The organism is Leptospira langatensis (assembly GCF_004770615.1).
GTDB classification, from domain to species: domain Bacteria; phylum Spirochaetota; class Leptospiria; order Leptospirales; family Leptospiraceae; genus Leptospira_B; species Leptospira_B langatensis.
On the sequence record NZ_RQER01000008.1, the window covers coordinates 1 to 84,174 of the forward strand.

General features: G+C 44.6%; 104 protein-coding genes and 4 tRNA genes. 92 read left to right on the forward strand and 16 right to left on the reverse strand.

Annotation, left to right across the window (positions count from 1 at the left end):
• Positions 1 to 160 precede the first annotated feature (160 nt).
• The 28 genes from EHO57_RS13680 to EHO57_RS13805 all read left to right on the forward strand — a co-directional run bounded on the left by EHO57_RS13680 (position 161) and on the right by EHO57_RS13805 (position 20,540).
• Positions 161 to 943, forward strand: a complete 783-nt coding sequence (locus tag EHO57_RS13680; protein WP_135698320.1) for a DUF4942 domain-containing protein — start codon at positions 161 to 163, stop codon at positions 941 to 943.
• A gap of 710 nt (positions 944 to 1,653) precedes the next feature.
• Complete coding sequence (locus EHO57_RS13685; protein WP_135698321.1) at positions 1,654 to 1,854, forward strand: hypothetical protein; 201 nt, start codon at positions 1,654 to 1,656, stop codon at positions 1,852 to 1,854.
• Positions 1,851 to 2,300: a hypothetical protein gene (locus EHO57_RS13690; protein WP_135698322.1), complete on the forward strand. Its 450-nt coding sequence runs from the start codon at positions 1,851 to 1,853 to the stop codon at positions 2,298 to 2,300. The genes EHO57_RS13685 and EHO57_RS13690 overlap by 4 nt, the downstream gene beginning before the upstream one ends.
• A gap of 259 nt (positions 2,301 to 2,559) precedes the next feature.
• Complete coding sequence (locus EHO57_RS13695) at positions 2,560 to 2,991, forward strand: hypothetical protein (protein WP_135698323.1); 432 nt, start codon at positions 2,560 to 2,562, stop codon at positions 2,989 to 2,991.
• Positions 2,978 to 3,457 carry a DNA N-6-adenine-methyltransferase gene (locus EHO57_RS13700; RefSeq protein ID WP_135698324.1) on the forward strand — a complete coding sequence of 160 codons (480 nt, stop codon included), beginning with the start codon at positions 2,978 to 2,980 and terminating at the stop codon, positions 3,455 to 3,457. Before EHO57_RS13695 ends, EHO57_RS13700 begins: the two co-directional genes overlap by 14 nt.
• Positions 3,458 to 3,460: 3 nt before the next feature.
• On the forward strand, positions 3,461 to 3,982 hold the full coding sequence (locus EHO57_RS13705; RefSeq protein ID WP_135698325.1) for a hypothetical protein: 522 nt from the start codon (positions 3,461 to 3,463) through the stop codon (positions 3,980 to 3,982).
• Positions 3,983 to 4,549: 567 nt separating this feature from the next.
• Positions 4,550 to 5,464 carry a DUF5131 family protein gene (locus EHO57_RS13710; RefSeq protein ID WP_135698326.1) on the forward strand — a complete coding sequence of 305 codons (915 nt, stop codon included), beginning with the start codon at positions 4,550 to 4,552 and terminating at the stop codon, positions 5,462 to 5,464.
• Positions 5,465 to 5,953: 489 nt separating this feature from the next.
• The gene (locus tag EHO57_RS13715) at positions 5,954 to 6,214 is read left to right on the forward strand and encodes a hypothetical protein (protein WP_135698327.1); all 261 of its coding nucleotides are present in this window, start codon (positions 5,954 to 5,956) and stop codon (positions 6,212 to 6,214) included.
• A 201-nt stretch (positions 6,215 to 6,415) separates the two neighbouring features.
• Entirely contained in the window at positions 6,416 to 6,778 is a 363-nt protein-coding gene (locus EHO57_RS13720; protein WP_135698328.1) for a hypothetical protein, read from the forward strand.
• 2 nt (positions 6,779 to 6,780) lie between these two features.
• On the forward strand, positions 6,781 to 8,517 hold the full coding sequence (locus tag EHO57_RS13725) for an ATP-binding protein (RefSeq protein WP_135698329.1): 1,737 nt from the start codon (positions 6,781 to 6,783) through the stop codon (positions 8,515 to 8,517).
• A gap of 15 nt (positions 8,518 to 8,532) precedes the next feature.
• Positions 8,533 to 8,949, forward strand: coding sequence for a DUF488 family protein, N3 subclade (locus EHO57_RS13730; RefSeq protein WP_135698330.1), 417 nt, complete (start codon positions 8,533 to 8,535; stop codon positions 8,947 to 8,949).
• A gap of 22 nt (positions 8,950 to 8,971) precedes the next feature.
• Positions 8,972 to 9,178 (forward strand): LexA family transcriptional regulator, encoded by a 207-nt coding sequence (locus EHO57_RS13735; protein WP_135698331.1) that lies wholly within the window; start codon positions 8,972 to 8,974, stop codon positions 9,176 to 9,178.
• Complete coding sequence (locus tag EHO57_RS13740) at positions 9,175 to 9,576, forward strand: hypothetical protein (protein ID WP_135698332.1); 402 nt, start codon at positions 9,175 to 9,177, stop codon at positions 9,574 to 9,576. The genes EHO57_RS13735 and EHO57_RS13740 overlap by 4 nt, the downstream gene beginning before the upstream one ends.
• A complete protein-coding gene (locus tag EHO57_RS13745; protein WP_135698333.1) occupies positions 9,548 to 9,982 on the forward strand; it encodes a hypothetical protein in 435 nt (144 codons plus the stop codon). The genes EHO57_RS13740 and EHO57_RS13745 overlap by 29 nt, the downstream gene beginning before the upstream one ends.
• Positions 9,983 to 10,145: 163 nt before the next feature.
• A tRNA-Gly gene (locus tag EHO57_RS18830) sits at positions 10,146 to 10,218 on the forward strand.
• A gap of 52 nt (positions 10,219 to 10,270) precedes the next feature.
• Positions 10,271 to 10,344: transfer RNA gene (locus EHO57_RS13750), tRNA-Met, on the forward strand.
• Positions 10,345 to 10,397: 53 nt separating this feature from the next.
• Entirely contained in the window at positions 10,398 to 10,931 is a 534-nt protein-coding gene (locus EHO57_RS13755; RefSeq protein ID WP_135698334.1) for an HAD family hydrolase, read from the forward strand.
• 437 nt (positions 10,932 to 11,368) lie between these two features.
• Positions 11,369 to 11,536, forward strand: coding sequence for a hypothetical protein (locus EHO57_RS18835; RefSeq protein ID WP_167882915.1), 168 nt, complete (start codon positions 11,369 to 11,371; stop codon positions 11,534 to 11,536).
• A 499-nt stretch (positions 11,537 to 12,035) separates the two neighbouring features.
• Positions 12,036 to 12,944, forward strand: coding sequence for an MBL fold metallo-hydrolase (locus tag EHO57_RS13760; RefSeq protein WP_135698335.1), 909 nt, complete (start codon positions 12,036 to 12,038; stop codon positions 12,942 to 12,944).
• A gap of 344 nt (positions 12,945 to 13,288) precedes the next feature.
• Positions 13,289 to 13,367: transfer RNA gene (locus EHO57_RS13765), tRNA-Tyr, on the forward strand.
• A 93-nt stretch (positions 13,368 to 13,460) separates the two neighbouring features.
• Positions 13,461 to 13,814 (forward strand): hypothetical protein, encoded by a 354-nt coding sequence (locus tag EHO57_RS13770; RefSeq protein WP_135698336.1) that lies wholly within the window; start codon positions 13,461 to 13,463, stop codon positions 13,812 to 13,814.
• A gap of 37 nt (positions 13,815 to 13,851) precedes the next feature.
• Positions 13,852 to 14,835 (forward strand): hypothetical protein, encoded by a 984-nt coding sequence (locus EHO57_RS13775; RefSeq protein WP_135698337.1) that lies wholly within the window; start codon positions 13,852 to 13,854, stop codon positions 14,833 to 14,835.
• Complete coding sequence (locus tag EHO57_RS13780; protein WP_135698338.1) at positions 14,835 to 15,377, forward strand: hypothetical protein; 543 nt, start codon at positions 14,835 to 14,837, stop codon at positions 15,375 to 15,377. Before EHO57_RS13775 ends, EHO57_RS13780 begins: the two co-directional genes overlap by 1 nt.
• Complete coding sequence (locus EHO57_RS13785) at positions 15,365 to 15,604, forward strand: cold-shock protein (RefSeq protein WP_135698339.1); 240 nt, start codon at positions 15,365 to 15,367, stop codon at positions 15,602 to 15,604. Before EHO57_RS13780 ends, EHO57_RS13785 begins: the two co-directional genes overlap by 13 nt.
• The gene (locus EHO57_RS13790; protein WP_135698340.1) at positions 15,601 to 16,716 is read left to right on the forward strand and encodes a hypothetical protein; all 1,116 of its coding nucleotides are present in this window, start codon (positions 15,601 to 15,603) and stop codon (positions 16,714 to 16,716) included. Before EHO57_RS13785 ends, EHO57_RS13790 begins: the two co-directional genes overlap by 4 nt.
• Positions 16,717 to 16,744: 28 nt before the next feature.
• Positions 16,745 to 17,167, forward strand: coding sequence for a hypothetical protein (locus EHO57_RS13795; protein WP_135698341.1), 423 nt, complete (start codon positions 16,745 to 16,747; stop codon positions 17,165 to 17,167).
• Positions 17,168 to 17,238: 71 nt separating this feature from the next.
• The gene (locus EHO57_RS18970) at positions 17,239 to 20,301 is read left to right on the forward strand and encodes a ParB N-terminal domain-containing protein (protein ID WP_246050697.1); all 3,063 of its coding nucleotides are present in this window, start codon (positions 17,239 to 17,241) and stop codon (positions 20,299 to 20,301) included.
• The gene (locus tag EHO57_RS13805) at positions 20,298 to 20,540 is read left to right on the forward strand and encodes a hypothetical protein (RefSeq protein ID WP_135698342.1); all 243 of its coding nucleotides are present in this window, start codon (positions 20,298 to 20,300) and stop codon (positions 20,538 to 20,540) included. The genes EHO57_RS18970 and EHO57_RS13805 overlap by 4 nt, the downstream gene beginning before the upstream one ends.
• Here EHO57_RS13805 and EHO57_RS13810 read toward each other — a convergent pair.
• The 6 genes from EHO57_RS13810 to EHO57_RS13835 form a co-directional block, all read right to left on the reverse strand.
• Positions 20,537 to 21,238 (reverse strand): hypothetical protein, encoded by a 702-nt coding sequence (locus tag EHO57_RS13810; protein WP_135698343.1) that lies wholly within the window; start codon positions 21,236 to 21,238, stop codon positions 20,537 to 20,539. The two genes, EHO57_RS13805 and EHO57_RS13810, sit on opposite strands and share 4 nt — an antisense overlap.
• 171 nt (positions 21,239 to 21,409) lie before the next feature.
• Positions 21,410 to 21,748 (reverse strand): hypothetical protein, encoded by a 339-nt coding sequence (locus tag EHO57_RS13815; RefSeq protein WP_135698344.1) that lies wholly within the window; start codon positions 21,746 to 21,748, stop codon positions 21,410 to 21,412.
• 34 nt (positions 21,749 to 21,782) lie between these two features.
• Positions 21,783 to 22,073 (reverse strand): DUF6171 family protein, encoded by a 291-nt coding sequence (locus EHO57_RS19075; protein WP_425460795.1) that lies wholly within the window; start codon positions 22,071 to 22,073, stop codon positions 21,783 to 21,785.
• 331 nt (positions 22,074 to 22,404) lie between these two features.
• Complete coding sequence (locus tag EHO57_RS13825; RefSeq protein ID WP_135698345.1) at positions 22,405 to 23,187, reverse strand: hypothetical protein; 783 nt, start codon at positions 23,185 to 23,187, stop codon at positions 22,405 to 22,407.
• A 2-nt stretch (positions 23,188 to 23,189) separates the two neighbouring features.
• Complete coding sequence (locus EHO57_RS13830; RefSeq protein ID WP_167882916.1) at positions 23,190 to 23,786, reverse strand: hypothetical protein; 597 nt, start codon at positions 23,784 to 23,786, stop codon at positions 23,190 to 23,192.
• Positions 23,783 to 24,979 (reverse strand): baseplate J/gp47 family protein, encoded by a 1,197-nt coding sequence (locus EHO57_RS13835; protein ID WP_135698346.1) that lies wholly within the window; start codon positions 24,977 to 24,979, stop codon positions 23,783 to 23,785. The genes EHO57_RS13830 and EHO57_RS13835 overlap by 4 nt, the downstream gene beginning before the upstream one ends.
• A 66-nt stretch (positions 24,980 to 25,045) precedes the next feature.
• On the opposite strand from EHO57_RS13835, the gene EHO57_RS13840 reads away from it, so the two are divergent.
• The 20 genes from EHO57_RS13840 to EHO57_RS13940 all read left to right on the forward strand — a co-directional run bounded on the left by EHO57_RS13840 (position 25,046) and on the right by EHO57_RS13940 (position 47,358).
• Positions 25,046 to 26,989 (forward strand): hypothetical protein, encoded by a 1,944-nt coding sequence (locus tag EHO57_RS13840; protein ID WP_135698347.1) that lies wholly within the window; start codon positions 25,046 to 25,048, stop codon positions 26,987 to 26,989.
• Between the two features lie 125 nt (positions 26,990 to 27,114).
• On the forward strand, positions 27,115 to 27,714 hold the full coding sequence (locus EHO57_RS13845) for a baseplate assembly protein (RefSeq protein ID WP_246050698.1): 600 nt from the start codon (positions 27,115 to 27,117) through the stop codon (positions 27,712 to 27,714).
• Between the two features lies 1 nt (position 27,715).
• Positions 27,716 to 29,284, forward strand: a complete 1,569-nt coding sequence (locus EHO57_RS13850; RefSeq protein WP_135698349.1) for a hypothetical protein — start codon at positions 27,716 to 27,718, stop codon at positions 29,282 to 29,284.
• A gap of 36 nt (positions 29,285 to 29,320) precedes the next feature.
• A complete protein-coding gene (locus tag EHO57_RS13860) occupies positions 29,321 to 31,420 on the forward strand; it encodes a hypothetical protein (RefSeq protein WP_167882917.1) in 2,100 nt (699 codons plus the stop codon).
• Positions 31,421 to 31,479: 59 nt separating this feature from the next.
• A complete protein-coding gene (locus EHO57_RS13865) occupies positions 31,480 to 31,869 on the forward strand; it encodes a hypothetical protein (protein WP_135698352.1) in 390 nt (129 codons plus the stop codon).
• Between the two features lie 40 nt (positions 31,870 to 31,909).
• Positions 31,910 to 32,833, forward strand: a complete 924-nt coding sequence (locus EHO57_RS13870) for a hypothetical protein (RefSeq protein WP_135698353.1) — start codon at positions 31,910 to 31,912, stop codon at positions 32,831 to 32,833.
• Position 32,834: 1 nt separating this feature from the next.
• Positions 32,835 to 33,602, forward strand: coding sequence for a hypothetical protein (locus tag EHO57_RS13875; protein ID WP_135698354.1), 768 nt, complete (start codon positions 32,835 to 32,837; stop codon positions 33,600 to 33,602).
• Between the two features lie 2 nt (positions 33,603 to 33,604).
• A complete protein-coding gene (locus EHO57_RS13880; protein WP_135698355.1) occupies positions 33,605 to 35,050 on the forward strand; it encodes a capsid protein in 1,446 nt (481 codons plus the stop codon).
• A 64-nt stretch (positions 35,051 to 35,114) separates the two neighbouring features.
• A complete protein-coding gene (locus EHO57_RS13885; RefSeq protein ID WP_135698356.1) occupies positions 35,115 to 35,852 on the forward strand; it encodes a hypothetical protein in 738 nt (245 codons plus the stop codon).
• 71 nt (positions 35,853 to 35,923) lie between these two features.
• Complete coding sequence (locus EHO57_RS13890; RefSeq protein WP_135698357.1) at positions 35,924 to 36,700, forward strand: hypothetical protein; 777 nt, start codon at positions 35,924 to 35,926, stop codon at positions 36,698 to 36,700.
• Positions 36,700 to 36,924, forward strand: coding sequence for a hypothetical protein (locus tag EHO57_RS13895; RefSeq protein ID WP_135698358.1), 225 nt, complete (start codon positions 36,700 to 36,702; stop codon positions 36,922 to 36,924). Before EHO57_RS13890 ends, EHO57_RS13895 begins: the two co-directional genes overlap by 1 nt.
• Positions 36,914 to 38,719 carry a glutathione S-transferase family protein gene (locus tag EHO57_RS13900; RefSeq protein WP_135698359.1) on the forward strand — a complete coding sequence of 602 codons (1,806 nt, stop codon included), beginning with the start codon at positions 36,914 to 36,916 and terminating at the stop codon, positions 38,717 to 38,719. Before EHO57_RS13895 ends, EHO57_RS13900 begins: the two co-directional genes overlap by 11 nt.
• A 57-nt stretch (positions 38,720 to 38,776) precedes the next feature.
• Positions 38,777 to 39,202, forward strand: coding sequence for a hypothetical protein (locus EHO57_RS13905; RefSeq protein ID WP_135698360.1), 426 nt, complete (start codon positions 38,777 to 38,779; stop codon positions 39,200 to 39,202).
• Positions 39,203 to 39,221: 19 nt separating this feature from the next.
• The gene (locus EHO57_RS13910) at positions 39,222 to 39,896 is read left to right on the forward strand and encodes a hypothetical protein (RefSeq protein ID WP_135698361.1); all 675 of its coding nucleotides are present in this window, start codon (positions 39,222 to 39,224) and stop codon (positions 39,894 to 39,896) included.
• Positions 39,897 to 39,940: 44 nt separating this feature from the next.
• On the forward strand, positions 39,941 to 41,626 hold the full coding sequence (locus EHO57_RS13915; protein ID WP_135698362.1) for a hypothetical protein: 1,686 nt from the start codon (positions 39,941 to 39,943) through the stop codon (positions 41,624 to 41,626).
• A 35-nt stretch (positions 41,627 to 41,661) separates the two neighbouring features.
• Positions 41,662 to 42,054 carry a hypothetical protein gene (locus tag EHO57_RS13920; protein WP_135698363.1) on the forward strand — a complete coding sequence of 131 codons (393 nt, stop codon included), beginning with the start codon at positions 41,662 to 41,664 and terminating at the stop codon, positions 42,052 to 42,054.
• On the forward strand, positions 42,055 to 43,566 hold the full coding sequence (locus tag EHO57_RS13925; protein WP_135698364.1) for a hypothetical protein: 1,512 nt from the start codon (positions 42,055 to 42,057) through the stop codon (positions 43,564 to 43,566).
• On the forward strand, positions 43,563 to 45,317 hold the full coding sequence (locus tag EHO57_RS13930) for a hypothetical protein (protein WP_135698365.1): 1,755 nt from the start codon (positions 43,563 to 43,565) through the stop codon (positions 45,315 to 45,317). The genes EHO57_RS13925 and EHO57_RS13930 overlap by 4 nt, the downstream gene beginning before the upstream one ends.
• A gap of 93 nt (positions 45,318 to 45,410) precedes the next feature.
• Complete coding sequence (locus EHO57_RS13935) at positions 45,411 to 46,463, forward strand: hypothetical protein (RefSeq protein WP_167882918.1); 1,053 nt, start codon at positions 45,411 to 45,413, stop codon at positions 46,461 to 46,463.
• 52 nt (positions 46,464 to 46,515) lie between these two features.
• On the forward strand, positions 46,516 to 47,358 hold the full coding sequence (locus EHO57_RS13940) for a patatin-like phospholipase family protein (protein ID WP_135698367.1): 843 nt from the start codon (positions 46,516 to 46,518) through the stop codon (positions 47,356 to 47,358).
• A 1-nt stretch (position 47,359) separates the two neighbouring features.
• Here EHO57_RS13940 and EHO57_RS13945 read toward each other — a convergent pair whose 3' ends face one another.
• Positions 47,360 to 48,961, reverse strand: a complete 1,602-nt coding sequence (locus EHO57_RS13945) for a phage portal protein (RefSeq protein WP_135698368.1) — start codon at positions 48,959 to 48,961, stop codon at positions 47,360 to 47,362.
• Positions 48,962 to 49,103: 142 nt separating this feature from the next.
• On the opposite strand from EHO57_RS13945, the gene EHO57_RS13950 reads away from it, so the two are divergent.
• From EHO57_RS13950 to EHO57_RS18980, 8 genes are all read left to right on the forward strand, one after another.
• The gene (locus tag EHO57_RS13950; protein WP_246050699.1) at positions 49,104 to 49,421 is read left to right on the forward strand and encodes a hypothetical protein; all 318 of its coding nucleotides are present in this window, start codon (positions 49,104 to 49,106) and stop codon (positions 49,419 to 49,421) included.
• The gene (locus EHO57_RS13955; protein ID WP_135698421.1) at positions 49,421 to 49,897 is read left to right on the forward strand and encodes a hypothetical protein; all 477 of its coding nucleotides are present in this window, start codon (positions 49,421 to 49,423) and stop codon (positions 49,895 to 49,897) included. The genes EHO57_RS13950 and EHO57_RS13955 overlap by 1 nt, the downstream gene beginning before the upstream one ends.
• 25 nt (positions 49,898 to 49,922) lie before the next feature.
• Entirely contained in the window at positions 49,923 to 50,870 is a 948-nt protein-coding gene (locus EHO57_RS13960; protein ID WP_135698370.1) for a hypothetical protein, read from the forward strand.
• A gap of 3 nt (positions 50,871 to 50,873) precedes the next feature.
• Complete coding sequence (locus EHO57_RS13965) at positions 50,874 to 51,410, forward strand: hypothetical protein (RefSeq protein ID WP_135698371.1); 537 nt, start codon at positions 50,874 to 50,876, stop codon at positions 51,408 to 51,410.
• A 45-nt stretch (positions 51,411 to 51,455) separates the two neighbouring features.
• Positions 51,456 to 52,100, forward strand: a complete 645-nt coding sequence (locus tag EHO57_RS13970; RefSeq protein WP_135698372.1) for a hypothetical protein — start codon at positions 51,456 to 51,458, stop codon at positions 52,098 to 52,100.
• Positions 52,097 to 52,456, forward strand: a complete 360-nt coding sequence (locus tag EHO57_RS13975; protein ID WP_135698373.1) for a hypothetical protein — start codon at positions 52,097 to 52,099, stop codon at positions 52,454 to 52,456. The genes EHO57_RS13970 and EHO57_RS13975 overlap by 4 nt, the downstream gene beginning before the upstream one ends.
• A 123-nt stretch (positions 52,457 to 52,579) precedes the next feature.
• The gene (locus EHO57_RS13980) at positions 52,580 to 52,768 is read left to right on the forward strand and encodes a hypothetical protein (protein ID WP_135698374.1); all 189 of its coding nucleotides are present in this window, start codon (positions 52,580 to 52,582) and stop codon (positions 52,766 to 52,768) included.
• Positions 52,743 to 53,132 (forward strand): hypothetical protein, encoded by a 390-nt coding sequence (locus EHO57_RS18980; protein WP_246050701.1) that lies wholly within the window; start codon positions 52,743 to 52,745, stop codon positions 53,130 to 53,132. Before EHO57_RS13980 ends, EHO57_RS18980 begins: the two co-directional genes overlap by 26 nt.
• Here the strand turns inward: EHO57_RS18980 and EHO57_RS13990 are convergent.
• Complete coding sequence (locus EHO57_RS13990; RefSeq protein WP_135698375.1) at positions 53,129 to 53,554, reverse strand: helix-turn-helix domain-containing protein; 426 nt, start codon at positions 53,552 to 53,554, stop codon at positions 53,129 to 53,131. The two genes, EHO57_RS18980 and EHO57_RS13990, sit on opposite strands and share 4 nt — an antisense overlap.
• A 122-nt stretch (positions 53,555 to 53,676) precedes the next feature.
• On the opposite strand from EHO57_RS13990, the gene EHO57_RS13995 reads away from it, so the two are divergent.
• On the forward strand, positions 53,677 to 54,222 hold the full coding sequence (locus EHO57_RS13995) for a thermonuclease family protein (protein ID WP_135698376.1): 546 nt from the start codon (positions 53,677 to 53,679) through the stop codon (positions 54,220 to 54,222).
• Between the two features lie 153 nt (positions 54,223 to 54,375).
• On the opposite strand, the gene EHO57_RS18845 is transcribed toward EHO57_RS13995, so the two are convergent.
• The 3 genes from EHO57_RS18845 to EHO57_RS14005 all read right to left on the reverse strand — a co-directional run bounded on the left by EHO57_RS18845 (position 54,376) and on the right by EHO57_RS14005 (position 56,114).
• Positions 54,376 to 54,714, reverse strand: coding sequence for a hypothetical protein (locus EHO57_RS18845; protein WP_167882919.1), 339 nt, complete (start codon positions 54,712 to 54,714; stop codon positions 54,376 to 54,378).
• Positions 54,715 to 54,749: 35 nt separating this feature from the next.
• A complete protein-coding gene (locus tag EHO57_RS14000; RefSeq protein WP_135698377.1) occupies positions 54,750 to 55,247 on the reverse strand; it encodes a hypothetical protein in 498 nt (165 codons plus the stop codon).
• A 252-nt stretch (positions 55,248 to 55,499) separates the two neighbouring features.
• The gene (locus EHO57_RS14005) at positions 55,500 to 56,114 is read right to left on the reverse strand and encodes a hypothetical protein (protein WP_135698378.1); all 615 of its coding nucleotides are present in this window, start codon (positions 56,112 to 56,114) and stop codon (positions 55,500 to 55,502) included.
• Positions 56,115 to 56,209: 95 nt separating this feature from the next.
• Here EHO57_RS14005 and EHO57_RS14010 point away from each other — a divergent pair, with 95 nt between their 5' ends.
• Positions 56,210 to 56,935 (forward strand): SOS response-associated peptidase, encoded by a 726-nt coding sequence (locus EHO57_RS14010; RefSeq protein ID WP_167882920.1) that lies wholly within the window; start codon positions 56,210 to 56,212, stop codon positions 56,933 to 56,935.
• On the opposite strand, the gene EHO57_RS14015 is transcribed toward EHO57_RS14010, so the two are convergent.
• The 4 genes from EHO57_RS14015 to EHO57_RS14030 all read right to left on the reverse strand — a co-directional run bounded on the left by EHO57_RS14015 (position 56,927) and on the right by EHO57_RS14030 (position 60,729).
• Positions 56,927 to 57,313, reverse strand: coding sequence for a hypothetical protein (locus tag EHO57_RS14015; RefSeq protein ID WP_135698380.1), 387 nt, complete (start codon positions 57,311 to 57,313; stop codon positions 56,927 to 56,929). The two genes, EHO57_RS14010 and EHO57_RS14015, sit on opposite strands and share 9 nt — an antisense overlap.
• A 91-nt stretch (positions 57,314 to 57,404) precedes the next feature.
• On the reverse strand, positions 57,405 to 58,580 hold the full coding sequence (locus EHO57_RS14020) for a hypothetical protein (RefSeq protein ID WP_135698381.1): 1,176 nt from the start codon (positions 58,578 to 58,580) through the stop codon (positions 57,405 to 57,407).
• A gap of 386 nt (positions 58,581 to 58,966) precedes the next feature.
• Positions 58,967 to 59,872, reverse strand: coding sequence for a ParB/RepB/Spo0J family partition protein (locus EHO57_RS14025; protein ID WP_135698382.1), 906 nt, complete (start codon positions 59,870 to 59,872; stop codon positions 58,967 to 58,969).
• A 56-nt stretch (positions 59,873 to 59,928) separates the two neighbouring features.
• A complete protein-coding gene (locus EHO57_RS14030; RefSeq protein WP_135698383.1) occupies positions 59,929 to 60,729 on the reverse strand; it encodes a ParA family protein in 801 nt (266 codons plus the stop codon).
• 138 nt (positions 60,730 to 60,867) lie between these two features.
• On the opposite strand from EHO57_RS14030, the gene EHO57_RS14035 reads away from it, so the two are divergent.
• Together EHO57_RS14035 and EHO57_RS14040 are read left to right on the forward strand one after the other, a co-directional pair.
• Positions 60,868 to 61,479, forward strand: coding sequence for an LBL_2463 family protein (locus tag EHO57_RS14035; protein ID WP_135698384.1), 612 nt, complete (start codon positions 60,868 to 60,870; stop codon positions 61,477 to 61,479).
• 8 nt (positions 61,480 to 61,487) lie between these two features.
• On the forward strand, positions 61,488 to 62,390 hold the full coding sequence (locus EHO57_RS14040; RefSeq protein WP_425460796.1) for an LIC10906 family membrane protein: 903 nt from the start codon (positions 61,488 to 61,490) through the stop codon (positions 62,388 to 62,390).
• Here EHO57_RS14040 and EHO57_RS14045 read toward each other — a convergent pair.
• A complete protein-coding gene (locus tag EHO57_RS14045) occupies positions 62,387 to 62,824 on the reverse strand; it encodes a helix-turn-helix domain-containing protein (protein WP_135698386.1) in 438 nt (145 codons plus the stop codon). The genes EHO57_RS14040 and EHO57_RS14045 overlap by 4 nt on opposite strands.
• 452 nt (positions 62,825 to 63,276) lie before the next feature.
• On the opposite strand from EHO57_RS14045, the gene EHO57_RS14050 reads away from it, so the two are divergent.
• From EHO57_RS14050 to EHO57_RS14205, 32 genes are all read left to right on the forward strand, one after another.
• Positions 63,277 to 64,332, forward strand: coding sequence for an AAA family ATPase (locus EHO57_RS14050; protein WP_135698387.1), 1,056 nt, complete (start codon positions 63,277 to 63,279; stop codon positions 64,330 to 64,332).
• 21 nt (positions 64,333 to 64,353) lie between these two features.
• On the forward strand, positions 64,354 to 64,683 hold the full coding sequence (locus tag EHO57_RS14055; protein WP_135698388.1) for a single-stranded DNA-binding protein: 330 nt from the start codon (positions 64,354 to 64,356) through the stop codon (positions 64,681 to 64,683).
• 469 nt (positions 64,684 to 65,152) lie between these two features.
• On the forward strand, positions 65,153 to 66,052 hold the full coding sequence (locus EHO57_RS14065) for a hypothetical protein (protein WP_135698390.1): 900 nt from the start codon (positions 65,153 to 65,155) through the stop codon (positions 66,050 to 66,052).
• Positions 66,049 to 66,627, forward strand: a complete 579-nt coding sequence (locus tag EHO57_RS14070) for a hypothetical protein (protein ID WP_135698391.1) — start codon at positions 66,049 to 66,051, stop codon at positions 66,625 to 66,627. Before EHO57_RS14065 ends, EHO57_RS14070 begins: the two co-directional genes overlap by 4 nt.
• A 215-nt stretch (positions 66,628 to 66,842) precedes the next feature.
• The gene (locus tag EHO57_RS14075) at positions 66,843 to 67,034 is read left to right on the forward strand and encodes a hypothetical protein (protein ID WP_135698392.1); all 192 of its coding nucleotides are present in this window, start codon (positions 66,843 to 66,845) and stop codon (positions 67,032 to 67,034) included.
• Positions 67,035 to 67,045: 11 nt separating this feature from the next.
• Positions 67,046 to 67,837, forward strand: a complete 792-nt coding sequence (locus tag EHO57_RS14080) for a hypothetical protein (RefSeq protein WP_135698393.1) — start codon at positions 67,046 to 67,048, stop codon at positions 67,835 to 67,837.
• On the forward strand, positions 67,837 to 68,583 hold the full coding sequence (locus EHO57_RS14085; RefSeq protein ID WP_135698394.1) for a hypothetical protein: 747 nt from the start codon (positions 67,837 to 67,839) through the stop codon (positions 68,581 to 68,583). The genes EHO57_RS14080 and EHO57_RS14085 overlap by 1 nt, the downstream gene beginning before the upstream one ends.
• 66 nt (positions 68,584 to 68,649) lie before the next feature.
• A tRNA-OTHER gene (locus EHO57_RS18850) sits at positions 68,650 to 68,749 on the forward strand.
• 194 nt (positions 68,750 to 68,943) lie between these two features.
• Complete coding sequence (locus tag EHO57_RS14090) at positions 68,944 to 69,525, forward strand: 3'-5' exonuclease (protein WP_135698395.1); 582 nt, start codon at positions 68,944 to 68,946, stop codon at positions 69,523 to 69,525.
• A gap of 2 nt (positions 69,526 to 69,527) precedes the next feature.
• Positions 69,528 to 70,625, forward strand: a complete 1,098-nt coding sequence (locus EHO57_RS14095; protein ID WP_167882921.1) for a DNA-methyltransferase — start codon at positions 69,528 to 69,530, stop codon at positions 70,623 to 70,625.
• A gap of 417 nt (positions 70,626 to 71,042) precedes the next feature.
• Positions 71,043 to 71,795: a ParB/Srx family N-terminal domain-containing protein gene (locus EHO57_RS14100; RefSeq protein ID WP_135698397.1), complete on the forward strand. Its 753-nt coding sequence runs from the start codon at positions 71,043 to 71,045 to the stop codon at positions 71,793 to 71,795.
• A gap of 36 nt (positions 71,796 to 71,831) precedes the next feature.
• Entirely contained in the window at positions 71,832 to 72,749 is a 918-nt protein-coding gene (locus EHO57_RS14105; RefSeq protein ID WP_246050703.1) for a ParB N-terminal domain-containing protein, read from the forward strand.
• On the forward strand, positions 72,746 to 73,774 hold the full coding sequence (locus tag EHO57_RS14110) for a DNA-methyltransferase (protein WP_135698398.1): 1,029 nt from the start codon (positions 72,746 to 72,748) through the stop codon (positions 73,772 to 73,774). Before EHO57_RS14105 ends, EHO57_RS14110 begins: the two co-directional genes overlap by 4 nt.
• Positions 73,756 to 74,133, forward strand: coding sequence for a hypothetical protein (locus EHO57_RS14115; protein WP_135698399.1), 378 nt, complete (start codon positions 73,756 to 73,758; stop codon positions 74,131 to 74,133). The genes EHO57_RS14110 and EHO57_RS14115 overlap by 19 nt, the downstream gene beginning before the upstream one ends.
• Positions 74,130 to 74,447, forward strand: a complete 318-nt coding sequence (locus EHO57_RS14120; protein ID WP_135698400.1) for a hypothetical protein — start codon at positions 74,130 to 74,132, stop codon at positions 74,445 to 74,447. Before EHO57_RS14115 ends, EHO57_RS14120 begins: the two co-directional genes overlap by 4 nt.
• Positions 74,444 to 74,701, forward strand: coding sequence for a hypothetical protein (locus EHO57_RS14125; RefSeq protein WP_135698401.1), 258 nt, complete (start codon positions 74,444 to 74,446; stop codon positions 74,699 to 74,701). Before EHO57_RS14120 ends, EHO57_RS14125 begins: the two co-directional genes overlap by 4 nt.
• The gene (locus EHO57_RS14130) at positions 74,646 to 75,080 is read left to right on the forward strand and encodes a hypothetical protein (protein WP_135698402.1); all 435 of its coding nucleotides are present in this window, start codon (positions 74,646 to 74,648) and stop codon (positions 75,078 to 75,080) included. The genes EHO57_RS14125 and EHO57_RS14130 overlap by 56 nt, the downstream gene beginning before the upstream one ends.
• The gene (locus EHO57_RS14135; RefSeq protein ID WP_135698403.1) at positions 75,064 to 75,270 is read left to right on the forward strand and encodes a hypothetical protein; all 207 of its coding nucleotides are present in this window, start codon (positions 75,064 to 75,066) and stop codon (positions 75,268 to 75,270) included. Before EHO57_RS14130 ends, EHO57_RS14135 begins: the two co-directional genes overlap by 17 nt.
• A gap of 446 nt (positions 75,271 to 75,716) precedes the next feature.
• A complete protein-coding gene (locus EHO57_RS14140; RefSeq protein WP_135698404.1) occupies positions 75,717 to 76,385 on the forward strand; it encodes a hypothetical protein in 669 nt (222 codons plus the stop codon).
• A 12-nt stretch (positions 76,386 to 76,397) separates the two neighbouring features.
• Positions 76,398 to 76,961: a hypothetical protein gene (locus EHO57_RS14145; RefSeq protein ID WP_135698405.1), complete on the forward strand. Its 564-nt coding sequence runs from the start codon at positions 76,398 to 76,400 to the stop codon at positions 76,959 to 76,961.
• A 31-nt stretch (positions 76,962 to 76,992) separates the two neighbouring features.
• Entirely contained in the window at positions 76,993 to 77,550 is a 558-nt protein-coding gene (locus EHO57_RS14150; protein WP_135698406.1) for a helix-turn-helix domain-containing protein, read from the forward strand.
• Positions 77,534 to 79,189, forward strand: coding sequence for a hypothetical protein (locus EHO57_RS14155; protein ID WP_246050704.1), 1,656 nt, complete (start codon positions 77,534 to 77,536; stop codon positions 79,187 to 79,189). The genes EHO57_RS14150 and EHO57_RS14155 overlap by 17 nt, the downstream gene beginning before the upstream one ends.
• 34 nt (positions 79,190 to 79,223) lie before the next feature.
• Positions 79,224 to 79,580, forward strand: coding sequence for a dATP/dGTP diphosphohydrolase domain-containing protein (locus EHO57_RS14160; protein ID WP_135698408.1), 357 nt, complete (start codon positions 79,224 to 79,226; stop codon positions 79,578 to 79,580).
• Positions 79,570 to 80,088 (forward strand): hypothetical protein, encoded by a 519-nt coding sequence (locus EHO57_RS14165; protein ID WP_135698409.1) that lies wholly within the window; start codon positions 79,570 to 79,572, stop codon positions 80,086 to 80,088. The genes EHO57_RS14160 and EHO57_RS14165 overlap by 11 nt, the downstream gene beginning before the upstream one ends.
• 223 nt (positions 80,089 to 80,311) lie before the next feature.
• Positions 80,312 to 80,824, forward strand: coding sequence for a hypothetical protein (locus EHO57_RS14170; RefSeq protein WP_167882922.1), 513 nt, complete (start codon positions 80,312 to 80,314; stop codon positions 80,822 to 80,824).
• A 61-nt stretch (positions 80,825 to 80,885) separates the two neighbouring features.
• Positions 80,886 to 81,119: a hypothetical protein gene (locus EHO57_RS14175; protein WP_135698411.1), complete on the forward strand. Its 234-nt coding sequence runs from the start codon at positions 80,886 to 80,888 to the stop codon at positions 81,117 to 81,119.
• A gap of 9 nt (positions 81,120 to 81,128) precedes the next feature.
• Positions 81,129 to 81,401 carry a hypothetical protein gene (locus EHO57_RS14180; protein ID WP_135698412.1) on the forward strand — a complete coding sequence of 91 codons (273 nt, stop codon included), beginning with the start codon at positions 81,129 to 81,131 and terminating at the stop codon, positions 81,399 to 81,401.
• Positions 81,398 to 81,832, forward strand: a complete 435-nt coding sequence (locus EHO57_RS14185; RefSeq protein ID WP_167882923.1) for a helix-turn-helix domain-containing protein — start codon at positions 81,398 to 81,400, stop codon at positions 81,830 to 81,832. The genes EHO57_RS14180 and EHO57_RS14185 overlap by 4 nt, the downstream gene beginning before the upstream one ends.
• 247 nt (positions 81,833 to 82,079) lie before the next feature.
• Complete coding sequence (locus tag EHO57_RS14190) at positions 82,080 to 82,787, forward strand: hypothetical protein (RefSeq protein WP_135698414.1); 708 nt, start codon at positions 82,080 to 82,082, stop codon at positions 82,785 to 82,787.
• Positions 82,780 to 83,283: an ASCH domain-containing protein gene (locus tag EHO57_RS14195; RefSeq protein ID WP_135698415.1), complete on the forward strand. Its 504-nt coding sequence runs from the start codon at positions 82,780 to 82,782 to the stop codon at positions 83,281 to 83,283. Before EHO57_RS14190 ends, EHO57_RS14195 begins: the two co-directional genes overlap by 8 nt.
• Complete coding sequence (locus tag EHO57_RS14200; protein WP_135698416.1) at positions 83,259 to 83,729, forward strand: hypothetical protein; 471 nt, start codon at positions 83,259 to 83,261, stop codon at positions 83,727 to 83,729. The genes EHO57_RS14195 and EHO57_RS14200 overlap by 25 nt, the downstream gene beginning before the upstream one ends.
• Positions 83,730 to 83,740: 11 nt before the next feature.
• On the forward strand, positions 83,741 to 84,174 hold a 434-nt coding region (locus EHO57_RS14205; protein WP_135698417.1), incomplete at its 3' end, for a TIR domain-containing protein.

The window sequence follows — 84,174 nt, forward strand, 5'->3', positions numbered from 1 at the left end:
GATGCGCAGGATGGTAAGCAAGTGGTTTGATGACTATCTGAGTTGCTTTGAGGCATCGGTAAAACTATTACGACCTACCAATGGGGGAGAATCGGGTCGCCAAGAAACTGACAAGGGATCCCTCCACATTGTGAAATAACTAAGACGTCGAGGAATTAGGATGAGAGAAACTTCAAACGAAATAGCTAAGAAACTTACATTAGAAGAGATAATTAGTATTAGGGACCAAACACTCACTGCCTTCAACAATGCCGTTGATGAGATCTTAAAAGCGCAAAAATTGCAGGAACGACTGCGCATCTATCCGTTCTCGGCGGAGATAGCTCGGGTCGGTGTAGATGATCGAAACGCCAAGGAACAAATTCGTAAGGAGCATGATCGTCACGTATGGCGGTATGTTGCGGAAAACTGCGGTTTATTTTCCTTAATGGATCGCAAGGCAAAAGAAAGCTTTGATAAAGAGCTGCAAAACGATGTCCCACCGGTTTCGGCAGAGAACCTTGCTTCCACTTTCGCACGATTAGAAGAGGAAAAAGAAAACATCTTTGAAAGGGGTGTAGTGAATGTCTTTCGCGAACTGAGCGGGAATTTTGTTTCGAATGATAGGTTTCGCATTGGCAAGAAGATCATTCTAAATGGGGGTTTTTACTGGGGAGCTGGAGACAAGATCATGGACATAGAACGGATTTTCTATGTCTTGGACCGTAAGAAACCCCCGGAATACCATCAGTCGGCAAGAAGACACATGGAAGCGGCTCGGTACCGCAACGTAAGAGAATTTTCCGACGACTATTTCAAGATCATCTCCTATAAGAATGGAAATCACCATATCTCGTTTAAACGCGAGGACTTGGTTGAGCGAGTAAACGGAATTATTGCCCGCGCATGCGGGCCGGTTGTCGGTGAACGTACCAAGAGCAAGCGATGGAAGCAAGCTGTATGATTCCCGGCAGACGATATCTATCTGACAAGGAACATTTCTTCGAGATTCGTGAGGAAACGATTCCAGTTGAAGGAAAGATTAAGAAAGAAGCTGTAGCGAGACTGTATTCCGGTGAAAACTCCAATTGTCTATCCTGGATGGTCGTGGGAGAGCGAAGCTTCCATTCTATCTTTCTTGCCTTTGAAGAAGACCTTTTCGAACTAACGGGAGGCAAGCGTGTCCTTTATTGTACGTTTTGAAAACGGAGGCAAACCGTTCTGGCTTGCACCTTGGGGAGGAGATCCGGGCCATACGGTTCTTTGCTCCAATGCAAAGGTATTTCAAACCCATTTAGGGTCACGGCGTGCTTTGAATAAAGTTGAGCGCGCTTATCCAGAGAAATGTAAGAACGGGACCATAGATAACAAAGGAAACTAAGCTCATGCTAAAGGTTTTTAAATCACAATGTAAAAACTGCTTATTCTCGAAGAATCGGATAGTAAGTCCAGAAAGAGCACGAGCAATTTTGGAGGAAACTATAGCGAAACAAAGTGAGTTTATCTGTCACAAAGCTACTATGAAAGGGGATGCAATCGTATGCCACACCTTTCATCGGAAATATGGCCATCGCTCTCAGTTAATCCGGATTGCCGAACGCTTAAAGGTGATTCGCTTTGTTCTCCATGAGGATCTAGAAAGATTACCGTCCTTTACAGAAATGGAGAATTGAAATGCCAGTTTCAGAACGTTTAAAACTCCAGCGCTACCATACTATTGGTATCTTGAGTGCTATTGAATATTGCCAAAGAACTTATTTGGATGAAGCGGCAACGGATTTGCGTAACAATTTATTGGGTGAATTCGACAACGGGGAATTGCAAGAGCTCTGTTTAGCAGAGGGCATCGATATCGACTTTTCGATGCGGAAGTGAGCAAAACATCTGGCAAAATTTGCATGGGAACAATTTTAGCACAGTCTATGGTGATGCGTGAGGAAAGGGAAGGAATGGACGATCAGATAGCGGAAATAAAAAAGCTTCATCCCTGGATGAACGGGGACCAGGCGGAATGCTTTAAACTTTATATCGATGGCATTGGTGGATTGCATCATTTTTTCGGGAAAGTTCTTCCATGCGGGAAGGGCGTGGAAGTGAAGGATACTACCAATTGGCTGGCGACGTATGACGCATCACTCTTGACCTTTCTGGTCGTTTCCGCTCACGATAGAGCTATCAGAATGGAAATCATGCCGAATAATAACAAAATGCTAAAGTTTCATTTTCACAAACGGAAACATGCAGAGAGGAACGATTTAATTTGGCAAAGACACCCAACGATCGAGGAAGCGATTGCGGTGGTTAGAACAAATAGCCGATGATACACAACGAACTACTCGGAGCAGAGGCAGAAGATTTTTCAAAGGGGAATCAGGCAACGGAACTTGCTTTCTTAGCAGGAGCAAAAAGGGGAGCAGAATTAGCCCGAGTCGAGGATCTTAAGACGTTGGAAAAGGAACTCCGTACATGGAGAACTCGCAGCGGATGCGACGGAAATACCGAACGATTGCGGAACGGGGCGGTGCTTGCACTTAAGGGATTGAAGAAGCGCATGAAGAATTTGCTTCGGGGGAAGCATTCGTGAGTAAGTTCACACGACAGGAGATAAAGAACTCTAAGCGAGCTGCCTTAAAGGAAATCCTGCGGTTTCTAAGAGCCAGTGATATCGAATCCCCATTTAAAGGACGAGATGGAGGTTACTACTCAAGAGAAAAATTCATAGTTTCATGGATAGATAATTGGAAATCTATCCCTTCCGAGTTTAGCCTAGATCTTTGCGATTCGTTTTATCAAAGTTACTCTGGATTTGTGTGCACGCTATCGCATCGAAGTATAGTCCACGAAAAACAAATAGGCGGGTATAGAAGCATCCACCGGGGATTGATAGAAGCGGCCGTAAAAATCATCGGAAAGGATAAAAAGGGACAGCTCTCCTTCTTCAGGAAATACGTTGTTCCTTATAACGAAGCGCTTAATAAAAGGAAGGAAGGAAAAGCAAATGAGCTACAGTGACAAAGCTCCTTTTCAAAGTGGCTCTGACGATTGGGCAACACCCGATTCCCTTTTTGAGGAGCTCCATAAAGAGTTCGCTTTCAATCTTGACCCTTGTGCAACAGCAACGAATGCGAAATGCACTCATTTCTACTCGAAAGAGGAGGACGGACTACTGCAAGAATGGTCAGGTAGAGTTTTGATGAATCCTCCCTACGGGCGAGAAATTGGGCGGTGGGTTGAAAAAGCTTACAGGCAAGCCCAGCAGTCTTGCGAGGTGGTAGTTTGTCTTTTACCTTCTCGGACCGATACAAAATGGTTCCATGATTACGTCTTAGGGAACGCGGAAATACGCTTCATTAAAGGTCGTCTTAAATTTGGTTCTGCGACTGAAAACGCCCCATTCCCTTGTCTATTAGCAATCTTCCGTAAGAAAAAGTCACTCGAACAGATCATCGACGATCTCAAGCAACAGTTAACGGCCTAACTCATGATTAAAGATATATCCGCAGATTTTAAATATAATCCTAAAGATGCGTACTATGCAAAAAAACTTTTGAAATACGAAGGCAAGCCAGAAGCCATCCTATATTTGGATTCCATTGCAGGCAATCTTTCGGATTATGCGTATTGGTTTTGCCTTTCTACACAATGGGTTTCTTACACTGGATGGTCCGAATTGGAGACTTGGAAAAGGCTTTTTGATTCGACCAGGCCGTCAAAGCAAACCTCGCTAATGAAACCATCCGAACTTTGTGTGTTAGCTCGATTCGCGAATGAAATCAGCATATATAGAGCTCATAGACCCGGTGAGACAGACTGGATAGCATATACAATCAATCCAGAAGTAGCTTTGCGATTCTGTCAGGAACGAGGAGCCGACGAATACGCTGAATACATTGTCAGAAAGGAAGATATTACGGCCCTTTTTCTTCGTAGGAAAGAATTCGAAATCATCGTGACTGACCGGAGCAAGGCAAATTTTGTTAGGAACCATAGGATCGATTTATGAACGTAAGTGGAAGAAACCTTCCCAAAACTTCTTTTGTTCTAACTGAGATCTGTGGACTTACTCGAGAATTGCGCCAGGCGAAAATCGGATTTATTCCTAAGCCGTGCTATATAATCGGACGCAAGATTCTTTGGGAGACTGATTTTGAACCTGTTGCGACGAACCAATCTTTAACGCCCTTGTTGATAGAGGCCGTTTTCCCTCTCTTGGCAATGCGTGGCTATACGATCATCCCGCTGCGATCTGGACAAGTAGGTCTTTCGATCGTTGATGCTGGGAACGGATCTGCTTCGATAAAGGCATTTAAAACTTTAAACGAACTTCTCATCGACGGGTGGGAATTGGCAGGAAAGGAGTCGAAGCATGAAGCCTGAAAAATTAGTAGGACTTTTATCCTTTATGAGTATCTCGAGCGTCAATAAATACTTCGACCCAGGATTGAATAGGCATAATGACCCCCGAAATCAGGATCCTCAGAGCGAGGAAGACCGCGCATACTTCTTACAACGGGCCGAGGAGAAGCGAAATAGGAAAATGAACCGTCGATTGGCACAGAAGGGGAATTAGATGCAGAAGACAAACATTGAATGGACGGATCATACTTGGAATCCCGTTACTGGATGTACTAAGGTATCGGCCGGGTGTAAGAATTGTTATGCCGAGACAATTTCAAAACGGAGGTTCGGAGAATGGAAAGAGCGTCCGTTTTCCGAAATCAAGTTAAAACCACATAAATTGGGCGAACCATTCAAAATCAAGGAACCCTCAAAATTTTTTGTGAACTCAATGTCTGACCTTTTCCACGAGGACATACCCTGGGAGTTCATTGATAAGGTTTTTGCAGTAATCGCATTAAATCCACAGCACACCTTTCAAATACTTACCAAACGTCCTGATACCATGTTTCATTTCTTTCAAAGCAGGATGATCGTTAAACCCGGACATGAGCTTGAAGAATTACAAGACATTGATTTACTTTGGCCGCTGCCAAATGTTTGGTTAGGGGTTACCGTAGAAAATCAGAAAACGGCAAACGAAAGAATCCCGATTCTACTTCAATGTCCAGCCCGGGTTCACTTTTTATCATGCGAACCGCTTTTAGAGGAGGTCGATATTTTCATCAATCGGATAGAGAACTACTATGACCATGGCGGAGATCTTCCGGATGAAGACCACAGAGAAGGCTACTTTCATTCGGTTGATTGCCCCGGAAATTGCGACTACGGGTGTGGTGGGTTCCCAATAAAAGGGAAAATAGACTGGGTGATTGCAGGGGGAGAATCCGGGCCGAATCACCGCCCTGTCGATGTCGATTGGATCCGGTCACTTAGAGATCAGTGCGCGGAATTTAACGTTGCCTTCTTTTTTAAACAATGGGGCGGGGTAAGACCAAAAGAAGGAGGGAATATCCTGGATGGTAGTACCTATTTGGAGTTTCCACAAGCCAAAGGAGAGAACAATGGGGATAAGCACCAATCATAAAGCACAATTTTCAATAAACGGACATCCAGTCCACTTTCGTAAGGATTTGCAGCCTTTCGTTCAACAGCCCGATAGCGAAGGAAGAGGCCCAGTTGCATTATCGATTCCGTGTTACCAAGACTTCCAATATTGGGCTGCGCTCGACGGATTGCCCGTTCCGTAACAATAGTTTGTAACGATTCTCGGAGGTAAATGATGAAAGACGACGATGGCATTGAGCGATCAAGAAACTGGAAGCAACTTCGCGAGCTCCGGATCCAAGCCATTCATCACCAAAGGCAAAGGAATCGCGAGGAGGTCCTTAGTAAGCTAATCGAAATCACCTATGCACAAGCATACAAGCTAAAGTTTCTTAAGGAAAATCACCCTGAGATTTACCAGGAATTGGATGATAAATAACTCTTCCTATCGCAACGCGAAATTTTCCGCGCAGGAAAACTAAAGGGAATACATTTACGAGATCACGACCATGACTCGAGGGAGAAAAGTATGCAGAAAGTCATCGCGATGGTGATCGTAATCGTTGCCATCCTGAGCATTGGGTATGTGGATCCGGAGAACGAGAAATCAAGGCAGCTTCTCGAAATGGAAGGCTTTTCTCAAATTCAAATTACCGGATTCCGCTTCCTTGGGTGCGCCGAGGAAGACGATCTGGCAATTGGGTTTAAGGCGATCAAAAACGGTTTCACCGTAACTGGAACGATTTGCTCAAGCTTTTTTGGTAAAGGTCACACTATTCGTTACGACTAAGCCATCACCTAGATTCTCTGAGCCACGGTTCGGGGAATATTGGAGATGAGTTATTCTTGCTCGCCTCAATGTCGGATTGGCGGAATTGGTTGACGCTGAAAGTTGAAAGGCAAAGCCCGCGTTAGCGATGACGGAGGATGGGCGTACTGGAGAGTTCGAATCCTCCATCCGGCTTCAAGAGTTTTTCTTTGGAGAGGGTTTATGACCAAAATAGTATTTCAATTTCCAACAACGCGGCATGAAATAGATGAAGCCCCTGGAAATTTTCATTCTATTCCTAGAGTTCACGACTACGTAAGCTTCGGACCGTCCGAAAGTTGCGGATTTGTGGAAAGTATTACTTGGGGGTTCCGGGAAGGGTTTTATCCTCAAATTTTTATTAAACTCGTGAAGGAATCTCCTATTTTGCAATTCATCGCGGAAGAGCAAACAGGACGAATTGATATCGATGAAATTCTTGAAAGATTGAATCTTGAAAAAGATTTGCATGAGCCCGGCAATGAGAGTTGGGTCGCCTTTCAAAGATGTATTGAAATTATAGAGGATAGCTCAAAAGAGGTTTAGGTATGGCAATGAAAGAAAAATCTTTAGTTCTTTCAAGAGATCTGAGTCTTCCGGCTGACGCTGTAACACAGACTATCTCGATTCTGGCGAAACGTGGGGCTGGAAAGACTCATACCGCTTCGATTCTGGCGGAAGAATTTATCAAAGCAGGAATCCCATTCGTTGTGCTGGATCCAACTGGTGCTTGGTGGGGACTTCGTTCCGGAAAAGATGGCAAAGCGAACGGAGGATATCCTGTTTACATTATTGGAGGTGAGCACGGAATTCCATTGGAATACACTGCCGGGAAAGTTATTGCCGAACAAGTTGCCCTGCATCCTTCGTTTTACGTGATCGATTTATCGCATTTTGGTTCGAACAAGGAGCAAAATCATTTCGTTACGGATTTTGCCGAAGCGCTCTACCGAATAAAGGCTAAGAATAGAAGTCCGCTCCATTTATTCTTGGACGAAGCGGATGCAATGGCTCCGCAACAACCCCTTCCCGGTGAACAGAGAATGCTTGGGGCCTTCCAAGCTATTGTTCGTCGCGGAAGGATCCACGGAATTGGAATAACTCTAATAAGTCAACGGGCCGCCTCTATCAACAAGGGTGTTTTAACACAAACCGAATGTTTGGTTGTACTTCAAACGACTTCACCGCAGGACCAAAAAGCAATCGAAGAGTGGATTAAGAGAAATGGAACCGACGAAGAAAGAAGGACCGTTATGCAAAGCCTGGCCTCTCTTGAAAAGGGGGTCGCTTGGGTCTGGTCGCCCGCATGGCTGGAAACCTTAAAGAAGGTTAAGATTCGCGATAGACTAACTTACAATTCGTCCGCCACTCCAAAAATGGAAGCAGGAGGTAAATTCATTGGTCCGGATTTAAAACCGGTCGATTTGGAGAAGCTGGGGGCTCAAATTAAAGCCACCATTCAGAAAGCTGAAGATAATAATCCGATTAAATTGCAGAAACGCATTCGCGAGTTAGAGCTCGCTTTGACATCCCGGAATTCTGTAAACCCAGAGAGGGAAAGAGAACTTCACCGTTTACAAAATTCCAATGAAAAGATTTTAGAAGAGAATCGAGCCTTACGAGCATACCAGCAAGAACTATTGACAACCCTCGAAACTGCATCTGGAATACTTGCAAAGATCCCCATATATAAGAGAAAGGAAACTGAAGCCTCCGCATTCCTCAAAATTGATCTCCATAGCTCTAAGTTGACCGAAACACAACCGATTCCCCCAATGGAAAGACCAAGGCCAGCAATCGAAGAAAACAGGAGCGAGAGGACGCTTGCCAAAGGTGAAAAAAGTTTATTATCGGCCCTTGTGCAATGGTTCCCAAACGGAATGACGGAAGGGCAAATGCGGACGCATGCCGGCCTGCGGAAGAGTGGAACATTTTCTCAATACAAGCGGAAGTTGAAAGTCCTACAGCTTTTAGAAGAACGAGGGGGCTTAATATATGCCACGCAAAAAGGGATTGATGAATTAGGTGTAGTACTGCCGAGCCCCAAAAACACCGAGGAAGTTCTCGCGATTTGGAATCCTAAGCTTAGCGATGGCGCTAGAAGAATGTTAAATTGTTTGGTTCAGCTCCGTGGGGAATCGATCTCCGACGAAGAGCTTCAACTTCGAGCCGGTTTAAAGAAATCTGGAACGTATAGCCAATACAAAAATCAATTGCGTACCGCAAACCTTGCCACGGTGAATGGAAAATTAATCTCCGCAAACCGTGAAACGCTCCTTCTATAGGCGGGAATTTACGTTATGCAGATCTATACTTCCTACCACCACAAAACGGACATTCTACTCGAGAACGGGATAGTGGTGTTCAACATATCAAGATTTGCGCCGAGATGGATCGCCAAAGGCAAACAGCTCCATTTCCTATCTTTAGCTCCAACAGAAGAGATGGTAAAGGCAGGTTATGAATGGGAACAGTTTGAAGACCAAATACTAAAACCTCTAAATCCTGCTGAGGTAGTAGCTCGACTTCGGATCATGGCAAATCTCCTATCAGGTAGCAGAGCCACAGCTATAGCTCTATGTTGCTACGAGAAAGATCCGGATAAGTGTCACCGAAGAAGGGTAGCCTGGTGGTTAACGAATGCAGGATATCCTACGTTCGAATATTACGAACAATCATCAGAAGGACCGGTTCTCTTTCCCCTTTCTTCCTCCTAAGGATTACCGTAAATGAAAATTCATGGGAACACTCTTAGAACACGAATATCCATGGATCATGGCAAAGAATCGCAAGCAGAAGGAAGCGGAAGACGCTGTTAAAGCGTTACTAGAGGAAAATGGTTATCAACCCACTTACCAAGAGGTCGCCGACCGCTTAAAGTTATCTAAAACGGCAGTCTATAACCGGCTTCGTGGTTCGTCCGTCAAGATGAGAACGTTTAAATGAAAACGCTCAATACTAAGATCAATCATTTACGATTGCTTGTAAAATCCTTTCAGATATTAAATTTCCCTGCTACTTCCCAGCTTTCACCAGAGGAATTTTTGCGCACAGCTCTCAATCACGAGCCACCCATCTGCTGTTTGGAGTCTGACCTAACGTTTTCACCGGAACGTGGGCCAAACCCCAACAGCGAGAATTTAACAATCATTGTCGCATTTCCGAATTGGCGAACTGATTCGCGGGCGATCTTGCATGTCGATCTGGAAAAGGCCATCGATGCAATGATAGACCTTATTGAAGATGAAGGTCTTCCACCACTCGATGAAATCATCTTGGAAGAAAGCAGACCGGAGATAACAAGAGAGGGGAGCAATGGCGAAAACAACTTATCCAATTCATAAAACACCATCCGAGTATGCTGGGAAGACAGTTACTGTCAAAGGGTTCCCTGGGATAGAATTTAAAGTCGAGGATTGGTGGGACCGGGTTCAGTTGAAATCTTGGCGCGAATCCACCGAACTTAAGGAAGTTTTGAATTACGCAGTTCGTACCCCTTTTGGCAACACGGATGACGAAGTTCTATTAGGAACTGTCAGCAATAGTAAAGTCTTGTTTCACGCCTCGGAGATCGACGAAGTGCTCCCGCTTGCGGAACAAAAAAGGAAGTCTTGTCCGGCTTGCGGTAACATTCACGAAGAGGAATATTCTTTCTTTCTTTCGGGCCAAACTGTGGAAAACGCATGCCGTTCCTGTTGGGAGAAGCATTGCAACAACGAATGGCATGAACCGGAAGGAGCAACGGGATAAGCAGATCTTAGAAATTATTTTTGCAGGAGGAAATTACCATGGCTTCGAAAACGCCTAAGGCAGATTCGAAAACCGGAACAAAAAAACCGGCCGCAAAGAAATCAACCAAGAAGAAGTAAGAGCGGGACAGTGTCCCCCGTACCGGACGGAATTCCGGTCAACTGTGAATATGGTGTTAGCGGAAAGCATGGCGGTCTTCCAAACCGCGGGGGTGAGTTCGAATCTCGCTATTCACAAGTTCCTTTTTTCATGGGAACACCTTATTTGCCGAGTAAACTTAAGTTTAAAAGCGGCGGTAGTTCAGCGGTTAGAACACGGGTCTCATAAGCCCGGGGTCGTGGGTTCGATTCCCACCCCCGCTAGAAGGTTGAATTATAAGGACTTACTTCTATGGAAAACGGAGTGACCAGTCGCTATGAATAACAATGCACCAATTAACATCGAAAACTTAGAGGTTAGACCAGCTCTTTGCCTCGACTTTGACGGTACAGTCCGGCGGAGCAAGCGAGGGCTGGATTTCCATGAAGGAACGGCCGATATCGAACTGGTGCCAGGGATCGAAGAAAAGATTTGGCAATTTAGAAATGCCAGACATCTGATTCTCGGAATTTCTAACCAGGCAGGAGTAGCTTGGGGATTCAAGTCACCAAATCAAGTTTCCGCGGAGATGGATTACACTCTTTCGCTTTTCAGCAAAAATCCGTTCCATCTGGTTAAGTATTGTTTCCATGACGCAAAGGGGTCCCTCTTCCCATATAATTACCGCTCTCTTCTCCGAAAACCAGACATTGGAATGTTAGCGTTGATGGAAGTGGAGAGCTTTCAAGAAGGCTTTATCATCGATTGGGACAGAAGTCTCTTTGTGGGAGACCGCCCCGAAGATGAAGCTTGCGCAAAGAACGCAGGCATTGCGTTTCAACATATTTCGGAATTCTTGACGCATGGCTGATTTAGATCGAAATACATTTCTCATAATTTGGTCAATCTGCGGTGTCATTACTTGGATCGCTGAACAAATTCGAAAAGTTTATGAGGCGAAGACAGGCCACGAGTACTTTGGAAAAGCGAACAAATATCGTTTAACGATTGGTTCCTTATTCTACTTGTGTATCACAGTTATCTTTGGACCCATCGGATGGGTTGAGTACATCCCCTCTTTAAGAAACCTCGTCGAGAATGGTATCACCCTTTTTGCAGAAGGCTTTGATAGTTTCTTAGAAGTTACGATCTTTTCTATAACGTTCAAAAAGAAGGATCAATGAATGGACCTTAACCTGCTGACCGTTCTTGCTTTTCACTGGATATCCCTTACCGCAATTTTTTTCGCGCAGTATAAAGCCAGAAAGGGCAGGGAAACTCAAAGTCTCACAAGCGAGGTTCCGGAGAATGAGTGATAATTGGGAAGGATTCAGCGAAGAAGAAGTAGAGGAATTTACGAAAATGCTTCGAGCCGAATTCGAGCGGCAATTCGGAACTATACAGTCCACTTTAAAGAGAATGGAAGATAAGCTCGATAAAGTTTTAAATAAAATCGAAGCTTTAGGAAAGCAATAATCCCCCCATGAATTTTCTAAAATCATATCAGCGAGAAAGAAGAACCCCAACTGCAATCGTTATGGTCCCTGGGGAAAGTCAAAAGACAAACCCTGCAATGAACGGAAACTCTTCGCAAATCGCAGCCCTTGAATCTGAAATCAAAGTCCTCAAACAACGAATAGAGGCTCTGGAATGGTATCATTACCCATTGATGGGTTGCTGTATCGGTTGTTTTATTTATATTTGCTGCGCTTACTATATGGAACGCAATCAATCCGGTCCGATACGGACGTGCGTGAAAGGATTGGCTTATGAGTATTACGACCCCAAGCCAGCGGACAAAAGCTCATTGGAAAAAGATCGCATCTATTTTAGATGCCCAACGAAATGAGAACCCGAATGAACATCCTATTTCTTGGATTAGTTCTCTCGGGATTTGGCGTCTTACTTGGTTATTGCAAAATCTTTCTGAACTCATTCGGAATAAGCATGGCAAACCCCCAGAGGAGAACAACGAATGAAAGTTATTGCATTGGGCGTGAATTCCGCCTTTGCCGTTGGAGAATTTGATTCAGAAGGAAAATATTCACCTAAATTTCAATCTAATTTCCTACTCGAATTCGAATCGCGGGGAAAGGGTTGTGTAGATGGAAAGCCGGTATTTCGGTTCTGTCTAGATTTTGGCGGGGATATCCGACATTCTCTAAAAGGGGTCGGACTAAGCATGTCAGACGTCGACGCCTGGTATTGCTCTCATCCCCACGCCGATCACATAGGAGGATTAGAAGGAATTGCGTTAAGCACTTTCTTCCATCCTTTTTGGAATGCTGAAAAGGCTGAGTGGTCTAAAGCATCCAAAATTCCAATAATCGAGCGCTTGATGGCTGGCGAGGAGTTACCGGAAGAATGTAAGCCAATAATGATGGGCCATCCGGCCGTGTTAAGGGCGATTTGGCATGCGGGGAAACCGGGTTTAAATACGCTCCAAGGTATCACGAAAGTTAATTTAGGAATTTATTTCCGGCTTGTTCCGATGCACGCTGGTGTTCCGCACACATTCCAGGATGGGAATCGGGAATGGACCGTGTATACAATCGAATCAACCCATGTGAAAGCCGGAATGGAATCCATGCCAAGCTATGGACTTATGTTCGAATCGTCGGACGGAAAGTGCGTTTATTTTCCTACCGACACATTGTTTATGAATCCGAAGACTATGGCAGCTTTTTATCGCAAAGCAAACGTCATTTATCAGGATACTGAAACGGGACCTCGAAGTGAGGTGCATTCACATATTGATGATATCAGATTAGCGGATCCGGAGATTAAGAAGAAGTGCTATCTGTATCATTACAATGCACCCCCAGAAGTGGAAGAAGGCGAATTTGCTGGAGTTCTACAACGTGGAGAAGTGCATCTGTACTAATGGAGCGCTTATCCGATTTCGAAATCGAAGAAATCACTCGAAGTCTTCATTCTGACTTTTCCCTGCGACAAGAACAAACGCGTGGTCAAGTTGGAATTTGCCCCTCTTGTAAATATCCTACAAAGCGCTTGATAATCGATTCACCAAGCAAGGCTTTCCTTCGAATTATTGACTCCCGGGGCCATAAGCTCTGGAACGGAAAAATTAATGGAAGTTGCTTAATCTGTTTATCATGCGGATCCCGGTGGTTTGAAATTCCTTCCGAGCAGATTGTCCGGACCTGATTTGAATTAACCCCAAAAAGAATGGGAACAAAGGGGGAATATCTTAGCTTTCTTATACCTGTAGGAGTGGCTGAGCGGTCGAAAGCGCCGGATTGTAGCTCCGGTATTCCACACGGTGGTTCGAATCCATCCTCCTACAGTGAGCTGCCTGGATGACGTAATTGAAGGTGATAGATTCGTCCGATACGCGCTTACAGCATAGGCTCAAAGAATCTTTGATAGGTGGATTACAATGTCCGAAGCAAATCAACAAGACCAAACACCCCCAGAACAACCAGGCCAAGACGGAGAAATCCCGTCAGCTCCTCCAGTTGTGGATGACCAAGAACCCGTAGCTCCTGCTCCAGCAGCCGCCACTATTGTTGCCAATCCCCCTCAGGCCTCTTTTCCTAAGCCGAATGAGGATGATGTCGCAGAAATTATTGCTTACAAAATCTCGCAGGAGCTTCCAAACGAAGATAAACAACTCTTGTATGATACGATTGTATCCGGAATAGCAAATAAGCAACCTAGAGATTCCGCTTTGCATATCCTCTTTTGGCAAGGGATTAAGCTGCTCGTTGATCGGGGTTTGTTCAAGGATTAAGCAAAAACCCTCCTCCTTTGCTGAGGGGGGTTTCTTTATGAAACGGGAATCACCATTTTCAGAATTTCGAGCGTTGCGAGAGCTGCAGTATGCTTGGTTATACTATTTTCTATCCCTGCAATATTCATTTCTTGGTGAGCACAAAGATGCGATCCACATTGAAATCCAAAAAGGATTATGGTCTGATACGTTCGGCATTTTGCGTAAGAAATTTTTCGGAAAACTTTTAGGGCGGCCAAGATTCCTCGGAAAAGAGATCCTTGTTCGTCCGGAGCCAGGGGAAGATTATTCGCAATTTGCCAAGAAAGCAAGACCTAAAATACTCGAGTTTCCGGAAGGAGTTGTTTCACGGGAGACCCTCAATGAAGAAGACCAAGCAATCTTTGACTTCCTGGCACAAGACTGGAATCAGGTTTATAAAAAAGAGCGGGATAAAGCTACGATATTAGGATACATCGCCGAGTACATGCTCGATGAGGGAGCGGATCCGGACGAAATAAAAACATTAACTCTTCCTGAATTTTCAGCTAAAGCGGAATCATATAATCTTCCTGGTCTGGCGGATATTGATGGCCTTATGGAAAGAACGGGATTGTCTAAAGAACAGACTTACGGTCTCGTATATGCGCAGGCAAAAGGAGCCGAGTGGCTAGCAATCTACGATCAAAACGGGAATAGATCTGGTCGTGCCTATGACTTAATTACGAAAATGTACCGCGAACAAATCGCAGAGGCATTAGCTAGGAATGCCACGGAAAGTGAAATTAGGTCCTTAATGGTTTCACCGGATGACGATTCCATAAGAGAAGCCCTTGGACTTTTTGAAGTTGGCATCTCTGACTTAGAAAGATCGCAAAGGGAAGCGGATTACGAGAATCTTGTAAGAACGCATTTGAACCGAGATATGCAACGATTTGCGTACACGGAAACCGCAATAAATTTTAACAACGGCCTACTGTTGATGCACGTTAACGAAGGGAAAGGTCCGCAATACGTAAAATTTTCAGGCGGTAACTATTGATGCCTCCAAATCCGATTGTTTGCGAGAAATGCCAGGAATTCCTCGGAGTAATTTGTCGGATTTTCCCTTCGGAAGGTTCCCTTTATGATGAAGGATACATGGCTTCTCTAGGATTAACCTTTCTTGGAGGAGACCAATTCTCTGGTGACAATATAACCACTACCGCAAGCTGGATTGGAAAGACAAATGCGGGGCGTAATTGGAATGAATGGTGGCCAACTTGCCCTTGTCACCCTAACTGCAGCCATTATTGGGAAATTTTCTCCGGAGCAGGCGCAAAAGAGCACTTCGAAGATATCGACGATATCTTTTCGCAGGGGAAAAAACGAGACACTCGATTTCGCGACATTGAGCATCATACGTATGACCAAGACTTAGAAGCAAACCGTGAAGCAATCCGTCTGGAGAAGAAATACGGCCCAATTAAGCGGAAATCTTCCTTCACGAATGGCCTCTGGGAGGAACCTACCTGTGATGACGACCATGAGGAGGACTCTTGGTTTTCTGATTACATTGATTGGAGAATCCAATGCCTATCTTAACAGGACGCGTAAGAAAATATATACCATGGAACCGCGATCAAAACGTTGGTGGGTACGGATTTATTACAGACGATTCCGGTACAGAATATTTCTTCCACGCAAAATATTCTAATTTAACTGATGAAGACTTTCGCGTTGGCCTTCTTGTTAAGTTTGAGATAAGGGAAGGATTTGATAACAAAAGGGGCCGACTTTCCCAACAAGCCTCGAAGGTTGACCGTGCATGAGAAAAGTTGGAAAAGGAGGTTCGACTCCCTTCGAAATTGGGACAAAGCCTAACCAATTAACTCCGCTAACTAATGAGGAATTACTAAATCGGCGCGGGGAATCGGCAATTTGGTATAGAATGAGCCCTTGTCCTTGTCCTTCGGGTGACCAAATCCCGGATTGCCCTTTTTGTTACTCTGGTTTAATTAGGACCTTCCAAGAAGAACTGATAATTCAAGAAGAACTTGCCGAGCGCGTTACCGGAAATTGCGTTTTCACTCGCTATGCTCCAATAAGTAAGATTGATGAGGCTAAACTTTTCCAACGCGGAAGTAAGAAAGACCTTTCTATTATGAAGGTCCACGAGGACCATTTTGAAGTTTTAGAACCTCTTAAATACTGGAACCAGGTAGAGTTGAAATACCGGGTTAAAATGATCGAAGAAATAATTGTGGAAGGTTCCGGATCGAACGAATACGTCCTTTTTCCAAAATTACCGGACGGGGCCTTGACCGGAGTTGTAGAGGTATTCAAAATTCCGGAAATAGGAGAACCTATTCCTGTAAAATATTCCGGCTTTACCTTGAATTCGATTGTTTTCCCTGAACGCGTAAATGGCCTTCATAGAGCAAAAATTAAATTCGTTTCGGCAATTAAGATCGGGTACAAAACATTCAACGTGGATCCATCTAATAAGCCCTTTGACAAAAGCCAACTCACTTTCCAATCCGGCGAATTGATGGGCGTGCTCGGTTCCGGATATCGGATCGGTGAAGGAGACATCATTACTCTACTGGTTTCGAAACTTCGCCATTCTGAATATATTCACTTTAAACCAAATGGAAAGGCGATCGATAAGGTAGCATATTCTCCTATTTTCGAGATAGATTCTATTATCTCCAAGGAAAGAGATGGCCTCAAACTCTGGAAGCAAGGTAGAGATTACATTCTCTTTGGAGATTCGGAGGTTCAATGGCTCACCGATAAGCCCCGAGGTGGCTACACTATTATTTACGACTATCACCCGAGCTTCCGAGTTACAGGGTTTATCGAGGCTGGAGACGGTGAAAATCGTCCTAAGCCAAGGATCTTTAAAATGAAGCCTGTTTCCAGTTTTAATGCTCGGGATTAGAATGGGAAGATTCTAAAGAGCAATTCAAATGAAATCCATGAATAAATATTTAAAAATCATTACTTATTACTGGGATGTTTTTACGTTCACTACCGGTAAGTTTTTCATTCTACCCATTTTCCTTTTTAGCATGTTAAAGATGGCATGGGTTCTATGGAAGCAAAAGCTCAAGCTAAGAACTGCCCCAATCGGACAAGTCATCCTGATTCACTATAATCCAGAAACAATTCAAAGTCCGGAATTACTAGCGCCTATTATTGAAGAAAGCATCTTTAAACCCTTTCGCCTTCTTCACAATGTGGATCCTATAGTATTGATTCTCCCCCTCGGAATGACCTTGCAAAGCGGAACAATACAAGGATTACTACGAAGTTTGAATGCCGATCAGCGCGCCGAAATCCAACGGCAATTATATCAATTTAGAAATAAGATTGAAGTGGTTCCTGGATAATGCAAACGCTTTCGTCGGACGATATTACTGAGGAAGTCGCTTCCCGGATCCTGGATAAAATACACCTCTCTATGACCAAAGAAGATCCGATTTGGCAAGAGCTGGCGATGTCGGATTATTCAAGACAGGATGATGAGGGCTATATAAACCAGCTTTCGAGAAACGGCCTACATAAGGTTCTTACTGCCTCTGAAAAAGAGCTCGGAGTCGATGCAAAAATTGCCCTCTCCCAGGAGTTCAAGAAACTTGGTGCCAGCTTTCTCTCGCAATATCTGAAATCATGGGCCAAGCTTGACTCGGGTCAAGAAATTGAAAAATCTATGATTGGCTATTTTGATTTTATCGAGGTTTCTAAAGGAACTTTTTCGAATAAGCTTCGTCAAGGCCCGTCGGAAGCGCAGAAAGCCGCCGGAAATTATCGAAAATTACACATCTCCATCCAAGGATTGAATATAGCGATCGAGAATAAAAAGGGGTCGTTTCGAAGCGGAATATCTGACTCAGGCAAAGCTTGGAAAACTAAAATACATTTTGATTATGGATATATCAAACGAACAACCGGGGCGGATGGAGATCATGTAGACGTTTTCATCGGCCCGGATCATGAATCGGATATCGTTTTCGTAATCAATCAACTGAACGCAGATGGAACGTTCGATGAGCACAAAGTTATGCTTGGCTTCCACGATGAAAAATCTGCCAAATTTGGTTACTTATTAAATTACACCAAAGGCTGGAAAGGTTTGGGCTCCATCGTAGCCTTAACGATGCCACAATTCAAACAATGGTTGGAATCTGGAGAAACCACGAGAGAGTTAAAGGATCCGAAGGTAGAGTTCTTAAAATCGGTTCTTGCAGAAATTCGAAGACCATGGGTAAAAGAGATAGTCGCGATCACTAAGGCTTCGAACTTAATAAAAAAAAAAGTGTTGGTCAGGGGTAAAACTGGACCATACTATGCTAATAGAAGTATCAGGATAGGAGAAGAAGACCATGGCATCCGCAGATCCGCAGGAGGAATTGGCCGAGAGAGCGAAGAACATCCAGAGAATCCTGAAGGAAAAAGGGTACAAGGGGGAGGTTCTGAAGAGAACAATGAAATATTTACTTCGCCATCCGGATATACAGCCGACGGAAGTAATCTCTTACGAGGCCTTACTGAAGGCGGGAGAAGAAATTTCACCAAAAGTTTCCCAAACCTCCCTGGATCTATCCAAGACCTAATCGTTCGAACTAAACCAGTTTTAAGAACTGCCGATCCCGAAAAACTAAAGGCGATGAATGCCGAGGCATTTTTCGATCCAAAACCGAACATAATTTATCTAAAAGAGACATTTTCGAAAGACGAGCTTGTACATGAACTTATTCATTACGCCGACTGGAATAATTTCATCGATAGAAAAGCAGAACTGCAATATCGCAAGGATGCGACGGCGGCCGGTCTTCTTATTCACGAAAATTTACTTTCATTAGATAAAGATGACGTACCTTCGGAATATTATGAGGACTGGTTTTGGGGGAACGCATATCTAAAGTTAGGAAAAGGGGGATCTCCCTCTGCTCTACCCATACCAGATTTCACAAGTATAGAAAATTTCCTGCAGCAAAATCAAACCAAGTGTACATCCTCAACCGCTGCTGTGCTCGCACTGTTCCATCACCTTGAGACAGAAGCTGGATACAAATTCAGGATCCAGCATTTATATGAAGAAGTATTAACATACGGTTTACAGGATGAGCAAGATAAAATCGACGGCATAATAAACATTGATTTTGAAAAATCTTTACTACCGGCTGACGGAAATTCATTTTTTCAGCGTATAATGACATCTCTCGAGAAGCTTCGTTGGATTTTCAAAGGAAGAGGATTCCCGCTTGGGACCTCTAGAGTTTGGGCGGATAAGAAGACAAGAATCAAGACTGCAGACGGATGGAAGATACAAAAAGTTCCGAAGGAACATGGGGGAGGGCAAGTCGATCCTGCAATCAGCAAGAAAGAGGAAGTTAAGCCTAAGAATAAAGGTATTGAACACCCTTCTACGATCCCTTTCAACCAACTACGAAGAATTAAGCAATATACCGATGAAAAGGATATTGATCGAGAGCAGATTAACACTCTCAAAGAAAGGATTCTAAACGAAGGATATGACCCATCCTTTCCGATCATGGTGGATAAACAAGATGGTTTATGGACTGTAGTTGCCGGGAATCACCGACATATTGCCGTAGAAGAGCTAGTACAAGAGGGAAAGTTGCCTGACAATTTCCCGATTCCGGTTGTGGTCAAAGAATTTGCTTCCACAAATGAACGACTTGCGGCGCAGGTTGCTGAAAATCAAAGAAGGACTGTACTACCTACCGACGAAGCAACTGCTTATGGCCAGATGGTTTCAAACGGATGGAGTACTCAAAAGATTGCGGAAAAACTCGGAAAAACCCCGGGAGAAATAAACAAACGCCTAGCATTGAATAATCTCACTCCTGATCTCTTTCAATTGGTGAAGAAAAAGGATCGCTCCTTACCGTTGGGAATTGCGGAAGTCTTAGGAATGTTTGCAACAGATGCTTCTGGAAATCCCAATTCCACCATTCAACTTCGTGCCTTTAAATGGTATGTTGAAAATCGGAGTAAGTATCCTGGCCGTGGCCCATCGGTTCTCCAGAGCTATATTAAAGACCTTCAATCCGGAGAGATTGAGAGTTTTGATCTTAACTCGGTTGCTACGGATATCCAACGGGAAGCTTTAAGGACTGTTTCGATGGAAAAAGCGATTACAAATAGGAAGATGCTCGAGATCATGCTGGACTCTCTTTCTAAATCCTATCAAAGGATCCTAGGCGATAACATCAATGCCCTCCAGCCTGAGACCGTTAAGGAATTGGCAGCTTCCCTGGCAGTATCAAGTGATAAGGGCGTTCAATCATCGGCCGTAATGGGAAGACTAGACGTGATTATTCGCGATTTATCTATTATCAAGGATTCCATTTCCAAAAAGATGAAAGAAATTGAGGCCGATGCCGCAACCCCATTTATGTTTGCCAAATCTGAGCTGGTCGATTTTCTTTCCGACACCGATTACACGCTTAATTTATCATATACTCTCTGGAACGAATACACAAGGAACGCCGCATGACGCCTAATCAGGAACCTAATAAAGACATCTCCTTCAATAATCATCCCCGCGTATGCAGCCTGCGCGCTGTTCTTACCGAATGTATTGCCTTTGGGGGACTCCCTCACAATACATTCCAGGGAGTCTTTAAAGAAATCGACGATGCTTTTATGGAACGAGACCACTTACTTACCTTTATCGAAAGAACAGGCAAGGCTGGAGATTACGAAAAATTTAAGCAAACAGGGCAATTTGATTAAGGTGCGCAAAGAGTAAGTGAACCGCTGGTTGACGTTACTTCAAAGTCTCCAGCGCTACTTCCAGAGCCAGTAAACTTAGTGAGTCGTCCATCGTTATATTCTCTAGTTCCGAAGTTATCCACTATTTGAGAAACGAGCGAACCAGTATAGGAATAAGCAATCGAAGAATTCGAGCTAGCTACAGTACTAACTGTATAGTTCCCATGAGCATCCGCTTGCGAATAATTGATCGGAGTGATTAGGCTAGCTCCATTCGGTAAACCGGAACCTATCGAAGTCTGCACTAGGTCCGCCCCGTTAGAAGAAAACGATACCTCTACGGTTTGTGTTCCCGACTGATCTTCAATGATGTTTGTTATTTTAGAGCCTCTAAACCCAACTAAGAAGACATTCCGGAATGTCGGTAGATCAATGGTACTTGCTTTAAACGCAAGATAAGATCCAAATTCGTAAATATTCGTTTCGGTATTATTATCCGTGCATGTTACGGTAAAGCCCGAGGCGGAGCATACAAAAATCTGCGAAGTAGCAGGAATTGTGTAAGAGGATGGAATTATTCTGCAATCTCCTGATCCTCCCGTAGTAGCAGACCCCGGATCCAGCAGTCTGGAAAGAGTGTGCATTTCGTCCTTCTTGGCCTGGTCATCTTCACATGCAAAAAATCCGGCAAAAAATAATAAGAAAATCAATCGTTTCATAGCAATGCTCCCCGCTATAAATACCAGGATAGGGGTAAAATGCCGGTGTTGTCACCACTTTTATTTGGTGGTCGTTAAAAAATTGCGTTATGCAGTATGAGCTCGTTAGACGCCATTGCGGCCCGCCAAAATACTGTTCGGTGAGCTCATACTATCAAAATGGGTGATTTCTCAGGCTTTTGAGGCTTTTCCGCTTGCGGAAGGAGTTTTTTCGCTGCCGGTCAAAGCCAAAGTGGAACTCAATAGGGACGTAGCGATTTCTTCGGCCTCCGCCAGCGCCTTATCTCGCTCCTTGCCAAGCATGATCCCTGTTAGGACTAACTCGGAAAGTTGCTGAGTTATTAACTGGTCGTTGACGCTTGGATAATTTGTTGATAATTTATCCTTCAATGCAATGACCTTCGTCATCGTCTCTTTTGCGTTTTGCGTAGCAACTGCTGGCTCAATCCCTTTGCTAATATCACTCTTGGCTAACTGGGATATTTGTTGAAATACGACTGAATCGTTCATTTGATTTCCTCCACAACAAGACATTTCTTTTCCTTCACCATTTACCCATTGGGCACGATTGACTTTGTACTTTCGTTTTCAATCGGACAAAGCAAAGGCAAACGGAGCATTGCTCCATGGTTGGTATCGCCTTCCAGAGTAGTTCGCAATCTAAGCAGATTCCCATTCTTTTCTCGGAAAATGTTTTATTCTCTACTGACTGTTCCAAAATTAACTCCAGAATTGACCCGGGACGGTATATTCGTTCACCAAAACCCAATTCAAAAATTGATATTTGTAGACTTTGTATTTTGTAAACCAGCTTGGAACATGACAGGTATTGCAACTATTGATACAACACGTCGACCAGCAACATTGTACAAAAGTAGTACCTCCAGTCCAACAAAGCCCAAGGTGAAGCGTCTGAGTGTAACCTGGTCCGCAACCTGGACAATTGGAGGTGAAAAATGGCCCGGTGTCATAGCACGAATTTGAACCTCCACAATTCAAACAATCCGGAGCAGTTACGCCGAGATCTATTTGCTCATCAACGACATGCCATTCATCGCCGATTGTGTAAGAACCAGCCGGAAATACATCGTATCTATTTGAACTAACATTCCCCACCCAATGGCCACCTGCTCCAGATACTGGTGAAGCAGGCCCCACAGGTGGGGTTATGCGAAAGGGCGCCAGGTCACTCCTTCATCATTGGTCCAATAGGCATAATTCCCTTGAGTGCGGACTTGGAACTTGGCATTGTCGAAACCGGCAGAAGGAACGGTGCGAATAAAGTCCTTAGCCTCGACATAGTTAAACAACCAGTTAATCGCGTTCGTTAGGGTGGTGCGGTCCCCAATAGCAGGGTTCAAACCCACCCCAACACCGAGAAATTGCGGATCATAGACTGGGAGTAATAATGTGGCTTCGGTAATAGGCCCACCAATGACATCTCTTTTGTAATGCAAAAGTCCTACACGGCCAGTGGTCGGACTAGGAGCAGGGAGGGACGGAACCCACTGTTCAAACAATTTTACTTCATTTGTCTTTCTCGTTGGGCCGGATCCTGGTTGGAAAGATTTTCCTGCGGTATCCCAAAGCATTAAAGCTGCGGGATCGGTGAGACTTTGATCTAAGAGTATTTCGTAAATGCCTGCTAAAGCATCTGGATTCGGAATCAGCGATACCGCTGGGAAACGGAAAACGGTATCTGGTCTAATGATGATTCCGGAATCAACTTCAATGTTCGTTCCATCGGTGGTTACACCAAAACCAATGTATGTATCTTCCGCCTGTCCAATTGCAGCTAGAATAGCAGTAAGGATTGCCGGAACGATAGAATGTTCTGGATTGGCCCCGGAAAATCTGTCGAAATCATCCGGGTTGATCTTTTGAAAAGCATTCGTATGGAAGACTTTTACCTGATTTCCAACTAAGGAAATAGCAACTTCATTTGCCATTTTTAGAATTCTCCTGCATAAACGGCAGTTCCCGCCGCAACGATCCTATTTAATTTTATTAACTGAGTTTCCGTGAGTTTAGATGGATCCGAATAAAGAATGTAGGTCAAACCTCTATCGGGTGTCGCGATTGAGGAAACTCCACTTGATCCTGGACCGGGAGGCTCAATGCCAGCCCCTGCAGCCGATACTCCCACCGCAAAGCCAAACTCATTTGTTTTGAGGACGAAAAAATCTGGTTTAGGAAATATTTCAGCGATCTTAGGATAGGAACATTGCCCTGACAGGATGTACCCTACTATATAACCGACAAAATCTTCATCCGATAGGGCCCCCGGTTTTTCCACGCGGAGCAATTTCGCCCAATCCTTAAGAAAATATCCGAAAGCTTCGGTGAGCACAGCGGCAGTTGCGGCCCCATCTTGATAGCGAAGATGCCATTCTATTCCATTATAGAGAGAACCCTTATTGATATCGTTTATGTTGGTAACAGGAGAAAATTCGGGTCTACTTGCGTCTCCGAACATCTCCTTGAATACAGGGTCTGTGTGGTTGAATGAAGGAAGGAACTCTAAAAATCTATTATCGTGGGTTATCATGTAGGAATGACCCGAAGTACTTCCCCGACAAGTTGTCCTCCAGATGTCCCACCGGTTCTAGGAAGGAAGGTACTTTGTACTTCAATATCTCCCGGAAGCGGTAGTGGAGAAGGAATTGGATCGGAGGCCAATCGGCCGTAAAGTGAATTGAATTGGATATGATAAAAATCGGGATGGGCTTTCAGCAATGTGGCATTAACTTGTTCTATAGTAACATCAAATCCTACAGGAAGGGTATTGATATACAGAGTAAGCGCATTTATGGCAATGACTAAGGCTTCAGCCTCAGTTAATTGAGAATCATTCATTAACCCCAATACGAAATCGCAATTGATTCCGATGACCGGTACCGCTGCAGTGTAAACGAATGTTCCGGCAGCGGAATAGCCGGGAAAATTCGAAGGATCATCCATATCACCTTCAATCGTTTTACGTACTAAACTTAGTAGAGACGGTGGTGGGTTGGAAGTTCCGTCCGAAACATAAAGATTTATCCAACCAATTTCAAACGCATTAGAAACGGGGTTGACGTTTAGGGTCATTTGAACGCCGGCCACACCCGGAATAGAGGTAGCCGCAGTGTAAATTCCAAGCTTAGTCGAACGGCCTAGTGAAAGAATAAAATCTTGGAAGCGCTTTAGCCTATTCTCCTCCGTTTCTAGCTCTGTTCCCCCGGAAAAATCAGCAGGATTCCAAAACCGAGTTCCGCCTGGAACTTGAATGTCTAAGGATCCGAGGCCATCGTCCGTATCAATAGAAAGCCTCGTAATATTGTAATCTACTCCATTGGTTTCAGCTCTTACCTCAATTTCCACGTATGTCTGGCCAACTACCAAAGTTACAGGGGCCACAGATTGGAACTTTAAACCGAAGAGATCTAAATTGAAAATTGGAAAGAGGATATCTGTTGTATGTCCAGAATGTTCGATGCGAACGATTCCGACTGTCTTCAATCCTGGGAGCCTCGGAAAACCAAACGCATTATAGACACCTTCCCTAATTGAGTATCTAAAACCGTTTAGAGTTCGAACGTCTCCTTCCGATAAGAGGGTAGCGATCGCGTCAATTATTTGGGAGACTCGCGAATTCGCGTTGAAATTTGTAATTCTAGAACCGCGCGCAATCAAATAGTTTTGAAAGGCAGTTTGATATTCTAAGAAGGTTTTCGGGATATATGGTGCGGGCGAACCCATGGAAAAACGGTAAGGTAGATTCGACTATCGGGGAACCGATACGCCATAAATTGCTATTCTTTCGGGATGACCGCTCTTTCTGGTGCCTCTAGTTTCGCCCAAGGGGCGCTTAGTTCGGCTGGCGATGCGTTTAATTCAGTTACCAGCGGAGCTTTCTCTGGCGGCCTATCTCCGACATACCAACCCAAAAACGTTTTCTCATTCGCATTCTATATTAAGCAGGAGGATGGTAGCTACGACCTAAGTGACCCGACAGGCGTAGAATATTTCTTTGTCAACGGCCCAACTCAGTATTCGGAGAACTTTAAATATCGAACCAGCGTGGATAAGACTTTCGGCGGAACAGTCGTCGTTGATTACGGACCAGATAATCACGAAATTCGCATGGAAGGGGAGTTCCATATTTACTTTAGGGGCCTTCCAGGGACCCCTCGCGGCGGAATTCCGGGAGACTCCGGAAATGGTTTCTTTCAGTCAGCTTTAAGTGCCGGAAAAGCTTTGGTTTCCAATGCAGTAGGAAGCTATTATGATTCCATACGAACTAAATACTTAGCTCTTGCCGGTGGCGATTTTAGAAGCGGTCTACAAGAATTCCAAGATTTCATGTATATGCTACATTATTCCCGTAGCTTAGATCCCGTTCAATACACGTCGGGCGACCCTCAAGGAAGAAAGGTAGTCAATTTCTTTTCAGGCCTACGCTTAAACTGGAAAGAAATTGCCATGGTCTTTCGAGACTATGATCGGAATCGAACAGTGGAAGTAATTGTCCCTCAGAATGGTTTCACGATCTCCAGAGCAGTTCAGGATACTAACACCTATAAATATTCATTAAACTTGACAACGGTCCGTGAGCTCGACGCTAAGATCTTAAGTCCGCTTGTAAGATCGAATTTTAATCCGTCCCGGACCATATCAGGTTTAATGAATGAACTAGAAAATCTTGTTAACCTCCCTTTAAAGCTTTCCGGTACCTTGTTAGGAGTAGCAAAATTCGCCCAAACATTTGCAAATTCGGCCGATCGCTTAAAGACTTCGTGGGGCCGAATGAAGGATCAGTTCAACCTTGAGGGGAGGTTGGCAAGGAAGACGTTCGATTCCGCACGGTCCACTTTGGGCATCGGAGGCAAGACTCGAGGTTTCTCAGCAGAGGAAATTTCCAATGCAATCGATGCCGCATATAGCCAATCGAGAGCCCGGGAGGCAGATTTCCGACAAGCATTAGAAAAGGCAGAGTCTGATCTATCAGCATTCCTTTCCGCGGTCGGGTTTTTCTCCATTCCCATTTCCGGATCCTCTTCCTATGCCGCAGAATCAGTCAAACCTGGTGCAGATTTCACCGCTTGGATTGATAACGAAGCGTACGACTTCGCTATCAATGCTCGAGATATTCTTAACGAAACGAGGGCCGCCATAAATTATGCTGCAATCGACGATGGCTTTAGGATTCGGAAGGTTGGCGCTGGAGAGACATACAATAGTATTGCAAAAGCGGAATTAGGAAATGCTAAATTGGGCGAGGCGTTAGCAAGGTACAATAATGACTCCGATACCACACAGCTTGCAAAGGCAGCAATCAAGATTCCTTATGGAAAAGTCACGAATATCTTCACTACCTTACCGGAGCAATTCACACCCAGGGATTTAGAAGTCGCGCTTATTGGAGCGGATTTGAAGTTAACAGAAAATCGCGGAATAGCGGTGGCTCCAAATGGCGATTGGGCTCTTGTTGAAGGTGATGAAACCTTAATCAATAACATCTTAGATCCTATTGATTTCGAGCAAGGTTCCTTACCAGCGAACCCTTCAATAGGAAATCCCATTCCAATAGGTTCGCTTCCGGATGACCTAGTTAAGAATAGTTATCTAGCGCAAATATTAGGACAAATTCGGTCGGATCCTAGAGTAAGCAACGCTCAATATCTCGGAGCAATTCAGGAAGGAGATAAATACTTATTCTTATTTACCGTTACGTCCATTTCCGGTGGCAGCTTCTACTTAAGCTTATGAGTTCGAATATTTGGTCAAATGACGTTTTTGAGTTTCAGGGAAGAAAACGCTCACCTGACGACCGACATGCTCCCTGTATTCTTGCGTATGTAACTAAAGTTTCGTCAAAGTTCCGAGCGGACATTATGACCGAATCAGGAGAGCCGTTCGCTAAAGTCAGGTATTTCGGACCAAATCTGAATGCCAAGACAAACACTGCTCACGGGCGATTAGAGCCGTTAAAAAAAGGGCAAATAGTTTTAGTTGAGTTCTTATTTGGCTCGTTCCGCAAGCCAATTATCTCCCGGGCCTTTCCATTCGCGGCCAAGGATTCGGATCTTTCTAATATTCAAAACTTTTGGGATAAATACTCTTTTATTAATCCTGAGACCGATATCATTGATTTCCATGAGTCCGGATATTTCGTTCGGCAAACGGCAAATAAGATTATGATTTGCGACTCAGATCAAAATGTAGTTCATGAAATTGATTTCATTACTCGAAAAGCGAAATGGAATATAGATATCGAAGTAGAGGGTAACTTTAAAGTTATCGGAAATACGACCTTCGAGGGAGACTTAACGCAGACAGGGGATCAATCGATTACCGGTAAGATACATGCCTCTAAAGAAATTTCTTCCGATGAAGATGTTAAGGCGGGGGAAATATCCTTAACCCAGCACGGTCATTTGGAACACCCAGGACCATCTCCAGAAACTCGTACTGCAGGGGGAGCAGTTCCGTAGTATGGCAGATATTAAAACAAAAACAACCCGCGGTGATATTCCACTTCCGCCTCTTTTATATGGCATTGAGATAGTGCGTCCAGGTAATCTTGCGAATCTTTTTTTTCCGGTTCAGCACGTTAAGTCAATACGCTCTCATAGATCAATTTCGGCCGGGGCAGGTGGCATCACTTTAACCATTCCGTATCAAGACTGGTATATAGTTCAGGACCAGGAAAAAGAAAAATCACAAGTCCCGTTAAAGCTTTCTGAAATTAAAAACGGAGTTTCTCTACGTTTCGGACAAATTTTCCCAATATACAGCTTCATCCGTCTCTATTATGAAAACGGATCCAGTTCCGAGGGGAGATCTGGATTCAATAAGCTTAATACAGGAATGGTAAAAACACGGGCATCAGAATTCGTGGCCGATGGAAAATCTTTTCTTCAATTAACAATCGTCCCACCTGAAACAAAACTAATGGAAACGGAATTCTTTCTCGATTACCAACGTGAGAGTGGAAAGCCGCCGTCGAGATCGCAAGACGATTTTGCAGGTGTTATTAATTCTGCAGCAGATATACTTCTTCAAGGGCAGCTAAAAGATTTAATCACAAATTTTTGGAATAAATTCTTCTGTGAACTCTTAGAGGTCCCGGCTTACGGCTACCATCCTTTTTTAGCAAAAACGACCGACGTAGGGGCGGATTCTATTTTAAGCCTAGTGCCTCCTGAGAATGCCTATACGGAGTCGTTCGCCTATGAAAGCCAAGTGCTCTCTAGCTTTACGATCGGAGAGTTTATATCCTTCTGGGATATTTTTCGTTCGTATTTGTCGGCACCATTGTATGAGCTATTCGTGGACCCTTTGCAAACCACGACCATCGGGGACAAAGCAAATCCAGGTGTAATCTATGGACCGTTGGGAGCTTCTTCCCAAGAAATCAAAACCTATTCCGTTGGCCAAGGGGAAGCCAAAGTGGTATTCAGACCAACTCCATTTTATATGTTTAACTCTGATGGTAAGTACAGAGACCTCTCAGAAAATGGAATCGATTACGGCTATGTGTTTGCTTTAGATGATTTGAAACAATGTAGGTTTGAGGATTCTCCGGATGCTGTTGTTTCTGCCGTTCACCTATCGCTTAATGTTTATTCTTCCTTTGGAACTGTGTTGAGTGAACCAAAGTATAATAACAAACTTCGGGCAGTTATTGGACCTAAATTTCTCTCAGTTAGATTGAGCGGATTAAACTTCAAAGAAGAGAACCTTACCGAGAAGAACAAGGCAGGGTATAAGGATGAACTTTCTAAAATTAGGGATATCCTATTCTCAATATTCTGCGATAATACGGAGCTCAAATGTGGCTCCGGATCCTTTTCGCTACCGTTTATTCCAATAAGGGTTGGGATGCCCTTTCAAATAATAAAGGATGATGCAAGAACCTATCCATTCCAAACAGATGACATATCCGAATTCGGTTACATTACCGATGTAATCGATGAATTTTCTCCGGGGGATGCAAAGGCAAATACAACGGTCCATTATAAGTGGGCTCCTACAAAAATGGACGCGTTCTCGAATTTATGATCCTCCGATCAAAGACGAAAACAAGATAAATATGCAATGTCTGTCATTTTCCAAGCTGTCTTAGAAACCATTGAAATCTTAAAAGGAAAGCCTCTGCCGATTGGTCACCCAACACATCGCTCAGATGGGTCCATCTGGCAAAAAGTGAAACCCTCTGGACAAAAAGGGGCTTGGAAAATGATCCAGCCGCCAACTAAGAAAAATGGTTCGGAAAATAACGTTGAAACCGGCGACACCTCTAATTCAACAAAACCGCCGGTTTTTTCACCCGAGGAAATCAAAAGCGAGGAAGCCTTAATTGGCGCAATCAGGCAAAATTTAATAAAGCAAGGGCAGGAAGCTCGGGCTAAAGAATTTAATCAGGAAATTTCTCGGACTGACCGCAAGCTCCTTTCAGTCTTGAATGTTGCGTACAGATTTGTTCAAATGGATTCCTCTACAGTAAATAGGATCCGGAAGGGAATCATTGCGAGCGCGGTGAAAGCAACAAAAATTGCTAAGCCAAACACTCCGCTCCTTCCTTTTGGTGAAACCGAGATTACAGCAACTGTAAAAGATTCCAAGCAGGACCAGCAAGAACGCAAAGAAAAACTTGAGAGTCTCATAAACGCAGCTCATCCGCCAGGTACTCGCGTTAGAGTATCTGATTCGGTCAACATCACAGCTATTCGGTCTGGCTTTATACGCAACGATGAATTAGTATATATCCTAACGGATGGGAGAGAAGTTCCTGCTGAAAAAATTACAGTAATGGCTGACGATGATCCTCTTTCCGTCTCTAAGAAAATGGAATCATCGAATCCAGGTAATAGGGGTTCTATTCGGCAGGAAATGTTTGGAACATTGCATACGGAAGAGGAAGCGACCTCCGCTATCGAAACGGAAGAAGTTGATTTCAAGCCAGAAATGAAAGCCGCAACTGTATTCCAATATGGGATATCCGTGGATACTACGATTCCAGATTATTCAAAGGCACCAATTGATAAGATAATTTTTTTCAAAGAGAAGAATATTCTCAAAAGGCCTCGTCCAGCTTATATCCCAGAAATCGATATAGGAGATTTTGACCGGGCTCTTAAGTTCCGTTTCCCAGCGGTTCAGGTGGAAGCTGACTCCTATCTAGTGCAACTTAACTCCGGGAGGTCTACCTCTGAACCTGCGAAATGGGCATATATGAGTCTTGACGGGTTAGCAGCCACAGAAAACTATTATCAGAGTTATTGTAAAGCAAACCTTCGCGAAAAATACGAACAGCACGGCATTAAAAAACGGGTCATTCTCTCTGTTCCTCGGGACAACAAAATGACTACACTGCAATTCAATCTTATCGGTTCAAAGCTGTTCGGTTCTCCTCCAAGTAGAAATACTTCCCCTGAATATAAAAAGGTCTGGGAAGAATATCACAAACTAAATAAAGCCCTGGGTTACAAGAGGAACGATATTTCATCTCGAACTTCGGATCGCATTGAAATGAATACTTATGATAAGGGCAAAGAAACGTCATACGGGGATTCAGGGACCAAGGCAGATCTCCTGGAAAGCATGGGGGTTTTAGTAAAACGTCAAAACGGTAAGCCAATTTCCGATTTAGAGATTCAACAAATCAAGGAGCATTTAGGGGGTGTTTACCTTGCCTTTGGCGATAGAAGAGAAATGGCAAAGAATTTCGGCCTAAAAATATCTCACTCGGGAAATGTTTTAATGCACGCCCGACGAGCTTTGGGCATATTTACCCCTTCTTTCAAATCTATCGGTGTTTCTTTTCAGGAGGAAGGGCATCCCGGACTAACTTTGGCCCACGAATTTGGTCACTTTATGGATCATTACCTGGGCAAAAAAAAGGGAGGGTTTTTTGCATCCGATAGAGATGGAAGCTTGGAAAGCGAGATTGCAAACGTTTTTCGCGATGGAATGGAAGATGGAATCGACTCAGCCTATTGGACTCGCACTTGCGAATGCTTCGCCAGAGCTTGCGAAATGTACTACTCGGAAAAAATTGATGGCGAAGGAGTATGGACCCGCCCCCAAAACCCTAGGTGGTCTTATTTTAAGGAGAAGGTAAAGCCGCTCATGGAAAAATTTTTCGAAGAAAATTCAGAATTACTGAAAACCATTTTGGCTGATGCGTTTAAATAACCCGATTTTCCGTAGTTGCGATTATGATCGAATGCGGAACCATTTGCCTGTAAGATGAAATGCCAACTTTTCTCGGTCCTTTCACCCTTGACGATTACCCAGAGGATAATCTTTTGAAAAAAGTTAACCTGGCCGAAGCAGAGATTGATTTTTCTTCTCCTGCTGGCTCGTTCAATCTGGGCGACATTTTGCAGACAAACTCAACCGTTGTCCAGGTTTTAGTTCGGGTCACCCAGGCCTTCGATGGTCTCCCTTCTATTTCCGTAGGAGATACTGTCAGTCAAGATAGCTGGCTCAATGAAGATGGTATCGATCTCTCAGAAGTAGGAGTTTTTCTGTCCATGGTTTTGGAAAAACTCCTAACGGTGACCCAAGGAAGAGTTTACTGGGACCCTGGTGGTTCCACCGTTGGATCGCTCAAAGTTTTCCTTTTAGTAACAGATCCTTAAATTTTTCCTCCGATATTCTTCTTTAACGTAAAAGGAGGATATGGCAGAAACCGAATTCCTCCATCCACTTCAAATATTAAAGGCTTCCCCTGTCGAGAGAACCGGAGCCATAGAAATACTCGTTCGCGCGTCTTCCGAAAAAGAGGACAGACAGGGGGAAACAATTCTTAAATCGGCTTATGCTGATCCCCTCATGCGCCAGGACCTTTGCAAATCCGGTTACATGGATTACAATCACCTCACTGATCTCATTGAAAAATACATACAAAAGAATAAGGCCACAATTAATCCCATTGAGCTAACAAGCCTGCAACATGCGAAGACCAAAGCGATCATAGGGGGAATCAGTGAATGTGGTTTTAAAGACGACTTCTCCTCTTCCTTGGGCCTCAAGGATGATGGCTTCTATCTGAAGAGCCAGCTTTTTCCGGATAATGAATTCGTTAAGGAAATTCGGAAAGGTCTTGCTGCCGGATGGCATGGGTGGGGTGCATCAGTTTCTGGCTTTGCTCGGCCGCAAGATGTACAGGGGAAAACGATTAAGAAGATTCGAATTCGGAAATGTGCGTTAGCTCCGCTGGATGAGGTGGTGAACCAAGATACCGAGGTTCAATTGATTAAAGGCACAATTATGTTGCGCGATTTCCAAAAATCTCTCTTGGCAGTGTCAACGGATTCAAAGGTCGACCCGACCATTCCCGATGTTTCATACGAAATTCGCGAACAGCTTTATGATGTTCAGCGCAAGATCGAATCCTTTGGGAAGCTAATGATGCTTATCCCTGAATTTTCCGATCAAATTATTCAATCGATCTTTTCCGATATTTTAGCGCGGGTTAAAAATGGGAAACTTGAAAATAGATCAGCGGATGTTCGCGATTATCTCAAATGGAGCTACGGCTTTTCCGGGGACCAATTGGACCAACTCACTGATGCAATATTCTTAAATTTGAACGGAGAATAGAATGTTCGACTTCACGGATTCAATCAACCGCCTAAAGAACAAAATTAAGGAAAGAGCTGTTTCAAAATCGGATTTGGGGACTGGCGCTCAAAATCCTGATATTACCGCTCTCGCCTCTGAAGTGACGACTTTGTTAGATGATAACACCGTTAAACCAGAAGTTCCAGCCGTTAAAGACTGGGCTGTATCCAAAGGTCTTTCAGAAGAGCAGGCGGGCACGTTTGCGACAGAGGTCGTAAATTCCTATTTCGACTCTGAAGGAAAGCCCGTGCAAAAAAGCAATGCTGGTAGCCCAGAAAACGGAGAACCAGGCACGGGAACGGACGAAGAAAGACAGAAGCGCGAAGAAGATGAGAAAGTAGAAAAGTCTCGGATGCTTTTGCTTCTCAATCAAATCCCTGAAAGTCTCCAGGTCTTGAAGTCCAGCGTAGAAGTCCTTGCAGCTTCCACGGAATACGTAATCGATCAGTTAGACAAAACCGGCCACTTAGCGGAAGAAGTCGCCAAGTTAAAATCCGAGCTTTCGAAAATCGCAAATATCCCAGCGGGCAAAAGGGATCCGGTTACCCAGGCGCTCCCTGGTAAGACTGTTACGAAGACAGAGGGAATCGTTGCTCCTGGAGAAAGGAACAAATACGGCGATCTCATTCTGAAAGGAATCGAAATGGGTAAATGTCAAGTTGAGGACATGAACTATTTTGAAACTACTTACAAACTGGCGCCTCGCGTCCAAGCATTCATTGAAAATAACAAAGAGGTTCTTAAATAATTATGAACGGTCCTTACTCTCTTGAAACGCTCCTTGAAATCAAAAAAGCTTTCGAGGCAAACACGGCTGACGGTGGAGCGGAACCGTTTGTTCAAGTTGGTTCGTCCGGCGCTGCACTCTCAATGCAGTCCTTGGATAGAACGTATGTGGCAACGGTTTCTTCCGACGACGATTTCCGTTTTCTAAAACAAGTGCCACGTAGAACGATTAGTCAAGTAATCGCTGAATACAACAAGCTAAGTTCTCATGGAGGCGGTTGGTATCGCAGCTCTTACATTGGCCAGTCCGATGAACCATCGGCTAGTGATTCCGTGCTTGACCGCTTGTACAATGAAGTGAACTACATTGCAGAGCGATTTGAGTTCAATAAGGTAGTTGATTCTACCCAGAACGCACAGGATCCAGAAGTGGTTCAGTCAAACTCTGCCCTCAGAAGAGGAATGGAGAATATGAGCCGAAACTTCTGGTTTGGCGATCGCTCTATCAATAAATTTAAGCAGGATGGTTTCTTAGCAACGGTTTCCAAAATGAGCTCCGATTTTGTCCAGGATGCTCGAGGACAGTTGCCGGAAGCAGGCGAATTCAAGCATTACTCTGCCGAAATTAGGTCCAAGTTTTTCGGAAAAGTGAACCAAGCATGGATGCACCCTGGCACAAAAGCGCTCTATGACCAGATCTATTCCAACGGATCTTCTGGTAACGTAGCCGTAATTCAAAACCAAAGCCAGGATCCGAGCGATGTAAAATACGGAAATATCGTTTCCGGTATTCCGGACTCCAACGCGAGCAAAAATTTCATTAAGTTCGAAGATGATATTTGGTTGGACCGACATAACTGGGATGTTCCTTTAGTCCGCGATCCAAATGGAAATTGGGTTGAAGGTCCAACAAGTGACAACGCTCCGGGCACTCCGACGGTAGCATTGGCTGCAATTCCGTCCGTTCCAGGATCCAAATTCACCTCAAGTTGGGAAGGTAGCTATAAATACCGTGTTTGTGCGGGCAATCTTCGCGATTGGTCACAAGCTTCCACGGAAGCTGCTGTAACTGTAGCTGTCGGCGGGGGTGTTTCCTTGACTATAACGGCCGCATCGGGGATTCCGGCGACTGAATTTGCGATCTTCCGCGAAACTAAAGCTAATTCCGGGATAATCAAATACATGAGAGAAATCCCAAAGACAGGTGCGAATACGATCTTTCAAGATTTGAATGAGGACCTTCCGGGAACTTCGATCATTGTCATGGGGGATTTTAACGCCCAGTCCACCTCCGACGAAAAGAGGACCTTAGTTCTTTCCGAACTCTTGGGATTCACTAAAACCCTCTTCCCTTATGGAGCCGGTGGCAAATTACGTATGCGCCAAGGTATGGTAGAACATTACGGTGTGCTGCAAATTCTGGCCGGAGAAAAATTCCGAGTTTGGAAAAACGTTCCAGCGATGCTGTAAGTTTCCCATTGGAAAATACTAAACGAAAAAGGCTCGGAATATTCCGGGCCTTTTCTTTTTCAGAATGAACTACGAAGGCTTATACGAGAAGGGAAAGTTTCCAAGGACCAAACGGGTCCTTTCATACATAGCCAATGCCGCCAAAGAAGCATGGTCATCAAATGTCCTAGCGGCTAAGCCCGCTTGGTGGGGGAGAATGGCGATGTCCAGTCGTTCCGGTGGTGGAGGCGGAATTAAAATTATCCCTATTCCGGGAGGTTTCAGGATTTATCATCCAAATACCGGGAAATACCCTTACATGAAAGTTTTAGAAAAAGGGCGAGCACGTTATGATATCAAGGCGGCCCTTTTAGCTGGCCCAAGAGCTAGAATGGGTGAACATGGCCGATATACAATTATCCCACTTTCCAAAAATGACAATGGCTCGGAAGTTTCTCCTTCGAATAATCAGATTAACTCTGTGATGACAAAAGTGCGTTCCTATAAAGAACCGAATGCAGATGGCAAGATCGTATCAAGGAATCAATATTCTTACCGCACGGATCCAGGAATGACCGGAAAAGGAAATGTCTTTGCTACTGAACAGGTTTACAAGAACGGACACGTACAAAGATCTTTTATGAAGTTTGTTACTATTTCCGAAAGAACTCGAGGTTGGTATTACCCCGCAATTCCTGCGCAAAAGATTCTGGTAGGAGTTAAGAAAGATGTCGAAAAGGCCTTAAGAAGCGACTCCGTGAAGAAAGCGGTTGCTGGGGATATGAAAGACCTTATTCGAGAGTTGATTCGACAGAAAAAATAACCGATTCGGAACTTATTAGTAATGTTTAAGGATGCAAAGGGATAATTACTGCATTCCCGTTGGAGTAAGTCGTGTCCGATCTTAAAGAAGAAGAAACACGTCGTTCGTCCAACCCCGAAGAAGGGGCTATTTTAGTCACTTACGCTGCCCCACCTGAATTTGCCGTTGTCGACTACTTGCAAAAGGTTCTTCCCTGTACTTCTCTTTCGGAACGCAATATCGACGTTCCGGTTATTACCGGACATCCGCTGTTTCAAGAAGGCATCTCAGATAAAGGGAATGATCGATTGTTTCCAAAAATTGGTGTCGAATGGGTTCAGGATACCTTTCAAAATTATGTTGGTTTAAACGAACGGGAATTTAAGTCGAACAAAGACTTCATCGATTATTTGGATGAAATCAAAAAGCTTCCTGATACTCGAAGAATGCCTTCGAACCGTTTTATAGAAGCATTTGCTCGCCAGAAATTCCTACAGGAATTTTCCAATACCGTTTCTAGCGAAGTAATCATTTGCGGGTTTGCCTCGGGTGGACCGGTAGGAAGAAAGTTGTCTCAGTGGATGTTCGAAGCCGTTAGCTCACTGTTGCTTCCAATGACCCATGATTTACCGCATCTTTGGCCTGGTATAGGAGTAATGCTTCCGGAAGCCGCCGTCACTAATCTGGAAACCAAGGACTTTGGAGCTCCAATGTGGGGCTTCGAAATAGGTATCCGAATCACACAAACCAGATCGATTTTCAGAACAAAACCGTCATTTCTTTTCCCCGATATAAATCGGTTCGACGTACATTTGAAAAATAGTCGGACCCGCCTTGAGGGCGAATTCGGATTAAAGGATTATCACTGATGTCTACTGATTCACCTGCACCGGAAAAAGGAAAAGCTCCCACGCAACCAAGCTTACCAGTAACGAAATCTGGTGATGCAAAAGAAACTCCTGATTCCTTTCTTCTTAAAAAGGAAAACGAACTAGGCCGTGTATTATCCGACAGGTTCCGAGCTCTTTTCTTCCGCAAGTTGAAAGGAAGCAAAAATTACGAAGAGGCATGGAAATCGATCAATGGGAACTAGAGCAGTTGAATTCTTAGGAAGGACTTTTACACGTCCGGGAGCTCATGGAGCCTTCCGGACTCAGCCAGGAAGTGCCAGCGCTTCACCTGACCTTAACACTATGGTTATCATTGGAGCAGCAGATAATGGTTGGGACGCCAATGATATCAACCTCCCATTTTCCCAAAGGGTGATGGAATTTGGGGCTGCGGATGAATCGAAGGCCGTTCTATCATCCGGAAATTTAGCGGATGCAATAAACAATGCTTTTAAGCCATCTAAAGATAGTCGCTTTGCTTCGGGGCCGACGCTTATTCGAGGTTTGAATCCAAATCCGAATGTTGCCGCTCAAGGAACGGCACTTTCCATTGATCCGGCAATTTCTCATGCCTTGAAAGCGATAGTTCCCGGCCCAAAAGGGAATCAGATTAGATTTCGGATTTCAAATGGCGGGACAATCATTCAAGTTGGGGATGCAGTTAATATTCAACAATCGTCTCCTCTCAATGCTAGTGACCTTTCCATTGAATATACGGGCGATGCTACGAGTGCAATCCTAACATTCGATGGGGCTACTGTTGGGGTTGCTTTGAACGGACAAACGGATTCGACTCAGGGCTTCTCTGCTTTAGTAAAAACGTACGAAACAATTGGCGCTCTCGCAGCTTACATTAACTCATTGCCAGGCTATTCCGCGACGGTCCTATCTCAGCCTGACGTCAAATCCATAGATTTAGATCATATCCTTGTTGCCGATGCAGTGGATATAAAATCTGCGAAAGTCATTGGTTCGCTACTAAAACGTCAAGAGGCCTTTTTTGCGGGTCAGGGTTTAGCACAAATCGTCGCAGCAACTACAAGGAAACCTCTGGCTGACATGTCCGTGTTCACCTATTTGTCTGGCGGAGCAACAGGGGTAGCTACGACTCAGAAGTGGTTAGATGCCCTTGACTTAGTTTTTGATACCGCACAAGCCAAAGGGTTTTACGTCAACGTTTGTACGGACGATGAAGTCGTTCGTCTTTACCTAGCTGATAAGGTATCCAAAGCCAACTCTGTTTCTGGATCGGATGAAAGATTTGCTGGAGCGGGACTAGATACTACCACTAGCATCGACTCCAGAATCACGGACATTAAGACAACAAACTCGGAATATGTAACACTAGGCTTTTCCCCGGTAACTACATACGCCGCAGATAATTCGACCAGGAGAACCTTTTCTGGCTGGATGATAGCGGTATTCCACAACGCCATTAAGGCCTCGGCGAACGTTCGCGAAGCCGCCACGAACAAAGATTTGAATATTCTGGATGCGCCCGAAGTGCTTACAGCAACGCAAATAACTAAAGTGCTTCAGGCAGGAGCGTTAGTTGTTACGCGCAAACCAAATTCAGGACCCTTTAAGATTGAATTTGCCCTGACGTCCTATCAGGCAGAAAACCTAATTCTTAATCAGTGTTCCACCGTTTGTACGGCATTAGCCTTGGTAAAGGATTTTAGAGAATGGCTTAACGCCACGTATCTTGGGGAAGTCCCTACAGATCCGGAGGCTTTCGGAAGCGGCTTAACCGATGCGGATATCAGGACTGCGGTCACGCAACGCTTTGACAACGTTTACATCCGCCAATTCGGTTGGTTAACCAGGAATATCTATACGGGCGAAGGCGCTTTTGATCGGAATTTCCAAATCAAACGGGACGGAGACGCGATCTACTTCATTTTCAAGGATGGAAAGCTCGTCACCCCAATGAACTTCATGTTCTTCCTCATCGGACTGGATGTTGTCCGAGGAACAAGCACAGGATCCGCTTCCTAACGGCGAAAATTCTCAGGAAAGAACCTCCGATAAAGGTTTTTTCCTGAGAATGAGCGCATGAGTTCAAGACCAAATCCAGCGGTAATCACTGGTAACGACGCCCTTGTTAAATGGAATGGCACAACTGCCGGCTTCCTAAAGAATATAGAACTAAACGTAAACAATCACGTTGAACGTATTCAGGCTTTAGGGCAGAGAAAGCCAAAAGGTTTAAAATCTCTGGACTGGCAAGGATCCCTTTCCGGTGAGTTTCACATCCTGAGTACACCACAGGATGGAGTTGTTTCGATAAACACGCATGACGACGACCACGCCGATGATTTGTACGACATTCTTATCATTGAAAAGAAAACGTCCAAACGTGTTGGTTTGGCAATCGGAATGGTGAATACAGACGGCTTCAGCTTAAGTAACAACGAATTCTCTGGAAGGAGAATTGAGTTGGAGCTATTGGATTGGGAACCGATGGAAGGATTCAACTAAAATCATTTAGGTATTCGCAATGAAAATTCTAACCCCCAATCGTAATATCACTATAAGTGCCACTTATTATGGAGAGCGGACCGACTTTAAAAAGAAAAAGTTTTCCTTTGATGTAACGATAGCATATCCGCAGACCGTCGATGACATTGATATTGGGATTGCAAAACGGCTTGGTGGAGCAGCCCTCGAGTCGATCCGCAATTCGACCTACGGTTATATTCTAGCCACTCAAACACTCAACCAAATCATAGAAGAACTACCGGATGAATTTGATGGTATTCGAAACTTCGAAGAGTTAGATGACCGAGAGTTTATAGTTGAACTTTATAATAGTTATTCTAAACAAGAAGACGCCTTCCATGAGGCGATAAAAAAAAATCGGCACGCTGGAAGCCCTGAAGGATCCGGAAACCGTTCTCGATCTATTCCTGATGAAGGAGATGAAATTACTTCCGAGGGGAGTCCGACACCTAGAGGACCTGGAGGTGCATCAGAAGAAGTTCATAATGGAGGCGATGGGAGTTCTGGACTTCCGCATGATCCAACTTCGGATAAGTCTCCTAAGGGAACGCGAGGAGGTAAGGAAAAAACCAGCACTCGAATTCCTAAAAGATCTGAATCAGAATCTGGTCAGTATCCTGAAGGAAGAGGGAAAGCATTCAGAAGACAAGCTGATCCAAATGGGGGAGTCTAGGCGAAAGGAGCTCCTAGACCAAATCGAAATACAACTAAGACGCAATGGCGGATGATAATAGCCTTGATATAACAGTCCATGGAAAACCCGATCTAAAAGACGTTGATCGTGAGTTTGATCGGATCGCAAAAAAAGCGAAAAAAGGGATCAAGGTTAAACCTCAAGCTGAGGGAAAAAGTCCGCAAGGAAGGAATCAGTCATCCGGCAAGGAATCCGCGGCTAAATCTTATGGTCGTGGGGCAAACCTCGCATCAAAATCAGGAGCAGATGGTTCGGATCTAGATGAAACCGCACGCGGTGGTTTCTTTGATACTGTCGATCGCAAGATTGATACTATTCGCGAATTACGCGACAAGTTCCGAAAAAAAGGATCTCCTGAGAATGAAAAAGGCACAGACTTAGCAGGCACTAATGGTGCAGGAATGCTCGGCAAGGCCACAAATTTCCAACGTGCTGATATAAAGATTCAGCACGCGAAATTTGACAAAATGAATCTTCCTTCGGGCGTTCCCGGTATGGGGACTGGCCCCGGTCCTGCGGCGGGAGGAATTGGCGCAACGGGTTCAACAACTTCTGCAGCGGGGGCAGCTTTACCAATTTTGGGGGCTGGACTTGCGATTGCAGGAGGAGTTTTAAAAGTTATTTCTGCGGTGGGCGAGAGATATACGCAAGCCGTAATGTCTCAATCTTCAACCTTCGGAGCAACCGGTGGTTACGTGAGCGGTGGCGGCGGTTTTTTCCGCAACGCAGATGTCGCACAGGCAAATCTTGCTCGAGGACGTGTTACGGGAGAAGATATCTACGGAAAAACATCGGCAATGTTCGATACCCAAACGATGAAATTCGCTTCGTCTCAAGGGCAGGGTATTGCGGAAGTTGTCAAAGAGCTCGAAACACTTCGTAAAGAAAATAAACACCTGGATATTGCGTACGTACGAGGTGCCGCAAAGGCGTCCGGCTTCACGGGAGTTCGCCAGGGTGAATTCTTAAGTAAACTCGCGCAAATTTCCGAGACGCTAAGAGGACAAGGATATTCTGGAAATCCGGAAGCCTTCGCCCGCTTTGCTGCTGGAATCTCGCGGGGGGATCGGGATATGGATCCCGGAAGGCGATTATCTCTGGCAGAACAACTCTCAAACCAAGGAAGACAAGGTGTTTTTGGAGGAGGAATTTTTGGTTCCTTGGGGATGGCGCAAGCGCTAAAGGGGGGTGGAGACTTCTTTTCTGCACTGCGTGAAATGGAAGAGGATCCTGGAAAATTCATGTCCGCCGCGATGGAGCAACTGGACGCAAAAACGCGGGGAATTCTCGGAAAAATGAACGGAGGAAGTTTCACTGAATTTGAAAACTTGAAATTTAAGCCAAAGGACATCGAACGCGATAATAGCGAGATTAAAGCCGCAAGTATTAAAGCACTCGAAAACCAAAACGAAAGTGAACGTCTCTTTTCAGGGAAAGGCGGACAAGCGGCAGCGCAAATAGGTTACGATTTAAACGAGCAGATGAGAAACATGTTTGAAAAACATGAAAAGTCATTTACTAGTGTCGCCACTGGAATCAATAAATTAGAGGAAGTAATGGTTACCAAAATAGGCGGCCAATTGGATTCCCTTATTACGATGGTAGAGAAATTGGCTTCCGGAGACATTTCGGGTGCCCTTGCTGAAGTCGGGAATGCGCTTCTTTCCCTTGTTAGCCCAACCGGTTTGCTCGTACGAACAAAAGGTTAAACTCCGATACCTCTAATGTCCATAAAAATGGACCTATGGAATTTCACCGACTAATCATCCAACTCCTCCAAAGGACTGCCAACGCTACCGAAAGCGAAACTGAACATATTGAAAACCAATACCAGGTTCAGCAACCTCAAGTGCTGACACGGCTCATTACGAAGACCGATAACCTTGTTGTTTTTCCAATTCCGGCAGGCATCACTTTCAAGTATGTACTTATAAAAGCATCCTATAACCAAGAAGATACGGCTCTAGCAAAAAAGGAAGGTGACCTGGCTCCCATTGCTATTAGAAGGGATGGAGCAACAGACGATCAAATTCTTCCAGACGGGTGGATTGCCTGGGGAGGAAACATCGTCAACCTCCAAATCTCAACACCATACGAGACTAACAAAGTTAAGGTCGAAGTTTTTCTCGGCGCCTAAATGAAAATCTTCGATTTCTTCTTAGGTGGTATAGCACCGGATGTTCGATTTGGGAAAGGCGGCCCGCGCCTAAAGGCTTCTACGTCCAGTATTGACATCCGGCTTCCCGATGATTCTGATTTTGCCAATGCCCGGATTGCGGATCCTCAAGGTCCAAATGACGCGGTTTCATTGCAGTTCCTTCGAGAGAATGTTCTTTTAAACTGGTCTACCCCGGTGCAAACAATATCAGCATTGCAGGCAATCCCATCCATCGACAGAAAGGATAAACAAGTACGTGAAGTCGAAGACGAAGAGGCCTTCTACCAATTTGACGCCCAATCTATAGCGGCAGTTCCTTTTGCTGGGGATCCTTCCAGAATTATCCTGCCAAACGATATCTCATTGCCTGCCCCCGGGCGTTGGATCAAAAGCTCTTCGCGAGCTCAAAACCATTCTCAATTGTTAGGCAATGCCATTGGAAACGACCATCCCCAATACCAACTGCGCTCGGAAAAAAATAATCCGTCGGGCTTTCCAGGTTTGTCAGCAGATATTGGAAACCCCGGGGTCGAATTTGTTTCTGATAATTCAGGACAAATTGTTTCAAGATTAAGATCATTGGGGACCGCAGTCCGGACCTGGTTTTTGCCTGATAAAAACGGAACCCTTGCAACCGATGAAGTTTTTACCCCTGCAACCGATTCTATCGCTGGCGCGAAAGGGCTTGTCCCAGGCCCAGCGGCTGGAGACCAAGAAAAGTTCTTGGGAGCGGATGGTACCTGGAAAACAAATTACGGATCTCTAAAGAATAGCCCGGTTCAGACTTCTAATTATACCGCTTTAAAATATGAAAGGGTAATCGTCGATTGCTCATCCAATTCGATCGTAATAGCGCTACCTTCCTCACCACCCGACAACGCCGTTGTCGGGATCTTGGACGTTGAAAACAATTCCGGTTCAATCCCTATTGTTATCACTGGAAACGGAATCAACATCGAGGATGAACCCGACGACTGGCAATTAGATTTGGACGGCGGTTACTGGGAGCTCGCGTTCTCATCTGAAAGGAATTCGTGGTACTTCTTAGAAATTCCGGCATATAACAATGTCGCTGGAGCTGGGAATGTAAGCGATTCTCCATCGTTCACGGAGGTGGCCATTGCGCCATCGGCCCGCGCAACCAAATACTTAGTCGATCAGAGTAGTCTATCGACATTGCAAAGTATCCTTCCGTCTCTTGCCGCTCAATCTGGAATTGGTCACGCACCTACGAACACATTGAGAAAATGGTCTTGGTTCGAAGGTATTACCGATTCGGCCGGGATTTGTATTATCAATACAGGTCTTGGCGCGAATATCCTTGCTGCTTTCGGATACGTAAGCGACGCCTTAGGGAAATGGTTCCAAATTTCAGCATCTAGCGGAGTAGAGTCTGTTTATTACGACGACTCCGGTAATATTTCAATACAGTTTGCAAGCTTCCCAGCCTTTCAAAATAAAAACGTCCGCTTTATGGTAGAGCATAAATGAAATCTTTCAAGAATGATTTTCTCAAAGATAATACTCTTCGCGCATATATAGACGGAGCTGTAGCAAACGAGATATCTGATCGACAATCCGCAGTGGGAGATTTGCAAAATCAAATAGATACCCTTTCTACAGCGGTGGGGAACGATGTAGCTACATTAGAGTCCGATTTATCGGATGAGATTGCGGCCCGAACGAACGCCGTTGCTGGGCTACAGGGTGACATTAACTCGGAAGCGACTACCAGACAGAATGCGGATTCCAGCTTAACGAACAATCTAAACAACGAAACAATTGCAAGACAAAATGGTGATGACGTTAATGCTGCCGCAATAGCGGCGGAAACTCTGGCTCGCCAAAATGCCGATGCAGCGTTACAAACCGATATAGAAGCGCGGATTCCTAATTCCGAAAAAGGCGCCGTATCTGGGGTGGCAACGCTAGGATCAGACGGACTTTTATCGATTTCGCAAAGACCGCCATCCTCAGGAGGGGGTGGAGGAGGCACAGGGAGTATCGTCTGGCAGGAAGGCGCGGTATCACCGCCTTCAGGGGTTTATAATAACTGGGCCGACGTTTACGCGCAAATACTTGCCGTTCCTGGTTTAAAGACCGTCGTGGTCGATAGTGATGTTTCCCTTTGCCATGTTCCAGCGGGAACGTTCGACCTAACTGGCGTCATATTTGTTGGTAAACGCGTCCCCGATGGAATTTTCAGTCCAACCGCTAATTTAAGGTTCGACCCTGGAGCCGTCCTTTCCCATCTGCCGGAGGAAATTCATCGCGTCATCTTAGAAGTTAACCCTTTGTCGGGAACACCCCTTTGGACTTCCACTGGAAACACAACGTTAAAGCTCGTTGATTCACAAATCCTTAGTAAGGGAACCGAAAGTGCATTACTCATTGCAGCTAGCCATTATTTATCCTTGGTTCTTGATAACTCCTCATTGGATAACAGCTCAACCACCTATTCTCCCATCTTCAATATAGTTGGAGGTTTAATAGTTTTTGCAAACTCCGGGACAACGAAGGTTGGGAATGATTGCTTTCAAGGCGCCGGACAGGCGATCAGTATCATCGGGGGGGGATGGAATTCATATACCAGTGGAAAAATCTGGGGTTCACAATCTGCTTTCACTGGGTCAGAGTTCGCATTGATGAGTCGAACTGCCTACGGGATTGTTTACGATAACGCCATTGGCGGGGATCAACACATTGCGGCAACCATACTTGAAAATGTGATCCGCGAAATCAACCCAAAGAAAACCGGCCGATTGGATCAGAAAGGGACAATCTTAACCGGTGACGGATCCAATGGTTTAACCGCCAAGGCTCCTGGTACTAATAAAAACGCAATTATTTACGACTCTTCCACCTCTACCGGTTTCGCAGATGCACCGTCGTTAGTAAGTCCAGGAATGAAAACTGTTCCGGACTATATCCGTCAATCTTCACCGGCCACTCCGCTCCTTTCGGCCGGAAGTCAATCTCTGGATTGTTCAACTGCGAATCTTTTTAGGATCACCGGTGGAACAATGACTCTGACGCTGACAAACATGGTAGAAAATGAAGTTGTAACAGTAAAGGTTGAATCAACCGGATCGGCGTATGTCATCACATGGGCCGGTTATACTTTCGAATGGCAAGATGGTATTGTTCCTTCCCCAACGAGCTCTAGCGGAAGAAAGGATCTGTACACCTTTCAAATGATTGGTGGAATAATTTCCGCTGCCTGCATAAAGAATATGGCATAGATCACCGTGTTTATCCCTTTGTCCATGCGAAAGACCAATCCCCCTGTCCTCACGCTTTCGAGCTGGTATCCCACAGGAGGAGTCAACGGATCAGTGCTTTGCGCAGTTTTATCCGGTTCGACACTTTTTATCGGCGGAAGTTTTACCCAGGTAGCCGGAGTGAACCGGAACAATATTGCTGCCATAGATGTAAATACCGGAGCATTGCTTTCCTGGTACCCGTCCGGCGGAGCCAGCTCACAAGTAACCAGTATGGTCTTGAACGGGACCAGTTTATTCGTTTCCGGAGCCTTCACGACCATTGGCGGTTCGACTAGAAGTGGAATCGCAGCGTTGAATCCATCCACCGGCGCGGTTTTATCTTGGTATCCGACCGGCGGAATGAACATTCCAGGGAATAATACTCTTCGCTTTCTTGGGGGTGTCCTTTACGTTTCTGGGAACTTTACGACGATAGGAGGTTCCACGAGAAATCGACTGGCAGCGTTGAATCCTTCAACGGGCGCCGTGTTATCTTGGTATCCGACCGGCGGAAGTAGCGTTCCTTTCAGCGATATGGTCCTCATTGGATCGGTTTTGATAATCTGTGGGCAATTTACGACCATTGGTGGTGTAGCGCGAATCGGGATTGCCGCGGTCGACGCGAGCACAGCAGCAGTGTTATCCTGGTATCCAACCGGAGGATTGCAAACCCCTGCAAGCGGGAATTCGTATGGGAGCGCCCTGTACGTAGATACGGTAAATCAAAGATTAATCGTCACGGGTCCGTTTGGATTAGCGGGGGGAATAGTGAGAAATGGCCTTTGCGCTTTTGATGCGTCCAATCTAAGCTCAGCGGACGTTCTTTCTTGGTATCCTACGAATGGCTTTGGGACTGGTTCCCCATCCCATGTGTTGATGAATGTGGGAGTATTAAACGAATCCCTAATCTTTTCAGGCGTTCTGAACTCTTATTCCGATCGGCCAACCAATGGTCTTGTCTTGGCGCAACGAAGCACCGGCCAGTTGATAGCAACGATCGAAGCGGTCCCGACAGCCAACATTGGTTTTATCGTAAATGGCTCCTCGCTAATTATCTTTGGAAGTTTTTCTTCTATCAACGGACAAACAAGAGCAAATGTTGCCCAGTTCAGTGTAACTAGCTAAAAGTCACCCGATACGATCGCTTTTCAATACTATTCCCATAAGAGGGAGAACGATGCGTAAAGTAGGTTTGATATTTGCAGGCGGTGGCGCAAAGGGAAGCTTTTCTGTGGGAGTAGCGAAAGCCTTTAAGGAAGCTGGCGTTAACGTAACTGTAGTTTCAGGGACTTCAGTTGGAGCAATTGTGGGTGGTTGCTTCGTTACCAATAAACTTTCCGAATTAGAGGCCGCTTTCGGTTTCTCCAAGGGAAAGGAATCGTTCTTCAAGAATTGGAAATTTCCTCGCCTCTTCCGAGCTTATAAAAAACGAGCTCTCTTTGATAACTCACCAATAGTGAAACTAGCGAGAACCATTCTTTCGGAAGATGACTTTAGGGGCTTAACTATCAAATTTGGTTGTGCCGCTACCAATATCGAAACAGGTGACCTAGCAACTTTTTCTACGGAAACTTTGCCTGGTCAAATGATAGACGCCATCCTTGCGTCGGCCGCACTACCTCCAGCTTTTGTACCGGTAAGGATTCAAAATTCAACGTTCGTCGATGGTGGCTTACGCGAGGCAATCCCTGCGAAACTTGCCATCGACCTAGACCCTGCATGTGATGAGTATGTCATCATCCTTCCAACGAAGGGGATGTTGGGAATTCCAGATAAGAAATTCGGCGATCTTTCAATGGGAGAATACGCCCTTCGACTTTTTGATATAATGTTCAGCCAAATTTATGAAGGGAATTTAAACACCGGCTTAAGCAAATATTGGGCGGAAGCTAAATTTAGAATCATCGAACCAGAATTCCAAATCGTCCATGACACATTAGATTTTGATCCCGGTAGAGCGTTAGCATCGATTGAGGAAGGATACCGCCAAGGAAGAAAGTTCATTCTAAATCCTAGGTAGCTCAAAGATCGAATACTAAGTCAGAATCGACTTCCTGCGGTTGCTCTTCCACCGGAACCGGATCGTCGGCTTGAAAGGTATCTTGAGCTCCATTTCCCTGAGAGGAGTTTGCAATGATTTGGTTGTAGACTTGCATAAACTGCGGGTTCAATAGCATCGCTCCAGCAAACTTATAATCTTCCTCGCTCCCCCCATATAATTCGGCCATTTTTTCGGATAGCTTCGGTTCATCTCTTTTGATCCGAACTTCATCGACCAATTTTAAATACTGTACCTCATCCTTTTCTTTGGCCATCTTCTCTTTTTCATCTTCCGGATCTTGGCCAGGAAAGAAAACGACGATACCGTGAAAATCCTCCCTGAATTCCCTTATCGTATTAAAGGTATGGGCGAAATATGAAAGTATCGATTTCTTTGCGCGTGTCATCGAATGAAGGCTCTTGTCCATTTGGTTCGCTTCGGATAAACTTTGGGAGCCGATCAACCGTAACCCAAGTTCGGCTTGGTCCATGCCGTGACTCATTAGTACAAAGGAAACCATCCATTGCATAAACTTTTCGTAGATGAGATCATTGGAAAGGTTCAATGGAGTCCATTTTACTTCGCCCGCGCTAGTGGCTAGGATTGGCACTTTGTGCGAATCGTCCTGTCCCGAGACCATTTCCTCCCATTGCATTTCCAGTGCGTCTAAAGAATCTGGGGATAGGTCGGCCTGAACGGATAAGAAACCGGCAGGTGGCTGACGAGTAAATCTTGATCGGTTAAATCTGGTCGTATTAATTACTCCAGACATGTCCAGCATGCACGCCTCGAGCGGTGAAAATCCAAATCCACGCATGTTTACGTCGGACAAGTGATTCTTATGGGGCCACAGGATCTCGTCCGGCCCGAAAGTCTCCACTGGATTGTTATCTACAATCTGAACGAATGCAATGGACTTATCACCCTTATAGCCTTTACGGGGATCCACGGGGTAAATTGTTGCCGGATCCAGATAACGCATTTCGATCAATTTCCCGAAAGCGTTCCTTACTAAATAGAAAGCGAGACCATCTATTGTAAGCGTGTCTCGGAGCATCATCTCGAAAACTGGGAAGAGATGATCTCTTCCGGACCAGTTCTCTACAAGATCGCCCATTTTTTCGAACCACTTCCCGCAGGCCTTCATCCGGGCAGCGGTTTCGTCGTCTATTTGTGAATCTTCATCTTCGGTCCTAAACCAAAGGCCTTCCTTCTTGGAAATATGAGCAAATTTATGAAGTTCATCAACCCGGTTTGTATGAATGGCGGAAATAAGGGATGTGCTGTAGGCCGCTAGCCTAAGTGTATCAGTAGGGATTCGACCTATTGGTCGAAGTAAAACACCATCCGCAATGTTTTGAACTTGGTTATATGTATAGGTGGGATTTTTTCTGCCTGCGACTTGATCCGAATTTACCATTCCGAAAAAAGATTTTGCCATTTGAAGTAAGCGCTGATTGACAAGTTCTCCTTTGACAACTCGTTCATCCAAAATAGCACCATTCTTCGACGCGAGTCGCTCGCGCTTTGCTAAGTTCTTTTCATAATTTTTTCCACGCGGTCTTCCGCCAGTGCTTACCATCCGGTAATCATGAATTTTTTTCTCTTATCGGAAGGGTTTTTCCGGGTTTTTCCAAAGGGAAAACCTGCATTCATTGAAAAAAATATCGGCTGAAGATCGATCTACCCTCTACCGATAAACAGCAAGGCTGTATTTTAAGTGGATGAAATCGTTCTCTTTACAAGACCTGACTCGCGCCCAAATGTTGAATACCTTCGCTATCCCGAAGCCAACGGACCCGCCTGATGCAATCTTTGAGCTCAAAGATAAGGAAAAATTTTATGTCATTACGGGGCTGGACGCGACTGGCGCTTGGACTATTTCCGGAAAAACAGGCAATAAGGACGAAAGCTTACGCGATTATGTTCGTTCTGGAAATGGCCCGATTCAGTTCTATCAACCGATAGGTCTTTCGGAAGTGATTTTTACCGGAGTGGATAAAGTCTTCGGGTACGATATTTTCGCGGTCACGACCCTATGATGCAATCCAATCAGCGTTCCGGAGGAGCCCCACACCCGGGGTTAGTTGCCCAAAAGCGCCCTGATGCTCTCGGAAGAAATATTACTCACTGGGTAAAACCGGGGGATGTTGAAACGCCCCGAGAAAGGAAAGTTCTTCAGGCAAAGGAACAACGAAACCGGATCCAACATACTACGGCACGGGATCCAAAAGTTGAAAAACAGATTCAAGAAATGACCGACCGTCATAAACAATTTGAGGAAGAGGCGAGGAAGCAACGTCGGACTTACGGCAGTGGTCCACAAGTTCCCAAGCCTGGTATGATAATGCGAGTCTACGCAAAGGGCAAAGTAAATGTCGGGGGCATGCTCGCTAAGATCAAAGAAATCGCTGAAGATGGAAAAACTGCAATTTGCGAGCTTACTTCGGGAAAGACTTATCCAATGCCTCTAGACCAATTACAATTCGCAAAGTCCTATTTAGACTCCTCCGATTAAGTCTCGGCGTTTTAACGTTAAGCTCATGTCAACGGGTTACGAAGGCGAATTAAATCGTCAGTTAGAGGATTTCAAATATCAGAATCTCGCTATCAAGGTGTATCCTGATAGAGATCCTAAGAAGAATAACGCTGGAAAAATCACGCCCGAGTGGGGTTGCCTCATTCACCCGGACGAAATCCGCCGAGTCTTGATGCTGGGAAACGAGAATATCGTAACCACTAAAGGAACCCAACTAGAAGACTTTCAGTTGAAAAATTGGATCGATATGACTGTCGAGGCCTTTCAACAAGCAATAGAATGGGATATCTATCCACGGCTCTGGCGCCATCGGCCGATGCCATCGGAAGATGGACGTTTCGATATATCCGCCAGTGGTGATATTGAAGATTATGCCGAATGGGATGATCTGTATGATTATAAGTCTACACAATCAAATTATTTCCAATTGCAATTAAGGCAAAAACCCCTTGCAAAGGTCCATAAGTGGACGTTGGCTTTCCCTTGGGTTGGCGGTCGGGGAATCGATTTAATGGATAACATGATTCCAAAATTTAGGAATGGGATCCTACGTGCTGTTTTTGTTCGTGTTCCTGGGGCGGCCCTAGGCCAGCCAACTATGGGTCTCCAAGCCTGGCGAACGATGCAGGCCGGAGGTTCTTATCCGGGGGCATATCAGGTTGATTACACGACTGGTTACGATCATGCAAATCGTGTTCCAAGAGAACTAAAAGAAGTTATCATTGATTTATTCCTCATTAGCCTGCTGTCATCTTATGGCGAGGGAATTATCGGAGGGATTTCAAGCTATTCCACTTCTGTCGGTGTAATTAACGAATCCCTAAACACAACAATGTCCGCAGAAAATGCCTTTTTTGGTGCCAGGATCAAACAATTGAATGAAAAATGTAAGGCCTGGTGGAAAAATAATAAACATAGATATACGCAAGTAAAACTGCGTTCTCTGGGTTAAGTCATGCCGGAGGAACAGGCAAAGGATGTAGAAACGTATTTCGGCCTCATTGCGTCCGCGATTTTAGCGCTGGCTCCATTATTGAGAGCCATTCTTAAAAAACTCAAGCAGTGGAATGAGAAGAGAAAAAGGGAACAATTAGATAACGAACTCCCCATTACCAGTCCTTACATCGATTCGATTGAAGAAATTACGCGTCTGGAAGTAAGATTTGACCGCCAATTCACTCCCCATTCCGCAGATTCCCTTCTTTCTGCTTTAGTAAAAACCTTTCATATCGCGAAGATGAGGAAGGTAGAGTCCCTAAAAATTGATTTCGCCCATTACGGCACGATCAATGCAACGGGCCAATCGGTCATTTTTAGATTTGTCGATTACATTGCGGAACAAAACGGCCTCCGGGTTGTTATGCGTTTCCCGGCGGACTCACCCGATGCCGCGAAGTTGTATTCGAGCTTACAAAAGTATCGATCCGGAAAGTCATCTGGACAGATCGAATTTTATCTACATGATTATTCGGAGCTATTAAAGCACCACTGATCCCCATTTCTTCTCCGATTTTCCATAAAAGTAGAAACTACGGTTATGGAATTACAGAAATTCGTAGCCGAATTAAAAAACGAAACTCACCAGCTTTACGGGGTTCGTTTTGATTTGGAGGAAGTCCTCATTGGCGTCCGAGGGATTTCAATTTCCGATGGAACAGTTTCTTCAAACGACGACGCGTTTGATCGCTTTAATGACATTCTTTTCAATATTTACGAAGATTCATTCGGTTATCGAATAGTCACGATGGATCCGGGTAAGGTTTCGCCAGAAACTTTGCAAAAATATGGGGTCATTGGAGGGGAGGCGAGGACCGAGCCCCAGTTGACCCGGGTGAGGTCCGGCGATCATCGAGGCAAACCCGCAATCATACAGGCAAGCCAGGTTCTTGTTAGAAGGGATGGGAACGGCGATCTCATTTGGGATGAGAAGGATAAAACCTACAAGGGATGGTTCGGTGTAGATATTCATGCCCAGGGTATGGAGAAGGACTACGTTGGCGTTTCCTCGCTAGCCTGTACGGTTACGAAAGCTACCTGGAAAGATCGGGAATGGTTAGACTTTTATAAGGCGTTTCTCATGGCAGAAGCTGCGGCAAAAGCAAAAAACCCAAAATTTCAAGGAATTCCGTACGCAATCCATAATCAAGATTTGGCTTTGAAAATATTAGGAGAAGTAAAATGAAAAAGCCCAGAAAGGCTATCGAAATCCTGCAAGTCGATCCTACCTGCGAAGAAGCGAAATCGCTCGAAAAGGATTTAGAGCACTCTATCGTTGTAGATAAAAATCCTTGGCGCTCATCTAACCAGGCCTTCCTTTTCGGGGCTGTCACCATATTGTTAGGTCTGTTCATCGTTCATTACTGGCCGGAGATGGTTATTGCCGAGGGCTTCGGAGCAATCCGCCTTGGGCCATCTTTGATTATTCTCGGAACTTTTATTTCTGGATGGTTCAAAATCGGCGAGATGGTAAAGGGTTTTGGCGAGATTCTTCCCAAGATTTCAGACCTTATCCAAAAGTTGAGAGGAGGGGGAGGCTAATGAAATGGTTATGGTACTTACTTTTTTGCATCTCGATTTCCTTTCTCAAATGCAATACTAAAGAAAACTCCGACATTGATCTCCAACATTGGCGGATTTGTGTCGCAAACGATGGAGATTCCAATGAACTTTGATCCTAATCCCTCTCTTTCGGCAGTAAAGAACTTCGTTAGTCAAAATAAGACTCTCGTCATTGTTCTTGGGATCGCTCTGCTTTCTTATATTGCAGGTCGCATTCACGCCACTCATAATAATGCGATCGAATGCGATTCGAACGGGATCATTATTGATCCAATTAATTTTGGCAAGTAACCCCGTGAAAGCTCAGTTTTATCTTCACCTCATATTCGCCCCTCTGCTTTTACTCTTACTTCAATGCGGGAGTATCCCAGTAAAACCGGCTCCTTTGGAGCCAAAGAAATATTGCAAAGAACCGATTTATCTTCCGATGGCCATTCCTGATACCAAATCGGTAAGTGCGAGAGGCGTCCGCGAAATAGAGAAGAACAATAGAGAATGTCTAAACTACATTCAAGGTGTCGCGATCGAAAACACGAGGGCCGCTGTAGAAAATCAGCCCAATTCCACCGCTGATAATATCCGAATCTTCAGCTATGGCGCACTCTTCGTAGCAATCCTCGAACTGATTTTAAAATTAGTCATAGTGGCCGCCTAAAAAATCTGATCGAATTTCAGCTCCGGAAAAACATGCTTTATCCTTCCTAATGTTGAAAGGGAAGGATTGGCATGCGCCGGTGATTCAAGTCGCTGATAATTGTATAGATGTTTCATGCCGATCAGAACGGCGGCCTGTTGTTGACTTAATTTTCTTTTTACACGAATAGAACGAAGAAGAAGCGCAAAGCCTATATTAGGGTCAACGGGGACTTTTATCGTTCCCCTCGGCCCCTTCGCCAAAGGAAACAAGTTACTATTATTCTTTGAATTATTAATTAGAAATTCTTTTAAAATAGAACTCAAATTTTCCAGCAGATCCTCTCTCGATAGATTGGAAGCTTTGCAAAGCGGTTGTTCAACGCACGTTGCAACAAAGTTATCAGCAATCTTCTCCACTTTGAAATGAAATTGAATCGGCATTTTTCCATTTTCAGTTCGTAGCGATGTGATCCCAAACCTTTTCCCGCTTCAGGAAAAAAAGTGGAAAGAAATTCCGAAAATGCTTGTTCTAACATTGTTCCTGTGGTGTCCATAGGGCAAAAATGCAAAAAAATCATGTTTTTTCAATATTTCGAAGGGTTCCCTCTTTTGATGTTGGGCCGTTCTTTCTTATAGTAGTTGCGATCGCTTTCGTTATCACAACCGACCTAAGGGCCGAAACCGTAATAGGGGAGGTGGTTCGCGTCCTAGATGGGGACACCATCATAGTCGCAAGGGAGCAAGAACGAATCGTTATTCGCCTTTCAGATATCGATTGTCCGGAGAAAGATCAAGAGTTCGGCAGAGAAGCGAAGGAGGCAATTTCAGGATTCGTAATGCACAAGAATGTTTCAGTGCTAATACGGGGAAAAGATCGCTATGGTCGAACAATCGGAACCGTTTATCTCTCGGGTGACAATATTAACTTTCGGATGATAGAAAGCGGTTTCGCCTGGTGGTTCTATAAGTATTCCCGCGATGAATTATACAGAGATGCAGAAATACTCGCCAGAAAACAAAATAGAGGATTATGGTTGAATCCCTCCCCCTTGCCTCCATGGGAATTTCGAAAACTTAAGACCTTGAGGAAAAAATCTAATGAGACATAGGATGCATTATCGGAAGTGGGACGAGCGGCCCTCAAAGGGGAGCTCCAATGAGACCAGTAACGTTCAAGTCTAAATTGCTAAGCGTAATCTTATCATACTTGGACTCTGAGTAAAATACAGAGCATTGATTATTCGATTAAAGGGAGTCTCTACTTACGTAAGACCGGGATTATCATGCCAGAGCTCGACCCAGGCGAACTGGTTATCTTTACCAGGTATTTCCACCGGATACGCACGAGGAATGTCTAAAAGGACTTTCCCTGCGCAATCTCGAATTACGATGTGCAGAAATTTACTCGGCTCAGTTACTTCTTTCTTAACCATGCCTTCAGGAAGGTCTATATTCCATAGACGATAGATTGGAGCTAGTTGCCTTCCTCCAACAGAGAGGCTGATTCGCTTGCGGTCAATGTCAAAAACATGCGTAATTAAGGAGAATTTATTTACCTCATTATCCAGGTAAATTTCTAGTTCATACGGATGGTAATTCACGCAAGACTATAAGTGCACTTCTGCGCACGATGGATTTAGCCGAAAAAGTCCATCTGCCAACGAGAATGCCCTGGCACTGCAAAGTTCGAAAGGAGTTCCTTTCGAGGAAGGGACAGGATCTCGGTGGAGAGCTGTTTCGCATCTCTTGGGACGAAACTCACCTCGCGGAACTTCTCGTCGAATAAACACGGTTCATCGATGCCAGAAAGTAAAAGGGTGTATCGGAGGGTTTGAGATTCGACATCCGAATGCCTTAATTGCAAGTAAGCACTAACCTGTTGGATCGGGTCGTTGACCGAAAACCCGTATGTAATTATTTCACGAATTTTCTCATTTTCCCACGCAAAATCCGCAGGTGGCCTAAGCTCGATGGTACTTTTTTTCCGAATCTTTTCGGTCAATCGATGAAGGATTTCCAGATTCTCCGCAAAAAGTGAATCCGTTGCTTCATCAACACGAGTTGAATGCCAGTGCTTGATCGCAGCTAGGATTACTCCTAATGCGATAGTGAAAGAAATTGTAACCCAATTCATCGTATTCTTCCTTCCAAGACTCTTAGCATTGCGGAATTTTCCGCAATGGCGCTCGTTGCCCTTTCCAAAATCTGTTCAGATTTCGTTTTCCCAAACCATTTGAATATTTTATTCGCAAAAAAGTATATAATGACCAATAGACCAAGAAGCAAAACACAGTAAGCGAAAGTTCGCGCTTCCCCGTTTTCTCCGATTAGCTTGAGGATTAGATAAATCCCGTTTATTATCTTGTCGGCGGATTCCATGATCTTCTCAACTACGCGGTAAGGATCCTTTTAAGGCCTCAATCTTCTGCAGGGCAAATTCGATCTCCCGTTGCATCTTCGATAGTTCCTGTTCTGTGAGATCGAAGAACAGGGTCTCGCCTTCAGTGCCCTCGATACTTAGAATGGTAACATAGAGATTTTCAATAACTTTTACTCGATGAATGTCAAAAATGGGGCGAATTTCAGTGGTCAGATTAAACTTCTGCAGCGTGGACAGTACATGCGTTTTCTGTGCGCGTTTACGAAGCACGATATACGGTTCGAGAGTTTTGACGAAATTTTTTGTTCTTTCCCAGGGGATTTCGACGTTTAACGTTTCAGGTTTTCCGGAGAAAAAAGCCTGCTCAAAGGACGCAAAGGCCTCCTCGAAACCTTTTTGCTCGGTCACCCAATCGCCAAGAAATCCTACCAAATTTAGAAATATTTTCGCTACTTTTTCATCGATATTTAGACTGGCGCAAAATGCCAAATATTGCGCCAATTGACCGGAGGTTGCGATCTCATTCCTGTTGAGATACTCGGCGATTTTTTCTAGATTTGCGTCCGATTGCTCAGAAAGGAGCTGAAGGTCATCAAAGGGTTGCACCCTTACGGTTCTCATGGTAGCACCGTAAATATCAATAAAAAAAGCGTCGGCCCGTTTTCAGAAAGTCATCTGACTTCTGTCCCATGCGGGGTCCTACCAGCGAAAGAAAAATGTGCGGCAGGTTCTATCAAAATCAACAATTAGCGGAATGGAAAGGGATTTCTGATTTGATTCCCAGACAGCTCCATTTCGACGGAATGGACAACATTGGGCCAACCGACCGGGCGACGATCATTACAAGACCGGGTGGTCAATTTCAAACGATTGGAGCAACATTTTGGCTAATACCAGAGTACCTTGAAAAGCGGGAGGATGCCTTTAAAGCCGCTACGTTCAATGCAAAGTCCGAAACCATCTTTCAGCTTCCTTCCTTCCGAAAGCCGATCATCCATAGACGCTGCTTGATTCCTACTTGGGGATTTTATGAAGCCAATGGTCCTGCGAAATTTAAACAACCTTGGTTCTTTCATTTAAAGAACGGGGAGCCCATGGTATTTGCGGGGATCTATACGGAATGGTGGACCAAACCATTCCTTGCTTCTAATAATGAATTTTCATTTTCTATCATTACGGTTCCGGCAAACGCCTTAGTGGCGAAATACCATGCTAAGAAGCGAATGCCGGTAATCCTTCGGAAAGAGCAATTTGAAAGGTGGACGCATCCGGATTTACAGCACACTGACGAGATATCTTCTTTCTTTAAGATTTTCCCGGAAGAAGAAATGGATGTGTACCCAGTGTCGAAGGAATTATTCAAGGGGCTGAAAGGCGATAGATGTATTGAAAGAATACAATTACCTATCAATGAACCCCCGGAAGAACTATCGCTATTCTAAGCTCACCAAGGATCCCCACACATAACTATGATCGATTTTTTGCACTGTAAATGAAACGACAACTTGGAGGTAGCCATTCGCGTTACGCCTCCCCTCTTTCCCTGCAACCTTTTTTATCATTGGTCGCTGTGCAGCATTGAAGCGAACGAAGAACAGTTGGTCTTTTTCGTCGCGAAGGGAAATATAACCTTCGTTCAACGTTTGGATGAAAGCTTTAACCTCCCCTACCCTTCCCAATGCCCCCGAACCTTCGATTAAGATCTCCGGAATACTGGAAAAACTACGTTCGTCTGCCGCCCTTATTTCCATCCCCAGCGGAGACAAAATTCCAACCAAAAGCAAGTAAACCAAGCAGAGCCATTTTTTAGAGAAAGCCATATCGAATAAAACGAGCAGAAACTCTTATAAAAAGCAACTGTTTTGTAAATCAATATGCCTTAGCAAGTGTTGAGGAATCCCAGTGCTCCTTCTAACTCGCCAACCTGAGTTGATTCGAATTCCTTTTTCTAAAGGATGGGAAATTGCCAGGTTTGCCGCTCGGGTGGAGCAATTCATTTCTAACACCTCTTTCAGTAACCGGAGATCCGTCTTGGGGTGCGGAGCATGTTAAACCTGCCTTTGCAAAAAGAAATTCCACGTCCGCAGGATCGACCAGATCCACCGAGGAAGAGAATCTTTCAGGACGGGGTCGCGCGGGTTCTGATTCCAAAGAATTATTACAGGATTCTTCCTCAGCCCTGAGAAATAAGACAGGAACGGGGCGGTCAACTTTGTCGGTAAAATATTTTTGGATTACTAACCTCAGGGTCTCCGGAAGGGCTCCGAAAATGTTTAGATTACCTTCAACTAGCGAAACAGAAACTTCATTTAAGGATTCGAAACTCCCTCTTGATAAATGCCCTTTTGCCCAAAGTAAGAAGCGATCCCACGAAGTGTCAGATATTTTTTCGTCGCGGGGAATTGGGGCGCGGGACGAGCTCGTGGAGGGTAAAGGCTTACTGTTCTTTTCCGCAGCTTTATTTTTACAAATTCCCCAAATATAAGAAATATGACCTTCCTTTCCAGCGACCGTGGCAATGGTGAGAGCCTCGGCTAAAATGGATCCACCGAATTCTTTCAACAAAGAATCAAGACTAAGATTATTTTTCTGATGAGATTCGGGAGTCGGTCTTGTTTGTACTTTATGAGTACTGGATTGAAGATTAGATTGAGAACTATTAGTAATGTCGGTTTGATTTTTTTCAAATCCTCCGTTTGATTTAGATCCATCCTTCCCATTGATTTCCGTCAAAGAAGCGTTGGAATTTTGTCCATTGATAACAACGAACTGAGCATAGCTTGTCGTAATTATGCGCTGGTTTTTTTTCCAAGGAGTCGCCATAAAGGAAATTTCTATATACCCCTCTTTCCTTAGGATCATTAGATACTTTGAGACCGTTTGCATCTCCAGGCCGAGGCGTGCAGCGATCTTTCGATTTTCAGCGTAGCATCCAATGATTTCGGGTGAGCACCTTTTTTCGGTGAAGAGAATAGTGTTTTTATGAAGGAAAGCAATCTCTGAAAGGAGAAGCTTCATTGTTCGACTTAACTTGAGAACTTTGATTTCCGGAAGGGTATAATCCCCCCTACTCTGTTGTGAGTCCATTTTAAAGAATCCTTTGCGGGGAACGCGAACATACCTTCGGCCAAGGCGCTTTCCTGTATTTTTTGCCTGTAAGGATTCTTATGGAACCCTGAGTCACGCGGCCATTGACGAAGTGGCCGGTTTGAAATTATGTCTCTTCCAAACGGGTACAGCTAGTCCCGTACTATGAGGAAAAAATCAACAAAAAAATTATGTCTCGTAAGGAAAAGTGTCCCGATCGGCAGGCTTCGTCTCCCGCCGATCGAGTTTAGACTCAGGATCTAAAGATGTTGTGGAACATCTGTCGGTACATATATAACATACCAAGGTTTTGAGTACCACTTTTTTTTATTTCTAAGAAATATTTTCGGCAGTTAACATAACGGCCGACGTACCGTCAGGAGCAGTCATTGGCGAAGCAAGCTAAGTTCTTGCTCTTGTTTCTTTTTCAACTTCCTAAGTTTTGCGATCTTTAGATCGATCCTTTCAATGGATGCAACTAGGATTTCTTCTCGGCTTCTTGTTCCCGGTCCGACTTCTTCTTTAGGCCCAGCTTTGAAAGATTTGGCAAACTGTCTTGCCTCCGCTTGCTTTGGGAAAATTCCCGCTTCTGCTTGGGGGAGTAACCATGAAAGAACTCCCTTCCCGTTTTGTTTGAGTGCTGGAAGTACTTCCATCAAAATCGAGGTCGGAACCTTCCCTATTACCGACGCATCAGAAATTGTTCCTGAGCTCACTAAGTCGTTTATCGCTGACGCATGCGCAAGTTTTTGTTTAACCCAAGACTCTGACTTATGGAAAGTCTGAACGAGATTCGAAACCGTTAGGTTCTTCCGTGATTTGATAACTGAGATTGAGAGTGCGACCTCGAGATCCGTTAGATCTTCCCTTTGAATATTTTCGATTAATTTATATTCCGGGACGCGCTCCGGATCTATTTTGTCGACGTTCTTGATTATTGCTTCTATAAATTCATCACCATTCAACTTGACTGCACGAAGACGCCGCTCTCCAGCAATTAGGAAATAGGTGTCGCCTTTCTTGCGAACGGTGATGGGCTGGATAAGGCCAAATTCCTTTATGTTGGCCGCAAGTTCCTTGATAGAGGTTGGGTCAAAGTTGGTCCTCGGATTGTTTTCGCTTTGGATTCGGTTAATCGGGATTTTTTCATAACCGGCAATCGCGGAAGGACCTTCCTCGTTCGAAGCGAGTTCCCTCAAAAGAAGATTGCTTTGCGTGGGCCGATCAGCGGAAGGTTTTGTTCCTGATCCTGCGAAGGCCTGAGTGGTATTGAATACTTTTCGTGCGGTCATAAGATTTCCTCAGTCAGTTGACTGGACTTAACATTTGATTAGGACAGTTGACTGAACTATTTGGCGACAGTTGCATGTTCTGTGATAAAGTCTGCGATTAGGTCGTAAGCCAGCCAACCTTCCGTTCCTTCCTTCAATGGTTCACCGAATTCCGTTCTGTCACGAATGGAAGTCGATTGAGGGATCGGTGGAAGGATAACCGGGATCGGAACTTGTTCGAAGCCGGGGCCGTCTGTTTGGAGAAATTCCAAAAGTTTTGGGACTTGTTGGAGTTGCTCATAGATTATCTCACTTCGGCCCGACTTTCCCCATATTGTCGGAAGGATACTGACTGAGGCAAGGGTGGAGCCCGGAAAATTCACCGCTTCATTGATCTTCCGAAAGACTTTCTTAATGGTACGGACGGCCCACTTGGATGGGTTTGCTGGAATGATGACGGAGTCGGCGGCAAGAAAAGCTGAAAGCATTTCAGCGGATCCGGAACCGGGTGTGTCGATAACGATGAAATCGTAATCGGACTTCCTTAGAACTTCCCGCAGCTTGGTTAATAGGGAAAGATTCTTGCTTACATGGAATTGGAAATCTTCCAACTCCATTGCCGATGTAAGAATGTCCACCCCATGCTTTGTCCGTATGGATTCTTTCAGGGTTGTCTCGGATCGGATTACCGTAAAGACGTTTGCCTCATCGAAAAACTCCGGCGGTTCATCCGGAAAGAAGGCATCGGATAAATCCGCTTGCGGATCATGGTCAACAGCAAGTGTTCTGCCTCGACGCGCCAGGGACATGGAAAGGTGGGCGGCCGAAGTAGACTTCGCAACGCCACCCTTTACGTTTGCGATAGTAAAAATCTTCATAATTCTAATTTCGTTCTATTCTAGAATTTTTGAAAGCTTAAAATCTCTTATGTCTCATAAAATGTGAAAAAATATCGTCGAAAATCTTGGGAAAAAACATTTGCCCGAAACTTACACGTATGAGACTAAATAAGACTTATGTCACATTTACTACTGACCCGAAAAAATTCCTTCCTTGAGTCAAAAGTTGATTTTTCATCACCCGAGGAAGTGGCCGAAATTAAGGCCTTCATTCAGGCTATCTTCAGCCGTAAAGGTTATACGAAGTCCAGCTCGACTAATGTTGACTTGGATCGTTGGTCTACATGGTTTTGCGTTCGTGGAGAGGCCGGGGAAATCCTCGCCGCCATGAGGGTGGTAGAAAAGAGGCCCTACAATTTTCTTCCGATTGAACAAGCTATTATCTGTGATGAAACTCCACTCCGTAGATATGCAGTAGAAAATTATAATACTGCGGATTGGAATAATGTTGCGTTTAGCAATACAAGGGAAGGCTTAAAAGCAGCAAAACAATGCTTCGCACTTGCCGCTCGCTTTTGCATAGAAAAGAATTACGACATGGTCTATGGGTTTTACGACCTGAAAAATCCTGCCATTGTCAAGCTTTATTCAAAAGTTGGAATTCTCCCAAGTGAGATATTTCCCAAGCTAGTTTATTTTCCTGGATCAACGCTTAACGGTACGAATGTGGAGCTCACAATTATAGAAATTACAAAACAGACTTTACAAAACATTGTGTCAAAAATATAGTCCATTCCATGCTTTTTCTAGCGGCAATCAATGTAATTTGTTCATTTTGTACGTTTTTTCTAGGAATTTATGTCTTTCGGACAAAGGTTACCGTAGTTCCCTTGAGGCTGCGATTTTCCTTTTTGGTTCTGACACTTGCCGCCACACTTTGGGTAATCGGGTCCGGGATGAGAAATTTCATTCCTTTATCCCTTGCGCAACAAATTCCAAACTGGACGTTGGGGGTTACCGTTCTGATTCCCTTCTTTCTATTGGAAGTTGTTCGTGGAGCAACAAATAGGAAGCACCCCTCAAGGGGCATTCGCTTCGCTGAGGCTTTACTTCTCTCCTATCTCTTATACTCTGCATTCGCCTGTAAGATGATTGTAGTTACAGGTAATATCTCCGTGTATAGGCCGCTCCTAGCATACCACATATTGATCGCTTACGCAGCGTTCTATTGTGGATCAGCCGTGCTTCTGCTTATTTCAACGATTCAGAAGACCGAAGGAAATAGAAAATTTATGGCTCTTATAATGACGATCGGCATTGCGTATGGCCTTTGCGTCGCCTTACTGTTCATTTATTTACTTCCTATTTTTGGAATTTTCAAAGGCTACCTTTCATCAATCGGGGTATTGGGATGGGCAATTCACTGGGCTATTATCTTAGTTGATTATGGTGCATTAGAAATATCTCAAGTTCCGAGTGTGTTGGATGAACGACCCATCCTACTCAAAGTTTTTGCGCCAAGTTTGCGTCTCTTACAGAGATTTTTTTGTCCGAACGATTATTCGGAACGATTACGTAAGGAAAGGGCAGCGCTTGTTGAGCAAATCATGTTATACGATCTCGATTTAAGAGAAAATGCAAATTTAAGTCGCCAAGCGAGATATGAAAGGGTAGGGGAGAGGTTCGCACTCTTTCTCTAACTTTTGGCGCTAGATGAAATCTTTCTGATAAGGTTTAAAGTCAAATCGAGCTCCTTCGGTGAGAACTCAAGGAGTAGCATTTTCATTTCCTTTACGCATCCCTTTTCCTTCATTGCTTTCCAAAGTTCTTCATATTCGTCCAGGCTTTTCTGCGCTCCCTTTCCTTCGCTTAGATAACGTCTTTTGAAATCAACGGGAAGGAGATCGTCCATAACCCAATTCGGATCCACATGGTATTCGCGCCGTAACGCAGAAAGGAAAGCGCGAGAAGGTGTCTTCGTCTTTCCGGTTAGGATATGGCTTAATCCGGCAGGGGTCTGCTCTAATTTTGAGGCGATGTCTTTTTGCTTGAGATCGGAATTCTTAGCAATCTGGTCATCAACGATCCGTTGGACCTTGGCAGGAAATAGCTTCGGAATCTTTTCTTTGGACATTTTGCAAATATACTCACTCAATTTTCCATTGACGGAAATATACTCAGTATATTATATTCGTCTTTGAGAAAAGGGGGCGATTTAGCCATTACTCAGTAGACCATTTTGGTCTGGTTACATTGATACTTTGCGCGTGAGCTCAAATTGCAATTCTAATTTTGACAAGTGATTCAATTTATATCCCTGCCGGAATAGGAGGAATATGAAACTCGAGAACATTAGAGGCGTATAATCTACCCACGTTGCTTTGGTAACTAGAGAAAGGAGACCAGGAAGTTCTAAGCGACCAATAGACCGATTCAAGGCGCAAGCCCATGGATTCGACGATAATAATGAGATTTATTTCGCCGTGGTTGATCGTTTTACGGACGAGGTTTTGTATACTAATTTGGAAAAAGTAATGTGCTTCGCCTGGATTATTGAGCAGGAAGCTCAATATTTGAGGAGCGTGCATGATGAGAGCCTTAAGAAAAGCTAAACGCCTTGACGGAAGACTCCGGCTGCTTCTGGCGGCACCGCCAGAAGCGTTGATTAGCCTGACAGCGTTAGAGATTGCGACCGGGATTGAAAAGGACAACGAACCGAGAATTGCGGTAATCCGATCTACTACGGACACTTTTACTTATTACGCAGATAAGTTTTCTTTTGATGAGGATGTCTTAGAAAATCCCTCCACGGACCATTTTATCTCTGCAATAGAGAACTGCGTGAGTCAAGGTTATTCAACGTTGATTATTGACTCGCTTACCCATAGTTGGCAACACCTTCTTTCGGAAGTAGATCGCAAAACCAAAACTCATTACAAGGGGAATAGTGGGCCTGCGTGGGCCGATTTTACCCCGAAGCAACGGGAGTTGATGCGGGTGTTGCAAACTAGCCCCTGCCATATCATCGCCTTAGTTAGGAATAAATTTGAACATGCGACGATTCGCAACGAGGCGACTGGAAAAGTTTCAGGGGAAAGAATCCTCTTAGGTCTGGAACAATCAAAGGAATTAGAATACGAATTTGATACAGTCATCCAGTTGGATCACCTAAGTGGGGGAATGATTATTAGGGATTTTGAATTTCCGGGTACCCTATTAGAAAATGTCGGAAACGAATTCCCGGAACTAGTAGCCGGTCGCCTCCTGTCAAAAAACCAGACAACAAATCAAGAACCATGCCAAGAAGAGGGCGAAGCTCCGCAAAAAGAGGAACAGAATTTAGAAAATGCAAGCACTTTTTCCGATGACGACCTCAATCAGAAAACCTCCATGATGAAGGCGAAAATATCTGAGATCCTGGCAATTTCAATGAGTGAGCCAACAGAAACGAAGACAGCTCAACTTCGATCTTTAGTCGGCACTTGGAAATCTTATCGTGAAGCATTCGATAAGGAAGGCAGGTTAGATGAATACGCTCAGATGCTCACTCAATTTAAGAAGGAACTCATGGCTCTTGGGATGGAAGAGAGTGCCGCAAGAGAAATGATATTGGCGGAAGATAGTAAGGTCCAGGTTGCCTGACGACTGAATAAGGATGAGAGTGTGAAACATCTAAATACCATAACCTTAGAGGGAAATATGACGGCCGCCCCGTCGATGCGGACCGCCAACGGGAAACCAGTGGCTTCTTTCACAATAGCGACGAACGACGGAACGGAAACCACTTACGTACGTGTGGAAACTTGGGATAAACGTGCCGAGGTGGTTAGGGATTTCGGAGGTAAAGGCAAACCAGTTATTATTCAGGGAAAACTTAAACAAAAGCGATGGAAAGATGCCAATCAACACGATCGTGAAGATCTCTTGATAATCGCTTACGAAATATTCCTACGAGGCGATAAAGACGCGAAGGGATCCGAGGAACAGGAATAGGCGATGCAAACGGCAGTCCTGGTAATCTTTATCGGTTTGGTCGTTGCAACTGTCTTCTTGCTCTGGATAAGCGGAGGGGGCCCGCCATCGAATGCGGCCGTTTTAAATAGCCTTAATAAACAGATTCAAAAAAGAAAAAAATATCATGGAGGATAAAAATGAAATTGTTGTTGGAACAAGAAGAAACTTTACCGATTAGTCTGGATGCCGTTGACCCAGATTCCGCCTTTATAGAGCGTTTTGGCTTTATACAGAATGGTGATTCCTTCCATTCCGAACGGCTCGGTGGACTTACCCTCTGGGTAGATGATAGGATCCATTTCCTTCTCAAAGGTGTATATCTCCGTGAAGCAACGACTGATTGGGAGGTAGCTTCCCGTTTTTGTTCCCTCTTAGAACTCGAAATGCTTTTAGAGGCAAACTTGAAACCAGTTCCGGAAGTATCGGATGAATTCGACTCGGAGAATTCATGAAAGAGAAAACACGCAGAATCTTTAAAGTGGAGCGGAGGGAGTCTCCATACACTGTAATCGAAAATCAAACCCTCCGCGACCGAAGAGTGAGTTATCGTGGGAGGGGTGTACTCGCTTACGCTCTATCTCATGTTGACTATTTTGTACTAAATGCGGACAGCATTTCCCATGAAGGGCCGGAAGGAAGGGATGCCATTTCAAGTGCTCTACGAGAGTTAGCATATTTCGGGTACGCCGAACTGAAACGAGAGAGAAATCCCGATGGGACATGGCTTTCCTATTGGTCCTTCTTTGAAATTTCAAAAAAACCACATATCATTGATCGTCCTTCAAAATCGAGAAGGCGCAAAGGTGTCGAGCTTACGCCCTCATTATTCCAGGACCAAGCAAACCAGGCGCCAGACCCTGAAAAACCGGTTACGGATATCCCGTGCGCGGATAAGCCGCCAATGGTTCTTCCGGCCGCGGATAATCAGGGCGTAAAAGAAGTACCAATTAAAGAAAGCAGAATCGAAGAAAGAACAGAAATAGAACGAATAAGGGAAGAAGGAGGGAACGTTCCCCCTTTATTGCCTTCGTTTAAGCACGCCAGGTATCAATTCACTTTCCCTGAATCTTGGTATAAAAGCTTTGAGCAAAGTTATTTTCAAATTCATGGATCCTTGCTAGGAACTAGCGATGGTGAACTGATGGCAATGCAAAAGCTTTATGACCTTACGGCGGGAGATTGGAATGAAGTTTCGAACAAGATTGAAGCCTTTAAACAGAAGAGGGCTAGTGGCGGAAAATTCTGGCCATTGAAGCCAGTAACGCCGCGAAACATTGAACATTATTGGGCAGAACTGGTGCCCTTGGAAGCCACCACGTTAGCAGTCCCTAAATCGAGGGTGATATGAAAAAGATCATAGAGAAAAAGCTGCAAGAGCTGGCGAAAGAATTTCCTTTTGGCAAAACGATCTTGATCCGAGGCAAAACTGGGGCCGGTAAAACGGCTTTGTTGGAGCATTGGGTCCAAATGGCAAGCAAGCTCTCACAAACCTATTATCTGCCAATTGTAGATAACGGATTAGTAAAGGAAATTCCTCGCGAGGAGCCCTTGCTACCGAAGGTATGGATGGTCAAGGAGGGTCAGCTATCCCTTGAGTTTAGGGAGGATAATTTTCTGCCTCGGGTAGATAGCTTTCGAAAAGATCGAAACAGCGTGAAAGAAATACTAAATGGCAAGGAATATCTTTTTACGGACGAGTTATTCAAGAAGGTGAATTGGCAGCTTGGGGATGCTTACCGAGCTTCACTGCAGAAAGCAAACTTCGAAGAATTTGTTGACTACATGTATGATCGCATTGGAGCCGGGAAGATTCATTGGATCGCCGCTACAAACTATCAACTACAGGACGTTTATCCAGATGCTCGCCCGGAATTGGTTCGTAGGTTTGAACAAATATTCGAAGGGCGAGTAATCGAACTTTAAGCAACTTAAAACAAAAGCAAAACGAAGTGAGTTCGTTTTGGTCGGAGGAAACATATGGCAGTTAACACTCAAGAAAAACCCTTAGAGGATGAAGACACATTTTTTCGCAGGGAAAGCAACGGGGAATTGCTTTACATGAATCTCCGCGATGCTCAACGGATAATCGACAAGATTCGCATGAACAAGTTGGCGGACCGCATTCACAAGGAATTGCAATGAAATTTCTAAAACATCGAATCAAAATCTATCACTCGCAGATATACGCCAAGAATGGTGAACCCAAAAAGAAAGTTATCCATGAAGAGCACTTTCTCGAGGTGGAAGAAAACGGAAAGCGTCAATGGTACCAAGCCTTCAAAATTCCGGCTTCGGCCGTCTCTGGAAAGGATGTAGAAAAAGCAAATTAGGATAGGGGGAAATGGCTATGACCGGCTTTGCATTACAAACACCAAATAGGGAAGAATTCCATATATGTATGCACGTTAAGAAAGGGCGTAGTAGGGAAGATTGGGGCTCCACTGGCCAGTTCTTTTCTGGAATCAACGCACAAAATGAAGCCATACGAAATGCGGAGCAACTTCAAAAGAGAGCTCCGGAGGGGACATCCTATTCAGTTCAAATCTATTTGTTTGGATTAAACCCCAAAAATAAGCCGGTTAAATTTAAGGTATGGAAGAATGGACATCACTTCGATTATCAAAAGCGCCATGATGTATTACAAATGCGTCGGAACAGACGCATTTACAAACCTAACAATTCTCCGCAAGCGGTAAAAAAGGAAGGGAACATAGCGTACTTTCCAGCGAAACTAAATTTACAAGTTCCAAGGAGGAATACAGTGCCAAAAGAAGAAAATCAAGTAGAGGAGGTATCGTTTGATACCTTAGCCAAAGGAGCTCTATCTGAGATATTCTATGATGCAATTCAAACTTGTATCAAGGATATTTATGATCCGAACAAGAAAGCGGCGGACATTCGGAAGTTTTCATTCGGGATAGAGCTCATTCCTAAACTAAAAGGAAATGGGGAAGTCAACTTCATTGCAGTCAATGTCGTGCCTCCGGATCCTAAACTAGGAAAGCAGTTTAAGATTGAGACTGTTATCCATGCAGTAAGACAGGGAAGTAAGTATCTCGTTCTGGAAAATCAAATGGCTCAAGGCGAGCTGTTTCCCGAACAAAAGATCGCTGCAGTAGGAGGTAAAAGCTAATGGATTCAAGTTTTGTTAAAGCTATTCAAGATGGAAAAGAAGTTAAGGTCATTGAGATAGACGACAGGAAGTATTCAACAGCCTCTTTGGTTCCTGTCGAAGATCCCATTGCCTCTCCAATAAAAACGACCACCCTTTCTGGGATTGTCGATTTTCTCAAAATGAATCGGGATGGAGCGGTTCCAGCGGATTGCTTTGTTCATGTGCAAAACCCTCGCCAAGTTACCGTTACTACAAAGATAGTCGGAAAATTTAGGAAGAGAGAAAATCTCATAGAGGCAACCTACGGACTCCCAACCTTTGAGTTTGGCAAATATAAGGACATGGATACCTTTATCACCCAACTGCAAGCGCTGTTCGTAGAAAATCAACCGTTGATCGATATTGTCGCGTTTGTCTCTTCAATTTCTCAGGTTGGTAGCGTTGGCGTTGATGATGATGGAATCTCCCAAGAGGTGACTCGCAAGGTAGGAATCACCCGTAAGGAAAAGAGTCCCGTCAAAAATCCTATTGTTCTTACTCCACGCAGAATCTTTCCTGAGGCAAAGCAAGTTGCAAGCCCATTTATTTTGCGAGTAAAAGGTTCGGAAGACGAAATTGAAGCTGCGCTCTTCGAAGCGGACGGGGGCCAATGGCAGGTTGACGCAGCTTTAAACATTAAGGAATTCCTGGATGAACAATTAAATGGAAAACCGAACGAACAAGATAAAGATGGGAATACATCTTCTTGGAAGATTATTGTTTAACTTCATTCGAGAGCATTAACTAAACCTTCCCAATCTTGGGACACGGAATGTAGTCACCGTGAAACATGGCGGGGTCGAATAAGTAGTTCGTCTGTCTTTTCCTCTTCTGGAAACCCTTTTCTCATCCGGACAGAAAGCGTCGGTTCAATCCCGACACCCGCAACCAACATTACAATGGGATAACTCCCGTTAAAGAGAGCGATTTGTGACAAATAAACCTGAGGTAGAAATGGATTTGGAAAGTCGAATCAAGTCTTTCTTTTCTCGTGGGTATTCCGTCGAACGAACTTCCGAGATCATTGGAGTTGAACTGTCTCGGGTGCTTTTTCTTGCAAAGAAGCATGGGTACGATAACCGCAGATGATTCGCAATGTTACCTGCATTGATATCGAGACAACGGGTTTTAGTAGAACCAAGGATCGAATTGTAGAATTTGCTGCTTACCGCGTCACCGAAGAGGCTGGCGTTTGGAGATATGCAGACAAGATTCGGAAGCTGGTCAATCCCGGGATCTCAATCCCACCCGAAGCGACAGCCGTTCACGGTATTACAGACGAAATGGTACGCGTTGCCCCACCGTTCTCTGAACAAGCGGATTGTTTTATTCCGTTTTTGTCGGATACGATCCTCCTGGGATATAATGTGAAAGTATTCGATATTCCTTTCTTAACCGCAGAAATAGAGCGTTCGGGCTTACGATGGCCAACTGCGCCTTTAGAGGTCATAGACCCTTTTATTATTTTTAAGAAGCGGGAAGCCCCTCGTCATGATCTTGCCTCGGCCATACGGTTCTATACCGGCAAAGAAAGGCGCCGCGCTCACAGAGCTATGATCGATGTGGTTGACCTCCTTCGGGTTGTGAAAACGCAAACCATGTTATATCCAGAGTTTCGTGAATCGCCGGACCCGATCGTTTCTCTGATAAAGGCTACAGGGATATAAGGTTGTTTAAGATCGAGGACATCGTAAATACCGTTCTTGTTGGGGATGCGTATGAGAAGCTTCAACAGTTTCCCCCGAAGGTGATACAAAGTGTCGTCACCTCTCCTCCCTTCTTTGGTCTTAGGAATTACGGCATTGGCGGCCAGATTGGTTGGGAAGATACCCCTTTTGAATATACGCAGAAGCTAGTTCAGGTTTTTCGAGAATGTAGGCGTGCTCTTCGTGATGACGGCACACTTTGGTTGAATCTAGGGGATTCTTATAATGGAAGTGGAAAGGCAGGCTTAAATTCTTCCTACCAGCAGAAACATACGGAATTTGGCCGACCCTCACTTGAAAAATCACGGTTTGGCAAACCGACAAACGTACCTGGGCTAAAGCGCAAGGATAAGATAGGGATCCCTTGGCGGGTTGCGTTTGCGTTACAGGGATTTTCGGTCATTGGCAATAATACGTTGAATGGTTGGGCTAATCTCTTAAAAGACGCGATTTCCCGAAAAGATTGGGAGTTAGTGGAATTAGTTGAAGGGCGCATAAGGTTAGAGGCGCTTGCAATCGCCCTAGTAAAGGAAGGGTGGTATCTAAGGCAGGATATCATTTGGAGTAAACCAAATCCCACCCCAGAGCGAGTAAAAGATCGGCCGACAACTTCACATGAGTATTTCTTCCTATTCTCCAAATCAAGACATTACTATTATAACGCAGACGCAATCAAAGAGCCATCAGTTAGCTTAGACCCAACACATCCTAGCTATCGGCCCCAATCGGTGGAAATATCTAAGGGGAGAAAAATCCATACTGGAAAGCACTCGAAATCTGTTCGGAGTTATCCTGAGAAGAGGAATAAAAGATCGGTCTGGACAGTGACCACAAAGCCTTACAAAGGGGCCCACTTTGCTGTTTATCCACCGGACTTAATTGAACCTTGCATTCTTGCGTCCACTCCCGGGGACTTAGATCCCCCCGCGATCGTATTAGACCCTTTTGCGGGTTCTGGAACGACAGCATTTGTTGCCCGAAAGCTCGGCAGGAGCGCCATTTCAATAGAGTTAAAACCCGAGTATGCCGATATCGATCGCCGCCGGAATAATTCTCGCTAGTCTCCTGTGAATAGCAGAACGAAAAAAATCAACGCGGCCATTGCCTTTCGCAAATTAAACTTCCCATACTGCGAAGTTTGCGGGCGCTTTCCAGTGTTTGGATGCCATCTTGTAGGGCGCAATGTTTCCTATAAGGGTGACGACGGGAAGGAGAAGAACGACCCGACGGATCCGGAATTTATTCGATCCTTGTGCTGGGCCTGCCATAAGTCATACGATAAAAGCACCAGTCCAAGTGCGAGAATACAGTGGTGGTTAAGTCACGGAAAGGAACCTGAAGCAATGCTCGTCGCGCGGATCGCTAACAACTAACCAAAAAGTTTGGCAAGCTTTCGCCATGTACATTCCATTGAAATGACTTCCCATTTTGCCGGGAAAGTAGTTTACATTTATGTGTAGGACCTTAGCGTCTTTCGCATGATTAAATTTTCCCAACCTTATGAAGTGTCTAATGAGGATTTAGAGCCTCACCCATTAGTGAAAAACAGGCACATAGAGCATGAGGATCAGGTGATTTTCCGGGCCGATATCAAAGAACACGGTGTCTTAGAACCAGTCTTGATATCCAAGGAGAAGAATACCCGTGGGAAGCATTGGATCTTGAATGGACGAAGACGTTGGACTACAAACGGGAAGGTAGGACATAAGAAAATTCTTGTTCGCCATCTTCTCACCCCCCTAACAGATAGTGTTCGCCGCCGCATTATGTACGGGGGCAACCAACTTCCGAAGCATTTTACTTTCGATGAAATAGTAGAAATTATCATAATAGAATACGGCAAGGTCGAAATATTCAAAAACTTCCAGGGTGGAACGCCAGATCGTAGAAAGCTTGGAGCCATTCCATTATCCGAAGAAATAGCGAAAGACCTAGGTGTTTCGAAGAGGTATGTTCAGACGTTACTGAAAGCCGCCCGGGCAATTCTAACGAAAAAGCCAATCGAGCCGCCGACGATCAAAGAAGGGGAGTTGGTGTTCATTTATAGGATTATCTCCGAGATCGAAACCCTTGAAAAAGAGGAAAAGAAGATCGAGACTGCCAAAAAGAAGCTCGTTGACGCACGACGAAAGAAAGCAAAGGAACTCCGAGTGTTTGGCGGAGTAGACCGGTGCAAGGAGATTGTCGAAAAAGAGCGGAAGAGGCGGAAAAAAGCCCGAAATAAAACCTAATGGGAACAGGCAGGGCCGACTATTACCGTTGGCTCTGTGAATACTGCTGTAATCCCCGAAACCGATAGGAAGATCTCTGATGAAATAAGGGAAATGGCCGCTCCGACCCGAATACCGTTGAAGGCGTTAAAGCCGCACCCGAAGAATCAGGTATTGTTTCCTCCGAAGTCTGTGGAATTTATAAGGTCGCTTGCAGACGATATAAATAGGCACGGTCTGCAGGAGCCCATTTCGGTTCGAGTGGTTGACCGGGGCGAATATCTCATTTTGTCCGGGGAAAATCGGTTTAAAGCGGTAACGCTCCTTGGATGGGACGACATTGACGCGCACATTGTAGATCCGGATGATGAACTTGCTTATCTGATCTCACGAAATATTGGCCGCAGACAAACGGGCTACTCGGGCCGCGTGAACATATACACTGCATATTGTCCCGACTTCTTCCAAGGTAAAAAGGTCCAGAATGACAGACTGGTAGAAGTTTCAAAGAAAACCATGATTCCACTCGCAACACTCAAGAGCGATCTCAAGAAGATTCGCTTAGGGGCCGGAGTTAAAGATATTACAATGGACCAACTTAAGGAACTTTGGTCTAAGAAAAAACTGAAGGGCTTACGGCTCAATCTATCAGATATGGGCAACGGCAATTTTCTACTCCAAGTTACCGGGAAGAATACTGAATATCAATGGGGCCCAGGAACGTTTCGTGAGGTAGTTCGTCAATCGGCGGAGGCGGCCCAATCCAAATATTTCGATAAAAATTTCCGGCCGGAAAATATGGCCTTAGCAGAAAAGATTAAAGAACTTCGAAAAGCTGCCGGATTAACACAATTCCAGCTCGCTCAAAAATTAGGGTACTCTCAGTCCTACTTTGCCGAGTTGGAGGGTGGAAAGTGGGAATGTTCCGGAACGTTGTTTGACGATATATTCCGAATTTGTGAGGAGCGGATGTGAATATAAGTTTGTTTCACGGAGCTGCTCGAGTTGTTCTTAAATCCGGTAGAAAAAGGGGATTTATAGATTCGGTCGTTACCTCTCCCCCATATTTTCAAAAAAGGAAATATTTGGCGGAAAATCATCCATTAAGAGGATTTGAGATTGGAAGGGAACGAAGTCTTTCTGAATACGTTGAACATTTAGCCGGAACGTTTCAAGATCTCATTCCCTGGTTAAAACCAACCGCTACAATCTTTGTAAACATAGGAGATACTTTCAGAAATGGATGTTCTCTGTCGGTTCCCTGGGAATTTAAGCGGGCAATGCAAGCAAGGGGATTTCAATTTGTTCAGGAACTTCCTTGGATAAAATCGTATTCTACTGATGATGGCAACGTTGGTTCTTCTCGCCCAGAATCGGCGAAGAGACGGTTTACTGTCGGGCATGAGTATGTGTTGCTCTTCGTTTTAGATCAGAAGAAATATTTCTTAGATAAAAGCAAGGTTTCAGTTCCACTATCGGGTGTTGACCCCAAAAATCCACAGGTCCACGTTGCTTTAAAAAGTATGGGTGGAAATGCGGTAGGGAATTACGGTGGAGTCGGGAAAAAGAAATATATTGATCATGGTGCCGAGGACCCATCTGCTTTAAAAAGGCGTATTTTGTCTAGAAAAATGGATAAGATGCTCAGCGGAGATTTTACCGCTTCTCGCCGTGCTGCTTGGTTTATTCCCACCCCGAATTCTACTGGGGAAAATACTGCCCAGGGTCCGGAAAGATTGTTTGAGATTTGCATTCAGTCGGGAAGTCCAGAAAAGGCCGTTATTCTCGATCCATTTATGGGTCCGGGAACAGTTGGAAGAGTATGCCTTAGGAATGGTCGGTCTTTTGTTGGAATCGACATTGATGAGAGCATGGTTCAGGAATTCCGGGATTACGTTATGGAAGCTGGTGCAGGGAAATTGCAGCGTGAAAAGAAAGGAACCTTTACGCATTACTTTTCAAATAAGGTTCAAGAGAGAAAATGGAAATCAATCGCCTAAACCATCACTCGGGACAACCCGCTCTTCGTGCGCCAAAGGCCCTTTGGTATCTCGTCCTTGCTAAAGAAAAGGACGATGTTTGGAAGTTGGTAGACCGCGATAAGAATCTCGATGGTGCTTACGCCCTTTGCATATATTGGAAACTTAGAAAGCGTAGTAGCGAAGTTTACGTAAGATTGGGACACGATTTAGAGCGAGGAACGTTGTTTACACAAAAAGAAGTGGAATCCTTAGCTCTTCCCTGCTTTTCCTTGGAAATAAGATACCATTCTCGTTCGAATGAAATTGATTTAGATGTTTTGGATGGAGTATCTGACGATGATACCCCCGTTGAACTAAAAATGCAGGAGCGGGTATGATGGTTTGGATCCTGTCTTTTACCACTGGCCTATTTCTTCTCCTATTACTTGGTGTTTCCGCTTTTGCTGTGGAGTTAGTTTTTAAGCTTCGCGAAATACACCATAAAGGAGCGGGCATCGAACAACCGCGAGATTTTACGATCCTTCGGTCGATTCGGATGGTTGTTCTGGGCTACGAAGAATACAAAATTCTCCTCAAACTTGCCCAAGATGGCGAGAACTTCAACGCGCTAATCAATGGACTTGGAGAAACGCTGAAAGCAGTCGGATCGGAGCCTTTACCGGAAGCAAAATCGAACCAGGAAGAGGAATGAGCCAATTAGTACCTGCTCAAGGGGAAACATATTATTTTGTCACCTCCGATGGGAGTATTCTTGATGTGCCTTGGAACGGTGATGAAACGGATTATGATCGGTTAGGATTTGGTAACGTATTCCGAAGGAAAGGTAACGCCGTCGCTGCCCGCGATGAAATGAAAGGATTATTTCGGAAATATAGGAAGGTAAACTCAAATGGTTTCCAAACGAATAACAGAAAAAGTCAAGGAAGCCGCAACTCCAGAGAGTAAGACAGCATCGAAGTATTCCAGCAAGCTTTTCAGAAGGGATAACCGGCTAGAAATGGCAATCCAGGGGATCTTCGCCTTAACGGATGCGGGAATATCTATAAATGCGGAATTACTTCGCCATATCGTTCGAGATCACTATAAATATTTTGTTCAATTTGAAGATTCTATTACGCTAACGATCGAAGGTTATCGGAGGTACGCTCTCGAAATTGAATCTCTCCTTAATGATAAGAAGGAACCGTTGGCAGCGTGGGAACGCGACGATTGGGAAGTAGAGTTGCGAGAAATACGGGAATGGCTATCTCTTCTTCGCAAGGCAGAACGTAAGAAGAATGCCCGTAATAGTAGGCAAGGGAATGTGAATGAACCAGAAGGCTAAGGAGAATGCCGAGCAATATCTACGAGAGAATCGTTCCAAGAAGAACGACGGACGATTGTTTGGCTATCATTTGACCGCAGTCTTAGCGTATGCCCGCAAATTGGAAAAGCTAATAGAGAACAAATTATCGAAGGATGACCTTCAAAAGATATGGGAACATTCTGAAATAGACGATAACTTCTCGTCTTGAGCCAATATGAAGGGTAGAAGAACTTGCGAATATACCGGAAAGAGGAGTTTTAAAAATCGCAAGATCGCAAGGGATAAAGCAAAGCAATTTGCAAGAATGTTCAATGAAGCGTTTTGGGACTATCGCTGTCCTAACTGCGGAATGTTCCATCTTACGACGAAACGTCCTTGGCGTAAACCATTATCAAAACCATTGGCTGAGAGGGTTTTAAGTATGGAATCCGAGAAAATGGGTCCCCAATTGTTTACTAGCCGAGAGTGGCAGAAACTATATTTCGAGAGGGTGAAGGTTCTCGACCCCGATGGATGGGACCGAAGTAATTTCGAATATTCCTGGAATGAGGAACAGATTTCACAAATTGAATTCGAGCGGCGGGTTTGTCTTTCGACATGTAGATGGAATCTTATAAGTCCCGAGAAGATGAATACAAGGGTGGACGGATAAAAATGGAAAAAGAAACGCAACCCCAGGTATCAACAAAGGGAACTGATAACGAGCTCGGAGAGGAATATCTCGAATATAATAAAGGCCGGGTCAAACAAAATAGTTCTTCGATAGATAAGACGGTGGATGCACTTAAACGGACCTCGGCAGATCTGGAATCGCTTACTCGAGAACAAGAGGTATTGGCCGCTATTAAGTGGGATCCATATAAAAGCTCTCTGAACAAGATAACCCACATTTACTCGATATTCGAAGGCAGAGGAACTCATAGAATTAGAAGCAATTCAAATGACAGATTAAATCCAACGGATGAGAGAGAATTTTGGAGCTTATATGAAGCGGGAGGTTACTTCATAAATCGACAACCGTTCGAGCAAATGCGGCAATGGGTCATGGCATGTCTTAGGATATGGAAATGGATTTCAGAAAAGGATCCTGTGAATCTTAACGGAATGTTGCCTGTCTGGTTTGAAGTAGGGCTTCCGATTCAAGATTTCCCGGAGCGTCGCATAGGGATATATAAAATAAGTAGAGAATCGGTAGGTCATTCTACTTCCCCCTTTAGATTTTCCTGCTTCGAGAGAGCGGCGGAATGTATTGATGAGGTTGGGTTTGAAATATGGCTGAGAGCACTTGCCGATCCTAAATTTGCTCTGCCTCCTGATGTTTGAGTGAATTTTATTTTGCAAGACAAGATATTTATTCAAAGAGACCGGTGTTCTGGGCATTGCTGTGAAAGATTTTTACTGCCTTTCTCACCCGAAAAATTAATCGAAGCCGGAGCATGGCTGAAAGAAACTTATTCGGATTCTGGGATTCGACTTCCGCAAGAAACACCCGAACAACCGGTGAAACGGCCATTGAGGGAAATATATGAGATGGATGACGAAGAGAGGGAGAGAGAAGGGATCTCGCTATTATGCTATAATCGCGAGGAAATAACAAAAGTTTCTGACATGGCGATCCCTTTAGGCATCGGCTTCCCTGGGGATCACCATGAAGGAAACTGCTATCCAGCACAGCAATTTATTTATACTTGCAAATACTTTGAAAGAGAAACGGGGAATTGTCTCAATTATGCTGATCGCCCAGATGTATGTCGAAGCCATGGTGTGCGCTATGAATGTCCTCATCCGAAATGCACGATGAGTGGATCTCACGTTGCTTGGGATGAGGCTGGGTGGAGCGATTCCGTAACAAGAACAGAGATTGTTCAGCCTGATAAGGCGCCCGATTTCGATGATTAGCCGGTATGCTTGCGGCATATAGGATTCGTTAATGGCCGCGAAGAAGAAAATACCTAACCTAAAAGGGAAATCGTCCGGCAAAAAAGTACAAAATCGTACAAAAAAGCGATCATCCCGGAAAAAGGGGGTTCAAGAGCCTGAACGAATCATTGGGAAGGATACCAAAGCCGAAGACCGTTATTATCCTGAACTAGATATCGATCAGGAACGAGCCGTTCTCTATTTTTCTGCAAGGTATTCTATCGAGCAGGTTTCAGAAATCCTCGGTTATTCAAAGAATACTATTTATAAATGGCGAGCCGAAAAGCCATTTAAGGATGCTTTGGAACGAGAAGGGAGTCTCGTCATACAACTCCAAAGGGATCGGTTCCATCGGAGCATCGACGAAGCGTTTAACACGCTCCATAAAGGAATCTCTGGTAAGAATGGTAGCCCAAGTCTTGCCTTTCAGGTGTTGAAGGAAACAGGGCACCTTCCGACTACAAAGGAAAAGTCCGCTCAAAAGAAACAGGTCGAGCAACTCCTCGCTCAATTTTTAGCCGAGATGAAGGAAGCCGTTGATGGGGGTCTTGGTGAATCAGAAAACTAAGCGTAAGGTTGAAAGCATATTCAGCAAATATCCTCCGGAAGTGATCGAACTTGGGCTCGCTAAATTAACGCAGGAGAGAAGGGAATTTGCAGAACAAATTGATTCTCGAAAGACCGTTCGGGCGAGGGTTTTGCAAAACTTTCGCGAGTTTCTCAAAGAATATTTTGGGCATTATTTCTCATGCGAATTTGGCACCCAACAAAATGAACTTATCCGGGATGTACATAAGTTTGCGAATAAAAAGAATCGAAGTCCAATAAAGCTCGTTCGAGCTCTCTCAAGGGGATTCGGAAAGTCCACTATTCTTTCCTTGTGTGCCGTTTTATGGCTCATCCTTCGTGGAGACTGGTCGTTCGTGATTATGATTTCTTCTACTCTTGAATCCGCGAAGGACTTTTTGCGGAAGATCGTGGAGGAGGTTGAGGACAACCAAAAGCTAATTGATGACTTCCCAGAGCTCAATCCTGCCATAGATAGAAAAGGACAAAAAGTTTCGTGGAAAGATACGGATATTGTCTTTCGGGGTGGAGCTCGAATTATCGCCAAAGGGTTCCTGAATGCCATTAGGGGAAAGCGAAACAAGCAACACAGACCTTCGGCCCTAATCATAGATGACCCTGACGAAGAAAAGGACGTAGTCTCCGAATCTACCATGCGACGAAAATACCGTTGGTTCGACCGGGCAGCGATGAAACTAGGGTCCGGGTGGGGAATCGACGTTTTAATGTCTTATACTACCATTGCCCCCAATTGTGTGGGTGAGGTTGTATTTGCTGACGACGATAAGTACCCTGCGGATGAAGGGTGGGACAAAAAGAAATTCAAGGCTATTGAAACGGATTCAAATGGAAAAGAATATTCAACATGGGAGGAAGGAGCACCCCTTGCACAACTGTTAAAAGAGCGGGAACAGGATCCGATTACGTTCGCCCGTGAAAAGCAAAACGAAGTGTTGGCAGAGGTTGACCAGCGTTTCAAAGGATTGATAGAACGGTATCATTTTCCTCCTACGGATTCTTGGAAAGGCTGGCGCTTGACACTTGGGGTTGACCTCTCCCTCGGTAAAAATGAAAAATCAGATTTATCAGCCATTGTTGGAACGGCCCGATCTCCCGAGGGGAAAATATTTGAAATATTCTCTGACATTCAGCGTCGTAGACCAGATAAAATCGCCGACGATTTAATCATCGCCCTAACTCTTTTCCCGTGGGAAGTATGCGGAATTGAGGAAACTGGAAACCAAGAGCACTTTCATTTTCTAATACGGGACCGGATCAAGGAATACAATAAGACACACGAAGATAAGATACTCGTTCCTATTGTTCCGGTTGAGAGTGGTGGGGATAAAGAAAAGAGAGTCACCGGAGCCCTCCAGCCACTGGTTGCGACAAAACTTCTTGTTCTCCGCGATGATTCCAAAATACTTTATAAGGATTTAGATGAATATCCGTATTTTGGGAAAGACGGACCGGATGCGTTAGAATTCTCGGTAAGGTTGCAGAGGACAGGAACCGTTTCAACGCGATCCAAGGAATCTATTGAAGCGGCTAGGGCCGCCAAACCTAAAAAGCTTGCGGACATTCGTGGGAATCGAATGAAATCCATGGGGATTGACCCGGATCTTTATCCTGGAAAATAATGGGAACCGTTTATACGGTCGTTATGCTCACGGTATGGAACAACAATCAGACCCGACCGGAAGGTCTGCACATGAGCCTGGGGCGAAATTGGATGCAGGAAAACTCCGTTATAGCCTGATTCTTAGGAGTATGTCGGGGGCGATCACCGAAGTCGTAAAAGTAGCGGAATACGGAGCTCGAAAGTATTCAGTGGATGGCTGGAGATCTGTTCCGGACGGAATTCAAAGATATACAGAAGCGCTTGACCGGCATAACTTCGCGGAAATTAACGAGGACACGGATCCTGAGTCAAACTTACTCCATGCGGCCCACCTTGCTTGGAATGCTCTCGCGAGATTACAATTGATTTTGGAAAAAAAAGACGGTGGGGAAAGTGAAAATGGATCCTAAGAAAGGTTCGAAGGATGTTTGCTTTTCACATGATGAGCTAGTCGAAATCGCTTTCTCATGGGTTCAGCGTCGGACTTCCTGTGGCGTTGTGATAAAAGAAGTGGCGAATACTTCCGCCCAAGAAATCCCAGACGTTATTGGCTTTGGTTCAGGGGGACATTCCTTTTTGATTGAATGTAAAGCTTCCCGGGCAGATTTTCTGAAGGATAAGAATAAGTTATTCAGGCAATTTCCGGAAAATGGGATGGGCTCCCAGAGATTCTATTTGTGCCCGGAAAATATAATTGGAGTGGAAGATCTTCCCGTTAATTGGGGACTCATCTGGGTAAATGAGCAAGGGAAGGCGAAGCTTAAATATAGTCCTTACAAAGGGAACGGGAGTGAAAGAACTTCGTTGCATCCGAAGAATTGGAAAGCTGAACATGGACTCCTGTATTCATGTTTACGACGTGTCTTCCTCAATGGGTATTTAGATTGCATATATCCGTTCCAAGAAAAAAAAGAATAAGTGAATTTCTGTGGGAATAAAAGTTGTGAAAGATCATTCCTGAGTGATGTTTCCAATATCTTCTTCGTATATCCTAGCTGAGACACTGCACAACCTCACTCTCGCAGAAGCGCAAACAAACGCTGATATCAGATTGCTAAGTCGAAAGGCCAAGAGCTCATCGGACTTACAAAACCAGGCCAAAGGATCCATAATACTCAGGTGGATCCTTTATCTTTCCCATTTGGATGAAACTTTACCCGTAGGTCTTAAACCAGGAGAGACAAAGCTATTATTCTTCTTCACGGCCGCTTTCGGAGCCGGTCTAGGTTTATTTCAAAAAGAAATTCTAATAAATGTTGGAGTGCCTCATTTAGATAATCTTTTTGGGCCGGTTGCATGCTTGGTCTTCCTTCCGTTATATTCCCTAAGTTTATTGCGTTCGCTAGTAGTACGAAAACGAAGGAAAGATCTTATAAGGTTTCTTGGGAAACGCTTCAGTTACTACGGATTAAGCGTTTATCTTGGAGTAAAAACGGAGGAAGAATTCAATTCTTACTTACAAGCAGAGTTTATTTCCATGGGTGATAAGTGGATGCTGAAAATTGGTGAATCAATCGCCGTTGCGCGACATATTGCATCGCATGGATGGGATACACCGGTCCAATCTCCCGTATTGAAACGCATGTTAATCAAAGAAAGGCTGAATATTCAACGTCGTCCGAAATCGAAAAAAAGGAACAAAATTAGAAAATAGACATAGACGTACAAATATACTCAGTATATTGTCAGTAAATACGGAAGATACTGAGTATATCATGGCAAAAAGCAAAAAGAAATACTGCCGTGTCCGGCTATCCAAATACATCCATCTTCTGAAGGATGGAAAAGCAGAACACCCGGAAACATGGTGCGGCCAGGGTGCTGGAAAACTAACTCTGCATAACTCCACACGTACAACTTTGGATATTGCGAGTACCACCTGTCCGAATTGTTTAAGACGCCAAGATTATATTCCGAGCATCCAGCGTATCGTGAATGCGAGCCCCTAAGGAATTTGCATGGAGCTTAACGAAAGAATAAAGAAGAAAGTCCGGGAAGAAATCCTAAAGCGGGATGTCTTTTATGAACCGATGGGACAAAGTATTATGCTCAAAGATGACGGATACCTCATTGATAACCTAAATTGTATAGGGCGAACGCTCGCCCGGATTCGCGGTTGGGGCCGTCTACGTTCCAAAAAAAGTGAACAAGAAGCAATGGAACTGCAAGACGGATTTGGTCTAGTGATGGCGGATCTGATAAATCGATTTCGCAAAGGAGAGATCCAGTGAATTCGAAGCTGAAATCATCTTATCCGGAAAGGCTGTGCATCGAAAGGAGAGGGGCGGCATATTATGGTTTCTTACCAGACTTCCCGGAATGTCAGGCGGAAACCAGTGACTCGGAAATAGAAGTTATAGATGCTTTAAAACACTGGCTTGCTCAAACGAAAGGAGCCAAGTCGCCCGCAGCAATTTCCTTTATCGTAATCACTCCGCAAGTATCTAAAATCATTGGCGATGCGGCGCATAATCACGGCCTTTCTATTATAGATTTGTTAAAGAAAGGAAGATATCCCGAGGTAGTCGTCGCGCGGAGAGAGGCTTTCTTGGCGTTGTTAGAGATCAAGCTTAGTAAATCGCAGATAGGCCGAATCTTTAATATGGAGCACACCAGCGTTCTTTATTCGATACGACGGAGTAAGGAGGAATTGATCCGATGACGCACAATATTATTTTGTCTCGGCCAATGGACCATGAGTTGATCCAAGGAGACTGCCAGGAAGCGAGAATCTTTCCAGCTTACTTTGGCCCTGAGGTTGGATCAAAAGTGGATGTTTACTGTGAAGTGCAATCAACGAAGGAAAAAACGCCAGATCATATATTTCGCGGGAATGGAATGAAGGTCCTCGCATGACAAATGAAAGATTCTTCGTAATTCCTGGGCCTCGCCATTGTAGTGGGAAAATATTGAGTAAATCTGGTACGTCGGACTGCGGACAGTTTATTCAGCTCGAAGCAGACAACGCTTCCGGGTGGTTTCGCCTTTCTGAAATAATAGAGATTCCTCATGATTTTATTCAGAGCCAAGTAGTGATGGATAAGGACTCTGATAGGTTCGGAGTAATTAAGTCGTTGGATCCTGAATTTGCGGAAGGTTTTGGGGCAGTCCTCTCGTTCCTGGATGACGAGGCCCCCCAAGAAAAGCAAGTTTCTCTTCAAAGAGTCCTAAAGGTGCGACCGGATAACAAGATTATACCGTTGGTCAATGATAAGTCGCTTATAGCTCGGAATTCTAAGAAAGGAGTAGAACGGAAAAACCGTTTCGTATTCCAATCATTCATCCTCGACCGTGATAAAATAGGGGAATCCCAGTTTATTTCTATTCCGCGAGGTACGAACTTGATCGGAGTCTGGGTGGAAAGGACAATAAACCCTCCCCAAGAAATTATTCACGTTTCTGGTTTTTCTGACCGGGAGCAACCTATCGTAAAAAGGGAAATGCTAATTATTTCAACTCTTCGGGTTGCTTCCATTTCCGAAGTTGGTCTTTTACATCTCATAGGGCACACCAATATATCTGTTTCCAACTTTATGCAAGATGAACTGTTTATCTTCACAAAATGGCCGGAAAGAGATTGGAGTCCTGAATTTCAGGGAGTGGAATCTCATGTTTGAATATCCCGTTCTTTCCGTAAAGGAACCTTGGACCACTCTAGTCGCCATGGGTGTAAAGCCAATAGAAAACCGAAGTCGTTACTTTGGATTCCGCGGTCCCGTATTGCTTCATTCTTCGTTGAGTGTCGATTGGGAAGCCATGGAAAACCCGGAATACGAGGAACTAATACGCGTATACCGAGAGAATAACCACTTGGCGAAAGTTCTTATGTTACGACATAGCCGTGGTCACAACAGCAAGCTTTGGAACGCCCCTCTCCAAGCAATCACGGCCGTGACGATCATCAAAGATTGCCGAAGACCGGAAGAGATGTTGGATTCATTGGATCCTTGGTATGCTCAAGGACAAAACGCATTGTTCGTGGAACATTCGCGTCCTTTATCTAAGCCAATTCCCGTAAAAGGGAATCTGGGAATTTGGAAGTTTCGCACTGATATTAAAATCCCGGAGTTTGAGGAGGTGCATCAGTTATGGAAACAGCAAAGGGCCGTTTAGTTAAGAACAGAAAATGGATGAGATACGACTATCCACCTGCTGGGGAGCTAACTGCTTTCGAAAAGGACGCTTTGTCTTTAACGGTAGGATTTAATATTCTGAAACCTGTCCCTCAGCCGTACTCACTTGAACAAATTGAATCCAAGAAAGGCAAGGCCCTAAACGGTTTTACCTTCTTCTTTTTTCATTTTGATACAGAACGCTCGGATGTTGATAGTTCCGTTCCGGCATGGTGGACAACCGGGCTTAGGCATGGCCCTGGAAGATTCGGAGAGCATGCAACGTATCCAAACCGGACGCCCCGACCCGTTTATAAATCAAAACTCGATGCTCTGCTAGCACTCAGATATGAGGCATCTTGTCATTACGCAAAGCGATTGGCAATAATAGATCAAGCGATCGCAAAAGAAGAATCATCGGAAGAAATTTTAGAACATTCAGCATAAGGAGACAAGCAATGAGTAAAAAGGAATATCAACCTAAGTTTATCTATTTTGCAGCGAGCTGGAAACACAAACATGCCGTTGAATTGCTTACGGAGTATTATAGGGAACGAGGCTTTCTTGTGAACAGCTTCGTTGAATTAGAAGGGCAGTTCGAGACCAGCGAACACGGGCCTGGGATATCGTTGGACCAATGGATTAACAGTCCTGACGGTGAGAAATGCTTTCGGTTTGATATAGATTCGGCCATGGGAGCAGATTTGGTAATTTATATTGGTCCTTCTGGTACAGACGCATGGGCAGAAGTAGGGGCCGCGTACGCAAAAGGAGTGCCAATCTTTGCTCTCTATGCGAAGGGAGAGCAGTCCGGATTGATGCGCAGGATGGTAAGCAAGTGGTTTGATGACTATCTGAGTTGCTTTGAGGCATCGGTAAAACTATTACGACC

Bases quoted from the DNA above. Each gene is read 5' to 3' on its own strand.
- EHO57_RS13745 (WP_135698333.1), top strand. From the start codon at position 9,548: ATGGCGAAAACAACTTATCCAATTCATAAAACACCATCCGAGTATGCT.
- EHO57_RS13950 (WP_246050699.1), top strand. From the start codon at position 49,104: ATGAAATCGTTCTCTTTACAAGACCTGACTCGCGCCCAAATGTTGAAT.
- EHO57_RS14015 (WP_135698380.1), bottom strand. From the start codon at position 57,313: ATGGCTTTCTCTAAAAAATGGCTCTGCTTGGTTTACTTGCTTTTGGTT.
- EHO57_RS13700 (WP_135698324.1), top strand. From the start codon at position 2,978: ATGAGCTACAGTGACAAAGCTCCTTTTCAAAGTGGCTCTGACGATTGG.
- EHO57_RS13865 (WP_135698352.1), top strand. From the start codon at position 31,480: ATGCCAACTTTTCTCGGTCCTTTCACCCTTGACGATTACCCAGAGGAT.
- EHO57_RS13710 (WP_135698326.1), top strand. From the start codon at position 4,550: ATGCAGAAGACAAACATTGAATGGACGGATCATACTTGGAATCCCGTT.
- EHO57_RS14195 (WP_135698415.1), top strand. From the start codon at position 82,780: ATGTTTGAATATCCCGTTCTTTCCGTAAAGGAACCTTGGACCACTCTA.
- EHO57_RS14165 (WP_135698409.1), top strand. From the start codon at position 79,570: ATGGATCCTAAGAAAGGTTCGAAGGATGTTTGCTTTTCACATGATGAG.
- EHO57_RS13850 (WP_135698349.1), top strand. From the start codon at position 27,716: ATGGCAGATATTAAAACAAAAACAACCCGCGGTGATATTCCACTTCCG.
- EHO57_RS13975 (WP_135698373.1), top strand. From the start codon at position 52,097: ATGAAAAAGCCCAGAAAGGCTATCGAAATCCTGCAAGTCGATCCTACC.
- EHO57_RS13715 (WP_135698327.1), top strand. From the start codon at position 5,954: ATGCAGAAAGTCATCGCGATGGTGATCGTAATCGTTGCCATCCTGAGC.
- EHO57_RS13930 (WP_135698365.1), top strand. From the start codon at position 43,563: ATGAAATCTTTCAAGAATGATTTTCTCAAAGATAATACTCTTCGCGCA.
- EHO57_RS13760 (WP_135698335.1), top strand. From the start codon at position 12,036: ATGAAAGTTATTGCATTGGGCGTGAATTCCGCCTTTGCCGTTGGAGAA.
- EHO57_RS13825 (WP_135698345.1), bottom strand. From the start codon at position 23,187: ATGGCAAATGAAGTTGCTATTTCCTTAGTTGGAAATCAGGTAAAAGTC.
- EHO57_RS13790 (WP_135698340.1), top strand. From the start codon at position 15,601: ATGAGAAAAGTTGGAAAAGGAGGTTCGACTCCCTTCGAAATTGGGACA.
- EHO57_RS13905 (WP_135698360.1), top strand. From the start codon at position 38,777: ATGAGTTCAAGACCAAATCCAGCGGTAATCACTGGTAACGACGCCCTT.
- EHO57_RS13770 (WP_135698336.1), top strand. From the start codon at position 13,461: ATGTCCGAAGCAAATCAACAAGACCAAACACCCCCAGAACAACCAGGC.
- EHO57_RS13815 (WP_135698344.1), bottom strand. From the start codon at position 21,748: ATGAACGATTCAGTCGTATTTCAACAAATATCCCAGTTAGCCAAGAGT.
- EHO57_RS13720 (WP_135698328.1), top strand. From the start codon at position 6,416: ATGACCAAAATAGTATTTCAATTTCCAACAACGCGGCATGAAATAGAT.
- EHO57_RS13725 (WP_135698329.1), top strand. From the start codon at position 6,781: ATGGCAATGAAAGAAAAATCTTTAGTTCTTTCAAGAGATCTGAGTCTT.
- EHO57_RS13830 (WP_167882916.1), bottom strand. From the start codon at position 23,786: ATGATAACCCACGATAATAGATTTTTAGAGTTCCTTCCTTCATTCAAC.
- EHO57_RS13875 (WP_135698354.1), top strand. From the start codon at position 32,835: ATGTTCGACTTCACGGATTCAATCAACCGCCTAAAGAACAAAATTAAG.
- EHO57_RS13775 (WP_135698337.1), top strand. From the start codon at position 13,852: ATGAAACGGGAATCACCATTTTCAGAATTTCGAGCGTTGCGAGAGCTG.
- EHO57_RS14020 (WP_135698381.1), bottom strand. From the start codon at position 58,580: ATGGACTCACAACAGAGTAGGGGGGATTATACCCTTCCGGAAATCAAA.
- EHO57_RS14005 (WP_135698378.1), bottom strand. From the start codon at position 56,114: ATGAGAACCGTAAGGGTGCAACCCTTTGATGACCTTCAGCTCCTTTCT.
- EHO57_RS13895 (WP_135698358.1), top strand. From the start codon at position 36,700: ATGTCTACTGATTCACCTGCACCGGAAAAAGGAAAAGCTCCCACGCAA.
- EHO57_RS14135 (WP_135698403.1), top strand. From the start codon at position 75,064: ATGAACCAGAAGGCTAAGGAGAATGCCGAGCAATATCTACGAGAGAAT.
- EHO57_RS14150 (WP_135698406.1), top strand. From the start codon at position 76,993: ATGGCCGCGAAGAAGAAAATACCTAACCTAAAAGGGAAATCGTCCGGC.
- EHO57_RS14085 (WP_135698394.1), top strand. From the start codon at position 67,837: ATGGATTCAAGTTTTGTTAAAGCTATTCAAGATGGAAAAGAAGTTAAG.
- EHO57_RS13990 (WP_135698375.1), bottom strand. From the start codon at position 53,554: ATGCCGATTCAATTTCATTTCAAAGTGGAGAAGATTGCTGATAACTTT.
- EHO57_RS14030 (WP_135698383.1), bottom strand. From the start codon at position 60,729: ATGAAGATTTTTACTATCGCAAACGTAAAGGGTGGCGTTGCGAAGTCT.
- EHO57_RS13965 (WP_135698371.1), top strand. From the start codon at position 50,874: ATGCCGGAGGAACAGGCAAAGGATGTAGAAACGTATTTCGGCCTCATT.
- EHO57_RS14035 (WP_135698384.1), top strand. From the start codon at position 60,868: ATGTCACATTTACTACTGACCCGAAAAAATTCCTTCCTTGAGTCAAAA.
- EHO57_RS13740 (WP_135698332.1), top strand. From the start codon at position 9,175: ATGAAAACGCTCAATACTAAGATCAATCATTTACGATTGCTTGTAAAA.
- EHO57_RS14050 (WP_135698387.1), top strand. From the start codon at position 63,277: ATGATGAGAGCCTTAAGAAAAGCTAAACGCCTTGACGGAAGACTCCGG.
- EHO57_RS13920 (WP_135698363.1), top strand. From the start codon at position 41,662: ATGGAATTTCACCGACTAATCATCCAACTCCTCCAAAGGACTGCCAAC.
- EHO57_RS18970 (WP_246050697.1), top strand. From the start codon at position 17,239: ATGACCAAAGAAGATCCGATTTGGCAAGAGCTGGCGATGTCGGATTAT.
- EHO57_RS13870 (WP_135698353.1), top strand. From the start codon at position 31,910: ATGGCAGAAACCGAATTCCTCCATCCACTTCAAATATTAAAGGCTTCC.
- EHO57_RS13960 (WP_135698370.1), top strand. From the start codon at position 49,923: ATGTCAACGGGTTACGAAGGCGAATTAAATCGTCAGTTAGAGGATTTC.
- EHO57_RS14200 (WP_135698416.1), top strand. From the start codon at position 83,259: ATGGAAACAGCAAAGGGCCGTTTAGTTAAGAACAGAAAATGGATGAGA.
- EHO57_RS13970 (WP_135698372.1), top strand. From the start codon at position 51,456: ATGGAATTACAGAAATTCGTAGCCGAATTAAAAAACGAAACTCACCAG.
- EHO57_RS13980 (WP_135698374.1), top strand. From the start codon at position 52,580: ATGAACTTTGATCCTAATCCCTCTCTTTCGGCAGTAAAGAACTTCGTT.
- EHO57_RS13755 (WP_135698334.1), top strand. From the start codon at position 10,398: ATGAATAACAATGCACCAATTAACATCGAAAACTTAGAGGTTAGACCA.
- EHO57_RS13925 (WP_135698364.1), top strand. From the start codon at position 42,055: ATGAAAATCTTCGATTTCTTCTTAGGTGGTATAGCACCGGATGTTCGA.
- EHO57_RS14010 (WP_167882920.1), top strand. From the start codon at position 56,210: ATGTGCGGCAGGTTCTATCAAAATCAACAATTAGCGGAATGGAAAGGG.
- EHO57_RS13840 (WP_135698347.1), top strand. From the start codon at position 25,046: ATGACCGCTCTTTCTGGTGCCTCTAGTTTCGCCCAAGGGGCGCTTAGT.
- EHO57_RS13860 (WP_167882917.1), top strand. From the start codon at position 29,321: ATGTCTGTCATTTTCCAAGCTGTCTTAGAAACCATTGAAATCTTAAAA.
- EHO57_RS14180 (WP_135698412.1), top strand. From the start codon at position 81,129: ATGGAGCTTAACGAAAGAATAAAGAAGAAAGTCCGGGAAGAAATCCTA.
- EHO57_RS14080 (WP_135698393.1), top strand. From the start codon at position 67,046: ATGGCTATGACCGGCTTTGCATTACAAACACCAAATAGGGAAGAATTC.
- EHO57_RS13910 (WP_135698361.1), top strand. From the start codon at position 39,222: ATGAAAATTCTAACCCCCAATCGTAATATCACTATAAGTGCCACTTAT.
- EHO57_RS13835 (WP_135698346.1), bottom strand. From the start codon at position 24,979: ATGGGTTCGCCCGCACCATATATCCCGAAAACCTTCTTAGAATATCAA.
- EHO57_RS14100 (WP_135698397.1), top strand. From the start codon at position 71,043: ATGATTAAATTTTCCCAACCTTATGAAGTGTCTAATGAGGATTTAGAG.
- EHO57_RS14175 (WP_135698411.1), top strand. From the start codon at position 80,886: ATGGCAAAAAGCAAAAAGAAATACTGCCGTGTCCGGCTATCCAAATAC.
- EHO57_RS13885 (WP_135698356.1), top strand. From the start codon at position 35,115: ATGAACTACGAAGGCTTATACGAGAAGGGAAAGTTTCCAAGGACCAAA.
- EHO57_RS13805 (WP_135698342.1), top strand. From the start codon at position 20,298: ATGACGCCTAATCAGGAACCTAATAAAGACATCTCCTTCAATAATCAT.
- EHO57_RS13955 (WP_135698421.1), top strand. From the start codon at position 49,421: ATGCAATCCAATCAGCGTTCCGGAGGAGCCCCACACCCGGGGTTAGTT.
- EHO57_RS13810 (WP_135698343.1), bottom strand. From the start codon at position 21,238: ATGAAACGATTGATTTTCTTATTATTTTTTGCCGGATTTTTTGCATGT.
- EHO57_RS13995 (WP_135698376.1), top strand. From the start codon at position 53,677: ATGCAAAAAAATCATGTTTTTTCAATATTTCGAAGGGTTCCCTCTTTT.
- EHO57_RS14040 (WP_425460796.1), top strand. From the start codon at position 61,488: ATGCTTTTTCTAGCGGCAATCAATGTAATTTGTTCATTTTGTACGTTT.
- EHO57_RS13940 (WP_135698367.1), top strand. From the start codon at position 46,516: ATGCGTAAAGTAGGTTTGATATTTGCAGGCGGTGGCGCAAAGGGAAGC.
- EHO57_RS13685 (WP_135698321.1), top strand. From the start codon at position 1,654: ATGCCAGTTTCAGAACGTTTAAAACTCCAGCGCTACCATACTATTGGT.
- EHO57_RS13780 (WP_135698338.1), top strand. From the start codon at position 14,835: ATGCCTCCAAATCCGATTGTTTGCGAGAAATGCCAGGAATTCCTCGGA.
- EHO57_RS14070 (WP_135698391.1), top strand. From the start codon at position 66,049: ATGAAAAAGATCATAGAGAAAAAGCTGCAAGAGCTGGCGAAAGAATTT.
- EHO57_RS14000 (WP_135698377.1), bottom strand. From the start codon at position 55,247: ATGAATTGGGTTACAATTTCTTTCACTATCGCATTAGGAGTAATCCTA.
- EHO57_RS13880 (WP_135698355.1), top strand. From the start codon at position 33,605: ATGAACGGTCCTTACTCTCTTGAAACGCTCCTTGAAATCAAAAAAGCT.
- EHO57_RS13845 (WP_246050698.1), top strand. From the start codon at position 27,115: ATGACCGAATCAGGAGAGCCGTTCGCTAAAGTCAGGTATTTCGGACCA.
- EHO57_RS13735 (WP_135698331.1), top strand. From the start codon at position 8,972: ATGGGAACACTCTTAGAACACGAATATCCATGGATCATGGCAAAGAAT.
- EHO57_RS13900 (WP_135698359.1), top strand. From the start codon at position 36,914: ATGGGAACTAGAGCAGTTGAATTCTTAGGAAGGACTTTTACACGTCCG.
- EHO57_RS13730 (WP_135698330.1), top strand. From the start codon at position 8,533: ATGCAGATCTATACTTCCTACCACCACAAAACGGACATTCTACTCGAG.
- EHO57_RS14025 (WP_135698382.1), bottom strand. From the start codon at position 59,872: ATGACCGCACGAAAAGTATTCAATACCACTCAGGCCTTCGCAGGATCA.
- EHO57_RS18835 (WP_167882915.1), top strand. From the start codon at position 11,369: ATGAGTGATAATTGGGAAGGATTCAGCGAAGAAGAAGTAGAGGAATTT.
- EHO57_RS13795 (WP_135698341.1), top strand. From the start codon at position 16,745: ATGAAATCCATGAATAAATATTTAAAAATCATTACTTATTACTGGGAT.
- EHO57_RS14065 (WP_135698390.1), top strand. From the start codon at position 65,153: ATGAAAGAGAAAACACGCAGAATCTTTAAAGTGGAGCGGAGGGAGTCT.
- EHO57_RS13705 (WP_135698325.1), top strand. From the start codon at position 3,461: ATGATTAAAGATATATCCGCAGATTTTAAATATAATCCTAAAGATGCG.
- EHO57_RS14140 (WP_135698404.1), top strand. From the start codon at position 75,717: ATGGAAAAAGAAACGCAACCCCAGGTATCAACAAAGGGAACTGATAAC.
- EHO57_RS14120 (WP_135698400.1), top strand. From the start codon at position 74,130: ATGATGGTTTGGATCCTGTCTTTTACCACTGGCCTATTTCTTCTCCTA.
- EHO57_RS14160 (WP_135698408.1), top strand. From the start codon at position 79,224: ATGGAACAACAATCAGACCCGACCGGAAGGTCTGCACATGAGCCTGGG.
- EHO57_RS14090 (WP_135698395.1), top strand. From the start codon at position 68,944: ATGATTCGCAATGTTACCTGCATTGATATCGAGACAACGGGTTTTAGT.
- EHO57_RS14130 (WP_135698402.1), top strand. From the start codon at position 74,646: ATGGTTTCCAAACGAATAACAGAAAAAGTCAAGGAAGCCGCAACTCCA.
- EHO57_RS14115 (WP_135698399.1), top strand. From the start codon at position 73,756: ATGGAAATCAATCGCCTAAACCATCACTCGGGACAACCCGCTCTTCGT.
- EHO57_RS13915 (WP_135698362.1), top strand. From the start codon at position 39,941: ATGGCGGATGATAATAGCCTTGATATAACAGTCCATGGAAAACCCGAT.
- EHO57_RS14045 (WP_135698386.1), bottom strand. From the start codon at position 62,824: ATGTCCAAAGAAAAGATTCCGAAGCTATTTCCTGCCAAGGTCCAACGG.
- EHO57_RS13945 (WP_135698368.1), bottom strand. From the start codon at position 48,961: ATGGTAAGCACTGGCGGAAGACCGCGTGGAAAAAATTATGAAAAGAAC.
- EHO57_RS13785 (WP_135698339.1), top strand. From the start codon at position 15,365: ATGCCTATCTTAACAGGACGCGTAAGAAAATATATACCATGGAACCGC.
- EHO57_RS13680 (WP_135698320.1), top strand. From the start codon at position 161: ATGAGAGAAACTTCAAACGAAATAGCTAAGAAACTTACATTAGAAGAG.
- EHO57_RS14125 (WP_135698401.1), top strand. From the start codon at position 74,444: ATGAGCCAATTAGTACCTGCTCAAGGGGAAACATATTATTTTGTCACC.
- EHO57_RS14075 (WP_135698392.1), top strand. From the start codon at position 66,843: ATGAAATTTCTAAAACATCGAATCAAAATCTATCACTCGCAGATATAC.